Raw genomic sequence first — 115343 nt, 5'->3', positions numbered from 1 at the left:
TGTTCCTGACGCAGCAAATGATACTGCAGCTCTGGCTTTTAATTTTATGGTAACAAATCCCAAACTATGGAATGTTACAACTCCGTCCCTTTATACCTTAAAGTTGACATTGACCAATAAAAACGGCGTGCAGGATATTGTTTCCTTACCTTTTGGCATTCGTACAATTGCCTATTCCGTTGACAAGGGGTTTCAGATCAATGGTCAGTCTCTGGATTTGAAAGGGGGATGCATTCACCACGACAATGGCCTGCTTGGTGCAGCAGCATATGACCGCGCTGAAGAAAGAAAGATTGAACTTTTGAAGGCCAATGGATTCATAGCTGTGCGATCACATAATCCTATGTCAGAAAGCTTTATGCAAGCCTGTGATCGTTTGGGGATGTTTGTAATAAATGAAGCTTTTGATCAATGGGAAAAAAAGAAAAACCCTGACGACTACCATCAGTATTTTAAAGAATGGAGTGCGAGAGACATCAGATCGCTGGTGCTGAGGGATCGCAATAAACCGTCTGTCATTATGTGGAGCATTGGTAATGAAATATACGAAAGGCTTACTGACAGAGGTATGGAAATCGCAGCCTATTTGAGAAAAGAAGTGCGGAAATACGATACAACGAGGGCGATCACTGCTGGGGTAAACAACCAGTGGGATAAAGAACGCAAAAACAGAGTTCCGATCGACAACGCCTTTCGTTCCCTTGATGTAGCTGGTTACAATTACATGTGGTCTTTATATGAGCGTGATCACGCTAGATTTCCCGACCGGATCATGGTAGGTACTGAAAGTGTAGCCACCGAAGCTGCAGCTAATTGGAATAAAGTAGAAAAATTACCTTATGTGATAGGAGATTTTACCTGGACAGCAATGGACTATCTGGGTGAATCCGGTTTGGGCAGCTCCATTGAAGTCGATCCAGAGGAAAACCTACACTTTTTTCAGGGTTGGCCATGGTACAACGCCTGGTGTGGAGACATTGATCTGCTGGGTATAAAAAAGCCTCAGTCCTACTACCGGGATGTAGTTTGGAAACAGCGAAACATTACGATGGCAGTAGAATTGCCGCCCCAACCGGGAAAGATTAGAAAAGTTAGCTTCTGGGGCTGGCCGGAGGAAACCCTGGCATGGGATTTCCCGAAGCAGATCGGTAAGAAAGTCTTTGTAAATGTATATTCCAGAGCGCCAAATATCAGGCTGTTCCTTAATGGTAAGTTTTTAGCAGAACAGAAAACAGACAGCATTTATAAAACTACCTTCACCATTCCTTATCAACCTGGAACGCTTAAAGCAGTTGAATATATTAATGGTGTAGCAGGTGATTCCATTTTACTGGCTACACCAGGAGCGAAAAGAATATTGAGATTATCTGCCGACCGCAGAAGTCTGCCGGCAAATGGACAGTCACTTTCTTATGTGCTGATTGAACTAGTAGATCAGAATGGTAATGTTGTTATGGACTCAGGTAGAAAAGTTAACATCTCATTAACCGGAAAGGCAGGTCAGATTGTTGCTTCTGGTAACGCCGCGCCAAATGACATGGAAAGTTTCAATTCCTTGCAACCAAAATTATTTAATGGCAGGGCGATGGTTATACTCAAATCCGGGTATCAAAAAGGAAGTGTATCCTTAAAAGTTAAATCAAAACGGCTAAACTCTAGTAGTTTAAAAATCAGCGTGAATTGAAATCAACAAAATGAGGGGTATCAATAAACTTTCTCTTGTTGGTTATGTAAAATTCACCGAAACGGGAGTTTCAAGCGTAAGAGAGTGTAAAAAACAGCCTTCATGATTGCATGAAGGCTGTTTTACTTAGTGACCTGGGAGAGGCTCGAACTCTCGACCCACTGATTAAGAGTCATACGGCTATCCTTTCCTTTGCTAGCCATACATTTGCTGATGTTTGCTAAATCATATAAGAAGACATCTTTTCTTGCTAGTGTTGAAATGTTTTTAGCAGATTTCTCCCGAATTGTATGTAAATTGTATGTATTAAAATAGAGCATGATCAGAGCCACAACAGCTATTATACTTGATAAGAGAGTTCAGAAAAAGGACGGTACATATTCCGTTAAACTTCGAATAACCCACCAGCGGCAGCAGAAATACTACCCCTTAAATATTTCGCTAACCGAAGAAGATTGGGAAAAGATCCAGCTAAAAAATGCGAGAGGAGTATATAAGGAGCACCAAGTCTATTTCAACGGAATTGAGAAGAAAGCAGTTGACGCTATTAAAGAACTTCCACTATTTACCTTCCAATCTTTCGAAAAGAAATTCTCTCAAGAGGATCGCAGAGGAGAGGATGTATTCAGTCTTTTTGACGACTATATAAAGTCCCTCTCTTTGGAAAATCGACACGGAAACGCAGCGATCTATAGCACTTCCTCTAATTCCATCCGGAACTTTCTTAATGACCAGAGGAGGAAGAAGTTGAACTTTGAGGACATTACACCACAATGGTTAGCTGAATATGAGAAATGGTTTGTTGGCAACGGCAACTCGATGACAAGTGCAGGCATCTACCTCCGGAGCCTTAGAACGATCCTAAACATCGCAATCGAACGTGGTTTACTACCACGTGATCTTTATCCCTTTGGGAAGCGGAAATATCAAATACCCGCGGGTCGTAAAGTGAAAAAATCATTAACGCTCACAGAGATCAAGCAAATCGTAGATTATGTACCGGTGACTGAGGCGGAAGAAAGGTGGAGGGATCTTTGGATGTTTTGTTACTTGTGTAATGGAGCTAATATCAAAGATGTTTGTAAGCTGAAGTACAAGAATGTAACGAAGACAAGCCTTACGTTCATTCGCTCAAAGACAGAAAGATCTACTAAGCAAGATCTAAAGCCGATTGTAGTTATGCTTCTCCCTCAAATTAAAAAAATCATAAATAAGTGGGGAGTCGAGGCAGCTGGTCCGGAAACCTATGTTTTTGGGATTATTACTACCGAGGATTCAACTATTAGACAATTTAAGAAGATTCAGCAAGCCAATAAGACCTTAAATAAGTATATGAAGCGCATCGGGGAGGAGTTAGGAATTGATATTAAATTGACCACCTACGCAGCTCGCCATTCATTTGCAACGACCCTCAAGAGAGCAGGAGCGCCCACTGCGTTTATATCTGAATCACTAGGGCATCAAAATGAAAAGACTACAGATAGCTATCTCGGAAGCTTTGAGAACTCAGTAAAGGAGACTTATCAAAAGATGCTGTTGGATTTCGAGAAAACAGGGTAGATTAATTAGAAGTTCTTAGATAGCCGGATTGTTCAAGTAGTATTGCCTGCAAGATGACGACGGGAATACCATATTTTACCGCCATTTTATTCATCAACTCTGGGGATATAGGCTTATGAATATTAATGGTATTTAGTAGCGCGTCCAAATTTTTATCGACAATAAACGTGTTGCTTTTTTCAATTTCACCCGCCATAATTCTTGTTACTTTTTGAGACATTACCAATTTTGAAGCTCGCTATCTGAGTTTCGATATCTGAATTGGAAACGTATGTATTCCCCGCTAAGAACCTGTCAATATCCTCCCTTTTAAAATATATGCACTTACCCGTTGGTTTCGAATAGGTAATCTTTGACGCGCTAGTCAATTTGTAAAGTGCCGAACTCGAAAGGTTCATGTAAATAGCAGCTTCGTCTAAGCTTAGAATATTTTTCTGTAAAAGATTTTGTTCTTTAAGCAACTGTTCTATGTTGCTTAGTTTCTTAAGAATTCCCTCGTCTATCATATTTCGTCAACTTTACAAAGAGTTTATATCTAAATATACAGACTTCAGAAATTACTACCAGCGACTGTTGAAAACCTACACTATCGGGCCGCTATTGGGAGATATAGCTAAGGTTTTGGGCCAAAATACACGTGCTCTTTTTCCTTAATTTTAAGGTCTACCGAAAGGGAAATTAGCAAGAAATGAGCAACATTATAAGAGATACGCGAGACTTTGGAGGTGGTGGGATGGATTTGGATTCTGCTCCGGAATTTATATCCTCTACTGATTACCGAGAAGCATTTAATCTAAGAAACACAGGTACAGGCGAAGGAGAAACGGGCTACCTAACCAATATAAACTCTACCGACCCAATCTCACTTACGTTGCCATCGGGTATTAATAAGACGGTTGGCTGTGAGAAATTTGAAGCAGAGCGTAAAGCCTACATCTTCAGATTCAACTCATCGGGCCGTCATACAATTACAGAGTTTGATTCCGACACCAACGAGCAAACTATTCTATTTACCAATAGAAATGACTCCGGCGGTAAAGATATCTTCCCGCTAACTTCAGACACCTACGTTAACGATATTAAACTCGTAGACGGCAAGTTTCTATTTTTTCTTAATGGACGTAAGGAACCTTGTTGCCTCAACCTAGAAAGGCTAAAAAGTGGGTCTTTGGGGATGATGACAAAAGATGATTTTCTAGTAATTAGAAAGCCGCCCATATACCCTCCCCAAGCTATCTATGCCAATGATCCAACCCGTCCTTCTAATTTATTTAGAGGAAAACTGCTGCAATACCGTACTCAATTTACTTATTTAGATGAAGAACCTAGTGCTTGGTCTCCGATCTCAAACCGTCCCTTACCAGAAGAAGAATCAACACCTGCGATTGGAACAAATGCTACTAAGAATAACTGTCATATTGTTCGCGTCAATATTGGTGATATTCGTGTGAAAACCGTAAAAATCGCCGCAAGGGAAGGTAACTACGATTGGTTTCTTGTAAGAGAGGTTGAACGTACTCATATACTTTCTCTCCCTGCGAACTTAGATATAGCTGAACAGGTATACGAGGCGTATGATCCTAGCCAGAATACTTACTCCTTTGTGTTCTTCAATGACGGACTTTACTCAAATATAGATCCCCTGGAAACTGATCTTGCGTATGATGCCGTTCCAAGAGAGTCAGCTACATTGGAGATACTAAACGGGAAAATTCTTGCATTGGGTAATAATCGTCACGGGTATTTGAGGCCGGATATCGATGTCAAATTCTCACCGTCGTTCTATGATCCTCATTTAATAGCTCGTCCAGCGAACCAATCAACTGCATTATCCTACGGAACTCCTTGGGAGCGTGCGGAAAGCACGGTGAAGCAAAGATATTATCGGGTAGAAATTACGTGGTCTGGGATAGCCAAGCAGGGGGACTACATCCGGATTAATATTCACAACCTTGATAATGTGCCGCTCTACTATCACGAACACACAGTTATAGCATCGGAAGATGGGAATACACTTAAAGCCATTCAAAGTCTAGCTACCAAAATCCCAAATGCAGCAGTACAGCAGGTTGGCGACAAAGTGATTTTGAAATTCTCGACACCACGGAAGAACGAAGACCCAAATCCCGATCAGACGAAGCACTTGGGCAATATCGTGATCGACTTAGCGAATGCAGGCGATGGTGTTTCTGTATCAAAGGCCGCCCTGAAGTCGAATTCATATTATCAGCTAGCCGTTGCTTGCTACGATAGATGGGGAAGGTCTTTCCCTATTTATACAGACGCGCGCTCCACAGTGAGTACGCTACCAATGGCGAAGTTAGCTGGAAATGCCCCTGCAATTAAATGGGAGCTAAACGGGAAAGCTCCGGAAGGGGCAGAGTCCTACCAAATCCTAATATCAAAGAATCGAACACACCAAAAAACGCTGTATGTAAATGGAATTGTCAATACGGAAAATAAGAGCCCAGACTACGTAGAGTTCAGAATCAACTCATTGCGGAATTTTACAGAGGCCCACTCTTCTTCAATAATCAGTTATGATTATACAGAGGGAGATAGATGTACCTTCGTTTACAAGGGTGAGAAGGAATGGTTTAATACCTCAGTTATTGATTTGGAGGTGGTAGGGTTTAAGATGTTAAAGCCGGAAAACGGTGATAAGGTTGATTTCCTACTGACTGTCCGCAAGCCGGACTTTGACATTGCGACACTCGCCGATAAGAATATCCTACTAGAAGTCTATACTCCTAAGCAACGAGAGGATGCGATTGGTAGTGGAAGTGACGAGATTAGTATCTTTTACGAAATAGGGGATAGGTATCCAATAGTTAATGGAGAGTACTCGGTAAAAACGGGAGATATAAAGGAGGGAGATGTTTTCCTAAAGACACGGCAACTCGAAAATGCTGTTGACCCGAGTAAGTTAGATACTTACGTTGTGGAAGATTTTAACTTCTCCGACTTCTACCAATCAAATTATGACGGCTATGGCCGACCTAGATCTTATTTCGATACTCCGGAGGATATAAGGACAGGCAACTCCATTGTGTACTCTGACACCTATGTTCCATTTAGTAAGATTAATCTTCTACATCGGTTCTACCCAGAACGTACCTATGGTAACCAATCGGGAGAAACATCTGCGACTTACGGGGTGATCCGGAAAATCTTCCAAAGAGATACAACGCTGCTTGTCTTTCAAGATTTGAAAATTGGCTATGTTCCTGTAAACACGACAATTCTAGAGACAGCGGACAGCCAGCGCAGTATAACTATTTCTGACAAGTTGTTAAATCATGTTCGGTATGCTGAGGGGACAAATTTGTGTATTGGAACCGCTGTCGAGTCATTTGCTGTAGGTATTGATGGGATTTATTTTGCCGATCCGTATAATGGAGAGGTGGGGAAGGTTACACTAGCCGGTATTAACTCGATCTCCGGCAAGATGAGTTCACATTTCAAGAAGGTACTTCACCACGCTGATAAGGAGAAGAAGAAAATCATCGGCATATACGACAACTTCTACAATGAGTATATCTTATCAATAGAAGACAACGGTAGTGTTGTGAATGAGTTGGTGTTCGGGGAGAGTTCTTGGGTAGCTCTAGAAGAAAACAATCCACTAGCTAACCAAATAACAATACTTCAATACCCAACTAACGGAACCATATCCTACAACTCCAACACCGGTATCGCCACCTATACGCCGAATAAGGGATATGCGGGTAAAGATAACTTTACCTTCTCGTTTACTAAAGACGGCAAAACAGTTACTAAGAGAGCGTGTATTGATGTTACTCTAGGGAAAGATGGTATCTATGACTTTATATTCATCGACGTCTCAAATGCAGAGCTAAACACCGTCTACGAATCTAATCCGATCTTAATTACCAGCAACAATATACCCGTACCAATATCTATTACCGGCGGGGAGTATTCTGTTAATGGCGGGCCATTTATGGTTGAAGCTAGCGAGGTATTCCCCGAAGACACAGTAGTTGTAAGGTTGACTAGCGCAAATCAAGAAAGCACTACCTCAAGCGCAACGCTATCCGTAGCCGGATATTCAGACACCTTCTCAGTAACCACAGAGGCGGTAGTAGTTCCGGATGATACCACACCTAATGCATTTGCCTTTACGGGTGTATCCAATAGGGAGCTATCAACATTTGCAGAATCTAATACCATTATCGTATCGGGTGTTAATGTCGCTGTTCCGGTAAGCATCGTTGGTGGAGAATACTCTAAGAATGGCGGAGCGTACGCGGCTGCATCCACTACCGCTGTTAATGGCGATACCTTTAAGGTAAGACTTCTCACATCGTCAAACTACGGGACAGAAACAAGCACAACGCTTACCATTGGAGACACAAGCGCCACATTTACAGCAACGACTAAATCCTCTATTACCTACAAGCAGATTACGGTAAGAACTACCAACAACTCCGGACTCTTCCCAACTATTGAGCTGTTTGATAATACCAATAACGATTCTCGTCTTGTATATAATGGTCATACGGGATCGTACCCAATTGAGGTAGTTGATGACAATAATACGCTAAGGCTAGTAGTTGAGAATTTTGAATCAGTAGGAGTGGAGGTGACTGTAAATGGTCAGACAGAATCTATGTTGCCATTGACAACAGTTGAATTCACATTAGATAAGGCCGACGTTTATATCACTGTTACTAGTTTTAATCAGATCTAAGATGTTTACAACGATAGAGAGCATTCCATTTACGTTCAAAATTCCAGTCGATTTTAAGGTTATTTCGTGGAATCTGCAGCGCTTTTAAATGATATTTACATGCTTATAACTCACGGTCATCCGCCTGACAGGAGGAGTTTAAGAAAGGTTATTTCGGAAGGGAAGGTATGTTGGGAAATATCCTAGTACAATTATGTGCGTCTCGCCGATCGCCTTAGAATTCTTGATGCCATGCCTTTCGGCTTCTAGCACTGTTAGTTCCTAACCTGAAATTAGGGTGGTCGTTTTCACCAGCCGACAAAGTAAAAACCTAATATTTCCGGTCGTGCCCTTTGTCTACCTTGTCCTAAGGTTGACTTCCAATTAGCCCTCCTTTCCGTAGTCCACCCAGCCTCGAATGAAAGAAACTAAGCCACATTTCGCTGCCTGACACTAAAAATACGAGTCTCGTTTTTCATTAACTTTAGATGATAAAAAAATATCCCTGCAAGTAATCCTAAACACTGCGGAGCTGAAACTTTTGAAAATATGATTGACGGCAAAGAAATAATAACCTACCTATACAACAAGAACACCGGAGAGCATCTAGCTGCCATTTACAAGTCTCAATGGTATAACGGAACAACGCTAACCACAGCCAATAAATCCACCTACATTGGCGGACTCTACGGCTATGATAACAAGTCAAAAAAATTCTTCAAGTGGGCTTATTCCGGAAAGTGGAGCGTCAGCAGATTATCTCAGTATACACAAGCCTACCTACAAAAGCTTTTAAATGACATAGAGCAAGAGGGCGGCGGTATAATTATAAGAGACAGACAGATCCCTATCACTTCTAACATTACAATACCGTCTTCAATTACCTTCATTGATTTGATAGATACTCCGTTTTTGGTTTCGGGAGGTGTTACTGTAGCTTACGATAATATCTTAAAATTGAGCAGTAGGGTAAGAATACCTGAGGCGAAAAATGACGACGAGGCTATAAATAAGGGCCAAATCAAATATGCACTTACTGATGATCCGGTAATCACTTCTTTTATTTCCCGTGTAAACTCGAAAGGTGGAACTTTATCTTCTATTCATATTGGTGCACTCAAATACCTCGTTGCAGAGCTAAAGCGTATCAATATTTGGAAAAACTGCATATACTGTGCTCCTGTCCTGGGGAGCGATTATTTAGCTGCTGAATCGTTGCTCGTTAATCAAGACGAAAAAATGGACCTAGTTTATACGTCAGGTGTTAGGGACTATGATTTGATATACGGTCTCGGTAACAATTATAAAATGGGGTTCAATCCAAAAGGCCTAAGTATTTCAGATTTCACCTCAGTCAACTGTTTTTCTGCAAATACAAATTCGACAGTGAATAGGTTAGTGGGATCAAATGAGCATGGCTTGTTAAAGACTGCTGATCAATACGGAATTGCGACTTTTACATCTCAAGGAAAATTAAGTCCTCCACCAATTCATGAGGGCCAGTTTAATCCCACCGGAGATCATATCTGCGTCCAAACACCAAACAGCGTGGACTGGTACTGGAACGGCCGACTTTATAGCTCGATTAATAGTCCCCATACCGGCGTATTTCCTGACGATGAGTTTGAGATAAGGTGTCGCAATAGTATCCTCCATCTCTATTTCAACAAAGCTCTATCCATCAATGAAATTTTAGTATTATCTAATATAATTAAGGGTTATAATTCTCTTCTCAACCGTTACAATACAAAAAATTTTAAAAGAGTTACCTTCTGGGGAGACGATCAGACTGATTCGTATGTGTCCAATTTCCAACGATACTTCCCACGCTACTCGACACGAGTATTAAATTCTCTTTATACCTACGGAGTTGAGAATGCGCTTTGCACAAACCTTTCCGGTTTCGGCAAGAGAGTAGAGGCAATGAAAACAGACGCCGAGTCGAATATTAAACTCCTCAAAACCCAAAACCACAGTAAAGAAAACTATAATATTCACGTGTTGATGGCGGGGATATTAGACCTGGCAGACGGTTTGACAGCCGATGTTATTTACAATAATTACCTAGTTCCTATCATGCAGTCATATACTTCGATTGGTGCAACTTTTATTGTAGAAACCCTGCCCCCATATGCTGAACTGAACGGGTGGAGCGCAAGCCAGAAACAGAACTATAACGATCCTAACAGCGGCGTCAAACGACTTAATTACTTGATTAAGTCAGATGAAAGAAACTACAATGGAGTAAATGCCTATACAGTAGTCTTGACGGATGAGTTACCGGAGGCTCAGGATCCATTTGACACAACCTATTTTTCTGACGGATTACATTACACCCCAACCTTCGCCGATATAAGGGCTAGACTAGTTTCCAAAGCTATTATAAACACAGAGGGAAACAAACCATTTAAGTTAAGCAAGCACACCGGCGATTCACTTCAAAATGTTACCGCTAATTTCACTCCAGACCGTAAATACAAGAATTTTATTTGTAATGCGGGCATAACAGTAACGCTTCCGGATCCTAGAATTTACATAGGTATTGATTACTTCTTCAAGAACGGCGATGGCTCAGCAATAACTTTGGCTGGAACGGTTGAAGGAGTCACGAACCGGCAACTCACTACTCAATACGAATCTATCAGAATCCAATCAGATGGCTTAGCTTGGTATATAGTATGATAGAAATGGGACAATGCCAATAGGTTAGCATGACTAGAGCTTTCCATGTCTTATTCGATAACGAGCAGTTCGAAATGCCATATTCTCGGATGTGATGCAAATCCATGCATTTATACCTGTTGTATATGAAGAAATAGCTCTAAAACGTCGTTCGAAAGTAATTCCGGAATTTCGTCGATTACCTTTTCAATCATTTCCAACTTCAAAGTGTCCTCCTTGCCCCGCTTTATTTCACCCAGCTGATTGAAGGCATTTACAATCAGGGTCTCAAGATCGTGACCGTGGTGATTTAAGTACCAGTCAGGGACATAAACAATCTTCCCATTAATTAAATGGCATTCGCTTGCCTTGTCATTACTTTCATTGTTTTTTTGAACTAGTATGCCGCAAACTGTATCTACAACGTGTTGTAGCTGCTCTTGAGAAAAGGTTTGAAAATCAACGTGGGTTTGATGGGGTAAGAGGCCTACACTTTCTCGGGATATCAATTTTTCTCTCACAAGTAACGCTGCCAGAAGTATTGGGTCAAAAAGATAGTTTTCAATCGCATATCGGTTTCCACTGCCAAGAACTCTTAATGCTGCCTTGTCTACATTGTTTTTGTCTCTATCTATAATTCCCCAAACTAGATTATTTCCTGCATTTCGCAAAACGGTAACTATGTGCTCTACTTGCCCGCAATTTGATATCCTCATGCCGTTTTTATCGGTTTTAGTATCACCAGAGGAAATAAACGTAAGGGAAACTTCTTTATGTAGTTTAGGAGATAGCGTGTTATATAGCTTTTCATAAAACTTGACGTCGTTTACACTTTCTACGAACACTTGCCGTCTGTTCTGATAATTCACACTAAAAGACGGAACTCCTGATGTTAATACTCTTAAGGCTTCATCCTTTGAAGTTTTTTCGACTTTTAGGCCTGTTTTATTAACTACGAAGAGTGATTCTTCAGCCGCGAGCGCAACCGTAGATGGGGAGTGCGTCGCCATTATTACTTTTATTCCCCTCTCATTAACAAAAAGTCCTTGGATGACATCTAATAATTGTTTTGTCATAGAGGGATGCAAGGAAGCGTCTACTTCATCAAATAGTAAAACTTCTGGCATTTCATACTGATATGGATGCTTCAAGTTATAAAGTGCGAGGGCTAGGGACATAATTATTTTTTCGCCTGAGGATAAATCCTGAAACATAATGGATACATTGTCCGACTTCCTTATTAGGTTAATAATAATGGAGCTATCTCGATCATAATTTTTTGGAGGCTCAACATAATAGTCAAGCCTTGATAATGCTAAGACTTCATTTATTATCTCCCAAGGCGGCTCTCCGAACTGCTTCGAGAACTCTTCGTCAGTTAGCACTTCAAGTTTTGTATCAAGATTCTCGTTTTTAAAGACTTTATAGTTATTCAGCTCTTGTTGGAATAGGTAAGTCTTAACAGCTAGAGAGAAATTTTGCTGGAAAAAGTCATTTTTTACGACGCGACGAGCATAAAATAAGAAATCGTCTAACTCAAGACTCTCTACGGGTTTGTTACGTAATGATGCGATTTGTTTTATTGTAGCCATCTCCAACAAGTAGTCATGTAGGCGATGTTCGTCTCGATGCAATTTATATACTGAAAAAACAGCGCGTATCGAGTCTTCCTGGCTTAATACTTCTTCTCTTGTTGCTGGTTGGCTGTTGTTTGGAGCGAGAGATTGACTCGTAAATAGCCTGATGTGAGTGTAATATTCTACTGAATCTTTATGTACTTTTAAAGTGTTGTCTAAGATCCCTTGAAGAATTTGAGTTTTCCCTGCACCATTTAACCCAGTTAAAATAGTAAAATCAGGAATGTCTACCTTGAACGAGTCGAGGGATTTATATTTTACATTCAACTCTAAATACATTATGGCTTCCGTTTTTAGTTGTGGACGAGTAAAATAAGAACATTCTTTACATATTCTAAATGATTTTCGTTTTACTAGAATCAACTTCTTTAATAAAGTAGCGCAGCTAATCAAGGCTTGGTTGAACATAGATTGCCTAGGAGCTTTTGCCGCAAGGCAGCAGATCAAGCAAGCAGTTTACACAATAAATAGAAAATAAGAATGAAGGCATTAAAGCTATTGGTATATTAGAATTTATTATCGAATAACAGGTATATGACTAACTGTTGAGAAGCAATATAATGAACCATTCAGAAAACTTAGATCAAGCGGTATCCGAACTCAGGAATATCATCTCCGAGTTGACTGGCGCTTGGCTGAAAAAGAAGCGCCCGCTATTGTGAGGTGGTTTAACAATGTTGGTATAGATCATCCGGATGATATGAGCGCCCCTATAGTGGAATCTTCTCTACGACAATAACTGGTCAACCGCTCGATATTGACGATCAAATAAGAAAATATAAAGGCTATTGGAAAGTTGAAGAAGACGATTAAAAGTAACCGATTTAATCCTTTTTAGTTAATCTGCTATTTTTTTGAATAAAGGATATACAAAATGGATTTTACTCCCCCAAGGGTTTCTTCTGTACTTTTTCAAGCGTGGTGATCCAGAAGAAACCGCTATAAAAAGAGTTGAACAACACCATCGCATAGTCGGATGAAGACTTAGTTAGGAAGTATGTGGTGCAGAGAATGATCGGCGAAATGACTACCGCTCGAATAAAACTTCCGGAGGATACGCACTGGGAGAGCACGGCCCGAATATTGACTTTATCAGTCGTAGGAGCCAAACAGGTGAACACAGTGTAGCAGAACATTCCAATTATTGTCACGACCCATAGAAGGAATCCCCATAATGCTGACTTAACGAGATTGGCAGCTGGAGAGGATGAATTGTATGCAATTTTTTGCACTGATTCTTTTTGTGGTGGAAGTACTACGCCAAACTGTGGGTCGGCGCCACCTCCATCCGGCAAAATCGCTCCCAGGCTATCGGGAGACTCTCTTGAGGTGAATACTGTGTCGGTAAATGCTGTGTCTGCCTCCCAATAACTCGAATCTACGTGTTCAGAATTACTTCCTGTTGCGACGCCGGGACGTGAATATTCTCCGGGAGATGAATATTCTAAATAAGATAAAGCTTCTTCACGATCCTTTTGCTTATTGTTTTCCACGAGTATATAGAGTAAGCAACACAAGGTAATCGATAGGATAGAGGCAGCTAGGATTTTAAGGCTCATCTCGGTAGTTTTGAGTAAGTTATAAAAAGTAGACCAAGCCCGCAACATAAAAAATTAATTAGTATTTGAACCCTAAATTCTCTTCTCTCCTCGTCTTCCTCGCTTTATAACTATGAAATAGGAGAAGATTCAGGATTCATCCACGTACTTCTTCAAAATCTCCTCATACAAAGCCTCAGGCACCAGGTAAAAAGCTTCCACGCTCTCCTGCTGAACAGGCTTAGTCTTATCTTCCCACATCTTGTGGTGCGATGCTTGGCGTGTGCGACACACCGACTCTGCGGTTTCTCTGAATTGGTAGGCGTTCGTCATGTGAACATTCGGCGAAATAACCTTCTTGTCTGTGCAAACGAAAAACATCATCCTGAATCTGTATCTCTTCATTGTGCTAAAAATATTAGCAAAGTTAATGAACTTCTTTTTGATCTAGAATCAGAAATTATTGTTCGAGTAGCAGCCCCCTAGAACAACCTCTGCCCAAATTTGTAACTTAGCTGTATGGACGAACTCAATATCGACTTACCCTTTACAATTCACGCCGACATCGGTGATGGCGAGCAAGAGTTTCTTGTGATTCCAGATTGGGATGAAGATCTTGGCGAATCTCACTACTCAATCATCTTAGACGGAATAGATCTAGGAGTAATTAGGCTTGTTGACATTGAAGAATGGGAGTGGATCGAAGGGAACATGACAAAAGAGTCAGCCAGTATTTTTGGTGATAAGATTGATAGCAACAATAAATAATCATGTGCGCAGCAGCTGATATATCTCCATCAAAGGCAATTCAAGCAAACCTTGGAGTAGTTTATGCAGGTCCTGAGATGCCGGGCAAAATAAATGTCCGTCCTACAGATCCTTTTCCTGTTATTGATGATTCTTCCGTAAACGAGCTTAAGTATAAAACTTGGGGATTGATCCCATGGCATTCTACCACGGGCAAGATGGACTATAAACGACCTACATTCAATGCCCGCTCTGAGAATATCCTTACTTCTCCTGTATGGAAGCAGCTTATCGGAAACAAGCATTGTGTTTTCATATGCAAAAACTTCTACGAATGGAGCTGGCTGGACGATAAAGGCAAGAAGAAGCAGCCACATATGATAAAATCGGTAGAAGGGCCGTTCACCTTCATGGCCGGACTATGGGAAGACTGGGTAAACAAGCAAACAGGCGAAGTTATTTCGAGTTGCAGCATGATCACCAACCCAGCAAATGAAATGATGGCCAAGATCCATAACGGCGGTAATAACCCTCATCGGATGCCTGCGTTTCTTACTTGGGAGAATGCAAAGCTTTGGCTGGATAATGATATATCAATTCAGGACCGCTTGCAGTTGATTAAACCGGTAGAGAATGACTTTCTAAAAGCTATCGAATTAAAGAAAGTTGGAGATGAGGAAGAATATCAGCAACTTGCGTTCTGTTAACCTAATCTTACACTTATGGATTTTGGACGCTCAACTGAAAGCGATCTATCAACTATAGACTTTAGCCTTCCATCATCGCCAGCATTTAACAGCCGTGTGTTGACTGGTAAGCCTGATCCTGATTTTAGATTCTATTTAGGTGCTGCTAAAACCGGACACGACCATTGGAGGGGAAAGCTGTACCCAGCGAAAACGAAGCAGGCTGACAATCTGAAGGAGTATCAGAAGTTATTCAACTACGTAGAATTCAACGGCACGTTTTACAACCCACCAAAGCCAGCGCAGGTTCTTAAATGGGTGGAGCAGATTGACCGATCAGATTTCAAGTTTTGCCCCAAATTTACTCGCGCGATTTCTCATATGAAACGGCTTCGAGATGTAGATTCGGAAGTTGGACAGTTTTTCGAGTTGCTTGAACTGTTTAAACCCTATTTAGGAGTAAGCTTTATCCAGATGCCTGATAGCTTTAAGCCCGACAGATTTGAAGATCTAGACCGGTTCGCTAAATTAATTCCTCATGGTATACCAGTCCACATTGAACTAAGGAACGAGCTTTGGTTTCCTTATCAGGAATCAATGAACAATACCTTTGAATTCCTTAGGAGAATCAACATCGGAACCGTAATCACTGATTGTAATGATAGACGTGATACACTGCACATGTATCTTACCACGCCGACAGCTTTCATAAGGTTTAACGGCAACGACAACCATCCGACAGATCGCTCTCGTATGGAAGCATGGAGTGAGCAAATAAAGGCGTGGAGGGATCAGGGATTAAAGGAGGCGTATTTCACCTTGCACCAGCCGTTTGAGGAGAAATTCCATTTGTCTGTGGCGACAGCAAAAGACGTATTCCGGGAATTGCTTGATAGTTAGATAAGTTACATTTGCTATTGATGTAGCATTTGGCACGCTTCACAGTAGTAACTCGTTCGACCTGACTTGCCGATCTTCTCTTTTTTAGCGTTACCTTGTCCGTACTTCACTCCTTGCGACAATCTACTTGCAGTTGACCATCAGCCCCCTAAAGGTACAATTTTTAAATATCGGCGGTAGAAATGACATTCAATAGTTTCTTTACCCTACATAGTGTGAATAGGGGCTTTTGTTGGAATCAGCCGCTACCTTAAATTTATACCGGATTTACAGAGTTCGGAGCCAAAAAGAGTAAGCATTGCGAAAAGCCTCCAATGTTACTAAAACTGATGCAATAATGCTCTCTAACCTAGATATGCAGTTTTTTATTCTGTAAATTCATACCGCCTCTTTGTAAATTTATTTGAGTTTGGAAAAATAATAACTTCATAAAATTCAATAGGATAGTCGAAATGAGTAGAAACTAGGTCAATGTATTTTCGCCTTTGATCTATCGGGCATTTTAGTCCAAAGATTACTTCTTTCAATTTACCAGGAAAGTCATAACTGCCTGACCGTTCTTCAATATATCGCCATTCTCTTTCATAGGACCAGTTCGTCGTTTTTGTCGAAACTGCTTGTTGGAAGGTTGTATCATCGAAGGATATCTTTTGAATATTCTTTCCGAAAGCATAAAAGGAGAGAGTAGTTTTGAAACCGGTCCCGCCAAAAGTAGGTCTAACGTCTGAATAAGTAACTTTAAGGCAATTTTCCGCATTTGCCAATTTTCCACCTTCAGTTACCTCAAATCCTATTGCGATGCCTTTTGAACTGTCTGCGTAGTGCGCCCACATTAATTCACTGTCATCACTCTCGCTCAAACTAAAAATACCAACGTCATTAAGTTGTTTGTCAAAATTGGCAAAAGTTTCCTCTGGATTGCTTATTTCTCTCCCAGTTTTACGTAAGATAAACTCTCTTGTTGTTTTATATTGTGCATCAAAGTCTTTTTGCCTGAATTTATTTAAGAACTCTTCGGTTTGTCTTGGGTTAAGGTCATAAAAATTAGTTTTCGATTTGATCGATAGCGCTGCTCCGTGGACAAAACCCATTATATGTCCTTCTTTTAATTTTTTAAGCTCTTCGTCAATCCATTCCTTTGCTATTTCTCCGATTGTACACTCAAAAGGATCGTTCAAGCCAGCTGCATTTGAAAGCCAAACTTTTTTTTCTGAGAATATCTTGTCTGTAAATTCTGAATTATTTCTGTATTTGTAAAGTATCATCTTGTTGTTTTGTCAGCAAGGTTAAGTGTTTTTTATTGTGCCGATTAAGAGCACTTCGGTTTCCACCAGGACCGCCCCAACTACGAAGCACATAGCTTCGTTTAACGATTGAACCGCAATTTCTTGTTGGTGCTGTTATATGCAGTTTTTATAGATTTCATCTAGTAATCTCGTCAGCTTAGTAAAGTCATAATTGTCTTCGGCATTTTTTACGGTCTTGAATTTTCTTACGTAGTCATCCTTATTTTCAAGGGAGCCTTGATACGCGTCAAAGTCCTTGTTATAATTAGTCCACCTGATTTTAGGATTCGATTTTGTCAAATCTAGAAAGCATTCAATTGCTACTGCCTTGCCATTTATATTTTCATTTGTTTTTCCGGTCGGTCCAATCGTTAAAAAATTAGTAAATTCTTCAAGATCAGGCAGCTTCATGATTTTCATTTGGCTTGGCAAATTAAGATTATTGGCCTTGTTGAATTTGTCTATACCTTCCAAATCATTGTCAAAAAGAACAAGCGTTTTATTTTGAATTCTTATACTTGTCAAACCCTGACAGAAGCGATATAAATTTCCAGTACCAGTGAATGGATAATTTTCTTCCATATCAACAAACGTAAAGAAGTCTAAAATATCAGGTTTAAGCAATTCTAAAGACTTCTTAATAATAAATGTGTCGGAACTACCTTCTGTAACAATTAGGAATTTATCGACTTCCTCAACCCCAACAAAAATTTCTTTTTCATTAGTCCAACCTCCGTCAATGACATCTTGAGTTCGCCACTCCAAATTCATTTCTAAGTTGTTTCGATTTTCGATAAGAAGTCGAAGCGTAGAAAGAGGGTCTAGGTTTTCAAAATATGCGCCTATATCTTCATCGTTAATATCAATGTAGTCTTTTAAATCTTTGAAAATTTCATTCTGGAAAATATTCTCCATTACAAATTCTCCTAAGTCGTAATCACCTCCTTCTTTTTTGTTTTTATAGTCTTTGATATTGATTTTCGAAAAGATGGCAAGCATCGTTTCAAAACTTATTTTTGGCTGTTCTAAGTAGTCCGGATAATTGTCGTTGTGTTCTTGGAAATGGTTATTTAATTTTTGTAGTGAGTAACCTAATAATTCAAGTCTATTTTTTACTCGTCCCAAGGAAGTTGAATAACCTGGTTTTAAAATAACTTCACCGTCAGCATAGTAATATGGAATATCTTTTTTGTCTGTCGGTAGAAAGAGTTTCGAATAGTCCCTGAAACCAAAGTTTTTACCCCAGTCAAGTTCTAATTCTCCTACTCCTAATGATATGTATGAACCCATAAATTGTCGTCTGTCCTAAAATTCGAAAAACGTCTAGGCTTTGCGATATGGCGCATAGTAAGCACTTCACCTGCCATCCGCCACAAAACTTAATTAAATCTAGGAAGTTGCGAGATAAACGTCACTAGCTTTTTTCGAAAAAACCTATTAGCCGCAGTTTTTCAATTCAAATACTTCTGATTTCATTGTATTTTTCTTCATAATTGTCGAAAGCATTATAGGTTTCAATAATAGTGTTCCTGACCTGAATCAACGAGTCCTCATCTAATTGAATGAACTCTTGATCCATTTTTCCGTCTTTGATTCTCAGTTTAACGAAGGCAAATCCTTCCAGATCAGCATGGCTCCAGTCCGCATGTACCACCAAGTTTCGTAGTCTGGCAGATTCCTTTAGTTGTTCAATGAAATCCTCATGTGTCTGGATTTTTTTCTTATGAATTTCCTGAGTATAAAGTGAGTGTCGATTTAGAAGATCTACTTTCGATGAGAAATTCATGTTTTGTGTAATGATAAGTCCAGTTGCGTCAATATCGTTGATGATTAGTCGACAAATCAGAGCTGTAAGTCTTTCCTCGAGAAGGTTAAATTCAATCACAATATGTCCTATGTGAGATGAGATATTTTCTAAAAACGCATCATTATCACCTTCTAGATATTTGGTCAGGAAGGCAAATTGTTGAAGTGGGGTTCTCTTTGATTTCATTTTTATTCCGACTAGGGTTAAAAAAGCTATTGAGTATGAGTGCTGTTTTCTCGTTGAATTTTTGCCTATCCTTCTGATTGCATCCAGTCATTCGTTAAAAACCGCGTGTTAATAGTGAGTATTTTTAGGTATGGAAAAGGAGCATATTGAACCAAATCAATTAGAACATATATCTTTTGAGGTATCGGGTTATGTGCAAGAAAGGAAGTTTGTTAAGGTCGATGATCCTCTAAATTATATCGAAGAAACAAACGACTTCAAAAATTTGTACCTGCCTTCTTATTAAATAGTGCAATCGATTCAGCTTCGGGAAACCCTGTTGGCTCAACCGACAGCTTCCCTGTCGGGTCTTTCTCATTCAATGCCTTTACAAAGTATTTAGTGGCACTGTCAAAGCATCTTAATACCGTTTCCTTTTGACGCTGTTTGTTTGAGTTTTTAAAAAAACCAAATTTTTCATGCGTGTAAAAATGAAATAATCTTTCTCCTTTAAAAGACCGTATGGTTAACGATATTTCGACGACAAATACGTAGCCTAGTGGCGTTACATCCATTGTTAAAATATCCCTGTGAAACCCTCCAACCTGTTCAATGTCTTTATGGGGGAAGTCTTTAAAATCATCTCCTCCCACATATTCCGTCCAGTGTTTAATAATATCTTGAGGCATGTACTATTTACTTTACTCAAATGTAGTAGAAAAATTCAGTCCTATAAGCCCCGAGTCCTACTAGTACTTAGTCGGGCGTAGCTTTAATTACAGCTGCCATCTAGGTTTGGGAATTTCGTATCCCTCTTATTTACATGAAACCTTCTTTTTTATTTAAAAAAGCCAATTCTATCGGTTTAGAAAAAGATGAAATTTCGATCGTCATATTATACATAAGAATTGGAATTTTCAAATTCTTTGCCTTTGCTAAAATTCGGTGCATCTTCAAGCTCAGCCAACCTACAATTTTATTAAAGTTTGTTTTTTTAGTTCAATCGATTTAACTTTAATGACAAACCTTATTTCTGATGTCAAAACTCAACCTCAAAGCTAAACTCATCGGCACAGGAGCCATCAACAACTCTTGGATCTATCTTGAAAACGTTCCTACAGATGATCGCCCACATGCAGTTGCAATTGGTCTTTTTCCCAAGAACGACAAGCGAAAGGAATGGAAAAATGATCAAATATCAATTAACGTGGACGGCGACCTCGAATACCAACTAGACGTGCATGCCCTGAAGGATACAGATTGGGAGTTTAGCTTAATCAATAGGGATAATTCTGAGACCCTAGTGGAAATAAGTGGGTCCACAGGCGAAGATCCGCAAGCAGGTAGCAATGTTTCAATAATTACAGGAGTGATAGTTATAAAAAATGAAGAGGCTTAGATTAATAATACTAGCGAGCTTTGTTGGAACAATGGCTGCTAACGGGCAGACCTCAGTTGTTCAGGACGCAAAAGGTGAGACAAGTTTACCTGTAGGTGTAGGGGGAGTCGTTGCAATCAACGCCAAAAATGAGAGTATTTCCGCCTCTTATGGTATTCCGCTCAAAAAGCAAGGTGCCGGCGTTAACCCACCTCCAATTTATAATCATAACTACTTGGGAATCTCCTTTGATGCCAAGGGGAAAAACGGGATAGCGAACGTTATTAAAAATGATGAATTTCAATATGACGGGAGTCTAGGAGCCTATTACTTCCAGAACTTCGATGACAGGAGAGGACCGGCAAATACTACTTTACAGTATCACCTTTCCTTTAATCTTTTGTTTAGTCAATTTAAGCTATACGATCCTGCCAGGGATTTTTCAAAGCAAGTTTACGATAAGAATAAGGGAGGATTTAAGATCCAATCCGGCCTCAACCATACATTTCATATCGGAGATGATGCTACAAAGCCTCTACTGATCACCGGCATCGCCATTAACGGTGGTGAACGGAACAATACGGGTGACCTTAAAACAATAGAAGTTTCCAATTCCGTTAGCATTACCGACGCTGGGACAGGAACTACTCGGGTCGTGCAAAGCGATAAGTCTACTCCCTATAATCTCTCTCAATACAAACACAGTGTTGGATTCTGGAATATCAACGCGGATTTTGGAACCCGACTACGAGAACATTATATTCTTTTAGTTCATCCTCGTCTTTCAGGTCAGGGAGACAGAAAACGGCAATGGAACCCAGCAGCGGGTTTATATTTTACAAAGGATGGAGCTCCCTCCGAAATTGTTGCTGGATTTCAAGTACAGATCTTGGATTGGGACAACTCAGCAGGTTCAACAAAGTCGAGAAGTCAGCGAACAACATTCAATGTTGTAGCGGGATTTAGTTTTTAGTCGGTAGCTGGATCGATGAGTAGATATTTAGACGAGGGCTATTAATTAGAATAATATGGCAACTGCAAAGGAAATATTAGGTCCACCTGAGGTTACTGGAATAGCAGAGAAGTTAGTCGAAATCGTGCGTCTGTCGAAGATGAGCGACAAAGAGATAGTTCAAAATCATCTCCTTCAAGTACTTGATTCGGTCAGTGTTATCAGAACCGAGTTGGATGCAGTTGAAAAGGAGACCAGGCAACGGCTTGTTGGTAATAGCCCTTTTGATATTGGTAAGCGCGTCGAATCCCGTGGCTCTAGTAGGAAAGGAGAGGGCAAAGTGAGACGAACTCACAATTGGCCGGTTAAGACATTTAAGGAAACAGATTATAGCAAAGCAGTTACTTGGGCCGATAAGGTAGAGTATATTCTAAGAAAATCGGGAAGAGCGTTAACTTCCGCAGAGATAAAAGACGAGTTGATTGAGTTGGAAAATATAAGTCTAGACGATAAGGAGAAAGGAAGAAAGTTGCTAATGAAGGTTAGTTCTGTATTTAGTCAAGCTACTAAGAGATTTAAGCGTATTACGTCGGAAGGAGAATCGCCAGCTTATTACGATCTGATTCATAAATAGTAGTTAGATTGAGGGTAGCTAGCGGTTAGGGAGTCGGGACAAATTTGAGGAGAGCATTGGTGTAGGACTAGATGTGAATCGACATTAATAGTTATTGTTGACAATTATTAATGATTAAAACGGAGTGATGCTGTGGCCAGGCGGAACCATCAACAGCCTTGTCGAAAGCTTTATTTCTCTCCTTCCAAGAAATCTCGGTAGTTTTCTAATAACTCGCGGAGAGCTATATTTTGAGCCATGATAGTCCGATAGAATACAGTGCATATGATTGCTGATCTGTCATCTGCGTCATCTATACCCATTTCTGCAAACCACCTAGTTAGGTCGTTCGTCTCGTTCCATAAGTTCCACTCGTTCCGCAACAAACCACCTAACCCAAAATGAGACTCAACGGTAAAATCGTGTTCACTCATTTCCATTATTTCCATTTGATTTTCAGGCGGAATTCTATCTATTAGGGCTTGAACGGCTAACTTTAGCGGTGCTGGGATATTCATATATTAATTTAATTATAAGGCTTATGCTGTGGCATAGGCTCCGATTTTTCAAGCGGCACTATTTTGTTACGCATTTCCGCTTTATTAGTGAAATGTCTTGAAATATCCTCTGCTATGTCCTTAAAGTTGTTTCCTGTCGTGTTTTTGTAATAAAAAATCTTGATCGACTTACAATTGGTACTCTCAAAAATCATATTTAGTAACGTCCTGTCAGATAAACCACATGAATGGCCAAGAATGTATACTTGGTATTCGTCGGCGTTTATGAACCGTATTAAATTATGATAATTCGATGTACGAAAGTACCAAAAGGATTTGAAGAAGGTTAAATAGCCTTTTGCCTTTTCCAGCTCAATCTTCGCATAGTCGGAGTCTAGTTCATCCCCAAAACCAAATATTAATGGATTTTTGATATCATTTATCGTCCCGTGAATGTGATTTAGAGAATAATTGGCAAGCGCAGGTGGTCTCCCGAGGTATTGGTTAGCGGTTTGGGTATAGTTGAAGTTAAGGATCATTGTGTTTCTGGGACCAATATCTTCCTCTAGAGTACTCGTCACTATGTCCTCCTTTAGTATTTTAGATTCAAATATTTTTCTATACTGAGCTATCCTCCTCGGAACCGCCATGGTGGATAGATATTTCTCTAGGAGCTCAATAATGAATTCAAACGAGTTGTTCAATTCCATCAGCAGTTCCTCCTTATCGCTGGTACTTATATCGGTTTTCAAAATGGCTTTAACGGAAAGGTAATACTCGTTTTCAATATCTACCCATCTAGAATTAGCACAGGTATCAAGTAGCTTTTTTAGAAAAGCGGATTTAATGTGGGTGGTATATGGGTTCGTGTAGCGGACGCTGGGGCTCACGTCGTCAAGTCCCTCCCAGTAGATAAGGTAGCCTAGTTTGCCAGAATCGTAAAAGTAGTGAACCATATCTTTCACGCTCTTGAACGGCATTTTAGTTCGAAAGTCCCACACGGAATTAACTTCAATAAGCTTATCGGTATAGTATCCTCGCTCTAGCGCGTTCTCCATCGAGAATGTTAGATACCATTTTATGAAGTCGCTGTATGATGTTTTTAAGCCATGTGCTAAGTCAAAGCCATTGCCAATTAAAATAAGTCTATTCAATAATTATGATATTAGAAGAGTGAGAGTCCTTTTCGTTTATCTAAAATAGCAATATCGTCTATATCGAAACAATATTTATATTAGGATCATGAAAAAGCTGACCGTACTCGCATTTGTGTTGTTTTCCTTAAATGCTGCTAGCCAAACCAAAATCAAAGCATCTGATGCAGGAAAACATATTGGTGATTCGGTTTCTATTACAGAAACAGTTTCCGGCGGTAGGTACTTGGAGAGTGCCTCCCTAACGCTTCTGAATCTTGGAGGCGTTTTTCCTAACCAACTTCTGACTCTGGTCATTCGAGGCGAGGATAGGGCAAAGTTCAAAGCAAACCCAGAGGAGTTGTTCAAAGGTAAGACTATAATAGTTGCGGGAAAAATATCAGAATTTCGGAATAGACCCCAAATCACAATCACAGATCCAAAGCAAATTGTAATTGTAGATTGATTCCATTGTTTTCGATTCAGATAAAATTGCCACTAGTGCATGAATGATAGATTATTATTCTTAAATACAGGCTGGATGGACCTTTATCAGGGCCTTGCTAATGATAGTATTCGAGGTGGTGGAAAACACGTGCAAAGAGAAGGTTGGGGCGGAGAAGTATATAATTTCAAACCTCATCGCGGTAATTGCTATGCCTACGTTCAACCCAAAATAGATCGGAAGTACAATAATCCAAGCACGATTAAGCTAGAAAAACTCGGTGGATCAAAATCCGATCAGAAAATTGAAGGAATTACGGTAGTTTGGACAGCCAGTGATCCAGATAATGGAGGTACTAAGATTGTTGGATGGTTTAGAAATGCTACAGTCTATAGGACATTGCAAGACGCTCCATCTGGAAGCGGTCGTTTAATTTCGGGAGCAAGTTTTGGCTATTTCGTTTCTGCTAAGGTAGAGGACTGCACACTTTTGCCGAAGGACAATAGGGTTAAAGTGGTTGAGCGAGCTAAAAAGGGTTGGATGGGGCAGAGCAATGTGTGGTATGCTGATCAAAACCCGGACTTTGTCCGAGAGGTGCGTGCCTATATCAAAAACCGGGGGGTACCACCAGTGCCTAACCCGCCGCGGCAGCCAGATACACTGAGGAGGATTGAAGTAGAGAAGGCTGCTGTAGATCTTGTTACTAGGCATTTCACAAGTCTTGAATACCAGGTCGAATCTGTTGAAAGAGACAACGTTGGGTGGGATCTGGAAGCGCGCCGTGAGAGACTAACTTTAAAGATAGAGGTGAAAGGACTGTCTGGTAAAGAAGTGGTTGCGGAATTAACGGCGAATGAGTATAAAAAAATGAAGGAGTTTCAATCTGAATACCGGCTTTGTATCGTTACCAGCGCTTTGGAGAACCCGACCCTGCACATGTTCTATTATTCGGTGGAAAATCTTGCTTGGATCGATGAAAAAGGGAGGAGATTGGGGTTGGAAGAAAAGGTTTCCGCAACGGCCTTTATCTCTTAACTTTAATAACTATAGGAACGTTACACCAGCATAGATGATATGTAGATGAAGAGCAGATCATTTCTCTACGACTATTAAGGCGATTCAGGATTTTTAATATCGGTGGCCAGCTCTCTTGAAATCGCTGTCAATATTTGGCTTGGCTTATGTAGGAGTTCCGGATTCTTGTTTAGAATAAAAAGCTCTGAAATACTTAGTGACCTTACTTGTACATTGACTTCCCCCTCAGTATTGGTCAGTTTTACCACCAATAAGGAGCCGATTCTTATTGCAGCATTTGGAATTGTTTCTACTGATTTTAGGATATTCATTAAGGCTTCGGATTGATTTCGGTCTATTTCTGATTGCTGTTTCAGTATCGCATTTACTTCTATCCCGTATTCAGCCTCTCGCAGTCTTTTCCGTACTTCCTCACTGTTAATTGCCTCTTTGGAAACACCAATTAGCCTTTTTATCCAAGACCCACGCTCAGATTCGAACTCGAACAACGTTTCGAATCCTATACTTGGAAGTAAATCAAGAACTGATTGGTAGGCTTGATAGATCGTTTCGGGCACCTCACAATCAAGATAAATATTTACCGGTACTAACTGCATTTTCACATCGCTAGTCGCTAATACATCTGAATAGATGAAATTCTTTAGCCTCTTATTTTCAGCTTCCAATTCCTTTATCTTCTCCTCTTTGTTTGGACCTTTATAGAAGGTAGGTGCAATGGACTGTACGTTTTCTAACCCATGAATTTTTTCAAGTTTTTTTAATTTCCTTTTATACGCTGGTTCGTTTTCTAGCGCCTGCAAGCCATTTGCAACGCGAAGTTTCATGCTCAAGTCTTTCAACCTTAGAATCCTCTCACGCGACTTTCTTAGCTGGTCTTCAATTGATTCTAAACCAGAATGCTTTTCTAGCTTATCTAATATACCCTCAAGAAGTATAACTTCCTGTGCACTTTCATCTTCAAAGACTTGAAGCTCTTTGCTTAATTGTCCGATATTTTTGCTTTTCACGTTTTCGAGTTAAAGAAATAAACATAATTCTTTTCCGCCAGATTTTATAAATCTCTGTGGCTAGCTAGGCCTGGCAGTAGCGGTTGAGCTGAAACGTGCCATGTGTTCCAAAACTACGTGTGACATGATTGAATAAAATGTTAAGGAAAATATTCATTTCTCAATAGTAATCTTTGAGTGAGATGTACAATTCCCCGAATTTTCTACCCGAAATTTTGATAGGGAACTTTGAATGACAATAAAGGTATTGATAGAGCTGTCGTCAACTCCTACTTTGCGTAATACTTTTTTCATCTCGAAAAATGAAATCGACTAAGAGTGGAATTGTAATAAAGCTGTTCCTGAAGCCTGTTAAGGCCGTTTTTGTCATCCTCTTGCCTTAATTCCCACGCAAAATACGTACACCAATAACCTTTATTTTTGTATTCAACAGTTAAGATAAACCATTATAAACTAAACCGTATGTCAGAAAAGGGCTATGTAATCAAAGGGGCAGGGAAGCCAAAGGAACGTTTTTTAGATTGTGCTATCGACGCGAATTATGCTATTGGGGACAAAGGGACCGTGTATTCCTTTATCTCGGGTCGGGAAGTAGGGGTTGAGTCAGATCACGGATACCGACAAGTGTGGATATCTAGTAAGAGCAAATGGTACAAAGTCCATAGCCTACAATGGTTGTCTTTTTTTGGAAATATACCGTGTGGGTATGAAGTGGATCATCGAGATAATCGCCGAGGGAACAATATCCTCGGGAATCTTCAACTTCTTTCCTCTAGAGATAACAAATTAAAGTCAGCTGCATTTAGAGCTTCTTTAAAGAATGTGAAGGGAAATGTCGACCATACTCACCGTATATGCCAGTACACAAGCTCAGTTACAGACAGTTCTTTGCTTTGTGTGAAAAACCTTCCAAGAGGAGAAAATCACCATAAGTTTCTTGGTTTTTTTAAGATCAATGGATGTGTATTTGATATAGCTAAGGAGGCGGCTAGCTTACTGGGAATAAGCGCCTACAGGTTAAGGGAGCTGTGTAAGCGTGATCTCGCTGGATTTAGTTTTCATCCTAAGGAAGAAGCAGCGCAGATGCTAGTTACCGAACCGGCGAACCGGAAAATCAACGTAGCTAATCAACTAGCTTGTGGAGGTTGCGATATAGATGCTATCTTGCTTTCGCTTGAGAAGCATTTTAAATATATCATTTCAGATGTGCAGGTCCATAAACTGTCCGAAACGCTGACCTTTACAACCCTGATAGGAGATGGGGTCGAGATAGCTCGGTTTTTAGCAAAGAAATATCCGGATGCTGTGTTTCAATTGCTGTATTCTACAGATCCGACTTTTAGTTGCAGTAGCCGTATATTTATTATTAGCGGGGATAAGGAAATAGAGGATTGCGACATCAGCAAAGAGGAGGTAGCAAACTTTTTGGTTAGCACCGAGAATCCTTCCGTTTACAGAAGTACCACCACTCGAAACCATCCGGCTGTAAACTTCACGTATAAAGCAACACAGGCACAAGGGTAGGATAGGCAGCTAATTTGGATTAGGGGTAGCTGAAGGAGTTTCCCCATTTCCAACTTCTCTAGGGAAAAATGATTTTGGGATCTTTCTCAATGTTCAAAATAGGGAGCGATAAAATCAAGGTTTTTCTGAAATGAGGGCTAGCCTCGCACCAATAAAGTTTAAGTTCCTCATCGCTGCTTTTTTCTCTGATTTAGTTTTGGAAAATTTCGGGGTAGGGTAAAATTTTTTCGGCGCCCTGTTTGTTTACTCCTTGCTGAAAAACGCCAATTTTTAGGTAGCTCAGGCTTAGAAAGCTAACCACAGGACCTGTAATTTCTCTCTGTTTAGGGTTCATATTTTCGGCTTTTCTCCAAAGAATTTAGTGTTAAAGTAAAAGATTAAACTGTACCCTTTATTTATTGTTGAAAAGTTTTTCAACTAATAGACATAACAAACTCGGCAAAAAATGGAAGTAATCGTAATTGAATCGGAGACTTTTAAAGCTATTCAGGGCATGTTTGAAACTATTCAACGTCAAATAATAGAGCTTGCAGCGGAAAACAAAAAACTCAAATCAGACTATTGGCTAACCACAAGCGAAACCGCTAAGTACCTAAAAATCTCTACAAAGTCACTAGAGAAGTATCAGTTAGATATAGGATACAATCAAATAGGTGGAAAAGACAAACGATTTAAAAAGTCAGATATAGATGCTTGGTTGGCTAAAAATTATTTGAAGAGTAGCAAGTAAATGAAAATAGGAGCGAGGGAAACACTCAACTGATAGACTACCTTAATACATATCCTTTTACCGCATAACGATTTTCGCGACTTAATCTCTTATTACTTAATATCTTATAATAAGAATTCTTTTGCTGGGTGTTTTTTCCTTTATCTCAAGTATGCCGACTTCTGTTATTAGGGGCGTGTTTTAAGGGAATAGGGGGTATTGGAGGATAGGGGAGAGGGATTGTTCGGAGTGAGGTAATACAGCCATGTAGGCGCCTTAATTTTTTGAATAAGTTCTAGATTATGATTTTATTCGTGGATGAAAAAACTTATCACAACAATACTTCTAATCCTATATCATTGGGTTCTTACTTACATAATTATTTACTTCCTAGAGTACGAAAAGCTATATCAGCCAGAATCAACGATTGTGAATTTCTTATTTATCCTAGCGATACTCTATCCGTATTTTACGAATAAGTTAGTGTATAAGAAGTTACATAATCCAAATAAAACAGCGGGAAGGGCCCTTATAGTTCATATTTTACTTGTCTTCCTGCACTACTATGGATCAGATAAAGATCAAATTTCCCCTGGCACATATGCTTTGTATCTAAACTATGCAGTTTCTGTTTTATCGTTAGGCAGTATAGCAATTAATGGACGTGGCAAACTGCGCCCACAATTGCAACAGAGCGAAGAGGAGAGCAAGCCGGCAGACCGATAAATCCTTATTTAATTAATTGTTTGAAGTTGTGTGTTTGCCGTCTCATAAAATACTCCTGCCATGAGACAATTAAAATAGTGCTCTAATTGTTCGCTGGGGTACTTATTTGGGACTTTATGAGACTGTTTTAAGATTTGGCACTTTATGAGACACGAATAAAAAGCGAATACCAGAGAGGGGATCCCTGGTATCACTTTTGCCATGTGGGCGTTTTCGCTAAAAAACAAAGTAAGTAATTAAGGAAGGATGATTCTTTTATGGGAAGTTCTTTCGAAATTCCGCCTAGTATTTTTAGGCTCTTACAGCCATTTTAATATCTTTTTGGCCCTAGTATAGTCTATTGAGATATTAATTTCCAATAGACTCTATTTAGGGGTTTAATTTTAAGTTTTGCCCGTGCTGTTCTCAGGCAGCACAGGCGTATAAATATTTGTTACCTTTAGTAATAGCTTGATTCCGGTTTTATCCTTCCTTCTGCCAAGTCGGAAGTCTCTGTTTTAGAAACAGAATTGCGCGCCTGTAGATCCTTCCGGAAATACGATTAGATCAAAGCTAGCCATAGCCTTGCCACTTATAGGCCTAACAGACCTTCAAGCGTTCTCAGTGAATAACCAATGGATTAGTAGATTGCAATAGTGTCAAAAGCATTGTCGATACCCTCCGGCCCGTCCATAACCGCGCAAAGTTGGTCGTAGATTGTGAGGTAATAGTCGTACTTAAGCTTCGCGTATTGGTTTAGTGTTTCGCCACAGAAATGTTTCCGCCATGCTCTAAAACTATACTCCTTTACCGTACAAGCGTCACAAATTAGATTGTAAAGAATCTCTTTGGCTTGATCTCCCTCGATTTCTTGGCGTTTGTCTAAAAACTCTAACCAGCTTCTTTTGCCTGTTTCAGTGTTTGAAACTTCTAGAATAAATCTGTTTTGTGTTTCTAATCCATCAACTGAAGGTAATAGAAGGCCCTCTTCAAGCAGGATAGCTGTTAGCTGATAGGGGAATTGATTGTTGTTGTTCGCTAAGTTGGTTCGCATAACTTAAAGAATTTAAAAAGTCCCGATCACTGCGAACCAATACCACAAAAGGGTTTAGCTTACGGACTTGCACCGATATGTCGGGAATATTGTTAATAGAAAGGTTGATTAAAAACATTTTATTGTAGTATTGATTCGCACCACAAAGATACGTGAAGTTTTTTCTGTAAATCCAAATTAAAATGAAAATAATTTTAAAAATGGCGCTTAAAGTACTTCTATTAGGGTTTTTGACGGTGTCTAGTATGGGAAAAGGGAGTTTGCTTTAAGGGATTTTTAAAGATTGTATTGTTTTTAATCGTCAAACTCGGACATATTATAGCAGTATTGTTGGTTTGGGGTTCTGTTTTGCTGGTAAATCAATACGGATTAGTGTTTTTGCGGTTGCTTAGGTTAAAAAAAAACACCCCCACCCGGTCACGAAGCCACCCATTCCGCCATTTGATGGGGCACGTCCATATATATGTGGATTATCCTGAGCCTCTGCCCACACAATTTTTTTTAGACGAGCTATCTACCTTGCTTTTCGGCATTGAGCTGAAGTAAATGCATTACAGTGTATGATGAATGGGGCCTAGAAGATTTTGTGTATTATTGATATATGGACATAATAGCTATTGCCGCACCGGCAATTCTCACCTTACTTGGAAACTTTTTATTCTATACTTGGGTAAAGAAGAGGGTCGATAGTAACATTGAGAAGTTTAAAATTACTTACTCGGGGGTTTTTAAGGAAAAGATCGATGTCTACAAGAGTCTTTTAGGGCAGCTACATGATCTCAAGCTGAAAGTTAATCAATATCAATATCATCCAGAACAATCTTTTCAACGGGCAATCATGGAAGATTTTAATGCTGTCGTTAGATCCTATTCGGTGAATAAACCTTTCTTCTCAGATGCAATCCATTCATTGTTTAAAGAGTTTACGGTAGAACTGCGAAGCGTTTTTGAGGCTTTTGCGACTGCTGAACGGGCACCCAGATCGGTCGAAGCGGACAAGGGATATTGGGATGCAGTAAACAAGCTGAGGAAAGGAGAAATATTTGTGGCAATTGAAGATAAGCTGGTCGCTGAAATTCGCGCTGATTTACAAATTCCGCTGTAAAAGTTAAAAGTAGATAGCTATGTCCATTCGGCAAGACCGTAAGACTTATCCTCTTTGTAGAAGTGCCTTCCGATGCGTCTGGATAAAAGTGAAGAAATTCCCCGACGCAAGACTGCCTTGGAACGAGTAGGGTCTTTCGATAGTGCCATATTCACTATATCTCCAACTACCATAGGTCGGCCAGTTTCTCTTAGTATGAATTTGATTTTATCTGTCCAGGACAATTCTGTGAATTGGAGTTCAACCGGACTTGTAAACTCGGATCTTCTTTCGGCGCGTTGTTTTTTGCTACGGACAGTGTCATCTTGACTACCTTCCTGTTTATTTCCTAGCCTCTTTTTACTAATGTCTGGGCTTGTGAAAAAGTTGTATTTTGCGGCGGTAGGATGTTCTTTTTCTTCGAAAAAACCTTCTTGAGGCAACTTACGTTTTAATTCGTCAATCGCTCCCTTGATGGTTATATAGCTACATTTAAACAATTCGTAGGCGCCAACTACTCTTCCTTCCTTCGTATAGTCGGAGGGATGGTAGTAGCATTTGATGCTCCTTTGGATTTCATTTTCTATCCGGCCTGCATTGGAGCACTTTGCTGAGTAAAGCATCTTCCAATCATCTGCTCCTCCGTATTTGTGGCTGTTCAATAGATATTTTCTTTGGTCGGGGTCATTAGTATAACCCACCTTCATCTTTTCTATTAGATGAGAGCCCGCAATGTATATGTAGGCATTTTGGTAGTATCTCATCCGATGTACAATGCCAGCAGGATTGCACTGGAGGCAGTGTCCTGTTTTGTTGCGCATAGTATGGTTAGCTTTAGTGCAAGGTGTTACACCAATAGCAATGTATTTGTCCAATTCGTCCATGATTGCCGAGTACTCCTTTTTTTGTAAGCCAGAAGCGTCAAATACAGTACTGATAGGAAGATTGTACTTTTTTAAGAATTGCTCTTGTTCAGGTGTTAAGGTTGCCATTGCTCAGTTTTTGTTTAAGTGTTGAAATATAGCTATATGAGTTCAATTTCAATAAAAAATATTCTCTTCAGCATAACATAAGCGACAGAGCTAGGACGATCTCGACATTTTTACAATTCAACCTAGTGGTTCTTTTGTCCGCAGCCTAGTTTTGATGAATAGAGGCCAGTTCGGAATATAAAGTGTTGCTGGTCATGAAGCTTGAGATTTAGCCTTAGTATGAACCGTCACTCAGGTATAGTGCTCGAAGGAGGCTTCGTTTTTGGCTGGCCCGATTAAGCAGGATAGGCGCAAACCTATATATGCACAGCTAGGGCAGCGCAATTTTTTTCGGTGTCGACTGGCAGCGTTGCAATGCGGCTCATTTGACGGCGCTCCGGCTGTTCTTTCGGGTAATTTTGCCGTTTTTTTTTTCGGTTTGTATGTATATCTATCTTTCTATGTGTCCTTATATCTATTCTATTTATTATCTATATCTTTCTATCTATTTATGCGTGTAGTAAAGTAATAAAATGGGGCTTGAGGGTGCCTAGAACGCAGTTTTTTTTAACCCCCATTCTTATAGAGGGTTCGGTTATGCCACGAATCTCAGGATTGATTTATGCTGACTAATTCTCGCGCAGTGATTTAAGCCAGCCCCGATTCTACTTCTCCAAGTTGAGGGTAGAGTTCTAGTAAGTAGACCACGTGTGTCTATTCTTGATATGGGTGATTATTTTCCATATTTGTCTGTTCTTCAGTTTTTTGTGTGGATAACTCGTTGCTAATAACTTTTCCACACGCGAAAATCCTGCTATTCTTTTTAGTATCTTTATTGTACTCAGGAATGGGGGTATGTTAGGTAGGCCCAATACCGATTGCCCCCACCTGTTAGCCACAGCTAGCAGTTACTGATGTATGGGCGGTAATTGGGCAGATATAACAAGATGGCTAACAGGTTTGATCAATTTCTACACACTTTTAGAGTTCTATGAGAGCGTAATTAAGAATGTCAAAACCCCTACGGGAAGAGATAGCTCTCGATTAGTTTGTTCCTACATTTATGCAATGAGTCATATGCTACGAAAGTATAGCATGGACGAAGCATATGAGTCAGATGGCGCCGCATTCAACTACGAGTATTTCACCGAGCTCACAGGGTTGGAGCGGAAAAAAGTTTCCGAAATGATTCGATGGATGGAGGGCAATCACTATTGGGTAAAACACAAGAATTATAGCGTCGGAAATAGTTCCAACACTTATAAACTTCATCCACGATTGGAGGGAGAGTTCGTAGGTGTCGTGAATTTTGATGTTGATGAATGTTCTCTCACGAAAAAGCTATTTGCTTGGCGATCTTCCGATACGCGTGTAGGCGTTGACAAAATGTGTCGCCAACAGCTAAATACAATGAAAGACTCCCTTCGTTTAAATAGTGAAGGTATAGCTTATCTCGAAAATTTATACCCTGAGATTAAAAGCCTTTCTCGTCAAGAATTCATAACCAATATCGGTATAAAAACTGCCGAACTGCGCAGGGACATTTCGTTGATTGATATCTATAAAAACGAGTTTTATGCAACTAGGGGTGTGCGTGGAACGAGATTATACAATTCTATATGCAACGTGCCCTCAAGGAAATTGGATTATTTCAAATATCTTTCTTTGGACGGCCAGCCGTTACAAAACACGGATGTATGCGAGAGCCAGTTATTATTGTTAGCGGCAAAGCTTCAAAGTGCCTATAAAATGTATTCCGGAAGAACTGGTCACGAAATACCTGCTGATCTTAAAAGATTCATTCAACTACCGCAGGAGAGGAAATGTTATGCAGAGCTGGCTAGGCTAATAGGGAAGACCTTTAAGAGCGAGCAAGAGCGGTCTGAATTTAAGGAAGAAGCTTTTGGTCAGCTAGTCTATTGCCCAATAAACAAGAAGCAGCCGACGGAACTTGCGAAAGCGTTTAAAGGAGAGTATCCTACTGCTTTCTCCCTGCTCGAAAAATTGAAAGGCACTGGCAAAACAGACTATAAGAAACTTCCTATTGCAATGCAGGCAATTGAAGCTAAGATAAGTGTTGATTATGTCTATAGAACGATGTATAAAGAAGGCAGGCGTTCTATTTTAACTAAGCACGACTCTATTATTTGCAGTAACGAGGAAGATTTAGTAAGGGCCGAAGAGTTATTAACGGACGGTTATCAGCGCTACTCAGTTACACCAATGTTTAAAAGGTAGAATGGAACTAAGAGAATTTTATATTAACTCAAATGGGGTAGAGTACTATCTCACCGACAAGAGTACTGGGGAATACAGGGTCTGTTATAGCTTAGATGGGGGAAGTCTTCTGGAGTGTTATCTGGTGAATCCGCCCTATGATTTAGACTATTTCGAGCTCTACCAGCTATCAGGGAAGGTATAACAATAGTAACAACGCATATGGATAGATTTAACTACAGCAGCCACAGTTCAAACGCGAGTTTTCACAAGAAGTACTACAGCACTTCTACCCTAGAGGAGTATAAGGATTTGGTTAAGGTACTGGCTAAGCTACAGCCGACCGGAGGATTTGGTATTTGGCAACAGATCGCCGATAAAAAGGGCTTTGACCGAGATAGCTTATGTTTAGACGTAATGGCCTTGAAAGGTGGGCCAATAGTGGAAATTCAAAATATTAATACTAACAATGGATAAGGAACAATTAAACCGGATCGAGAAGAAGCTGGACCAGCTAACCGCCGAAGTGGCGACCATTAAGAGCTCTACAAGCTTCTTGCAAAGTCTCTACACGAGAGTGCAGGAGACAAAGGTGACGAGAAGTAAGACTAGAGAGGAAAGAGTCGAAGAGATTAAATTCAAGCTGTTGAACCGAGGAAAGGGAAGGGCTTCTTGAGGTTGCAAGTTTTCAACAGGAGTATGAGCGTAGTTTTCGTTTTCGTATATTTATAGTAATAACATAAAGATAATCAGTGTAATATGGTAGTAGAAGAAACGAAAAATCAATCAGAAGTTCGAAAAATTGTACAACGCTTCATCGAAATAGCTTATGGAGAGGCAGAGATAGGAATTGATGAATTAACGCAGACGCTCCATGATGGGGTGGTATTGCTCGAGGAGGGAGTTCTCGACGAGGTTTCCTATTTAGCCTTCGTTAGTGACTTGGTTCGCTTACGCAATTCAACTCTTTCGGATGGCCAATTTCGAGCTGTATGTGCCGGCGTGTTAGCCACTTCGATGGGGCTATCGGATAGATGCATTAAATTGTATTTAGACAACGCTGGCGGGGTCGTTTATTTACTACAAGCTGGCGTCTATATTATTCCATAAGATGAGACCTATGGTAGCAACTAAACAGCCTCTCTAGGTGGGCGTGCTCGGGCGGCTATGTCCACCTTTAAGCTCCTAAGATATGTCTCTGTTTGAGTTATCGTAGTATGCCGGTTTTGTAGTGATATCTGCACTATATCCCAACCTGCATTATAGGCAGCAATATTTCCGGACGCTTTTAGGGAATAGATAGAGTAGTTTTTAGCAACTTTGACACTCAATTTACCCGCTTCGATTAGTGACTTTATGATCTTCTTGAATTTTCCTCCGAATTGGTAATCATTGGTTCTTTTCTTGGAGGGGATGAGATTCGGAGTGAACACGTAATAATCGTCGTATTGTCGATCATTGAAGTACTTCTCCCAGCCAAGATCCTGTAGATACGCGATGATTAATGGTTCCAGATAGAGTTGGTTAAAGATCTTCTTCTTGTTCTTGGTTATCGTAGTGTCTAAATCAAACCAACCCTCTTTGTATCGCCTGACGTGCTTAATTTTCATTCGTTGGATTTCAGACACTCTAAGGAAGCAGTAGAAAATTATGCGGCAAACCAGGGCCAGCATTTTCTCTGCGTCGTGTTTTTCTTCATAGCAGGCATATTTAATAGTATATGGGCTATCTAATGTCTTAAATATTACCTTAAGGTCCTCCACTGTAAAAGCTTCAAACCTTTCAGAATCCTCATTAGCTTCTTTGTCTTCTAGTAATCTTAGAGGGCTGGCGAAGTTGTAGACTTTCGAATAGTGATTAAAAGGCGCTTTTAGCCATCCTAGTTGAACGTTATAGGTAGTATCTGCCCATTCCCCCTTGTTATATTTAATTTCGAACCACTCATAAACTACATGAGCTGGTACTTCGTTTATTTTGACACCTGCTAATCCCAACGATTCAAGGTAGGTGAGGAAAGATTTGAAGAAATAATTATATACCGACTCAGTCTTTTGCTTGTTTTCCGGCTGTATCTTATTTGGGGTGTCTTTGCCTGCTTTTTTTAATAGCCACTTTTCAATAGCAACCTCGACTGTTGGGATGTTTGTGTGGTGATCGAGCTGCGCTAATACTTCTTTCAGACTCTTATCCGGTTCAGGTGAAATGAATTTTCGGTCTTTCGGGTTGATGCCTTCTTCAAGAAGTTTCAAATACTCCTCAATCTTTAACTTACCATTTTTCTTTCGTGCAGACGGGTTGGTTATGTGCTGTTTTTTATTTAAGGAATCTGTATAGGATTTAACGGGCCTCCATCCTCCATTCTCAAAATCCCAAATATTGTAGTAGATGTACCAATCCCCTTTTTCGGGAGACTTGAGTTGAGGCACATCTTTATACAAGCGTTCAAGGTTATCTGGTAAATAATAGGTATGGGAGTTTAACTTAATTGTTTTATAAAGGTTCTTCATATAAGGTGAATTATAGGCTTGCGTATTACGGGAAAGGCTCGTATCTACTTTTGATCAGGCTCGCCCTTTATGAAAGTACAAAAATTACTTACCTTGTTAGAAATAGTTATTATGAAAACCTTATTACTAATTGCAACTGGATTCACATTCCTTTCAGCTAGCCCTACTAAACCTATCGACACTCACAACCACGGAGATGGATTTTTAAAGACGTACAAAGTTGCTACCTGTACAGGAGCAAAGTACTGTAAGGCTTGTAAGAACTGTAAATACTGTAAACATTGCGCGAAGATTGGCGGAACCTGTGGGGTTTGTAAATAATCAAGTATGCTGGATAAATTTTTTAAAATCACATCCCTTATTATCGGCTGTCTTATCGTTGCAGCATTGATTAGTATTTACATAACTTTAAATGAGGGACGTTACGAGATGAATTCTAATAGATCAATAATTAACACGAAGACAGGCCAAGTGTACTTTTTGGAGAGGGATGGTTATAGTACCTATGAGAATGGAGAACGTAAGTACATTCACAAATTGCCCTAATAATTTTTCTAACGACTCCTTTTGCTGGTGATAGTTCAACCCGTAAATCTGCAGCAAGTATGTATTTAGTATGTATCAGAAATAGAAAAGAGCTACACTTGAGGTGTAACTCTCTCATTTTCAAGTGACCTGGGAGAGGCTCGAACTCTCGACCCACTGATTAAGAGTCAGTTGCTCTACCAACTGAGCTACCAAGTCAGAACGTTAGCAATGTTTTCCTTCGGCTTGGACTGCCGCGTTCTTGCAATGCTTAGCGTTTCCAAATCTAGTAGTTTCAGGTCAATTCCCCAAATTGGAAAGCTACATAGTTGTTCCCCTAAGGGAAGCGACTCAGGGGTATCTTCACTTTATTCGCTGGAACGTCATTTTCCCTAATTTCTTTTATGATAACTTATAATTGCCCAGCCATTTAGGATTACCCCGAACAGCAGCATCGTTCCGATATGTCCGGCAATATCCCGCAAAGTACTTCCTTTCAATACGACCAGTTGCATCACATCAACAAAGTAGCTGACGGGATTTAGCTTCGTGACCATACAGAATGATGCCATATACAACCCGGGCAATGGTTAAGCCGATGGTCAGAATAAGCATGCCGAGGATCCAGAAGGGAATAAGTTTGCCCAGGATGAAGTGATGCCACTGCAGGAGTTTAATTTGGAATCGGTACGGCTTTACAGCAAAACATATTACTCCAGTTAAACTGAGTTAGGTGAACTAGTAAAAACTCAAGCATTGCAATTCTAACAAACCATTTCTTACAAGGCAGGTTAAACAATGACGTCTAGCTAAAACGCTGCCTATGAGCTATCAGCCTATTGAAAACTACGGGGTCATTGGAGATTTAAATACGGTAGCACTCGTCGGATTGAATGGATCCATTGACTTTATGTGTTTTCCAGACTTTGATTCGCCCACTATTTTTGCTGCAATACTGGATGAAAATAAAGGAGGAGCTTTTAAGATCTACCCGGAATCTGAAAGGGTGAAACACAAACAATTATATCTGCCCGATACCAATGTGCTGCTTACTCGCTTTTTATCCTCAGAAGGTGTTGCTGAGCTGACCGACTTTATGCCTGTAGAGGAGCTCTACGGAGGGAAGGAATTGATCAGAAGGGTAACGTGTATCCAGGGAGAGTTCAATTTCAATGTAGAATGCTCACCACGTTTCGACTATGCCCGCGCTGAACACACGGCAGAACTGATAAATGATTACGAAGTAGTCTTCAGAAGTACCGGTCCGGATAAGACAAGTATCAGATTAAAAAGTACGGTTCCGTTGAAGTTGGAAAATACAGACGTGGTGACGGCTTTCAGGCTGAAGAAGGGAGAAAAGGCCGACTTTCTGTTCGAGCATCTGGACTGTAAGTCGGCAGAGGTAGCCGATATGGAAAGCTTTATCACACAAAGCCTTTTTGATACTATCAAATACTGGAAAGACTGGGTTGAAAAGTCGAATTACAAGGGCAGATGGATGGAAATTGTCAACCGTTCTGCCCTTTGTCTGAAATTAATGACCTCTTATAATTTCGGTTCTATGGTAGCTGCTCCAACGTTCGGCCTACCTGAAGAAATTGAGGGCGAAAGGAATTGGGACTACCGCTACACCTGGATCAGAGATGCTTCTTTTACCGTTTATGCCTTCCTGAAATTGGGGTACCGAAAGGAAGCGCGGGATTTTATAAACTGGATAGAGAAGCAATGTAAGGATATTGCCAAAAATGACGAGTACCTGAGCCTGATGTATGCCTTGAACGGGGAAAAAGAACTGATAGAAACCGAATTAAGGCACCTTGAGGGCTATAAAAGATCTGCGCCCGTTCGGATCGGGAACGGCGCTTATACACAGATACAGCTCGACATTTACGGGGAACTACTCGACTCGGTTTACCTATATGATAAGAAAGTTGAACCTATTGCATATCGTTTTTGGAAAGACCTGTCAAGGCATGTCGATTGGGTTTGCGACAACTGGCAACGCAGCGACGAAGGGATTTGGGAGGTTCGGGGAGGAAAAAAAGAATTCCTTTACTCGCGAATGATGTGTTGGGTAGCGATAGACCGGGGCGTAAAAATCGCACAAAAACATTCGTATCCCCTTTCTGATAGGTGGATTCAGGAGCGGGACAATATTTTCAATTCTATTCATGTCGATTTCTGGGATGAAGAGTTGCAGGCATTTGTACAATATAAGGGGGCAAAAACGGTAGACGCAGCTACTCTGCTTATGCCGATGATCCGCTTCATTGGTCCTAAAGACCCGCAATGGTTGTCCACGCTGAAGTTGATCGAGGAGAAACTGGTGTCCGACTTCCTGGTCTATCGCTATCGACCTAATGAGGCATTTGATGGGCTAACGGGAGGAGAAGGAACTTTTTCTATGTGCACCTTCTGGTATGTTGAATGCTTGTCCATGGCTGGAGAACTGACTAAAGCGCGGCTTTATTTTGAGAAAATGCTGGGTTACGCCAATCATGTAGGTCTTTATGCGGAGATGCTTGGCTTACAGGGTGAGCACCTTGGCAATTTTCCGCAGGCATTTACTCATCTTGGTTTAATCAGTGCTGCACTGCACCTCGATAAACAACTGGATGACCAGTGGAACAAGGAAATACGAGACGGAGATAAACGGGATGTATCCGACAGTGTCTAAACCCACAGCTTCCTAAACTGCGAACTAATTCAGCTCTCTTTCTTCTGCTTGATTTTCCAATCCCGACATCAGCCGCGTTGAAAGCTCAGTTTTTATTAGCATTTTTGTTTGTAACCAATTATTCAACCAATAAGATGCTTCAAGGGATTCGGGCGGGGATTTGCTGTCTCCTTGTTTTTCTATCATTTAGCACTTTTTCCCAGATTCAACCCATCTTCCGGCATTATTCCACAGCGGATGGCTTGTCGGACAATAGGATTCGGTGCATGATTAAGGACCGGGAGGGTTTTATGTGGTTTGGAACCTGGGCGGGGATTAACCGTTTTGACGGGCAAAACTTCTTGACCTTCAAATCCTACCCCGGCGACAAGTCAAATCTCAAAAACAACCGGATCGATCAGATCGAAGAAGATGAGGCGGGTTTCTTGTGGCTCCGTGCTTATGACAACCAGATCTATCGTTTTGATAAACGGAAGCATAGGTTTTTGGCAATTGCCGATATCATAAAGGGAAGAGCAAATCCGACCTCCCAGTTCGTCAAGATTTTGGAAGCAGCGAAGAATGAGGTTTGGTTGCAGAGCCAAGGAGAGGGCCTTGTTCTTATTTCCTCCAGCCACCTTCCTCAACCTCGGTACAACGGATACTCTAAAAAGCAGCACGGGGGATTTCGTCTACCTTCTGATACCATCAATTTTTTCTTTCGCGAGAGTCTTACTAAAGTATGGGTGGGAACACCCAAAGGTTTATGTCTGCTAAAGAAGCAGGCTAATGGAATCTACAAAACCATCAGCTTTCAGGGGAAACTTGGCTCCCTCAATATCACGGCTGTAGATCACAACAGGGGCAAAGTTTGGTTCGGTACTGCAGAAGGTTATTTGATCTCGGCAGATAAACGAAGCGGCACACTTACAAAGACGAGGCTTAGCTTACGAAGAATTAACGGTTTGCTTGTTTCTAAGCGCCATCCCAGGCTTTATTGTACTACACCGGCAGGTGAGCTGCTTGAGGTTTCGCTAGCTGGAGGAGAGATACAAACCACCCAAATCTCAGCCGGCAATTCCTTGCACTCGCTATACGAAAGTAGCGATGGAGCGCTGTGGTTGGAACCAGCAAGCATGGGAGTAATAAGATTTGACACGGGGAGCAGGACCTACAGGCACTTTTCTCAGAAAAACGTTTCCAACTATCTGCACCAAACGGAGGATTACAGCGTGTTCGAAGATGCAAAAGTTAGGGTTTGGGTGAATATGAAAGGCACCGGCTTCGGATATTACAATCCCGACAAGGGGAACCTCGAATATTTCTATAATGAACCAGGGACCGCAAACCGGCGCTTTTCTAACATGGTCGGAGCCCGTTTTTATGATCCTACAGGCGTGCTCTGGCTCTCCACGGATGATGGCGGACTGGAACAGGTAATCTTCCCAAACACCAACTTCGAGCACCATAAGCTTGTTGACAACTCTATTTATCGGGTTGCAAACGAGGTAAGGGCAATATATCAGGACCGGCAAAACAGGCTCTGGGTGAGCACTAAGGATGGCAGATTACGAGTGTTTAAAGACGGAAGACTCGTAAAAAACTTATTCAAAAATTTCCCCTCCAAGGGCTTTGGGTCCATCTATTCAATATTGGAAGACCGAAAAGGAAATATCTGGCTGGGTACAAAATCAGACGGCCTTTACAAGGCTATGCCCCTGGACAACCGGGGAATAAGCTACTTGATTACTCACTTTTCGAGAGAAAAGATGCCGTCGCTGCCGAGTAATACTATCTATACAATAATCGAGGATAAAAAAGGGCGGCTCTGGGCTGGATCTTATGGCGGGGGATTGATTAAGATTGAGGAAGAGGCGGGAAAGACAGTATTCAAAAACATTTCAAACACCTTTAAAAAATATCCGAAATCAAGCTTTACCCGGATTCGCCATCTTGCGGAAGATTTTAACGGGAATATCTGGATTGGCACCACCGAAGGGCTGTTGATTTTTAATCCGGATAGACGTCATTCGAAAGATTATGATTTCATTAAGTATCGTAAAATTCCCGGCGAAATAAGCAGCCTCGGGGGAAATGACGTCCACTTCATCCTTAAAGACAGTAAGCAGAGAATGTGGGTGTGTACTTCTTCCGGAGGCCTTAACCAGGCAATTGGCAGTGATCCCACGAGCGCCTTGTCTTTTGTGAACTATTCCGCAAAGAACGGGCTCCCCAGCGACTACCTGCTGAGTGCTGTTGAAGACCGGCAGGGAAACCTTTGGTTGTCTTCACAGAATGGTTTAACAAAGTTTAATGTCAACAGTAAGCACTTTCAGAATTTTAACGTCTATGATGGATTGCCTAACGCCAATTTCTCAGAAGCTTCCTGTTTGATCTTGAGCAACGGCAAGCTTGCCTTTGGCACCACGGCCGGATATATTACATTCAGTCCTTATGCCATCGGGAATAAAAAGATTAAGGCTCACATGGCCTTCACAAATTTGCAAATTAATAACAGGGACGTGCAGCCTGGCGATAGCTCACTATTAAAATCCTCGATTAATAGCAGTCAGGAGTTGATTCTGAAGCATGATCAAAACATTATCAGCATTGACTTTTCTGTGTTGGACTACCGGTCGGGCGACAAGGAGCGCTATATTTATCGGCTGCACGGCTTTGACAAAAGCTGGCGCAACAGCAGAAAGCAGAAAACCGCTAGCTACACCAATCTTCCTCCCGGGAAATATCGTTTCGAGGTGAAAAGTTCGAGCGCTGAATTGTATTCAAATGTGCCTTTAAAAACGCTGTCGATCACCATTCTGCCTCCACCTTGGAAAACCTGGTGGGCCTATTCCTTGTACTTTTTGACAGCCCTGATAATGATGGAGGTAGTGAGACGGGTAGCACTCACCATGTTGAGATTGAGGCAAGGGATTGCTGTTGAAAGACGGCTTGCTGAATTGAAAGTGGATTTTTTCACCCAAGTTTCCCACGAACTACGAACGCCGCTTACTTTAATATTAAATCCGACAGAAGAAATCCTGAAAAATGAACCGCTTTCTGATAAAGGGTCTGAATATGCAGGGATTGTTTTAAAAAACGCCCGGCGTATGGTGCGCTTTGTGAACCAGTTGCTCGATCTCCGAAAGGTAGAAAGTGGAAAGGCTGTTCTTAAGGTATCTGAGGTCGAAATTTGCTCTTTTGTTCGAAACGTTTGCTCCTATTTTACAGAGCTTGCCCGTCAAAAAGACCTCAGCATAGAAGTTGTTTCAAGTGAGGAAGAGCTTTTAGCATGGGTGGATGGAGAGAAGCTGGATATAGCAGTCTATAACATTATTGGAAACGCCGTGAAATTTTCCTTAGAGAAGGGGAGGGTCAAAGTGGTGATTGATCGAAGCGCAGGGGCTCGCCGCTTTAGTATAAAAGTGATAGATGAAGGACCAGGGGTGAGTGAGGATGAACTGGGCCGGATTTTTGAAAAATATTACGAAGGAAACAGGGGGCAAAATACGTCCAAAGGAACCGGACTCGGTTTGTCGTTTACAAGGGAGTTGATCGAACTACACCAGGGGACAATCTCTGCTGCGCATAACCATCCGCACGGCCTCTGTGTTGAAATGGTCCTTAGGCTCGGGAAAACGCATTTTAATCCGGCTTCCACCTATTTTATCGACCAGGCGGAACTGAGTCAGCTACGGGTAGATAGTTTAATTGACCTTCCCACTTCTCCTTTGCAAAATTCATTCTTAGGGCCGGGAGACGATGCTCCCCTCGTGCTGCTGGTGGAAGACAGCGATGATCTTCGTCAGTTCCTTTCCTCTCAGCTGTCCAGCTTTTATCGGGTTGAAACCGCTAAAGATGGTGAAGAAGGTTTACAAAAGGCATTGCAATTGCTTCCCGATCTGGTACTAACGGATGTAATGATGCCGAGAATAGACGGTATCGAACTTCTCGACCGTCTGAAAAGTAATATCAGCACAAGTCATATTCCCGTAGTTCTGCTGACAGCAAAATTTTCAGTTGAAAGTCAGATAGAAGGGCTTGAATACGGCGCGGACTATTACATCACCAAACCGTTTAAGGTAGAATTTGTCCAGGCAGCTATTTCAAACTTATTGAGGCAGCGCAGAAGGCTTTTCGACTCGCTTGCAGATGGAAAAAATACTCCCGTTGCTGAAGGCATAGTTATTACAAGCCAGGATACTGCTTTCCTTGAAAGAATTATCGAAATCGTGCAGGAAAAATTGGCGGATGCCGAGTTTAACATTGAGCTGGTAGCAGAAACTGTAGGTATGAGTCGCTCTGCATTCTTCAAGAAGTTTAAGAGTTTGACGAATATGGCACCAGTGGAGTTCGTGCGGGAAACCCGGTTGAAACATGCCAGAAAACTTTTTGATGCGGGTGAGAGAAATGTAGCTGAAGTCGCCTACGCTTCCGGTTTCAACAATCCGAAATATTTCAGTACCTGTTTCAAAGCTGAATTTAACCAAACTCCGACAGAGTACCTTAAACAAGTCCAGTCGGGAGTGGGGTCGGTTGTGCCAAAATAGGGAGCCTGGTTTATCCATCATTTTCGGTGAGGCTCCCATTCGTTTATTCTCTGCTAAAGTTCTTCCAATTTCCTTTCTGCAATCCATGGCGTTCGCAGATATCAGCTTACGCCCGAAACAGTCCTCCTGTAATTTCCTGTTATTTGGTTTTTCTTAAACGTATTGCTGGTCAACTACTTATATGGTGTATTGCTTCTTTATAGTCGTATAGGTTAGTCTTGAAATATCAATTTTTAAACCTTTTAAACCAGAAATTGAACCTCCTCAGCTTCTTCCATTTCTAGCTTTGTGTCACTGCCAACGTTAGCATAAATACTATGCTTCTGCTTGGTAACAAGTAACCAATAACACAAAGGCCAATTTTTAACGGATTTCACGGGGCTACCTCCGAAGAAATTTCTGCTGGTTTTAGTTGCAATTTCTCTGATACGGTCAGAGATCTTATAGACGGCATTCAGTAGAATCATCATCGGTTGTAGCAGGGGAATAACAGATCCTTCTAGCTGAATCCAAAATTTTAGTAACCTAATTAACTAACTAATTTTATGAGGCAAGTAGTACTTATGATGTGCCTGATGTTTACGGCCGTAAACTCAGCGTTTTCACAAACCCGGCAAGTTTCGGGAAAAGTGGTGGATAGGAGTGGGGAGGCTCTTATCGGCGTAAGTGTATTAGTAAAAGGCACTACGGTAGGTGCCAGCACCGATGTAAACGGAAACTTTCGTATCAATGTGCCGCAGGGAGGAAACCCGGTACTTGTATTTAAGTATCTCGGGTATCGCACCAGAGAGGTTTCTGTGGGCAGTCAAAGCGCCATCAACGTAACGCTTGAAGATGATGCACAGGCATTGAACGAGGTAGTTGTAGTGGGATATGGCACCCAGCAACGCAGAGATCTTACCGGTTCTGTATCTTCTGTGTCGGGTGAGGTGATAGAACGAAATCCGGTGACAAGCGTCGCCGAAGCTATTACCGGAAGAATGCCGGGGGTGCAGGTTACTACCACCGATGGAGCTCCGGGTGCAGAGATCGTAATTCGCGTTCGAGGCGGAGGTTCTATCACGCAGGACAATTCGCCGCTGTACATCGTGGATGGATTTCCCGTGGACAATATCAACGGAATAGCTACCACCGACATTCAAAGCATCGACGTGTTGAAGGATGCATCGTCCACCGCTATTTATGGAGCAAGAGGAGCAAACGGGGTGGTAATCGTTACTACCAAAAGTCCGAAAGCGGGCAAAACTTCTGTCTCTTACAATGGCTACTTTAAAGCAGGGTCGCTTCCGCGGAAGCTGGAGGTGCTGTCGCCCTACGAGTTTGTTCTTGCGCAATATGAGTATGCCAGGCTTAGAGGAGAGGCTGATGTGAACGGCTTTACCCGGTACTTTGGAGCTTTTGATGATCTTGAACTTTACAAAAATCAACGGGGAACAGACTGGCAGAAGGAGTTGTTCGGCAATTCAGTCAACTCTCAACAACATAATCTGAGTATTTCCGGCGGCTCGGAAAAAACAAAGATGAGCTTCAGTATCACCAACAATAAGGATGAAGGCTTGATGCGTGGCTCCGCCTATAACAGAACCTACCTCAACTTCAAGCTCAACCACGATATCTCGAAATCGCTCAAACTAGATCTCACTTCTCGTTTTACCAATACCAATATCGACGGGGCAGGCACATCGGGTTCTTCTCAGATCAGAATTTCCGACGGCATTACTACCCGACCGGTGAACGGCTTGGCGGATCAAATCGTTATCGATCCCAATACAGTTGCTGATGAGGACTACGATCAGTTTCTTAGGAGTCTGGTGAAACCGACCGAGTTGGTAACACAGGACTACCGGAACAGAAAAGATCGGAATTTCAATATGGCTGCTGCTGCCTCCTGGGCAATTATCGATGATCTTACTTTTCGATCGGAACTGGGCGTCGACCTTAACTTTGGCGACCACAAACGGTACTATGGTCCGCTGACCGGCGAGTCAAGAAATGTGGGTGGAAACCTCCCCTTAGGTGAAGTAACAAACGGGTTCGGGAATAAGTATCGGATAGCAAATACACTGAATTACAAGTTGGACCTGGGTGGGGATCAAAACTTTACCTTCTTACTCGGCCAGGAACTGCTGGCTAACCGAAGTAAATCGGAATTTGTAAGAGCAAAATATTTCGCTGCTCATACCTCTCCAGAAACCCTTTTTGGAAGTATGCAATCGGGCACGCTCGATAGACAGTTCACCTTTCAGCAACCCGACAATAACATGTCCTCTTTTTTCGGAAGAGTGGAGTACGACCTGAAAAATAAGTACTTGTTTAAAGCTACATTAAGGGCAGATGGGTCAAGCAAGTTTGCTCCCGGAAATCGTTGGGGATTCTTTCCCGCAGCTTCTGTGGGCTGGCGCATTGCTGAGGAAAACTTCCTGAAGGATGTACAGTTTTTATCTGACCTAAAATTGCGCTTTAGCTATGGTGAAGCGGGAAACAACAGGATCGATGACAATATGTGGAGAAGAACCTTCGCTATCGATAACAATCGTCCGATCGGTTTTGGTGACGTTCCGCAACCTTACTGGAGAGCAGAATCTACTATCCTCGTTAACCCTGATCTAAAATGGGAAACCACGGTTACCCGAAATCTTGGCTTGGACTTCGGATTTTTCCAAAACCGTTTCTCTGGAACTCTTGATGCTTACCACAATACCACTAAAGATCTTCTGGTTCAGTCAGTGATTCCCGGATATCTGGGTTATGAGTTTCAGCAGCAAAATATCGGGCAAACCTCCAACAGAGGTATCGAGCTAGGCTTAAACGCCAACATATTGGACAAAAAGGATTTTTCGCTTTCCGCAAACTTCAACATCGGCCTGAATCGATCAAATATCGACAAGCTGGATGGTGTGAACGTGCGTAGTTACAACTCTAACTGGGCGGGTACCGACTTGAAAGCGCAGGACGACTACCGCGTCATCGTGGGACAAACCATTGGCTTGATGTACGGCTTTGTAACGGATGGTTACTACACCGTTGATGATTTTGAGTCGTATGATCCGGCAACCAATCGTTACGTTCTCAAAGAGGGCGTACCATCGGTGGGGTCATACCTGGGCGGGATAAGCCTTCGACCAGGTGTACTGAAGCTGAAAGACTTAAATGACGACGGTACTATCGACCCTAATAATGACCGTACTATTATTGGTAGTGCATTGCCTAAACATTCCGGAGGTTTTGGCTTGAACGCCACCTTCAAAGGCTTTGATTTCTCTACACTGTTCAATTGGGTTTACGGGAACGATGTATACAATTCAGGCAGAATTTCTTTTAACATGTTGCACCGCACATCCTACGGGAACATGCTGAATACCATGAACTCCGAAAACCGATTTAAATACGTAGATCAGAACGGAGCACTGGTTACAGACCTGGAAGCGTTGCGCCAACTTAATCAGAATGCAACGATGTGGTCTCCTTTCTCCATGGGAGGAGCCTCACCCGTAGTACACTCCTGGGCGGTCGAGGATGGATCCTTCCTTCGCCTGAGTAATATAACGGTGGGATATAGTTTACCTAAAAACTTAATCTCCAGAATCAAAATGTCTCAGTTCAGGATTTACGGCACCGTATACAACGCGCTGCTTTGGACGAAGTATTCGGGCTACGACCCCGAGGTAAGTACTACAAGAAGCAGTTCTTACGCCGCCCTTACTCCGGGTGTAGACTATTCTGCCTATCCAAAGGCAAGAACCTTTACGGTAGGGGTAAATGCAACTTTTTAGGAATTATCTATTGACTTATACAAACGTTACGTTTATGAAACGATATATCATCTCAAGTTTAACGGCGGTTTCTCTGCTGACAACTTCCTGCGAGAAGTTTCTGGAATCAGAGTCGCCTTCTGTGTTCACAGACACTTATATATATAGTAACTCCAACGACGCAGCAAAGGCTGTCTACGGCGTATATGCATTATTCAACCAGGATGCCTTCACCTCCCGTGTGTCCAACAATTTCGCTGGTAACTCCGACATTGAAGTGGGTGGGGTATCTGCTAATCCTGATAATTCACGCCGGGATATCTGGTCTTTCGAAACTACACCTTCTAACCAGGATTTGCTTACTGTCTGGAATAATGCATTTAAAGCTATCAACAGGGCGAATGAGTGTATAGAGGGTATTGAAAGCAGCGATCTTTACAAAAGTAGCGACAGAACGATGACACAACTTCGGGGAGAAGCGGCTGGACTGCGGGCTATCTGGTACTGGTACCTGATCAATCACTGGGGCGACGTTCCTTTGAAAACTACGCCCACTAAAGCCGGTGATGAATTTTACCTTCCTCGTACCGACAGGAACGAAATTTTGACCTTCCTCATTGATGATTTGAAGGCCATTGAGCCGAAGATGATGTGGGCAGAAGAGCTCGACTATGGGATAGAGCGCATCAATCGTGAGTTCGTTATTGGAATGATTGCAAGGTTGTCTATGATGCGCGGGGGCTATGCTCTTTATCCGGACATGAGCCAAAAAAGAGCGGAGGATTGGGAAGACTACTACAGGACAGCGAATGAGTACTGTAAGAAGCTGGTAAGTTTGAAGCCCCACGTTTTAACACCTAACTACGCGCAGGTTTTCCTGAACGTTAACAAGTACATCAAACCTAAAAACGAGGATGTACTCTATGAAGTAGCATTCCATCCTGGCTTCGGTGATGTTGCCTGGAATATGGGGGTGAGGGTAGATGCGGGAAGCCATCCCTATGGATCGGGTTCGAACTACCTGAGCTTAACGCCCAGCTATTATTATTCTTTTGACGATAAGGATAAAAGGAGAGACGTAACATGTTCGATTGTTTTCTGGGATAAAGACCTCCTTCAACAACCTGTCGCAATCACCGCCATCGCCCCCAACAAGTGGAACCGGTTATTGGTACCCACTCCGCTAGGTGCAGCTTCGGCAAAAGGAACAGGGATCAACTGGCCTTTGATGAGATATGCAGATGTTTTATTGATGCTTGCTGAATCGGAGAATGCATTGAACGGTCCCAATGCTACTGCACAGCAGTATTTGAAAGAAGTGCGTAAGAGAGCTTTTGACCCCGCAGATCATGGGGAAAAGGTGGATGCCTATGTTGCTTCCGTATCCGGCAGCAGAGAAACTTTCTTTGAAGCAATTGTTAACGAGCGCGGTTGGGAATTTGGTGGTGAAGCTTTGCGTAAGTACGATCTTATACGCTGGGGTAATTATGGTAAGAAGCTCGCGGAAACCAGACGCACCTTATTGCAGATGGGAATGGATCAGTATACAGGTACAGGACAGTACGCTAATCTCGCTGACGACCTCTACTATAAACGTAATGAAGACGGCTCAATCACCTTTTTAAACCGACTGTATGATCCTGCGGTGATTCCTCCTGTTAAAGACTCGCCAAATAAAGGCGACAACCCAAATGGATATTTAAGGGCAGGCTGGTTAAAAAGTACGCAGCTCTACAATAGTCAAACTTCTTCTGCCGGTGATTTCGTGGCAAGAACCTGGCGGGGATATGCTGACAACACCGGGCAAACTCCAGTCCGGTATATTCTTCCGGTGCATGCTACCATCGTTACCAGCAGCATGGGTGTATTAAATAATGATGGATACGGATTTGGATTCTAAAATCGAAACTTTATGAAAATCGCAATAAAAAACATGATTTCAGTAAAGAGCGTTCTCTGTCTGCTTGCAGGAATGATCTTACTTACAGCCTGTAAAAAGGACGAGTTTGAAGCAACAGGCCCTAACCGGCTCTTCCGGCCAACGGTAAAAGGTGAAATGGTTTCGGGTGGAAATTGGATCGAAGTATCGTGGCAGAACGTGAAGGGCGCCTCTTCTTATACGGTACAAATCAGTAGAGATACCTTTAAAACCATAGACAGATCACTTAAGGTCGACACCAACGCGGTAACCTTTAACAACCTGAAATGGAATCAGCTCTATCAGCTTCGGGTGAGAGCGGAAGCGCAGGATACCAGTATGAATTCAAAGTTTTCTATCCTTGGCGAGATGAAGAGTGCAAAATTCCCAACCATTATCACGCCGCAGGTAGCACAGGATATTGCAGATGTGGGAGTAATTCTTCGTTGGACTCCTACAGGGCAACCAGTGACCTCCATCAAGGTATTAAAAGCGTCGGATAGTTCCCTTGTCAGAGAGGTTCCGCTTACTGATCTTGACAGAACACAAGGATTTAAGCGGGTGATGAATTTGACCGGTAACACACCTTACATCGTGTACCTCTATAGTGGTGAAAATATCAGGGGATGGGAAGACATCACAACCAAGCCCTCTCCAATATTCCCAACCGGAAGTAACATCGTTGACCTTCGCGGAGACGAAGATCCTGCATCCTTAAGAAGAGTGCTGGAAGGAAATTGGGCTTCGGGAACAGTAGTGCTGCTGGATCCGGGTATGACTTACGATATGAATTCGGGAATCAATCTGAGTAAATCGCTCACCTTATATGGCGCCCCTGGTTTTGGCCCGCTTCCGTCCATCAGATTTTCCAGCAACTTCAACTTTACGGAGGGTAGCACCATGGATTCGCTTGTGTTTAAAAACCTGCGGCTGGTGGGCACAGACTACACAGGAAAATACGTGCTGAATGCCAGTAATGGTTCCACTGTAGGAAAGATTGTCTTTGATAATTGCAGAGCCAGAGTGTTCAGAGGAATGGTGCGTCTTCAGAACAAAGTGACAAACGTTGCTAATTTCATCATCAATAATTGCGTCATTGATAGTGTTGGAAATTACGGCGTTGTCAATGTGGATGGTACTACGCCAAAGATTGAAAATATAACCATTAGCAATTCAACGATCTTCAAAACTGAAAAAGTGGTGACCAGCAGAAACGCCTCTGCTTCGGTTATCATCGAAAACTGCACCATAAACGAGGCGCCTTTAACAGGGAACTACCTGGTTGACTATAATGCAGTAAATGTTACTAATAATATTAAATTGCTCAACAGTATTTTGGGGGTAGGTAAGAGTAACGTAAACGGTGATAAATCAGTAAGGGGCTATCGGGCAGGAACTAGTACTTCCAGTCAGGTGGTGGGTACTTATGCCACCTCTGATTACACTGTTTTGTCGAATGAGTTCCCTGGTCTCACATCCTATTCCGGAACGTCCAGTGCTCTTTGGGCAAATCCGGAGGCAGGCGACTTCAGACTCAGGGATTTATCCTTTGCGGGAAAATCTACGGCAGGAGATCCCCGCTGGAGACCTTAAATAATCCCGGTTGCCGATTATAACAGGAACCGGAGCTGAAAGCCTCCGGTTCCTAAGTATCAAGAATTCATTTTAAACCATCGAAAATTTCTATGAATAGGATCGCAGTCAGATCATTGTGGATAAGCCTTGTTACATTAACACTTTTAAGTTGCAAGAAGGGGGATGCCCTTGCGGAGGAAGGCGAGGCAGTCATAGAAACAGATGTGAAGCCGGATAAGATCGTAGCAAAGGACGGATCTGGAGACTATACTACTGTGCAGGCTGCTGTCGACGCCGCGCCTTTCAATTTAACAAAGACCTATGTGATTTATATCAAAAATGGAACCTACAAGGAGGTGATCACAGTTCCGAAGAATAAAAACTACCTGTTTTTCAAGGGCGAAAACGCCGAAAAGACGGTGTTGACTTATGATAATTACGCCAAAAGACTCGACCCGAACGGAGTGGAATATGGTACCTCCCGCTCTGCCTCTGTATTTATAAACGGCAATCACTTCCGCGCTGAAGATCTCACCTTTGAAAATACAGCGGGAATAGATGCGGGACAAGCTCTCGCCATCAACATTGGCGGTGATTTTTCCGCTTTCAGGAACTGCCGGTTTTTAGGGCATCAGGACACCTGGTATGCTGCGAACAATACCAGGCAGTACCTGAAAGACTGTTACCTCGCTGGTACGGTTGATTTTATGTTCGGTGGTTCTACGGCTGTATTTGATAGTTGCACTATCCACAGCTTACGCGATGGTTATCTTACCGCTGCATCCACGCCGCAGGGTCAAAAGTACGGCTATGTTTTTCTGAATTGCAAGCTTACGGGGGTGGCTAAAGATGCCTCGGTCTACTTAGGTCGGCCCTGGCGCCCCTATTCCAATGTGGTATTTATCAATTGCGAGATGGGTAAACATATCAGACCCGAGGGATGGCATAACTGGAACGATCCGGCTAACGAAAGCACCGCTTTTTACGCCGAGTATCGCAGTACCGGTCCGGGTGCCCAGCCTGAGAAAAGACGAAGCTGGTCGCGGCAACTTAGCGCTGCAGAAGCGGCAGATTATACGCTCCCTAAAATATTAGGCAGCTGGAAACCCTACTAACTAATGTAATTGACAATACTTGTTCAAAGATCCTCCCTAATTACTTTCCTCAACAATTAGGTTTGGTGCTCCCGCGAGGGGAGCACCATTTATTAGCTTGCAAGACAAGGTCTTTTTCTGATCTGATGATAGCTGAAAGTTTAAACATGCTCAAGAAAAATATATGATGAACTTCAAAAAAACTTCCCTCTCCATCTGCTGTGCGGCCTTGATGCTAAGCGTAGCCTGTAAGAAAAAGTCAGGTGTGGAAGAGGGTACAGGGACCGATCCTGTGACAGAAAAGCCAGTACCTGTGCAGGAAACAGCTCTTGCTTTCCCGGGAGCGGAAGGGTTTGGCAAAGAGGTGACCGGGGGACGCGGAGGAACAGTCTACTTCGTAACGAAACTTACCGACGACAATACGGAGGGTAGCCTGAGATTTGCCCTGAACAAAACCGGTCCCCGCATTATCGTATTTAAAGTATCGGGTACGATAGCGCTAAACTCGAGTTTGCAAATCAAAAATGGAGATGTTACCATTGCAGGACAAACAGCGCCAGGAGACGGCATTTGTTTGAAAAATTACCCTGTAACCGTGGACGCCGACAACGTGATCATTCGCTACATGCGTTTTAGAATGGGGGATGAAAAAAATGTAGAAGCTGATGCTTTGGGTGGGCGGTTCCATAAGAACATCGTCATCGATCATTGTTCTGTAAGCTGGTCGGTTGATGAAACCTGTTCGTTTTACGCAAATGAAAATACTACTGTACAGTGGACCATCATTTCCGAGAGTTTAAAAACATCAGCACATATTAAAGGAGCTCACGGCTACGCTGGCATCTTCGGCGGAAAGCGGGCTAGTTTCCATCACAATCTGTTAGCACATCACGACAGTCGTAATCCACGCTTCGGCGAGGAAGATGGAAAAGCCTTCGCCCTCACGGACCTGGTTGACTTCCGAAACAACGTCATTTATAACTGGGCCGGAAATAGCGCGTATGGCGGCGAGGCAATGAATATTAACATCGTTAATAACTACTATAAACCTGGTCCTGCTACACCGACCGGGAGTAAAGGCGGCCGGATTTTTTCTCCCGATAAGGAGAAGACTGCCGGAACAGAAACTTACGATATCTGGGGCAAGTTTTACATCAACGGAAACTTCGTAGACGGCTATACCAACGCTTCTACCGATAACTGGGCCTTCGGGGTCTATAACCAGTTTCATAGTAGTTACGGAACCGTGTCAGACGCCGACAAGCAAAGCATGAGACGTACATCTGAGCATCCTATCAATAATAATGTAACTACTCATACTGCTCAGATTGCTTACGAGAGAGTGCTGGAATATGCAGGTGCATCTTTAAAACGAGATGCTGTAGATGCCAGGATCGTTACTAACGTGAAGAATAAAACCTTCTCTTTCCCAGGATCTCGTGGTGGGACAAACGGTATTATTGATTCTCCTGCGGATGTGGGCGGTTATCCTGAACTGAAGCAGACCGCTGCGCCTCTTGATACTGATGGCGATGGCATGCCGGACGAGTGGGAGGTTTCGAAAAAACTCGATCCGAAAAAGGCGAACGCCAGCGCCCGCGAGCTAAGTACTGCATATGACAATATTGAAGTGTATATTAACTCGTTGGTTGGAGAGATTACGACGAATCAGCTGAAAAATTAGCATTGAAACATAAACACACACTGAAATAACTACATGAAAGTACTGCAATTGAAATCGGCTCTATTCCTGTTTTTACTGGTTCTGGTCGCAGAAGTGTACGCTCAGCTTCCGCCGGATGCGCTAACACTTTGGTACGATCGACCGGCTTCCAATTGGAACGAGGCCCTTCCGATTGGAAATGGTAAACTGGCCGCGATGGTTTTTGGAGGTACATCGATGGATCGCCTGCAATTGAATGAAGAAACAATATGGGCAGGGGAGCCCGGTAATAATGTTCCCCGAAATGCTTCGGAGCCTATTAATCAGATAAGAAGATTGTTATTTGATGGAAAGTACCAGGAAGCTCAGGCCCTGGCCAATCAGGCTTTTCCGCGACAAGCGCCTGCGGAGCTCAATTATGGAATGCCCTACCAGACTGCAGGAAATCTTCTTCTCAGCTTCGATGGCCACGATGAGGTAAGCAATTATCGCCGCGATCTGGACATTAATAAAGCCATTGCCAGTGTCACCTATACCACTAAGGGTGTCACCTATAAACGGGAGTACATAGCTGCTATTCCCGATCAGGTGCTGGTGGTAAGGCTTACTGCCGACAAGGCTTCGAGTATCTCATTTAACCTTGGCGTGAACACGCCTTATAAAAAATACTCTGTTGAAACTCAGGGAGGCAAGCTGCTGCTCTCCGGCAACACTACCTCTCTGGATAATAAGGTAGGGAAGGTCCGGTATCAGGTACAAGTACTGCCACGGGCAGAAGGCGGAAGGGTAGTTGCCAGTGATAGCTCTATCCGGATTTCAAATGCGAATGCGGTGACCCTCTATATTTCCATTGCCACGAATTATATTAATTATAAAGATCTCAGCGGGAATGAAGCAAAAAGAGCCGCAGGCAATCTGGCTGCTGCGGTAAAGAAGAACTATAACGCTATCAGGACCGGCCACATCGCAGCTTATAAAAGATACTTCGATCGTGTTCAGCTGGATCTGGGAAGTACGGATGCTATCAGGAAGCCAACCGATCAGCGCATAGCAGCGTTTGCTAAAAGCGATGATCCGGCTCTCACTGCGCTTTATTTTCAGTTCGGACGGTATCTGCTGATTTCCAGTTCCCTGCCCGGTAGCCAGCCCGCCAATTTACAAGGAAAATGGAACGACAAGCTGAGCCCTCCCTGGGACAGCAAATACACTATTAACATCAATACGGAGATGAACTACTGGCCTGCGGAAGTGACAGCCTTACCAGAAATGCATCAGCCGCTTTTTGAAATGATTCGCGAACTTTCCATCACCGGAAAAGAAAGTGCGTCGAAGATGTACCAGGCACGGGGTTGGAATGTGCATCACAACACAGATTTGTGGAGGATTACCGGTCCGGTGGATGGAGGCTTTTATGGCTTGTGGCCGATGGGGGGAGCCTGGCTGAGCCAGCACTTATGGCAGCACTATTTATATACGGGGGATAAGGCTTTTCTTAAAAAGAACTATCCGCTATTGAAAGGAGCTGCAATGTTTTATGCCGACGTCCTTCAGGAGGAGCCCTCCAACAAGTGGCTGGTCGTGGCTCCTTCTATGTCTCCTGAAAATTCGTACATGAAAAGCGTTTCGGTCAGTGCCGGGACCACCATGGACAATCAGCTTGTATTTGACGTATTCGCTAATGCTATCCGTTCGGCTGAGTTATTAGGCGTGGACGAAGCCTTTGCCGATACGCTGAAGCAACTTACCAAACGCTTACCACCAATGCAGATTGGAAAATTTGGGCAGTTGCAGGAATGGCTTCAGGATTGGGACCGGGAAGACGACAAACATCGCCATGTATCCCATTTATATGGCTTGTTTCCCGGCAATCAGATTTCGCCATTCCGTCAACCCGAATTATTCCAGGCAGCGAAGGCTTCCCTTATTGCTCGTGGAGACAAGTCCACGGGTTGGTCTATGGGATGGAAGGTCAACCTCTGGGCGCGACTGCAGGACGGCAACCGGGCTTACAAGTTGATTGAAGATCAGCTGAGTCCTGCTCCGCTCGAGACTTCCGGTCAGAACGGCGGTACTTACCCGAACCTTCTCGATGCCCATCCGCCCTTTCAGATAGACGGTAATTTTGGCTGTACTTCTGGTATCGCCGAAATGCTCTTGCAGTCCCACGACGGGGAAATTCATCTCCTGCCAGCTTTGCCTGATAAATGGCAGAAAGGTAGTATTAAAGGATTGGTGGCTCGGGGCGGTTTTGTGGTGGACATGGACTGGGATAAGGGGAGGATCACCCGCCTCAATGTTCATTCGAAATTGGGTGGTAACTGTCGTATTCGCGTTCACAGTCCCCTAACACCGACCAGCAAGAACGCATTAAAACCTGCTGTTGGGCCGAATCCTAATCCCTTTTACGAGCTTGCAGATGTGAAAGCGCCATTGGTTTCTAAGGCAGCTGAAATGAAAAAAGCACAAGTAGACGAAGGGAAGTTATTTGACTTTAGTACGAGCGCCGGTTCTTCCTATCAATTCGTGCAACAATAGGATACGTTTTAAATGGATACAATAGAATTTACATAAAGAGAGATGTTTTTAAAGAATGCAATTGGTCTTTTCCTGCTTAGCGCATGCAGTTATGGAACGCTGGCACAACATGCAGAAAGACAATCGATAGACCTAACGGGAAACAAATGGAAACTGGTCCTTGATCCTAAGGCTGAATACATCAATGATTCCTTATATCCGCCTCCGGTACAAATTGGGAAGCTAAAGGTGAATGCGCCGACAGGCGGCTGGGACTGGCTGGAGAAAGAAAAGGGACTATCGGTTCAGTTACCTGCAACGGTCGAGCAGTTTCACTGGGGCCTGAACGGAAATCCCTTCGGTGTGGCCGGGAACTACCTCGGCGTCTCCTGGTTTACTACGAATCTGGACGTCCCTTCATCCATGAAAGGAAAAAGAGTAGTGTTGGATTTTGAAAGCGTTCGTTTTCGGGCAGAAGTATTTGTTAATAAAAAGCTTGTTGGCTACGATCTGGTAAACGGTACTCCATTTAAAGTGGATGTGAGCAATGTGCTGAATTATGGTAAGTCAAACGAAATAGCTGTCCGGATTACAGATCCTAATGGTAATTTCGACTGGCGTGATTCACAGAATTTTATGTGGGGCAGCTATCGAACTAATCCAACCCATGGTTTCGGTGGAATTACCGGAAAAGTGAAGCTTGTGGCTACGGATCGTGTTTTTATCGACGATGTTTTCGTGAAAAATAAGCCTGTCGCTAATGAGATCGATGTGCAGGTATCCACGGAAAATCAAGGGTCTAAAACTCTGCAAGGGAATATCGTTTTACAGATCAGGGAGACAAAAGGGAATCAGAATCTGGTGTTTGAGAAGACTTATCCTGTGTCAAGTCTGATCAAGGGAACAAATGTCAACACCTATACCGTGAGGCTGGACAATGCTGCTCTATGGAGCCCGGACTCGCCCAACCTCTACAAACTCTCGGTGCAGTGGAAAGGGAACGACCAGACGAACGATACCTACCACCAACGTTTCGGCTTTAGATGGTTTGAGGTGAGAGATGTGAACGGGGATAAAATGTTCTTTCTGAATGGGAAGCGGTTTGTAGCAATTACTTCAATTAGCTGGGGCTTCTGGCCGGTGAACGGAATCGCGCCAAGCGACGCACTTGCCCGCAAGCAAATTGAAACAGCTAAAAAGCTTGGGTTGAATATGCTGAACTTCCACCGTACAATAGGGCAGCAGAACGTGTTGGATTATGCAGATGAACTCGGCTTATTATATTTCGCAGAGCCGGGAGGCAACCAGTATCCCGCCGATCGATTCAATGCAACGGATCCCGAAGGGAAAAAGCAAGAAGACTTTTATTTCGCTGCCCGGGATGAAAAGTTATTCCGCATGATAAAACGCGACCGGAATCATCCCTCCCTGGTCATTTATAATTTGCACAACGAGCGAGGTGCGCAACCGCAGAAGCAGGATAGTCTGCAGATGCTGGCGGCGCACAAGCTGGATGAAACGCGCATCTTAACCTACAATTCTTCTAACGGAGACATTAAGATGGGAAGAGATCCACGGTTTAAGTTACACCTGCTACCATATGATTTTACCTTCCGGGATTACGGCTGGTTTGACCAGCACCACGCGGGCGGCCCGGGAACATACCACGATAATTTGTATAAAGGACCTAAAGATTATTTGCGGTACTTTGATCATAAAGACGAGATTCAATATTGGGGCGAGGAGGGAGCGATCGGTACACCGCCGCGGCTCCAATTGATCAGGGATGAAATCCTCAAAACAGGAAAAAACATAGGCTGGGAAACGGATGCCTACCTGAAATGGTACGAGGCTTATGATCAGTTTCTGAAAAATATCCCTGGGTTTTCCAAGGCCTTTCCGAATGTTGATTCGCTTACGCGGAAAATGGGTAACGTGGCTTACTACTACCAGGGACGCACTATTGAAAATATTCGAATTGGTAACCAGGCAGATGGTTATGCTATCAATGGCTGGGAGAGCATGAAGCTGGAAAACCATTCGGGAATTGTGGACAATTACAGAAATCCCAAAGGGGACACCGAGTTAATAGCCCGTTATTGTGCTCCTGCGTATGTTGCTGTAAAGCTGAATCGAAAGGTGCTCGGTGTGGGAGATACTTCCCTGGTTGATCTTCACATGGTCAATGAAGTAGATCTGAAGGGAAGTTTCAATTTGGAAGTAGTTGCCGTAGATCCTGCCGGCAAACCGGTTTTGAAGAGAACCATACCGGTAAACTTGACGGGTGGTACTACTTATGGTGAACTGCTATCAGCTGGAATAGTACTAGTTCCCAAATCAGCAGGTTATACCGTCGTTAAAGCAGAGCTGAAACGGGGAACACAGGTAGTTGCAAGAGGGAGCGACGAGGTGTTTGCGGTGAAGCTGGATGCTACTGGAATCCCTGCAGGCGGAATGGTTGCCGATACAAGCGGCGTAATAAGCAATTTTTTAAAGGCTGCCGGTGTTAACTCTTTTAGAGAGTTCAAGTCGGGGCGGCCGCAGGGGAAGTATTTGTTGGTCGGAGCATTTGATCCTCAGCAAACAGGTAATCCACTGGTTACTGAGATTCTGGAATGGGTAAACGAGGGAAATACCCTGATCGTCGCTGCTAATATCGACAACTGGACCAACTTCCTGGGACGAAAAGAAGTGATCGACTACCGCGGCTCGAAAGAGTTAGGGAAGACCTGGTACGGCGGAAATTTCTTTGTGAAGGAACACGAGCTATTCAAAGGCCTGCCTCAGAACTGTGTTTTTAATTGGGAGTATCAGAGCTTGGCTACTTACAACAAAAGCAGAATTGGTATGCGCCTTTTCAACGGGGAAACGGTTGTGGCTTGTGTTGCCGATCATAAACCGGAGGTTTATTCGGCTTTGAGTATTGTGCCTCATGGCAGGGGTAAGATCATTCTTTCCTCTCTGGATATCATGTCCACCATCAAGGACTTGAAGCTCGGGAAACTTGCGGAGGGAGATGGCGAAAACGCAGCAATGACTACCATCAACGCTTCTTCTGCCAACAAGGCTAATATAGTAGCACATCAACTACTCTTGAATATGCTGGCCTTCTCGGCTAAGTAAGCGAGGTGTATAGCAGTCAAAAAGAAGTCCTGATACGGAGTCGATTCTCATTGTATCAGGACTTTACTCCTTATATAGTCTTGCTTATACTTTCTCCGTTCTTCTATTGAACTCGGAAGTGGTATGGAATTCGATTTCCGGGAAATCGCGTCGGGCGGTGTTGATCGACCAATCGTTTTCAGCTAAAAATACCGGGTTGCCATCTTTATCGTAAGCGATATTGGAAGCCCTGCGGTATATAATTTCTTCCAGATTTTTCTTGTCGCTTGAAGTCATCCAGCTGGACCGTTTGAAGGATAGTGGACGGAAACCCGCTTTCGCTCCATATTCCTGCTCTAGCCTGAAGCTGATTACCTCGAACTGCAGTTCGCCCACTGTCCCGATGATTTTTCTGTTTCCGGGTTGCTGGATAAATAGCTGCGCCACACCCTCTTCCGTTAATTGCTGAATTCCTTTTTCCAGCTGCTTGGTTTTCATCGGGTCGCGGTTCTCCACCTCCTTAAAGATCTCGGGCGAGAAGCTCGGAATACCTTTAAATTGCAGTTTTTCTCCTTCGGTCAGGGTGTCCCCGATTTTGAAGTTTCCACTATCGTATAAGCCGACAACATCTCCTGGCCAGGCCTCTTCTACAAGGCTCTTTTCGTTGGCCATAAAATCCATCGGGTTGGAGAACTTCAGTTTTTTATCCAACCTGGTATGGTAATAGAACTTGTTTCGCTCGAACTTTCCGGAACAGATCCTTAAAAAGGCAATACGGTCGCGGTGGTTGGGATCCAGGTTGGCGTGAATCTTAAAGACAAATCCCGTAAAGGCCTTCTCGGTGGCAATAACTGTTCGCTCTTCTGCTTCCCGGCTCGAAGGACTGGGAGCAATATTGATGAAGGTGTCTAACAACTCTCTGATACCAAAATTATTGATGGCACTGCCGAAGAAAACCGGCGCCAGTAATCCCTCCAAATACATTTCTTTATCAAGAGCACCATAAATGCCTTCTACCAACTCCAGATCTTCCTTTAGCTTTTGGAGCGGTTTTTCCGCCAGATGTTCCTTCAAAAGTTCGTCCTCCAGGTTTTTCACCTGAATAACAGGCTCGGTTACTTTGCTCTTGTCCGGTTCAAACAGGTTCAGCTGATTCCCGTGAATGTTGTACACTCCCTTAAAGGTATATCCCTGACCGATGGGCCAGGACTGCGGACAAACGCTGATCTTTAAGATATCTTCAAGCTCATCCAGCAAATCAAAAGGGTCTTTACCTTCACGATCGAGCTTATTGATAAAGATGATTACCGGGGTATTCCGCATGCGGCAAACTTCCATCAGCTTCTGCGTTTGCTCCTCAACCCCTTTCACGCTGTCTACCACCAGGATAACACTATCTACGGCAGACAGCGTTCGGTAGGTATCCTCCGCAAAATCTTTGTGACCGGGAGTATCTAGAATGTTAATCCGTTTTCCATTATACTCAAAACCCATCACGGACGTAGCAACGGAAATTCCACGCTGCTTTTCAATCTCCATAAAATCGGAGGTGGTATTCTGATTCGCCTTGTTTCTTTTAATAGCCCCGGCGGTATTGATAGCCCCACCAAATAACAGGAACTTCTCCGTTAGCGTAGTTTTACCAGCATCCGGGTGACTGATAATGGCGAAGGTTTTTCTTTTTTCTATTTCGGTATGATTGCTCATGATATTTACTTACGTAGTAAAACGCAGAAAAGTACTTTCTTGAAATTAAAGGTGTTAGAAGAATAGAAGGTTAACTAAATATGTTTGGATGTTCTTCTTCATCGGCGACAAAGGTAGCGATTTTTTAACGCTGTCCGAATAAAAGTTGATGTTACCAGGGTAGGTTTAAAACTAGCGCGGAAACAGTTTGTCTCAACTTTATATCGGATTAAAACAATCTGCGGCAACACTGTTTCTCCTGTAAAACGCGCAGTAAATATGGACGGTTATCTTTTAAAGATCATAAGAAAGTACTCTAATAAATTTCTTCATAGTATTGCCTTTTTTCCTGCAATAATTGCCTTTGTGTTCGTACTGCTTGCAATTCTTGCAATGGAACTTGACTCTGCCGGATGGGGATTGTGGTTAAATGAGAGAGTTACCTGGCTAACCCTCAAGGATGCTGATACCGCCCGGACTGTTGTGTCTACTATAGCTACAGGAATTATTTCTTTAACCGTCTTCAGCTTTTCACTGGTGATGCTGGTTATGAATCAGGCGGCTTCTCAAATGAGTAACAGGTTACTCGATAACGTGATAAGTGACTGGAAACAAAAGTTGGTACTGAGTTTCTACATAGGAACCGTCGTTTATTCGTTGTTGTTGCTCAGCAACATAAGCGAGGCGGCTGACGATAAAAACGTGCCTTCATTTAGTGTTTACCTTCTGGTATTTTTTACTATTCTGGACATTTTTCTTTTTGTCTATTTCCTGCATCATATTACCCAGTCTTTTATTTACCAACAATTAATTCAACGCCTCCATCACCAGACCATGCGAACGCTGAATCGCTATATCTTCAAAATGAAACGTGTAGAGACGATTGCCATGACTTTGGAAGGGCAGCAGATCCTTGCGAATGAAAGTGGTTACTTTCAGGGTTTCAGTGCTGCAGGACTAATTAAACTAGCTGAAAAACATGACTTCCAAATTCAGTTTCTGCATCCTGAGGGTAGCTACATACTAAAAGGAACGCCCTTTCTCATCCTGAAAGGGAACATAGATGAAGACTGTAACGCGAAGATTTTCTCCAATATCGACTTTTACTATGGTCAGGAGATCGACAAAAATCCTTACTATGGATTTCAGCATCTGACGGAAGCCGGGATGAAGGCGCTAAGCCCGGGGATCAATGATCCGGGGACTGCAATAATGAGTCTCAATGCCCTGACAGACCTTCTCGCTTTTCGGATGTTTAAGGACATTCCAAATGCGCTGCTAGATGGCCAGGGTAAGTTGCGGGTTATCACACGCGAAAGGAGCTTCGAGGAGCTCTTTGAGGCCTCGGTCTTAGCAATATGGGACTATGGTCGCAAAGATAGGCTAGTACGGAAAGCGTTGCTTCAATTGATAGAGCAGCTTAAGTTTGTGGATAAGGAAGAGAAGTACAAACTGCTTCTGGATGAACTCCGGCTGGATGTTGAACAAGAGGACCAAAGCAAGGCGCGGTCGCAGTAGGGGTAGTAGCTTCTCCTTCAGTCGCGACTGTAGGCTTAATTGTTTGAGGGTTAATTGGTTCTACTAAACAAACACTTGGTACAATGGTTGTACTAAGTATAAATACTCTAATGGTTAAAGTACTTAATCAATAACTATAAAAACGGAGGTACTATGTTACGAAATGTAAAAAGCTTATTAGGATATAAAATGGGGGCCACGGACGGCGATATCGGTGAGGTGAAAGGCTTTTATTTTGACGATCAGACCTGGACTGTACGTTACCTGGTAGTAGAAACCGGAAATTGGTTTTCAGGAAAAAAGGTGCTGATCTCTACAGATTCTGTTCAACAGCCTGACTTTAACGCCGGTGTGTTTCCGATCAACTTAACCCGCGAACAAATCAAGAACGGACCAGACATTGACACTGAAAAGCCGGTTTCCCGCGAACACGAGCAGTTGATGCACGAGTATTACCCATGGAACCGCTATTGGCAGTCGGGCTACTTTACAGTAGGAATGATGGCTTATAATTCCATGCCCCTGGAGGAGGAGATCCACATGCGCCAGGCAGAGGAAACCGCCGAAAAGCATACGCATACCGATACGCATCTTCGCAGTACTTCAGAGGTGAAAGGCTATTCGATCCACGCATCTGATGGTAGTATTGGCGAAATCGACGACTTTGTTTTTGACGACCAGAGCTGGAAAATAGAGTACATGGTTGCAGATATTGGCGGTTGGTTTAAAGACAAGAAAATTCTGATCCCTCCAAGGGTGATCCGGGACATTAGATGGGAAATGTCTGAAGTAGTTGTAAGTCTTTCAAAAGAGGAGATCAAAGATTCTCCGCACTACGATGAATCAATGACCCACGGTGACGACTTCGATACCCATTTCGGGAGCTACTACGGTAGATTTTAACTAGAGCTTCGCCTCATAGCCTGTTGGGTAAAACCGAGCAGGCTTTTTTTTAGCTTCTCGGATGGTACTGGATGATCGTATCCCTCAGATAATCTCTGTCCAGATGGGTGTAGATCTCAGTGGTGGTGATACTCTCATGCCCCAGCATTTCTTGTACCGCCCGAAGATCCGCTCCGCCCTCGATAAGATGAGTAGCGAATGAGTGCCTGAAAGTATGGGGGCTGATCGTTTTTTTTAAACCTGCTTTCACTGCCAGATCTTTAATGATCAGGAAAACCATGACCCTGCTTAAGGGCGAGCCGCGACGATTTAAAAAGACAAAATCCTCTTTACCGGGCTTAATTGGCATATGAACCCGAATCTCCTGCAAGAAAATATTTAGAAACTTGACCGCCGAAGATCCGATGGGAACAAGACGTTCCTTGTCTCCTTTACCGGTGACTTTTACAAATTCGATATCGAGGTAGAGGTTTGAAATTTTGAGGTTACACACTTCTGATACCCGTAAGCCACAGCCATACAATACCTCCAGCAGTGCCTTGTTACGCATGCCCTCTGGTTTAGAAAGGTCTATTGCTGCAATTAGTTGATTAATTTCGTGGATACTAAGAGTGTCAGGCAGTTTTCTGCTTAGTCGCGGACTTTCAATTAATGCGGCGGGATCCGTACTGATGATGTTTTCAAGCACCATGTATCTGAAAAAAGCCTTCAAACCCGACAGTACTCGCGCTTGCGTCTGCGCAGTCATCCCTAGTTCATTTATCCAGATGAGAAAGTTTTTTAGATCACTCGTGCCGATCGTTTCCGGAGCTTTCCCACCAAGGGTCTCTGCGTACTGATACAGTTTGTCCACATCCCGCAGATACGCTTCTACGCTGTTAGGCGACAGTGAACGCTCCAGTTTCAAATGCGTTCTAAATCCCCTGATCGTGCTTGTCCAATCCATTCCAAATTTTGTGCGACTGCTGAAATAACGCCTAAAACTCTTAAGTTTGAAACCAATAATTCAACAGCTGATTTTTTTGATATCGAAACCAAAGAACATATTATTTAGATGAAAATACAAATCATAAACGGCCCCAATCTTAACCTGCTCGGAATTCGGGAGAAGTCTATTTATGGAGATAAGGGATTTGAATCTTTTCTGGAAGAGTTAAGAGCTAAGTACCCGGCTGTGGAGATGGAATACTTTCAAAGCAATACAGAGGGCGAAATCATTAACAAACTTCATGAAGTAGGTTTTAGCTATGATGGCGTTATTATGAACGCCGGCGCATACACGCATACATCTATTGCTATTGCTGATGCTATTGCTGGTATAAATACTCCGGTTATAGAAGTCCACATTTCTAATGTCTATGCCCGTGAAGAGTTCCGGCATACATCCCGAATGGCAAAAAACTGCAAAGGTGTCATTACGGGTTTTGGCTTGCAGAGTTACCGCCTGGCTCTTGAAAGTTTTTTATAGCTATTTGTTAAACCATCTTATTAATCGACCCAGGCATAAATAGTCCAAAATAAAGTTTGAGAACTTGGTATTACTGCGCAGTTTCATGTTTTTATAGATCAACATATCTTAAACTTTATACCTATTAAATTATTGTTAGCCCGATTTTGTTTTTCTTGGCACCATTCCTGCCGACTAAAAAGGGTCTGAAGATTACCGCCTGAAAGCTTATTTTTGCACCTCAATTTCTCTCAATAACATTATGAGCATCGCTAAAACATATAACCCAAAAGAAACAGAAGATAAGTGGTATCAGTACTGGCTGGATAAGAAATTTTTCAAATCCGTACCCGACGACCGCGAACCTTATACGATTGTAATTCCTCCACCTAACGTTACCGGAGTTTTACATATGGGGCATATGCTTAACAATACCATCCAGGATGTGCTGATCCGCCGGGCAAGAATGCAGGGTAAAAATGCATGCTGGGTACCCGGAACAGACCACGCTTCTATTGCTACAGAAGCGAAGGTGGTGGCCATGCTCAAAGAACGAGGGATTGAAAAAAAGGACATCACCCGGGAAGAGTTTCTAAAATATGCCTGGGAGTGGAAAGAGAAGTACGGTGGCATCATCCTGAAGCAGTTGGAGAAGCTAGGAGCTTCCTGCGATTGGGATAGAACCAGCTTTACCATGGATGAGGCGCTTTCAGAAGCCGTAATTGACACCTTCATTCACCTGTACAAAAAAGGCCTGGTGTACCGTGGCGTGCGCATGGTAAATTGGGATCCCAAGGGAAAAACCGCCGTTTCGGATGAAGAGGTAATCCGTAAGGAGGTCAATCAAAAGCTCTATTATATCAAATACGCCGTTGCAGGGTCTGCCGACGAGTTTGTAACGATCGCTACTACGCGTCCTGAAACCATCATGGCGGATACGGCTGTCTGTATTAATCCAAACGATGAGCGATATAAACATCTGAAAGGCAAGAAGGTCCTCGTTCCTTTGATCAATCGCGAAATACCGCTGATTGAGGATGAATACGTGGAAATGGAGTTCGGAACCGGATGTTTGAAGGTTACGCCTGCGCATGACCTGAACGACTACGAACTAGGTTTGAAACATCAGCTTCCGGTAATCGATATTTTAAATGATGACGGAACTTTAAACGAAAAAGCAGAAATCCTAGTAGGAGAGGACCGCTTTGCTGCCCGTAAAAAGGTGGCCGTCATGCTGGAAGAAGCAGGTCAGCTTGATAAGGTAGAAGATTACAAGTCGCACGTGGGTTTTTCCGAGCGCACAGACGCAGCTATTGAACCCAAGCTTTCTATGCAGTGGTTCTGCAAGATGGAGGAGATGGCTAAGCCGGCTCTCGACTACGTGCTAAATGGAGATATCAAATTAATTCCTGACAAGTTTATCAACACCTACCGCCACTGGATGGAAAACGTGAAGGATTGGTGTATTAGCCGACAACTTTGGTGGGGTCAGAGGATTCCGGCATGGTACAACGAGAGCGGACAGTGGGTAGTGGCAAAAACACAATCAGAGGCTGAAGCAGAGTTTGAAAAGGCGGGTTTCACAACTAACGGTATCCGTCAGGATGAAGATGTAGTGGACACCTGGTTCTCATCCTGGCTATGGCCGATTTCCGTGTTTGATCCTTCCGTTTGCGGTCATCCTGAAAAAGAAGGGAACGCCGATTTGAACTATTACTATCCAACCAACGACCTGGTGACTGCACCCGAAATCCTCTTCTTCTGGGTAGCCCGTATGATCATGGCAGGAAATGAGTTTAGGGGAGAAGTTCCGTTCAGGAATGTATACCTAACCGGTATTGTACGTGATAAGATCGGAAGAAAAATGTCAAAGTCGCTTGGAAACTCTCCGGATCCAATCGATTTAATTGAAAAATACGGAGCAGACGGTGTACGGGTGGGAATGCTTCTGTGTTCTCCTGCGGGCAACGATTTGATGTTCGACGAAAGTTATTGCGAGCAGGGTAGAAACTTCGCCAACAAGATCTGGAATGCATTCAGACTGGTGAAAGGCTGGGAGGTAAACAGCGAATTGGAAGCACCGAATGCAAAAGCAATACACTGGTTTGACAACCGGTTCAACGAGGCCTTGGCCGAGATCGAGAGTCACTTTAGTCAGTACAGACTATCTGAAGCGCTTATGGCGATTTATAAGCTCGTGTGGGATGACTTCTGTTCCTGGTACCTGGAAATGGTAAAACCTGCCTACCAGCAACCTATCGATAAAGCTACTTTTGATGCAACTACTGCTTTCTTTGAAAGGGTGTTAACCTTAATTCATCCGTTTATGCCTTTTATCTCCGAGGAGCTATGGCACGACGAGATATTTGGAGAGAGAACGGCTGACGACTGCTGTATTGTAGCTTCTTATCCGCATTCCCAGTCCGTGGATGAAAATCTATTGAAAGAGGTTGAAATTGTTAAGCAGGTAATTTCTGAGGTTCGCAACATCAGAAACAGTAAGCAGATTTCTCCGAAAGAAGCATTGCCTCTTTCCGTGAAAGTGAATTCGGGGATAGACTACGATTCGAATCTTACAGTGATTAAAAAGCTGGCTAACATCAGCGATTTCTCTTTTGCTGAAGATAAAATTGCCGGTGCAACTTCTTTTATCGCTGGTCGCGACGAGTTCTTTGTAGTGCTGGAAGGCAACATCGACAAAGAAGCTGAAAAAGAACGTATCAGCAAGGAATTGGAGTACCTGCACGGCTTTTTAAAGTCAGTGGATGCCAAGCTGTCTAATGAGCGTTTTGTGCAGAACGCCAAGGCCGACATCGTGGACAACGAGCGCAAAAAGAAGGCAGATGCCGAAGCGAAGATTGCAATGCTGCAGGAGAGTTTAAAAGTCTTGTAGATAAAAAGGGTCCGCCGGGTGAGGGCGGACTCTTTTTAATTGTTCTTATTTGATATTTTAGACCCTAAAACCTTAGATGCAATTTTTATGAAAAAAACCTTTCTATTAGTATTCCTTGCCGGATTGTTTTCCTGTCAGCAGAAACAGGTGGCAAAAGCTCCCGAACCTCAGATTGATCCCAAAAAACTTATCTCCTGCGACGGAATAGGGGAGGCGAAGCTAAGCGATACGTATGCAGATCTGGAAAAGAAGTTCGGCGCTGCGGCCTTGTCGGAGCACGAAAATACTGAATTAGGGAAATACACCACTTTGTGGGAAAATAAGCCAGAGCAGATTAATATTTTTTGGGAAGAAAAGAGTCAGCCCTACAAACGCATCAAGTACATGGAGGCGACAGATGCAATGTCTTCTTATCTCACAAAAGATAGTGTGCGTATTGGATTAACTCTCCGGGAAGTGGTGAAGAAGAACGGGAGCATGCCTGTGACTTTCCGGAACTTTTATGCGGAAGAACAGAGCGGCTTAATTACTACCTTCAACAATGGTGAGATTACGAAGGTAACTCCTTGCTTGGGAGGAAAGCTCGAGTGGGTGAAGCAAACGAATATCTACGCGGCCGAGCATGAGAATTTTAAAAAGCAGGAGGTGCTGGAATCCTACGATAAACTATTGCAACGGATGGAGGTGGTTTTAAGCAGCATCCGGGTTTCTGCAAAACAATAAGTAAAGAATTGATATTTTTGAAAGGAAAAAGCCCATGCGTTTTTTCCTTTCGTTTTTTATAGTCGTTTTTATCAGCTGTCAGCAGCAGAAAACAACGAGTTCCGGCGCTGACTCTGCTGCCTTCGACCAATCATCCTCCAACTTAGGTACTCACGAAAACTCTGACCAAATTACTTGTTGGGGAATAGGTTCCATTGAATTGGGAGACGATCTTCCCGCTTTGGAAGAAAAGTTGGGCAAGGATAATTTGGTTCAGGACTCCCTGATGCTCGAGGGAATGTTTGAAGGGCTGATTACAAAAGCGTGGAGAGGTACTTCCCGCGAAATTACTATAGTGTGGAAGGAGAAGAAAGCTCCTTTTAACACCATTGATTATCTGGAGATTTCTCAGCCGAATGCTCCCTATGCATTTGCTAATGGCATCAAAATCGGTACTACCTTGAAAGAGATCGAGAAAATGAACGGTAAATCATTGAAATTATATGGTTTTGGTTGGGATTACGGGGGCACCTTTGTAAGCTTTGATAAAGGAAAACTGGCAGGAGAAATACCCTGCTTTGGAGGAGTGTTTTCATTGGAAGCGGAACAGGACTCAGAGGAACTCCGGGCGATAATGGGAGATCAGGAGATCAGCTCAACACATCCCTCCTTTGATAAGTATCAGGTGAAACTAGCTAAGATCCGAGTGGTAAATAAGGGTTAAGCCCGGCTTTTGTACTGGGGAAGGCTTTCCAGAAATTGATAAGATTGTGATTCAAAGTCGATACTACAGAAGTAGTGGTCGAGGCCGTTGCTGACAGCGAGCAAGGGGACTCTGTGCACGATGTTGTAGCGGGCTATCTGATCAAAGACCTTTTGGGTGATTTTCACGTCAGGAGCTTTACATTCGATTAATAAGACCTTTTCTCCGCTGGAGTTATAGACGATAACGTCCGTTCGCTTAGCCAAGGTGTTTAATCGCAAACCTCCTTCAAGCTTTATCAAGGATCGAGGATACTTTTTTTCTTTTATAATGAACTGAACGAGGTGTTGCCGAACCCACTCTTCGGGAGTTAGTACCAGAAACTTTTTCCGTATTTCATCGAAAATAAATGTCCCGGAGGCTTCTTGTTTTATCCTGAATGGGTAGGGAGGGAGATTTAACGGGACCGGCTCAAACACGTCACAAATCTCCGAAAAAAAGTCGGCGACTGGAATAGCTTTTTCTTTTAAATCATATTCAGCCTTTACAGTTTTTAGCTTTATTTTGCAGAATGACTGCTGCTGCCTTAATGGCCGACTTGAAGAGCCGGAAATTCAAGCCCGTTTATCTGTTTCATGGGGAGGAACCTTACTACGTTGACCTGTTTAGTAACTATATTGAAAGTAATCTGTTATCAGAGGCTGAACGAGGTTTTAATCAGACAGTGGTTTACGGTCGGGATGTAGACGTCATTTCTATTCTGAATGCGGCAAAGCGCTTTCCCATGATGAGTGATTATCAGTTGGTTTTAGTGAAGGAGGCTCAGGACTTGAAATGGGGAAAGGATTCAGACGACGATAAAAAAGCAGTGGATCCCTTGCTGGCCTATCTGGAAAAACCTGTCCCTAGCACCATACTGGTGTTTTGCTACAAACATGCCAAGTTTGACAAGCGCAAAAAGACCTACAAGGCGATAGAAAAGAACGGGGTGGTATTTGAATCCGCTACCATCTATGATAATAAAGTGGCCGGCTGGGTAGAAGATTTTGTGAGGGAGAAGGCTTATCGCGTTCAACCACGTGCCGCTGCTTTAATTGCTGAATACCTGGGTAATGATCTTTCAAAGATCGCTAACGAGCTGGAGAAGCTGATGCTTAACATTCCTAAAGGAACAGAAATTACAGCAGAGCATGTCCAGGATAATATCGGCATCAGTAAGGAGTACAATGTATTTGAACTGCAGGACGCGCTCGCTAAACGTGATCCCTTCAAGGCAAATCAAATTATTGACTATTTTTCTGCAAATCCGAAGTCCAATCCTATTCAGATGGTGCTAGGCGCACTTAACACTTGGTTTACCAAGATCCTAAAATGCCATTATGTTTCAGACAAGTCTGCCCAGAATCTTGCTAAAGAGCTTGGGGTAAACCCGTTTTTTGTGAAAGATTACGAGTTAGCTGCCAGAAACTACAATGCGGGAAAAACTTTTGATGTCATTAGCTACCTGCGGGAGTATGATCTCAAAACTAAAGGCGTTGACGCTACCGGGAACACCTCTGATGGCGAGTTACTAAAGGAACTTGTCTTTAAAATATTGCACTGATTCCTCTTCCTGCGGCGGTGATAGTTTCTGGTGTAAGCACTTCCATGTCTGGGATTCTTCCCAGAACCCGTGCTCCGCTGTAATTCAAAATAGCTTTTTCAGAGTATTCGTCCGATGCTCCATTAAATATGATACCCCTAAGTGAAATATCGCGGCTTTTTAAGGCATCAATACTGAGCAGGGTGTGATTAATGCTCCCCAGATAATGTCTTATCACCAAAATCACTTCAGTTTCCAACCTTTGAATAAGATCGATAATGTAATGTTGGTCATTTAAGGGTACCATCAGTCCCCCGGCTCCCTCTATTAACAAGTCGTTCTTAGTAGGAGGGATGGTAATTTGAGAAAGGCTGATCTCGATGCCGTCCAGTGCTGCGGATTTATGGGGAGAGAAGGGTTGACTAAGTCGGTAGGCTTCCGAATGAAACTTGCTTTCGTTGTTCGATACCAGTCGCTTTACCTTATCCGTGTCAGAATTATCAAGGTCGCCAGACTGGATAGGCTTCCAGTAATCTATCTTAAATTTCTCTACCAAAACTGCCGACGTCACCGTTTTTCCAACTTCGGTTCCGATGCCGGTAATGAACACTGCTTTCATGAGTTCTTAATTAAATTGATCAGGTTGTCGATCTGATCCTCTGTATTAAATGTGTGGAGACAGATGCGGAGCCTTTCCTTGCCCGCCGGAACAGTAGGGTGCAAGATTGCCCGGACATCCATGCCGCCTTGTTGAATTTTTTTTTCTAAGATTTTTGTTTGCTCATTCCCGCCTACAACCAGACATTGAATGGCGGAATCACTGGCAATAAAGCTATCTGTAAGAGAGCAAAGCTTCGATTGGAAGAAGAGAATCTTCTGTCGCAGCTGTTCTTGTGCCGTACTTTCCTGCAATAGCTGGTAGGCTGCTCTTATGGCCAGATGGTTTAAAGGAGCGGCGGCGGTTGTGTAAATAAAAGAACGAGCAAAATTAATCAGGTACTGCCGCAGATTTTCATCACCTAACACTGCCGCACCATGGCAGCCCAGTGCCTTTCCAAAGGTAATTACCCGGGCGAAAACCCGATTTTCCAGTCCATACCGGCAAACTAATCCCCTTCCTTGTGCCCCGAAAATACCTGTGGCGTGTGCCTCATCTACAACTAAAGCCGCATCGTATTTTTCGGCCAGTTCAACAATCTCTAGTAGTGGCGCTGTATCACCGTCCATCGAGTAGATACTTTCGATCCCTATGTAAACCCTGCCCTTAGCAACTTTGAGCTTCTCTTCGAGACTGGTTAGGTCGTTGTGCCGAAATGTATACTTATTCGCAAAACTAAGCCTGCAGCCATCAATGATGGAAGCATGAATCAACTCATCTAAAATGACAGTATCGCCTCTTTGGAGTAGGGCTGAAAAAAGCCCGAGATTAGCATCATAGCCAGAGTTAAACAACAAAGCCGCCCCCGAAATATGGAAGGCTGCAATTTCTGCTTCAAGAAGTTCGGTGAGAGTGCTGTTACCAGAAATGAGGCGCGAGCCGGTAGAGCCTGTCAGATGGTCTCCATTTGCTAAGAATTCTTGCTTTAGGAGGTCATGCAGAACCGGTGATTGAGCAAAGCCAAGATAATCGTTAGAACAAAAATCTATAAGGTTTTCCGTCTTTCTTAATTGTCTGAGGCTGGAGTTTTGCTCCCTTTCCAACAATCTTGATCTGATATATGACTGCGCACTTTCCAAATCTATTTTGGGTCTAAAATAAAAAAAGCGGCACACATGGCCGCTTTTTTTCTTCAATCATTAAACCCCTTAACTATTTTGCTTTTCTTCTGGTGCCTTTTTCACTCTTGCGGTCTTTAAACTTTGCCATTCTCTCCTCCTTCATAGCAGCGTAGGTCTTACGTTGCTCTTCAGTAAGGATTTTGTTGAGCTTATCTTCAGATTTCTTAAAATGCTCTTTCCTTTTAGCAAAGTCTTTCTGTCTGTCCTCCTTACGTTCTTTGTGGAATTTCTCCATTTCTTTAGCGCGCTCCAGGTTTAATTTATAAACCTCAGATTTTTGGCTAGGAGACAGTGATAGTTTTTCACTCATTTTGTCGGTCATCATCTGAGCTTTTTGCTCAGGTGTTCTGTTCTCGTGCTTAGGTCTTTCCTGTGCGAAACCGCTAATTGCCAGTGAACAAAACAGTATCGCTGTTAATGCTAAATTTTTCATCTTCATACTTATTGAATTTTTAGGAATAGATAGGAATAAGGTATGAAGGTTTAATGGCAGAGTGTTAAAAGATGTTAAGGAGGAGGGAAGCAAGAAACGGATGAGGAGGTTAGCCTCATCCGTTCTAGACTCTAGTTATTATTCTGTTTCAATTGGGCAATAGATTTTTGCATTTGAGCCATCATAGAAGTCAGGCTTTCCATAGTCGGCTCAGGGTTGGGCTCAGGGAAAGAAGTGGAAATGTAAGCCTTCGCTTTCCATATCTCTACAATATCTTCTGCATCTACTGTGTAGGGCTCATAGATGGTATTATCTGAAATGAGTTTTAATGATTTGTTTTCACGGAAGCGATTTCCGGCTCTTTTATAAACTACCCCATCAGATTTGGTAATAAATACATACGTTTCACCTGGTTTAACATCAGTCCAGTTTTCCAGATATTCACCGATTACGATCGTGCCTGATTGCAGCGGTAGCATTGAATCACCCTTAATCTCGAAGGCCCGATAAGTGCCCTGTTTCAAAATAGGTAAGTGAAATTTGGGAAGCTCGCTGATAAATTCGGGATCAGCAAAGCCGTTTAGATAACCGGCACTTGCTTTTACCGGTACCAGTTCAATGTTTTCTCTTTCCTGCGAATCGACAGAAATACTGAGCACCCGCATGTTACCCGCTTCCGGTTTTTGCTTTGGACTCCACTTCTCGGTAATTTTTTCATTTACCAGCTCGTCCATGCTCAATTCATAAAATTCTGCGAATTTTTTTAGCAAATCATATTTTGGCTCCGCCCGGTCCTCTTCATAGGCGCCAACCAGCGAACGTTTAATTTCCATCAAATCAGCGAATTGCTGCTGTGTAAGGCCCTTTTTCTTTCTAAGGTACTTTAGGTTATTAGAGATATTACCCATGTTGAAAATAAATTTGCATTTGCTAAAATAGTTAGTAACTTTATGCTCATAAAATTAGCAATTTATTTTCAAATCAAGATAGATTAATTATGAAAAGGTATGTGTTTATCGTTACTGACAGGAACCGGGCTTCTTTGCATGTAGGAATGAGTTCTGATTTGCTAAAAACAGTAGGCTTTTACCGGCAGATGCCCAGCTTGTTCTTTGATAGTTCTCAGCAGCTTACCCGATTGATCTATTTTGAAGAGTTGACAAGTGAAGCTGCTGCTATTCATCGCTTCAATATAATCAGCAAATTTACCAGGGCGCAGAAGGAGAAGCTGATCAGGGCAGTTAATCCTGATTGGTTGGATCTGAGCATAGGACTAGATTTTGAAAAGGTGCTTCATACCACCGGGATGCATGTTCACCAGCGGTACTTTGCAATGTAGATATAATAGAAAAAGCGGCCTGAGCCGCTTTTTTTATTATATTTAAATGCTTCCTACCAGCCGGGAGCAAACGTTAAACCAATTACTGGTCCTTTAACGTCTCTACGTTGAAATGGAATTGCCGCATAGGGTTCAATTACAAAGTAACCAAATACATTGACACGGAGAGAAATACCGGCACTCATGGCAGGAACGCGCTCCAGAATAGGAACTGGGTTAACATTCCCATTTTCATCTTCCTGGAAAGTAGTTCCGATTTGTCGCGGCCGGCCTCGAAAAGCTACTTTTGAATCACCGTCATAGGCTAAACCAATATCAAAAAAGGCATTCAAATCTGAAAAGAGGAACCTTGATTCGATAGCTGTCAACCGTTCTGGTCCGGTAAATGGCAAACGTACCTCGAAGTTGGCGACTGCGATTCTACTACCCGTCAGTTGATTGATGTTAAATGCATCAGCAGTTTGGGTTCCTCTCCGATAAAACGAATTTGCCTCATAGCCTCGGATATAATAGGGGTAACCGATGAAAAGTGGATAGAGTCTGTTCTCATCCTGGCCAATTCTTTGATAACTGAAGAGTCTTGCTGCAAGGGTCACCGGATTCAAGCGCACATACCGGCGGCCATCTGCTGTTAATGCGGTAAACTGGATATCTCCAATTAAATTCTCTACACCTACCCGGTAACGGAAACCGGCAAGTGGTGCAGTTAAGCCGAAGTACGAGTTGTCTCCGACAAAAGCAGCGTTTAGCTGAAGAATACTGAATGACTGAAAGTCGATGCCGTAGTTTCTATAGAAAGATTCTTGAGCCGCTTCATCGTTTGGAACTCTTCGCCTTTGTGCATCTATCGGGAAGCCCGCCTGATTATACAGATAAGAAAACCGGTCTAGTCGGTAGCTATAATGGGCGGCTCCCACACCGGTCTCAAAGCGATGTACTCTTGAAAAAGGGTAGAAGGCCATCAATTGTATCTGATCTTCGAAGGTTCTGAGAAGGTCGGTGTTTTCTACAATGTTTCCGTTCGGATCCCGTGTATAATATCCTAATCCCGAGACGTAAGGAATATGTGAGACAGCACCACCCCAGGTGATTCTTCCTTGTTGATTGAAATATCCCACCTGACCGCCAAAGTCATAGATTTCTCCGTTGATAGAGGCAGCTGCAAAAATTTGGTTTCTGCCGAGGATATCGCTGAACATTGCCTGGATCCCGCTAGCTAAACCTGTTCCCATTCTTCCCCCCACTGAGGCTCCCACGCCATTACTTGCCAGATAGTCCAGTTTAAATTGTGGCCGGTAGGGTACCGGTTCTATCTGTGCCTTGGTTATCGTTTCAAATCGTTCAAAATTATTCAGGTTGGCGTTGATGATATTGACCCCTACTGATTTGGCCGGTGGCAATGTAGCTGCAGTGAAGTCAATAGCGGTTGGATCAACGGTTACAGGCGTAAAGGCACTTGCCTTAGCGTTGTAGATGGTGTACTTTTGAGAACGATAGTACGAATAGACAATATCATCGTTTCTTGAAACACTCAAAGCCGGTGAGTACTCAGTAATACCACTGATACCCGTAAAATAATCAGTTAATTGTTCAACTAAGCCACCCGCCAGCGTGTAGCGGTACATGTTTCTAAAACCATCTCTGTTCGACAGGAAGTAGATCTGTTGCCCGTTAGCTGAAAACTGAGGATTTAAATTGTTTGCGCCGTAAAAAACATTGATGTCTCTTACCTGCCGGGTATCTAAATCGATAATCGCCAGGTTATACGTAATGTCTACTCCTCTTTGCCCCGCTCTCAAGGTAGTTCTGTCCGTGGAAAATACGATAGAACGTCCATCAGGAGAAAAGCTAGGCTGGTAATCAGAGAAGTTATCGTTGGTTAACTGGGTGAGCTTCTTCGTACGGGTGTTGTAAATGTAGAGGTCGCTATGTCCGTTTTTCAGCCCCGTAAAAGCGATGTCTTCCCCATTGGGAGACCAGCTAAGGTTGCTAAATTCTTCAACACCAGGCATTGCTTCTCTCATAATGTTCTTTCCGTTAGCAACATTGACGACAAATAGTCGCGTTCGACCACCGCTAAAGGCACTAAAGGCAAAGCGTTTACTATCCGGCGACCAGGCACCTGCCGATTCTATAAAACTAAATTCTTCAATATGGGAGTTGGAGGTCTTACTCGTGAGCTTTCGTATCACTTCGCCCGTCTGAGCGTCTGCGAGAAATAAGTCTATGCTGAGAAGTTCCTTTTCAGAGAGGAAGGCAATGTATTTCCCATCAGGAGAGATGGCGGGAGCAACGTTCATGCTTCCCGCGTTCGTAGTGTTGATTACACTCTTTCCGATAGGAACTTGCGAGGTGTCTTTCAACAGCGGTTTGTAAGTGTTTTCGATAGCAGTTCGCCATAGGCTGGAAAGAGTTCGTTCGTCATAGCCAAAGGTTCTTCTTATTGCTGCTTCATACCCGTACCGGGCAGTGGCTTTAAATAAGGGAACAATTACTGTATCGCCATAGGTGGAACCAATGTAGGACCAAAAGGCCTGGCCGTAGCGGTATGGAAAATATCGGTTACTCTCCGTTAATTGCCGGAGGGTTGGAATATCACGATTGAGGTAGGCATCTCGCATCCACATCGCAGTAAACGCATCTACCTTTCCTACAGAAAGATATTCGGCCATCCCTTCCACCATCCAAAGAGGCAAGTTGCCGATATTTTCGAGATTTGTAGAGTCTCCTTCGATTAAGGAATGGTACTGAAAGGCATGGACCAGCTCGTGTCCCAAAACGTGCCTCGTTTGATGGTTAAGCATATGAACCGGCATTATTACCCGATTCTTCATTCCTTCAGTAACACCACCTGTTCCTACACCAGCACCACCTTGCAATACTGTTGTTGATTGAAAATCAGGATGGTTGGCGTAGAGGATAAATGGATTTTTTCTTTTAAAAGTGTCTCGGAATACCTGCTGATGAAGATCGTACCAGGTCTCACTTTCCTGGAGGAAATTGGTGATCAGACTATCATTACGGAGATAATGATAAAGCTCGAAGTGCGGCGACTGTTTAACTACAAATTTAAAGTTTTCGTAGCGCACCAGGTTTTGACCGAAATATTGAGCCCGGGAAGGAACAACTATTGCTATCGTCAGAAGAAATAGAAGCAATAGTTTAATTCCCTGCTTTTGGAGCGGGTTGTATCCTTGTTCCATACTTATATATTAAGAGAGACGAATATAATTAATAGTTAAGAATATTGTTCCGGCTGGACAAGCTTAGCTATTAATTATGAATAATACTTGAAGTTTCTAATTGTTTGACTGCTCCTGCCTTTTTTGACGTCGTGCCTCTCTATTTATTTCTCGTCTGGTCCTTCTGTCAACTGGCTCTTCTGGTTGTACGTTTCCGGCTGGGTTCTGATTCCGTTCTGTCTGGTTATTCTGTTGAGGGGCACGTTCTTCCGTCGGCTCTTCTACAGGTGTTTGTATAGCACTCGTGTCAGGAGTTGCCAAAGAATCTACAAAAACGCTATCAGTTATGGTTGTATCTACCTCAACATAAGGAGTCACACAATTATACTCACGGGTGATCTCTACAGTAGGTTTCGGAAATGGACCGTAAGTATATCCGGTACTCGGGTCGCGGTAAACTTTCTCCATAAACTTTCCGAAAATAGGTAGCGCAGTGTGCGCTCCTTCACCGGTCCCGGAGGTTCTGAAATGGACACTCCGCTCGTCAGCCCCCACCCAGACTCCTGATACCAGATCTTTGGTGATCCCCATGTACCAGCCGTCCACAAAGTCTGACGAAGTTCCTGTTTTACCGCCTATCTGATTGCCCTTTTTCCACAGGTCCCATTCCCAAAGCGAACGTGACGTTCCTCCTGGTTCTTCCATGCCCCCGCGGAACATATAGAGCATTAACCAAGCTATCTCTTCACTAAGCACGCGCTTCTGCTCTGCTTTAAATTCTTCAATCAGGTGGCCGTTATGGTCGGTAATGCGCTTAACTAATATTGGTTCAGTTTTGATTCCCTTGTTCAAGAATGTGCCGTAGGCCTTCACCATTTCAAATACTGTTACGTCGTTAGAGCCTAAACTAACAGAAGGAACTGCTTTTAATGGACTTTCAATTCCCACCTGATGTGCATATTTTACCACTTTATCCCAACCTACCTGTTCTGTTATTTGTGCTGTAATGGAGTTTACGGATTTACCCATGGCGTGGCGAAGTGTCATTTCCTGCCAGGAAAACGAGTAATCAGAGTTTTTAGGCTCCCATACTTTATGTTCATTGTTCTCATCGTACGCAATCTGAATAGGCTTATCCACAAAACGATCACAAGGACTCATTCCGCTTTCTAATGCCGCCAGGTAGGCAAATGGTTTAAACGTAGATCCGGCTTGTCTTTTCGACTGGTTTACGTGATCAAATTTGAAGTGATCGAAATCAATACCTCCAACCCAAACCTTAATATGGCCTGTGAAAGGATCAAGGGTCATCATTCCGGTATTCAGGATTTTTGAATAGTATTCGATGGAATCGAGGGTAGAAAAACGTACTTCCTTCTCTCCATTCCAGCTAAACACCTTCATATCCTTTTTAAGGTTGAGATAATAGTTTATGGAGTCCTGATTGTTATCGTACTTGTTTTTGAGATAATCATAGTAGGGCAGTCGTTGAGCCGCCTTTAAAGCAAAGTTTTCAATCTCTTTACCGTCTGAAGTTCTCCAGGGCTTTTGTCCCTGCCATTGATTATCCAATCTTCTTTGCAAAATCTTCATTTGTTCTGCCACTGCTTCCTCGGCGTACTTTTGAAGCTTGGAATCGATGGTAGTATATATTTTAAGTCCCGATTCATAGAGATCGTAACCATTCTCTTCGGCCCAGTCTTCCAGGTAGCGAGCAACGGCAGAACGGAGGTAAGAATCTCCGCGACTGTCATCTTCTACTTTCCCTAAAGCAAGGCCCAACGGTCTACTACTATATTTTTGGAACTCCTGCTTATCCAGATAATTGTACTTCTCCATCTGCGAAAGCACTACGTTTCTTCTTTCGAGTGCTCTTTCGGGATAATATTGGGGATTATACGTAGTGCTCGCTTTCAACATTCCTACAAGCAGAGCTGCCTGATCTACGCTTAACTTCTCTGTATCCTTATTGAAGTATTTTTTTGCAGCGGTTTTAAGTCCGAAAGTGTTGTTTCCGAAGGGAACCGTGTTGAAGTATAGAGTAAGTATTTCCTGCTTCGAATATTCCCCTTCCAGCTTCATGGCTGTAATCCACTCTTTAAACTTATAGACGATAGTGCGCACTCCTGGGATGTACCTTACCAAGCCCTGGTTCTTATTATTCCGGGTTCTGTACAGGTTTTTAGCAAGTTGCTGTGTAATGGTACTGGCTCCCCGTTTATCGCCGCTAGCTGTAGAAAGGGCGGAAGAAAACACCGAACGAATGTCGACGCCCCAGTGATTGAAAAACCGGACGTCCTCTGTTGCGATGAGGGCATTGATAGTTTCGGGAGTAAGTTGATTGAACTCGATGGGCGTACGGTTTTCCTTATAGTATTTGCCGATCAGCTTGCCGTCGGCTGTATAAAGTTCAGAAGCGATACGCATGTTTGGCGTTTCAATATCGCGATGGGTTGGCGAATACCCGAACAAGCCAAGAAAGTTGAGCTCGATCGCGCAAAAAAACAGAATTACAAAATATAAAAGGATGGCAAAATATCGTACTGGTTTATTCTTTATTTCTCTAAACATATAGTATCTGTAAACACTTTCTCTGAAACTTCAAATTCTATAAACAGGTTTGTCCTGATAAAATTATTTTCTCAGATAAAAATCTTGCTGAATGATGTTAACTATTAGGAGTGTCGCTTAATTCAGGATCTCAAAGTCATCGGCGTCTCTGAGGAATGGATAAGCCCTGCGAACCTTCACCAGTTCATCTTTTGATATGGAAAACGTGTATAAATCCTCGTCGTTGGGTTTGTAATAGACCGTTTTGCCATTTGGATCTATGCACATCGAATCGCCCGAATGATAAATTTCGTTGCCATCGTGGCCTACTCGATTTACTCCGACAACAAAGGCCTGGTTTTCAACGGCTCTTGCGGGGATAAGGGCCCGCCAATGAGCGGAACGTCTTTCAGGCCAATTCGCTACCACCAATAGCAGATCATATTCGCCTCCCTTATTTCTAAGCCACACGGGGAAGCGTAAGTCGTAGCAGATTGCCGGACAAATCCTCCAGCCGTTTAACTCTACAAACAGTTTGTCTTTGCCTGCCTCGTACACACTGTCTTCCTTTCCCAGACCAAAAAGATGGCGTTTATCGTACTTTTCGTAAGACCCATCCGGGCGCATCCAAATAAGGCGATTATAGTACTTCCCATCTTCTTTGATGATCAAACTTCCTGTTATCACGCTTTCAAAACGTTCGGCCTGACTATGCATCCACTGCATGGTTTTGCCACCCATTTCTTCTGCCAGCGAAGCGGCATTCATTGAAAAGCCAGTACTAAACATTTCCGGAAGTACAATCAGGTCCGTTTTTTCCCTTATGGAGGAAAGTCGTAAAGATAGGTTTTGAAGATTCTTATCTATGTTTTCCCAAAAAAGGTATGCCTGAAATGTAGTTATTTTTAAGATGCTCATCTATAGGCTTATAAAATCATCAACTAATTTAAACTTTAGTCAGGAGACTTACTGCTTGTTCCAAAGTTTCTTGCTTCTTAGCAAAACAAAATCTTATTATTCTGAAATCTGTCCCCCTGCCGTAAAATGCCGAGCTTGGAATTGCTGCAACTCCGAAATCTGTAGTTAAGCGTTTCACAAATTCAGTGTCCCGTTCGTCGGTAAGGTTTTTTATATCAGCGCACTGGAAGTACGAGCCGGCACAAGGTAATAATTCAAATCTCGTTTCTTTCATCAATCTCCTGAAAAAATCTCTTTTCTCCTGGAAAAAAGCACTTAAACCGGTATAATAGTCTTTTTGTTTCAGAAATTCAGCAATGGCATATTGCATTGGCGTGTTGACACTAAATACAAGAAACTGATGTACTTTTCGGAACTCGCTCATCAGGGGCGTCGGAGCAAGGCAGTAACCAATCTTCCAACCGGTTGTATGAAATAGCTTGCCAAATGAAACGGTAATAAAGCTTCTTTCTTTTAATTCCTCGTAACGGGCCATGCTTAGGTGCGCTTTACCGTCATAAACGAGGTGCTCATACACCTCATCACTCAAAATCAAGATGTCGGTTCCGCGGGTAATCGTGATTAGCTGTTGAATATCGTCCTCATCTAGAATTGCTCCAGTCGGATTTTGCGGCGAATTAATGATAATCATCCTGGTTCTGGCAGAGATCAGCTTCCTGACCATCGTCCAATCGATTTTATAATCGGGTGGAGCTAGTTCAAAGGGCTTTACAAGACCTCCCAGTAATCTTATTGAGGGCGCATAGGAATCGTAGGCGGGTTCAAAGACGATCACCTCATCGCCGGGTTGAATTACCGCAGCAAGCGCGGTGAAAATTGCCTGAGTGCCGCCGGCTGTAACCGTTATCTCCGTTTCTGGGTCGTAATTGGAGCCGTATAAATAATCAACTTTTTCGGCGATTACCTCCCTGAGTGCAGGCAAGCCTGCCATGGGAGCATATTGATTATTCCCGGCCCTTAGGTACTTGTCTACCAGTGCTATTAATTCAGGTGGCGAATCAAAATCGGGGAAACCCTGCGAAAGGTTAATGGCATTATGCTCGGCGGCTAGTCGAGACATGACGCTGAAAATGGTAGTTTCTACCTTCGGTAACTTCGATTTTATCTGAATCACAACCTAAAACTGAACGACGTCTACTATTCGTGTTAAAAAGGTGCTAAAAATAGCTAAATTTACTCATCAACGATAGAATTATGACTTTTAAAACCCCGGAGAGCCGGCTTTTTATAATCCTTGCCACTTTTCTCGTTTCCAATGCTATCCTCGCAGAATTTATTGGGGTGAAAATTTTTACCGTGGAAGGCTCACTTGGAGTCGAGAAGCTGGATGTGAATTTATTTGGGGTGCCTGACTTGTCATTCAACATGTCGGCCGGCGTGATTACCTGGCCGCTCATTTTTATCATGACCGATATCATTAACGAATATTTTGGTATTAAGCAGGTGCGGTTTCTTTCCATCTTAACCGCCATTCTGATCGCCTATGCGTTTCTTGTGGTCGGGCTTTGTATGCGACTTGTGCCTTCCGACTTCTGGATTAACCAAACTGTAAACGGGCAAGCTGTCAATATGGACAATGCCTTCGATGCGGTGTTCGGACAAGGAATGTGGATTATTTGCGGTTCCATCGCTGCTTTTTTGATAGGGCAGTTGGTAGACGTGATCATTTTTCACCGGATCAAGAAGTTAACAGGCGAGAAATCTTTATGGCTAAGGGCAACGGGTTCTACGCTGGCATCCCAGTGTATAGACAGCTTCGTGGTGATCTTTATTGCTTTTTACATCAACCCGGCTTACAACTGGAGCTGGAAGATGGTAGCAGCTATTGGCTTGGTAAATTACAGCTACAAGTTTATAGTGGCCCTTCTTATGACCCCGATCTTATATGTCGCACATAATTTAATCGACAAGTTTTTAGGGAAGGAGCTGGCGTCCAAATTGGTGAGGGAGGCTGCGAAATAGGCTGGAGCAAAAAAAACAGCTGCTTTCACAACAGCTGTTTCTTTAATTAGGTTACTGATTGAAATAGATACTACCAGGTTTTTTCACCTTTTTTCATCTTGTTAAGCACCTTGGTTAGATTGCCATTATCATCCTTTTCGCCGGATAAGGCTACTGCCTCTTCCTGGATTTTGATGGCTTCGGCTGTCCTTCCTGATTTATGTAGCAGGTTAGCATAGGTGTCGAGATACATTACTTCCTTTGCGTTTTTACCTTCCAGGGTTTTCTTCGACCAGGCAAGCGCCTGTTGAATGCAGGCCATGTCATCACATTTCTTAAAGATCTCCCATGCGTAGTTGTTCAGCATATTAGGATCAATACTATCGCTGAATTTAGAAAAGTATTCAGTTACAGAAGCGCTGAATTTGAGCCAGTCTTTTGCTCACATGTAGTACATCGGCTTTCCAGAGAGCACCAGCTCTTGTGCCATCTCCGGGATATCTTTATTTAATTTTTGTTGTAGTGCAGTCCAGTCAGGTTCTGCCGAATTCTGCATCGCGGTGGACAGGGCCGGCATCACGAACTCTCGCATGGCGATATTATGAAGGATGCTTTTAGTCCTGCCTTTACCGATCGCCTCGTCCGCTTTCGCCACATTGTTTTTCAGTATAGCAAAACCGCGGTCGCTGGTCTTTTCCGTAGTACGGGCAAGCAGCTTTAAGTTCTGAGGGCTAAGCAGGTCAGTTTGAGTCGCCAGATATTCTGCTGCCACTTTTTTGCTGAAGTCTGCGTCGTAAGCTTCGATAGAGGCATTGGTGACTTTTAGAAGAAAGGTCGTGTCCGTTTTACCTTCCAGGTACTGTTTCTTCAACGTATAATATTGTTTGTCCGGGTCCAAAGCGTCCTTGCCTTTCGAAATGAACACCTCACCCGGAGAGGAACCGACAGCGCGGTGAACAACTTCTCCATCGGGGTTGAAAAACAAATAGGTGGGGTAGGCACGGATTGAATAGGTGTCAGCCAAATACTTTGCGTCGCTCCGCCATTTTTTTACTTCTTCCGAATCTTTCGCAGTTTCATCCAGCTGAACTTTCACATTGATAAAATTCGCATTGTAAAAATCGCCCACCTCTTTTAGCGGGAAAATTTCTTTTGCCATCATGATACAGGGACCGCACCAGGTGGTGTAGGCATCGAGAAAGATGTACTTGTTTTCGGCTTTGGCTTTGGCTTTTACTTCTGCCCAGGAGTTGGCATGTTCGAATTTCATTCCTTTTTCTTCCTGTGCTTGAGCGAGGGATGCTACGAACAACAGGGCAATAGATAGTAGCTGTTTCATATTTAGGTTATTTTGAATACAAGGTAGGAAATTGTTTTAACTTCCTGTTGGTCAATTGTTACTGGTGGATGTTCTCCTGTCACTAAAGCGGTGATCTTACTCGTGTCTCTTCGATTTTCAACAGGTTTTATGTTAGAAGTTAAGAGACTGGAGGTACACTGTACTTAAACTGTACCTATACTGTACACTAACTGTAGCTTAACCGAAGCTAGAAGATTTCCGGGGCAAGAAAGATTAATTTGAAGGGAGGCTTAAAATAAAAAGAGCCGCCCCTTTAGAGGGCAGCTCACTATCTTAGTTTCGATTTATTAAATTAATTGGACGCTCCGCTTAACAAACTCCGTCAGCTCAGCACCGGTAAGCATTCCCTGGGAAAGCAGTGCAAGGTCAAACGCTTGCTTCGCCAATTTGCTTTGCTCTTCGGCGTCTTCTGTTTGAGCGATGCGGGTAATCAGCGGGTGATTGCCGTTAATGGCTACTTTGTAGTTATCAGGCAGAGATCCATAGAAGCTCATGCCGCCACCCATTTGTGCCATGTCTTTCATCCGACGCATAAACTCGTCCATCGTCACATGAACAGGCAGTTCATCCGGACTTAAACTTTCAATTTCGACCTTCATGTTAGGTTTCGAAATAGCTCCTTCGAATACGGTTTTTACTTTCGTGGTCTGCTCTTCCGTCAAAGCGTGTGCAGGGTTGTCATCCTTCACAATCAGCTTGTCGATTACATCCGAGTCGACACGTTTTAAGGAAGTTTTCTCGAGCTTCTGCTCCAGGTGACTGATGAAATGGTTGTCGATCGGAGAGTTCATCAGCAATACATCGTATCCTTTCTTGTCGGCTGACTGGATGAAGGCGTCCTGCTTGGCAGCGTCAGTAGTATATAGGTACACTACCGTGTCGTTTTTGTCTGTCTGAATGGGTTTCACCTTCTCCTTGTACTCGTCAAGCGTGAAGTACTCATTCTTTGTATTGTTTAGCAGGGCGAAGTCCTTCGCTTTCTCGTTGAATTTCTCTTCGCTTACCATACCGTACTTCACGAACAGACCGATGTCCTGCCATTTTTCTTCGAAAGCCTTGCGGTCTTTCTTGAAAAGTTCAGAAAGCTTGTCGGCTACCTTCTTCGTGATGTAAGTATTGATCTTCTTAACGTTGCTATCCGCTTGCAGGAAGCTGCGGGAAACGTTAAGAGGAATATCTGGGGAGTCGATCACCCCGTGCAGCAGCATCAGGAATTCAGGCACAATGTCTTTTACCTCGTCTGTAATGAACACCTGACGGGAGAACAACTTGATCTTGTTCTTCTGGAAGTCGAAGTCGTTCTTCACTTTAGGGAAGTACAGCACACCGGTAAGATTGAAAGGATAATCTACATTCAGGTGGATCCAGAAAAGAGGATCCTCAGAGAATGGATACAACTCCTTGTAGAAAGCCAGGTAATCCTCGTCTTTCAGATCCGCAGGAGCCTTTGTCCAGATCGGGTTGGTATTGTTGATGATGTTATCAACTTCAACCGATTTATATTTTGGCTTGCCTTCTTCGTCCACTCCATCTTCTTCCGATTCGGTTTTGGTTCCGAACTTAATAGGCACAGGCAGGAAGCGGCAGTATTTATCCAGGATTTCCTGCAGTTTGTATTTGCTGAGGAACTCCTCAGAATCCTGGTTTACATGAAGAATAATGTCAGTTCCTCTCTCGGTACGGCTGCCTTCGGTAATTTCAAATTCAGTACTTCCGTCACAGTTCCATCTGGCAGGTTCTGCACCTTCCTGGTAGGAGAGGGTTTGAATTTCCACCTTATCTGCCACCATGAAAGCAGAGTAAAAACCCAATCCGAATTTTCCGATCAGCTCGTTGGCATCTTTAGATTCTTTAAACTTCTCAACAAATTCAGTTGCTCCTGAAAACGCGATTTGATTAATGTACTTTTTAATCTCATCAGCTGTCATTCCCAAACCTCTGTCAGAAATGGTGATGGTCTTTTTCTCTTCGTCGAGTGAAACTTCCACCTGCAGATTTCCAAGTTCGCCTTGGTATTGGCCCAGAGAAGAAAGACGTTTGATTTTTTGGGAAGCATCTACAGCATTAGAAACCAGCTCACGAAGAAAGATCTCGTGGTCAGAGTATAAGAACTTCTTAATTATAGGAAAGATGTTTTCGGTGTGAATCGAAATAGTACCTTTTTCTTGCATGATTCAGATTTTAATTTTCTTTCCCTTATCAAGCCCTGTTCCAAACGTCGCCGATTTGTCAAAATGACAGGATGGATGGACAAAACTTGCTGTGTTGCTACCAGGGCGAGGGGAACAGGTAAAGATGGACAGCGCCTTTGTTAATGTCGTTTCTTCTCTTACCTTTGCAGCGCTTTTGGTTCCTCCAACTCAGTTGAAGGATTAAAAGGGAACTCGGGTGAAATTCCCGGACAGTCCCGCTGCTGTAATCTCCACCAACGATTATTCGATCTCAAGCCACTGTCTGTACAGGATGGGAAGGCAGAATAACCGGGAGTAAGTCAGAAGACCTGCCACAAGTTTAAGTATTCATAGCTTTCGGGGATTGAAGCTTGGATGAAAGTACCTTTCGTGTATTCTCATTTCTCATTTTATTTCCCCCGGCTTTTGTAGGATCATGGTCAAGTTTTGCTTCTTCAGGCTCTCAATTGTTTTTATCTGCTTCGTCCAATTCGGGGAGGGAGAGCTGTACGCCCAGCAAGCCGATACGCTGAAGGAGGTTGCGGTTACTGGTAACAGGATCAATACGGTAAAATCCGACCTGCATCCGCTGCAGGTATTGAATGGGGCACAGCTTGAGAAGCTGAATAGCCAATCAGTTGCAGAGGCAATCCGTCATTTTTCAGGTGTTCAGGTGAAGGACTACGGTGGGCTAGGTGGACTTAAGACAGTTAACGTTCGCAGTTTAGGAAGCCTCCACACGGGTGTCTTTTATGATGGAGTTCAACTCGGAAACGCTCAGAATGGGCAGGTGGATCTAGGGAGGATCTCCTTAGATAATATAGAAACGATAGAGCTGTATAACGGAAGTTCCGACAAGGAAAACCTGCCCGCACGGGCTTACACCCTGGCCAATAGCCTTTATTTGCGAACCAGGCAGCCCGTCTTTACAGGAGACCGAAAACGATATATTCAGTCAAAACTTAGAGCAGGTTCTTTCGGCTTGTTTAACCCATCAATTACCTGGCAGGAAAAACTGAGTGGAAGCGTATATAGTACGGCAAGTGCAGAGTGGCAGTCGTCGAACGGAAGGTATAAGTTTAGACATGTGAACGGTACTTTCGATAGTCTGTTGACCCGTACCAACGGCGACCTGCAATCACTGAGGCTCGAGGCCGCCGTATATGGCAGAGGTAGTGATAGCAGCCGATGGTCTGTGCAGATGTATGGCTACCGTTCAGAAAGAGGGCTGCCGAGGGTGATTGTAGAAAATGCTTACGATTCGCGGGAGCGCTTGTGGGACGACGAGTTCTTTAGTCAGATGTATTATAGCAAATCGTTCGGATTGAAATATGATCTTAGTGTAAGAGGTAAATACGGCTACAGCTATAGCAGATATCAGGATCCTGATTGGCTTGGAAGCTCGGGTGAAATAAGTAACTGGTATAAGCAACAGGAGTTGTATCTTTCAGTTGCGCAGAGATATCAGGTCACGCCCTTGTTTCGACTGGCCTTTGCTTCGGATATCATCAGAAATACGTTAGATGCAGAGATCGATTTTAATCCTACGGGTTTCCCGGAGCCTACTCGCTGGACCAGCCTTCTTTCTTTGACAGGATCCCTGAGGTTTAAGAAATTAACAGCAGAAGCCAACTTATTGGGCACCATTACCAGCGAGGCAGTGGAACGGGGACAAAGTGCCAATAACAAAGACGCCATTACACCGGCTGTCTCTGTTTCCTGGAAGCCATTTTCCGAAAATCTGAATATCAGAGCGTTCTATAAGTCGAGTTTTCGTCTCCCCACTTTCAATGATCAGTATTATACGCTCATCGGAAATACTGCATTAAAACCCGAATACGCGAACCAGTACAATGTGGGTTTTGATTATCAGAAGACCTTTGGAGGAAGGATCTCTTTTCTGTCCTTTCGTGGTGATATTTATCAGAACAACGTAAAGGACAAAATAGTAGCGATCCCGACAAGGGGGCTCTTTTTATGGTCCATGATGAATTTGGGCAAGACGCGTATCAGGGGATTTGAGCTAGGCACTAGTTCTGAATTTAGATTTGCTTCACGAAACTACCTGACGGGAAATCTGAACTATACATTCCAAAAGGCCGTCGATATTACCCCCGGGAGTTTTTATGGAAAATTGCTTCCTTATGCCCCCGTACACGCGGGATCTGCCAATCTCAGTCTTGTCTTGAATAATACAAGCATCAATTACAGCTACATCTACACCGGCGAAAGATATGGTCTCCAACCGAATCGTTCGGATAGTTACCTGGAGCCCTGGTATACCTCGGATGTTTCATTATCCTATCGTCGTGCTTTTAAGGAGCGCATCTTTAAAATAACAGCGGGGATTTATAATGTTTTTGACCTTCCTTACGAGGTGGTCAGGAATTACCCAATGCCGGGACGATCGTTTCAAATTGCATTAAACACGAACTTTTAATAAATACATCAGATGAGAATTAGAAACTATTTTAAAGCAACACTTGCAGTAGCATTCGTTATTGGATTTGCATCCTGCCGGAAAGACAATGGGCCCGAACCAGAACCAGAACCTGTTAGTCAGGGGGTGTACGTATTAAGCCAGGGGAATTTTAATCAAAACAATTCGGTTTTAAGCTACTACTCTTTCGACAGCAAGGCCGTTACTGAAAACTACTTTGGTGCAGCTAACGCCGGAGCAAACCTGGGAGACCTCGGTGAGGATATCGAAATTTATGGTTCTAAAATGTATATATCCGTAAATGGTTCAAACAAAGTTGAAGTGGTTAATGCAAAAACGGCAAAAAAAATTGCCACAGTAACTATCAATTCTCCAAGATCAATAGCTGTAGCGAATGGGAAGGTGTTTGTAAGTTCTTATACGGATAACGTCTACGCCATAGACACAACCAATTTGTCAGTTACTCACACCATTCCCGTAGGGAAAGATCCTGAAGGAATGGCGGTCGTTGGTAATAAGTTGTACGTGGCGAATTCAGGCGGGTTCGAAGCGACTTTCGCAAATACAGTATCAGTTATAGATTTGACCACATTTACCGAACTTAAGAAAATAACAGTCGGGGTAAACCCGGCGCAGGTAATTGCTGATAAATATGGAGATGTTTATGTCGTAACCAAGGGAAATTATGCAGGCATCGATCCTAATTTATATGTAATCAAAACTACAACAGATCAGGCGATCGCCTTGAATATTCCAGCTACAGGTCTGGCTATTTCTGGCGATATCGCTTACATTTATAAAGCAAATTATAAATTTAGCACTAACTCTTATGATATTGGATACCTTACACTAAATGTGTTAACGGAAACTCCAGGGTCAAGCTTCATTACTGACGGCACCCAGACGGCTATCCAGCTGCCTTATGGCATTGCAGTTGATCCTAGCAGCAGTGATATCTATATTACTGACGCGAAAAATTTCGTATCTGCTGGCACCGTACATTGCTACAGCAAAGAAGGAAAAAAGAAATTTTCTTTTGATGCGGCCGTTATGCCTGCAAAACTAAAATTCTACACGAAGTAAAAACTTTCTTTCCCATACTCAAAGGCGGGCCTTGAAGCCCGCCTTTCTTGTTTCTGTCAAACATTTTTTCCTTCCGGGCTTTTATTTGATATGCTAGTGGAAGAAATACAAAGTGTTTCAGAATATCTCGAAGTGATCAAGCGCTACAAGCAGCAGAAAGGCGAGGGTCAAATTGTCGAAGACTTCGTCTTTCGGGGGCAAACCGGGGACCATCCCCTGATACCCAAAATAAGCAGACTTTGTCCCAAGTCCGATCTTCTTGCTACCGAGCGGCTCTTGCTGGAGGAATTTAAGCGGACCAACCCGCTGCTTATAGATGAGCACAAACCCTATGACGACTGGGATTATTTGACGCTCGGTCAGCACTTTGGATTACCTACGCGCCTCCTCGATTGGTCTAATAATGCCTTAACGGCGTTATGGTTTGCTACCGATGGTAATTCTTACTCCAGTTCGCCTGGCGCCTACGCCGTAGTTTGGGTGCTTATGGCCGATGCGGACGACTATAGCCTGGACATCGCTAATTTGCATCCTTTCGACACAAAGGAAACCAAGATTTTCCGGCCAAGGATTATTAAGCAGCGCATAAATAATCAATCCGGGGTCTTTTCTATCCAGCCCTCGGCCGAAATTGAACAAAAGAGAGAACTCGATCAAACCGAGGAGTTTTCTGAAAAGTTATTAAAGATTAAGATAGCGATGGAAAACTTCCAGGAGATCAGAGCAGACCTGCATACTTTGGGAATCAATGCTTTTACCATTTTTCCTGAGTTAGAGGGTTTATGCTCTTATCTGCAATGGAGATATTTTAAATAGACGGATGATCACGCGGGTAAAAACTTTGTATAAGCGCATAATAGCGAGAGCTGTATTGTTTACGGCAGGTGCCATCCTGTCCACCATTCTTTTCTTTTCCTCGTTCATCTTATTCCTGTTCATAGCTAAATACGTTTTTCTGGAAGGAAAAGAGGAATTTGATCAGCGGGCATTCGAGTATGTGGGTGCTTTCACAAGCGAGAGTACAACCAGATTGATGTCGTTTGTTACCTTTTTCGGAAACTATCATGCACTCGTTACTGCGAATGTTTTGCTTATTGCCTACTTTCTTTTCATTAGAAGAAACAAGTGGTATTCGATAAAAATACCCGCAATCGCGCTAAGCAGTTTGGTTATCATGTCTCTATTAAAGATATGGTTCAACCGCCCGCGACCCTTAATCCCCTTGGTTGAGCCGGCACACGGACTCAGCTTTCCAAGTGGCCATGCGATGAGCAGCGTTACTTTCTTTGGCTTGTTAATTTTCTTTATTTATCGCCGGCATATGAAAGGCTGGATAAAGACAGTCCTGATTGGCGCATTACTCTTGTTTATCTTCATGATTGGCTTTAGCCGCGTGTACCTTCGGGTACATTACGCCAGCGATGTATTAGCCGGATTCTGTGCTGGCATTATTTGGTTAATCATCTCCATTTCCATTCTAAGAAGAATAGAGTTGTACAGTCAGAAGCGATTGAAGGGAGTAGTTGACGTACAAGCAGGAGGGGCAGGTTCGTAACAGGAAAAGCTTTTTTGTCGCCATCACATCCGCTTCAAAGCGTACTTTTGTAATTCATGGTTGATGCGATTATAATTGGGGCTGGGGCCTGTGGACTGATGTGTGCGGTTCAGGCAGGGTTTCTGGGTAAAAAAGTACTGGTGCTTGAAAAGACAGAGAAAGCAGGAGCGAAGATCCTTATTTCGGGTGGAGGGCGCTGTAATTACACTAATCTTTTCACCTCAGCGTCCAACTTCATTTCGGAGAACGAGCACTTCTGTAAGTCGGCCTTTTCCCAATGGACAGTAGAAGACACTATCAGCTTTTTTCAGACTTATGGGATTGAGGGTCGCGAGAAGACCCTTGGCCAGCTGTTTCCCACTACTAATAAAGCTCGTGATATTGTTGACGTCTTTCTTAATTTATGCCAGGATCTGGATCAAACCATCCGCTGCAATGCAGAGGTTAAGGCAGTAAACAGAAGTGCCGATGGAGTATTTACAGTCAGTTACGAGCAGGAGGGGAAAGCCCGTCAAGAACAAGCACCTAATGTGGTGATTGCAACTGGGGGCTTACCCATACAAAAGATGGGGGCAACTGATTTCGGGCTCCGTGTGGCTAAGCATTTTGGGTTAAGAGTAACACCAACGGCGCCGGCACTCGTCCCTTTGACCGTTACCGGGAAGGATGCCGAATGGTATGCCAGCCTTTCGGGCAATAGTATCTTCTGCAGGGTAAGCAACGAAAAAATCAGCTTTGAAGAGAATATCCTGTTTACACACTGGGGACTAAGCGGACCAGCTATTCTTCAGATCTCCTCTTACTGGAAGCCCGGCGAGTCTATAACTATTGATATGCTTCCGGGCCGTTCTGTGTCTAATCTGATTGGAGAAGAAAAGCAGCGGAACGGCAAAAAACAGCTCGGCACTTTCCTCGCCACGCTATATACCAAAAAGTTCGCGGAGGCCTTGGCGAAGTATCTGCCGGTCGACAAGAATCTGGCATCGTTGAGCAAGGAGGAACTCACCAAAATTGAAAACTTCATTCACTCGTTCCGGGTGAAGCCTGCCGGCGATAAAGGATACGACAAGGCAGAGGTCATGCGGGGAGGGGTGGCTACCAGCGAGCTCTCTTCTAAAACCCTCGAAGCGAAGAACGTGCAGGGGCTCTTTTTTGGTGGCGAATGTGTGGATGTGACAGGATGGCTGGGAGGTTATAATTTTCAGTGGGCATGGGCCAGCGGCTTTGTGATTGCCCAGCATTTGCATTAAAAACATCCCACGCCGGTGTATGTTATCTTATTATAAACTTAATTATATGAGATATTTTTTACTAGCCATCGCGTTAATTACCCTTACTAACTGCAACGCATTGAAACCTGACAGAGGCATTCTTTCTCTTGGCGGACAAAAGTGGACGCTGACGGCCATTGCACATAAACCTGTAGACGGAAGTGGAAAGGCCGTTTTAGAGTTCGATGAGAAAGAGCTGGAAGTGAAAGGAAAGGCATTTTGTAATTCCATCTCAGCAGAATTCGAATTGATGGGTAGCGACCAGATTACTTTTCAAGATATTGTTTCCACCAAGATGTATTGTGAGGGACTAATGGATGAGGAGCAGGAACTGCTTTCCAACCTGCGCGAAGTAAGAAGGTACGACATCAAAAACGGCATGCTCTATTTGTACAGCACGGACGTATTACTACTTACCTTCCGCAAATAAAAGCGCATGAAGGCATTACTTCTTATAGATATTCAGAACGACTTTTTGCCTGGTGGCGCTCTGGCTGTGCCACAAGGCGATGTTATAATCCCCTTGGTGAATAAGCTGCAAGACAGCTTTGACCTGGTAGTGGCAACGCAGGACTGGCATCCGTCCAATCATAAAAGTTTTGCTGTGCATCACCCCGGGACAAGTGTTTTTGACACCATCCAGGTCAATGGACTGGAACAGGTCCTTTGGCCGGTGCACTGTGAACAAGGTAGCATGGGCGCCGAATTTTCAAAAGAGCTGGATACCGGAAGGGTAGAAGTAATCTTCAGAAAGGGCACAAATCCGGAGATCGACAGCTACAGTGGCTTTTATGACAATGGCCATTTAAAAAGCACGGGCCTCGCCAATTACCTGCGGGGTAAGGACATTACCGATTTGTACATTGCTGGCCTTGCTGCTGATTTTTGTGTAAGCTTTTCTGCCCTCGATGCCATAGAGGAAGGATTTAATACGTTTGTAATAGAAGATGCTACCCGTGCCATCAGCCTGGAAGGTTTTGCAAAGATGAAGGGGGAGATCATTGCCAGGGGTGGCAGCATCATAAATAGTACATCAATCTGTCACGGCCTCTAAGCTACTCTGCCTTTGATTTAATTGTTCTACACACTTGGGTTTTCCCATTGCGAAGCTTACACTTTCGATCACACCCTGAGCCGAATGGTAAGAGTTATACAGTTGTACCAGCCTGAGCGCATTGTTAGAGAAATGCGTGTAACGTTCCTTATCTTCTAATAACAGCTGGCAGTGATCGGCCCATCTTTGCGCGGACAAGGGAAGCACATAGCCGTTCACCTCATGTTCTACCAGGTCGTAAGCAGCTCCTGCAGCTGGACAAGTAATTACCGGCAAACCTGCCGCCATGGCCTCATTAGCCACTACACCCCAGGGATCGTTTTGGGTCGGAAAGAGAAAGATTTTAGCTTTTGAATACCAGGAGGGTAAGGACTTCTGATCGATAAATCCCGGATAGAAATAGTCTATCCCGCTTGCTTCTAATTCCCGAAGAACCTGTACCCGAAGTTCTCCATCTCCCAGAAGCAGCACTTTGCATTTGCCTCGCCGCCGTTTTACTTCTTTTGCTACCTCTACAAAAAAGAAGGGCATTTTTCTTTCAATAAACTGCCCTGAGAACATCAGGTCAAATTCTTTCTCCTCGTAATCCAGCTGGTGGTACAGCTCGTTCTCTATGCTTAAATAGCTTCTGAAAATTCTGTTTTTGCTGATTTTATAGCTCTTAAAAAGATCCTGGCCTCCTTCACTCGCAGCCACAAATGCTTTTGAACCTGCAAAAAAGACCAGCCTCACGATGCGGTGAAGCACTGAAAGCGTTTTTTCCGACTTCAAGGTTCCGTCACTAAAACAGATATGTTTGGAGCGGTTCAGCAAACACCAGGCAAAAGCATACATCATGGTGGGATTGAAGCCTGTAGAAATAACAACCGCGGGTTTAACCTGATTCAGGACTTTCCAGACGCCGGGATTGTTATGAACGTAAGTCCTGTTTTCGTGGGAAAGAAAGACTTTTTGATAGTCGCCGTAGGGGAACTTCCATTTTCTGTTTGGCTCAGAACTGGCGCAATAAACAACCTGATAATTCCCTCCGTAATGCCTGTAAAGAATTTCGTGAAAACGTTCACGATAGGGCGCAGGTATATTGGTTAAATTGAGGATAGGATGATTCACGGGTAGCGATTATTCGCTAAATATAATCCTAATCCTCAAGTTTTACAATAACCTTTCCTCGTGTTCTTCCTGTTTCTATCTGTTGATGAGCTGCAGCCATTTCCCCGAAAGGAAATACATGTGAAACACAAGGCTTTATAACTCCTTTCTCCAGAAGCTCCGCCAACGACTTCATATCGTTACCGCTTGACTGAACAAGGTACGGTAAAGCTTGAATTGCTTTTTCTGCCGCCTGTGCTTTTACTTCCTCCGTGATGCCTCCTGCAATTGCTACCAATCGTCCACCGTTTTTAAGACAAGCCAGCGATCTTGCTGAAATATCCCCGCCTACGGTGTCGAACACTGCATCAACGCTTGATACTGCCTCTTCAAACGCTGTTGCCCGGTAGTCGATGTGTTCGTCTGCGCCCAACTCCTTCACAAAGTCCGCATTGGCTGCTGAAGTGGTTGTAATGACATAAGCACCGAGGTGTTTGGCAATCTGAATAGCAAAATGCCCTACACCGCCCGCGCCTGCATGAATCAGCACCCGCTCGCCAGCTTGAATTTTCAGCTGATCTTTCAATACCTGCCAGGCTGTTAAGGCTGCCAGGGTAGAGACAGCGGCTTCCTCGTGCGTAATGTTGGCCGGCTTCTTAGCCAGGTGATGGAAGGGAGCAACTACAAATTCTGCATACGCCCTGCCGTGTCCCGGGAAGTTGACCATCCCAAATACCTCATCGCCGACCTCTAGTCCGGCTACACTCTTGCCAGTCGATGCAATTTCTCCTGAAATATCCCAGCCTAAGATAACGGGCTCCTGTTCTTTCAACTGACTATACAAAGCCTTTCCACTTCTGGTTTTGACGTCAACGGGGTTGATGCTCATTGCTTTCACTTTTACCCGAACCTCGTTAAGATCAATCTCTGGCATCGGGATTTCAGTAAGTTGAAGTTTTTCAGCTTCTCCTGCTTCAGGTAAAATAATAGCTTTCATTTCAGTGGGAACAACCGTGTTTGCTTAAGGTTTTGGAAGAACTGGTCTTGTCGCTGAAGGAGCAAGACCAGCTGTTATTTTTCTACTTTTTCCATTCATTGTCCTTCCAGCCCTTTGGTTTGACGGGGGAAGTATTTTCGAATTCAATATCCTCAGAAAGCTCACCGGAGACACTGGTGATAATTTCCTTTCCAGGGATATCGAAAACGACATTTTTGAAGGTAAGGTTTCTGGTATCCACTAACGTTATCAAAGAATCCTGCGATTTGATGCGGACGTTTTTGATCAGTATATCTTTAGCGTCGCTTGCTTTAAACAGACTGCGAGAGTTAACCACCGCGTTTTCCAGCTTAAAGTTGGTCATAGGAGATTCAGGGATCCCGTCTATCCTGACAAATGTTCTTGCATTCTCGATGATGAAATCTTTAGCTGTGATATTTCTGTACACCGGTGTCAGTCGATTGATATCTCTGGCTGGTAAGCGAGTGGCCAGTTCTCCAACATACATCTTGCTTCCCAGCATATCCCAGCGGAAAGCATCTTCGCGTAGGTTCATCCGGATGCGCTCGTAATGCAGGTTTTCGCCGCCACCACCTCTTGGTCTGCGGGTTTTAAAGCGGATACCCACGCCTGTATCATCGAAGACAGAATCATGAACATAAAGATTGCGAATCATGCCGGCCGTCTCGCTTCCGCAGGTGATACCGCCATGTCCCTCGCGGGCCAGACAAAAACGCACTACCACATTTTCGGTTGGCTTATTCACGCGCATTCCGTCTTCTCCTCTTCCAGCTTTCATCGTGAAACAATCGTCGCCGCAACTTAAGGTACAATATTCAATTAGCACATTCCGGGTTGATTCAATATCGATACCATCTCCGCGAGGTATACCAACAGAGTTGACGGTAACCCCGCGAATAATAACGCCGTCACAATAAACGGGCACAATATTCCAGAACGGAGTGTTTTCTAAGGAAATTCCTTCGATCAGGATATTTTTACAGTTGATAGGCGAGATGAACATCGGCAGGAAGATGAACTCATCATTATAGCCTTCGTACACCCTTTCGGCCACCGGCTTATCATGAGGAATCACATTCTCAATTACGTCCACACTCATTACGCGCTTCCTTACCGGAGAGTCTTTGGGTGGTCCGATCAATTTCCCTTTTCCCGTAACGGCAATATTTTCTTGTCCGTTAGCATAAATGCAGGCGCCGAGAGACATCACTTCTACGCCTTCGTTCCTGGTAAAAACTGCAGGCCGGTAATCTTCGATCTGTCCGCTAAAGTGTAGTTCTGCCCCTTGCTCCAGGTGCAGGTTTACATTACTTTTTAAGCTGATACGGCCCGTTTTCCACTTTCCGGCGGGAACAATCACTGTACCTCCACCCAGTTTGTTCATCTCGTCGATGGCTGCCTGGATCTCTTTTGTAGTGATTCTGCTTTGCGTAGCTCCCCGGGATAGGATGGAGAAACTTCTGTTCGGGAACTGCGGTCTTTTCAATTGCGGCATGGGGAAGGGTGCTGAAATGGGTGCAATTTCTGCCGGCATTCTTAATGCACCCACCTGGTCGATGGTAGGAATAGAGGCGGAAACTACCGGTTTTTGCTCCTTCGACTTGATCCCGGCGCAGGCCGAAATTACAATGAGGCTTAAAAAGGTGACAGTACGAACCAGACCACGATTGGAGACTGGTCTGGAGATCGTTTTAAATAATCTTTCTGCGTGTGTTGTTGCCATGATAATTAGATAGTTTGCAATACTAGAAAAAATCGGACATTTTAGCCCTGCGTGTATTGCTTTTGTTATAAAGCAAGATTTGATAATTCCATTACACACACCTCACACGCAAACCTTTTACTTTGCGGCATTATGTTAAAAGACGTGCAAAATACTCCGCTTGGAAGATTTCGGATTGTAGCGGTTCTCGAAGGCGTTTCCTACCTGCTACTTGGTTTAACCATGATTTTAAAGTATAAGTTTGCGATGCCGGGCCCTAATTACGTAGTAGGGATGGCGCATGGTGTGTTGTTTATACTTTATGTCTTGCTACTATTGCAGGTTACGCTGCAGTACAAATGGTCATTCTACAAAGCATCACTGGCTTTTCTTGTTTCCCTGGTTCCTTTCGGCACGTTTTGGGCGGAGAAAAAGCTCTTTGTGTAGCAAACGCTTGCTATACAAACCCCGGTTTTTACAGCAAAAAAAGAGGTGAGAATATAAATATTCGATTTTCAGGATGGTACAGGATGAGTGTCAAAGAAACATTTATCATATTAGTGCAACAGACAAGGTTTAAGACTTAGTCTGAATTTACTCTCCTCAATTAAATAGCAATGAATCCCGCGTTTTCCCCGGCGCGGGATTTTTTTATGAAGTGGAAATGTAGAGTGATAGTAGCGTCAAGCCTTAACCTAAACCAAGTAGAAGCGGCAGCTCCGACAAAGTATGCTTACGAGGTAGAGCAGATAATGGGACAGCATTGGATAGAGGAGGGTGTTTTTTTTTCAAAAAAAAGAGCCTTGCCATTTAGCAAAACTCTTTTTTATTAATAGATTGATTTATATATATGTTGATCAGGCAACCAGTAGGTCTTTATCCTGGTTGTGAGCCTGGTGTTTGCTCATGAATTTACCGCGTCCTGCTTTGAATTGCTTTAAATCCTTATTTAATAATGCTCTAAGCTCTTTGTCGAATTGTTTCGTTAAGCGATCGATGTTATTAGTTGTTGTCTTCATAGCAGTATCGTTTGGTTGCAAAGAGTATTACCAAGATGATGCCAAGCATTTTTTCGCTTGGTAAAGCACCTTTCTTCTTTTTTATTGTAGTGTTTTTGAGACAGCTTTCCGTTTAGATAATCAATTTCAGCTTTTTGGCGTTATTGTTTGTTCAAAAGACTAACTTTGATTGTTAATGAGATTCCTTTTTCCCGGATTTCTTTTTGCCTTATTTGCTGTTGCTATCCCGGTAATTATACATCTGTTCAATTTTCGAAAATTTAAGAAGGTATATTTTAGTAATGTCCGCTTTCTAAAGGAAATTGAGCAAAAAACGTCTTCCTCCCGGCAAATCAGGGATTGGTTGCTGCTGGCAGCCCGGGTTCTCGCCATAGTTTTTCTGGTTTTTGCTTTTGCACGGCCCTACATCCCTTCCGGAACTGATGCCGCAGGACATCGCGATCAGGCGATCAGTATCTATATCGATAATTCTTATAGCTTGGAAACCGTCAATCGGGAAGGTACTCTATTGGATGAGGCAAAGCGGCGGGCAAAGGAAATCGCTGCTGCTCATGGAATGAACGACCGGTTTCAGCTCTTAACGAATGATTTTGAGGGCCGGCATCAGCGACTTCTGAGCTACGAGGATTTTGTAGCAGCGGTCGACGAGGTAAAGATTAGCGCAAGCAGCCGGAGCATGAGCCAGGTGTTGAATCGCCAGCAGGATATCGTTTCGGCGGAGAATGCAGGCAAGACGATCTATATGGTTTCTGATTTTCAGAAGAACATGGTCGATCCAGGAAGTTTGGAAGTAGATACGGGCATTAATCTTCGTCTGGTACGACTGACCGCTAACCCTTCCCCTAATATTTCCGTTGATTCGGTTTGGTTCCTTTCACCGGTTCACCGTCCGGGCGAGACTGAACAGCTGGTGGTGCAGCTTAGGAATAACTCCGATAAAAAAGCGGAGAGCGTGCCTTTGAAGCTGACGATCAATGGTCAGCAAAAAGCGATTGCGAGTTTGCCTGTGGAAGCAAGGGGCAGCAGTCGCGACACACTATCATTTAGCGGACTGCAAGGAGGCTGGCGAAGGGGAGAAGTAACCATTACCGACTACCCTATCGTGTTTGATGACCGCTTTCACTTCACCTTTTTTGTGGAAAGGCGGCTTCAGGTGCTGGCTATTAACGAACAAGCAGTTAATCCTTACCTGCAGGCAGTCTATAGCGCCGATCCTTTTTTCAATCTTGTAAATACCAACCTGGCCAGTATCAACTATTCTTCGCTAGCCTCTTATCCTACGGTAATTTTAAACGGGAGTGGCCAGATCTCGGAAGGGCTCGCGCAACAGCTCAAGGGCTATGTGCAGCAGGGTGGTACGCTCATGGTTTTCCCTTCTTTGACAGAGGATTTGAGCGGCTTGCGCACGCTCAGTCAGGCCCTTGGTACGGATAGCCCTCAAGGTATTGTCGCTCAGGAAACAAGGGTAAGCAGTATCAATCTTCGTCATCCATTGTTTGCAGGCGTGTTTGAGCAGCTGCCTAAGAACATGGATTTGCCGAGGGCTGGAAGATATATTCAATATGCCAGGAGCGGCGCAGCAAAACAACCGATACTGGAGCTTCCAGGCAGAAGAACATTCCTAAGCCAGTTCAGGTTAGGCAAGGGGAGTGTTTATCTTTCTGCCGTGCCACTCGACGAAGAGGCAAGTAATCTGGTAAGACATTCGGTTTTTGTTCCGCTGATGTACCAGTCGGCCTTTCTAAGCCTTCGGGATAATCGTCTTTTCTACATTGTTGGCAAAGATCAGTTTCTGGAAGCAGGAAACATCGCCCTTTCTCCTAACCAAAGTTTGAGGCTGAGAAACAAAGAGTTCGAGGCTATTCCGGATGTGCGACCGGGAGGAGGAGGTACCCGTTTATTTATTGCGGATCAGGTGAGACGGCAGGGGAACTACGACCTGCTGAAGGGGGATAGCTTGCTAGCCGTTTATGCGTTCAACGACAACCGGTCGGAGTCGGACCTGTCCTATGCAAGCGAAGATGAGTTGAAAGAAAAATTCCCTAAGCAGAAAGTAGATGTGTTTCAACCCGGCCGCGAATCCATCGACACGGCAATTAAAGCTGTAAATTATGGTATGCAGTTGTGGAAACTTTGTCTAATTTTAGCCCTGATTTTCCTGGCAGCAGAGATTTTTATCATCACGTTTATAAAGAACGGGAAGGTCAGCATATAGCCAGCTGAAACCGGGTGCAGGGATAATGGGGGCGTAAGGGCACTCTTGGTGGAGGGCGTTAAAGAATAAATACTTAAATGAAAACTATACTTCTTCGTTCAGTCACGATCATTCATCCGCTCTCGCAATTTGATGGAAAAAAAGTCGATGTACTTATAAAAGATGGTAGAATTGCTGAGATTGCAGATCAGGTAAATGCAGAGGAAGCAGATGTTATGCTGATTGATGCAGAAGGAAAAAATCTGGCTCCGGGTTTCTTTGATTTGAACGCTAACTTCGGCGAGCCGGGCTATGAAACCAGGGAAGATCTGTTGTCGGGCAGCCTTGCGGCGGCGGCGGGAGGCTTTACCGGAGTAGCAGTACAGCCAGCAACTAACCCACCTGTTCATTCAAAGGCAGAAGTGGCCTATATCGTTAACAGAAGTAGGGATTTTTTAACTGACATCTATCCTGTGGGCTGTATCAGCTATAACAGGGAAGGGAAGGATATTGCCGAGTTGTATGACATGCGTTTAGCAGGGGCGGTAGCATTTAGCGATGGTACCCGTCCAGTTACCGACTCTGGCCTGATGAGCCGGGCTTTGATGTACGCAAAAGGCTTCGATGGACTTATTTTTTCCTTTCCGGAAGATGTCTCTATCGCCGGCAAGGGAAAAATGAACGAAGGAGAGATGAGCACTTACCTTGGTATGAAAGGAATACCTGCGCTGGCCGAGGAAGTACAGATCTCCAGAGATCTTTACCTGGCGGAATACAACGACTCTCCCATTCATTTCAGCACTATTTCTTCTGGTCGTAGCGTGGCTTTAATCCGGGAGGCAAAAAAACGGGGACTTAAAGTTACCTGTGACGTGGCTGCTCATCATTTGGTGCTGACAGATGAGGAGTTGGCAGGCTTTGACAGCAACTACAAAGTTAAGCCGCCCCTGAGAACTGCTGCAGATGTAAGAGCTCTGTTAGAGGGCTTGCGCGATGGCACTATCGATGCGGTGGTCTCTCAACACACGCCGCACGAAATTGAATATAAAGAGGTGGAGTTTGAAATTGCCTCTTTTGGGATCATCGGATTACAGACAGTGCTGCCCGCCCTGGTATTGGCCAGGTTAACAGCTGCAGAGATTGTGGAGAAGCTGGCTATCAAACCCCGGCAGATTTTGAACCTTCCGGTTCCTGTATTTGAGGCAGGAGAGCCGGCGAACCTGGTATTATTTGATATGAACGAAGAGTGGATTTTCGAGAGATCAAGTAACAGGTCGAAGTCGGCAAATACACCATTTTTAGAACAAAAGCTGCAGGGAAAGGTAATTCTAACAGCGAACAACAATCAGGTATACACTAATTCTTGAACCTATGGATAAGCAAGTAGAAAAGTCTTTGAATGCTGCGCTTCAGCAATTTGAAAAGGTAAGTTCTGAAAATACAGCCGAGTTTCGGACACGTATTGTGGGCATATTAGATGCCGACAAGGAATTTATGGAGAAGGTAGATGAGCTGGACGAAGCATTTGATGACTACCCTAAACTGGAGGCGCTCAGGGAAGTGTTCTTCGACCTTCTGATGATCAACTTCTTTGTGGAAGACGTTAAGAAACTGGAGGAGGATTACCTGGAATCGGAAGAGTGGGAAGCCATTGAGGACGAGACAATTGATCGTGGCACTGAGCTGCTTAACGTGTTGCTTTACATTAGGGAGTGTCAGGATGAGGATATCGAGCCTGACCTGGAAGATTTTTTGAAGGAATTTTTGTTGGTGGATGAAGATGAGTTCCAGGATGAACACCGTATTTACGAGGATGTTATTGCAAATCAAATGCTGATGGAGAGCGACCTGGAAGAGATCTCCCGGGTAGCTAAAGGGCTGGATGAATCTTCTGATTTCAAGGAGCTATTTTATCCTGTTATGGCATTTTTCTACCAGCAGCAGCCATCCGAAAACGACATTGAAACGTTTAAAGCAAACAGCGAAGATCCGGAATTTGACGTTCCTGTATATGCCTTGCTAACGGCCTTTAATCAAAACTAATATGCAATTCTCAAAAGCAGCGCTGCAGAAAAAGGCAGCCGTAAATGGTTTGATATTTGGTGCCATCCAGTTGGTTGTTGCTATCATCTCACTGTACATTCTGGCCAGCACTGATTCTGCTGCTGTTATTTTGTCTTTTCCCCTGCTTCTTAGTCTGTTGTTACCGCTTGGTATTGCGGTTTATTTTTGTTTAAATCTTCGGAAAAGCATTGGGGGTTATTGGTCCTTGCGGGAAGCGACCAGTGGGATTTTTATCATGTTTGTGGTGGCCTATTTTCTTTATTCTCTTGGGACGTATGCTTTCACAAAAACTGTTAATCCCGGGGTCAATACGGCGGTAAAGGAGAATGTAATAAAAGTAACATCTTCGATGATGGAACGGCAAGGCATGGCAACCGAGCAGATCGACGAAAAGGTAGAACAGATTCGGGAAAGTATGGACGAGGAGGCGGCTCCAGGTGCCGGCAAGCTAATTCAAGGTATAGTAGTTTCTATCATCGTCATCTTTGTTGTATCACTAATATTTGCTGCGATCTTCAAAAGGGAAGCCCCTTATTCGAACAAAGAGTAACAGAATAAAAGATAATTTTTAAGCGTGCAGATTTTGTGGGATTAATTGACCAAATTTGCACGTTTTTTATTTTTGGAATACGAGGAATTATCCTCCCTTCAAGACCTCACATCGTACATGGATATATCCGTAGTTGTACCTCTTTACAATGAAGCTGAGTCGCTGCCAGAATTAGTCGACTGGAACCGTAGGGTGATGGAAGCCCACGGCTTTTCTTACGAAATCATTTTAGTAGATGATGGAAGCAGCGACGAATCCTGGGAGGTAATAGAGCAGCTTCGAGCACAAAATCCCTGTATCAAAGCAATCAAATTCAGACGGAACTATGGGAAGTCTGCAGCCCTAAATGTTGGCTTCGAGGCTGTTCAGGGTAACGTGGTTATCACCATGGATGCGGACCTACAGGACAGTCCTGACGAAATTCCGGAGCTTTACCGCCGTATCACCGAAGAGCGATACGATCTCGTTTCGGGCTGGAAGAAGAAACGCCACGATCCCCTGTCAAAAACACTCCCAACCAAGCTGTTTAATTCGGCTACTCGGAAAATGTCGGGTATTCATAACCTTCACGACTTCAATTGCGGCCTCAAAGCGTATAAGCGAGAGGTGGTGAAAAGCATTGAGGTTTATGGGGAAATGCACCGCTATATCCCTGTTCTTGCTAAATGGGCGGGATTCAAACGCATTGGCGAGCAGGTGGTGGAACACAGACCGAGAAAGTATGGCACCACTAAATTTGGATTCAGCAGGTTTATCAACGGCTTTCTGGATCTGCTTTCGATATTTTTTGTAGGAAAGTTCGGTAAACGGCCCATGCACTTTTTTGGTACTATGGGTGTGCTGAGTTTTATAGCCGGTTTATTTATTACCATCTGGTTGATAGCAGAAAAGCTGATCGATATTGCCAACAATGCCAAGTATCGTAATGTGACCGATCAACCGCTTTTTTATATTGCGCTCGTCGCGATCGTTGTGGGCTTTCAGCTGTTCCTTACCGGGTTTGTAGCAGAACTGGTGTCTCGAAATTCATCCGAGAGGAACCATTATCAGATTGAGAAGAAATTATAAGTCTGTTCTCTGCGACGATTGTAACAACGATGGCTATCAGGTTTTTCAAGTTGATAAACGAAATTTCAATAAGAATCAGATTCAGGGAGAAGGGAGCCGCATGTTCTTTTCGATAATTATCCCTTTATATAACCGCCCGCAGGAAATTGATGAGCTACTCGAAACTCTCACTCATCAAACCTACCCGCAATTTGAGGTTTTAGTTATAGAAGACGGTTCTAAGTATCCTGCTAAAGAGATAGTTGAAGGATACAAGGATCGCCTGGATGTGAGCTACTACTTTAAGCAGAATGAGGGACAGGGCTTTACCCGGAATTACGCGTTTGCTAGAGCTAAAGGCGATTATTTTATCGTTTTTGATTCAGACTGCCTCATTCCATCCAACTACCTGGAGACCGTACGGGATTTTCTGTTAAAGCATCAGCTCGATGCCTACGGCGGTCCGGATGCTGCTCATTCTTCTTTTACACCTGTTCAAAAGGCAATCAGCTACTCCATGACCTCTCCGTTTACCACCGGTGGCATTCGGGGCAATAAAAAGAATCTGGGGGGACAATTTCATCCCAGGAGCTTTAATATGGGAATTTCCCGCAAGGTATGGGAAGCGACAGGTGGATTTATCCTGACCAGATTAGGGGAGGACATCGAGTTCAGCATCCGAATACATTCAATGGGATTCAAAATCGGCCTTATACCAGGAGCGATTGTTTATCATAAAAGGCGAACAAATTTCAAGCAATTTTACAAGCAGCTGCATTTCTTCGGCAGGGCCAGGATCAATATTTACAAGTTCTTTCCTTCCCAATTAAAGCTGGTTCACTTTTTTCCGTCATTATTTACTTTATTTCTGCTATTTACACTTATTGTTAATATTTTTAGGCTCCCGTTAGCAATCTTGTGTAACTTCTTTTTGGCAGTATACATATTGTTATTGTTTTTTCATTCGTGGAGCCAAAACAAATCAGCTAAAGTTGCTTTTTTAAGTATCATCGCTGCGTTTGTTCAGCTAACTGCCTATGGATTAGGATTTATGCAGGATTTTGCTAAAAGAATAATTCTTAAAGAAAAATGATCGATTTTCTCAAGGAGAGTACATTTGCCGTCAATGAGGTAATTAACAAATCGTGGGTTGTCCTATACAAAAACTATAAGAACATAGCCGGCCTATGTCTTACCATGTTTTTGCTTTTGTGGATGTCTACCTTCCTTTCTTCTTTCACAGACAAAGGTGTGTCATTTTTCAATATCCTGGCTATTTTAGGCTTCATAGTGCTTTATCTGGGACTGCAGCTAACGCTGTTTAAGTACATTCTACACGCCATTAATTTCGAAGACAATAACGAAGAGGGCTTCGTGCAAATTTTTGCCACTTTTGTACGTAGCAAATGGAAACAGATTGTCACTATCGTGGTGGTTCCACTACTGTTTCTAGTGTTCATGTCATTCATCAGCGCCCTATTTGGGATCAACCAGGTGATCTTTACACTACTCGCCGTCTTTCTAGGCTTGCTCTTCGTGGTCATTCGCCTCTGGAACCAGATTAAGCCCTTTTTCTCAATGATGAAAGATTACTGGCCCACGAAGACACAGTTCAGAAGGTTTCTTGTTGCTTTCATCACTTCAATGGCTGCTTTCTTCCTAATTATTATGTTGATCGGAGCTCTATTCTTTCCCTTTGTACTGCTGGGTATGCCAATGGAGAAAATCGTTCCTATCGCTCTTGGAATGGGAGTCGTTCTCGGACTGATCGTTCTTATCCGAATTTCTTTTTTTCCATTCTTTATATTGGATCAGGAGTGTAATACTTTTCGTTCGCTTCGCTTTAGCCTGGCCGTAACCAGAGGGAACTTCACCCGTATTCTCATCCTGATGGCGTTAATCGTTGTCTGCCAACTAGTAGCCGGCTACCTTCAGGCCAAGGAATATTACCTGCTTTCTTTAGCGATCAGTTTGATTTACTCTTTTATTATTGTTCCTTTATCAAGTGTGATTATCGGTGTAGCTTACTATCAAATGATGAGCGAATACACCGGTGATGAGGATCCGGATATCATGGATAACATTATCTAAAGAAGAATGGGACTAAAATCAGCATTAAGCAAACCCTTTGCTTATTTCGCTGTCCGGCAAGTAAATAAATGGAAGAAGCGGGCAGCCGAGGTGCAGGAGGCAGTTTTTCAGAAATTAATAGCATCGGCCAGAGAAACAGCTTTTGGGAAAGATCATAAGTTTGCTGAAATACGCTCTTATGAGGATTTCAAAAAGCAGGTACCCATCAGAGATTATGAAGAGCTGAAAGCCTACATTGAACGGGTAGTAAAGGGAGAGGAGAACGTATTATGGCCGGGTCTCCCGATTTATTTCGCTAAAACCTCGGGAACTACCTCTGGCGTTAAATATATCCCTATATCCAAGGAATCGATGCCTGAGCACATAAAGGCAGCCAGAAACGCCCTTCTTACCTATGTACATGAGACTGGTAAAGCAGATTTTGTCGATGGAAAAATGATCTTTCTTCAGGGCAGTCCCGTGCTGGATACGAAGTACAAAGTGCCTACCGGAAGGTTGTCGGGTATCACTGCTCATCACGTTCCTCAGTACCTGCAGAAGAATCGTCTGCCATCCTACCAGACCAACTGCATTGAAGACTGGGAAGAGAAGGTGGATGCCATTGTAGGTGAAACAATCAACGAGGACATGCGTCTCATCTCGGGTATTCCGCCTTGGGTGCAGATGTATTTCGACAGGTTATCGGAGCGGGCAGGGGGAAAAAAAATCAAAGATATTTTCAAAAATTTCAGCCTTTTCGTGTATGGCGGTGTTAACTACGAACCGTACCGGGCTAAAATGGAAGAGGTTATTGGAAAGAAGATCGACTCGATTGAAACCTATCCTGCTTCCGAAGGTTTTATTGCCTACCAGGATTCTCAACAAGAGGAGGGGCTTTTGCTGCTCGCCAACTCAGGGATTTTTTATGAATTTGTTCCGGCGGAGGAGTATTTTAATGAAAGCCCTACACGGCTTTCCCTGCGGGATGTTGAGCTAAATAAGAACTATGCCATCATCCTGAATACGAATGCGGGTCTCTGGGGATATAGTATCGGCGATACGGTAAAGTTTGTTTCTAAAAATCCCTATAAGATTTTGGTGACGGGAAGGATAAAACACTTTATATCAGCGTTTGGTGAGCATGTAATTGGAGAAGAAGTTGAACAGTCGATTTTATCAGTAGCCAGGGATGAGGGAGTTGAGATCACAGAATTTACGGTAGCGCCGCAGGTTAGTCCTGTGGAGGGCGGTTTGCCGTACCACGAGTGGTTCATCGAATTTTCCAAAGCGCCGGCAGACCTTGACGCTTTTCGGATGAAGGTAGATGCCGCGTTACAGAAAAAGAATTCGTATTACTATGATTTAATCTCGGGTAGGATTCTACAGCCCCTCATTATCCGACAGCTGGAGGCAGATGCCTTTATTAATTACATGAAAGCGGAAGGTAAGCTTGGGGGCCAGAATAAGGTTCCCAGATTATCAAACGACCGGAAGATTGCGGACAAATTGGAGCGTTTCGTGAAACGCTAGGATCTGCCGCTATTCAAAATCGTTTATAACAGTTAATTCATTGAAACAGATAGCAATATTAGGGTCGAGCGGAAGCATAGGAACACAAGCACTGGAAGTGATCAGAGAGCATCCTGGTTTATTTAAAGCTACCGTCTTAACGGTTAACCAGAATGCTGAGTTGCTGATTCAGCAAGCAATGGAATTTCTTCCTGAATGTGTAGTCATTGCAGACGAGCGCAAATACGAGGAGGTAAAAAGCGCTTTAGCTCACCTGCCTATACGGGTACTTGCGGGGGAAGTAGCTTTGTGCGAAGTCGTGCAACTGGAGTCGCTCGACATTGTGCTGACAGCACTGGTAGGCTTTTGCGGTTTACGTCCCACCATCGCCGCAATAAATGCCGGTAAACACATCGCTTTGGCAAACAAAGAAACGCTGGTGGTTGCAGGAGACATCGTAACTTCCCTGGCAAAAGCAAAAGGAGTAAAAATACTTCCGGTTGATTCCGAGCACTCAGCGATTTATCAGTGTCTGGCAGGAGAAGAGGGGAATGAGTTGGAGAAGATCTATCTCACCGCGTCCGGCGGACCGTTCAGGGGGAAGGACTCAGCTTTCCTCGCATCAGTTACCAAGGCGCAAGCCCTTAAGCATCCCAATTGGGTAATGGGCGCAAAAATTACTATCGATTCAGCTACACTGATGAATAAGGGCCTGGAGGTAATCGAAGCAAAATGGTTGTTCGATTTAACTGTAGATCAAATAGACGTAATTGTTCATCCTCAGTCTATTATACATTCAATTGCGCAGTTTAACGACGGGTCGATGAAGGCGCAGATGGGTTTGCCTGACATGAAGCTGCCCATTCAGTATGCGCTCGCCTATCCCCAAAGAATAAAAAGCAATTTTCCCCGTTTTGATTTTTTACAATACTCAGAGCTGACTTTCGAACAACCTGACAAAAATACATTTAGAAATCTCGCCCTTGCCTTCGAGGCACTGGAGACTGGTGGTAATATGCCCTGTGTCATCAATGCCGCGAATGAAGTGGTAGTGGCTGAGTTTTTGAAAGACGGCATCGGCTTTCTTCACATGAGTGATGTGATAGAAACCTGTATGAATAAAATCACTTATATTCGCCAGCCTAGCTTAGAGGATTACCTGGAGACAGACCGGGAAACCCGGATTTATGCGCAAGAGTTGGTAACAAATAGTTAGAGAGTATATCCAATAACAAATAAACAATATACATGGACGGATTGGTTATGGCAGGCCAGCTTTTGCTGGGTTTATCAATATTAATTATTCTGCACGAACTCGGGCATTTCTGGGCCGCGCGTGCATTCGGCATTAAAGTAGAGAAGTTTTATCTCTTCTTTGATGCCTGGGGTTTCAAGCTTTTCAGCTTTAAATATAAAGATTGTGAGTACGGCATTGGCTGGCTTCCTCTGGGTGGCTACGTAAAAATTGCAGGTATGATCGATGAGTCAATGGACACCGACCAACTGGCCGGCCCTCCACAACCCTGGGAGTTTAGGTCTAAACCGGCTTGGCAGCGTCTGATTGTGATGCTGGGAGGTATTGCTGTCAACATCGTATTAGGTATTCTTATTTTCTGGATGCTTACCTTCAAAGTGGGCGAGAGCTACATTCCGAACGATAAATTGGCAAACGGAGTAGTGCCTGGTATCGTTGGCAAGGAAATAGGGTTGCAGCCAGGTGACAGAATCCTGGAAGTAAATGGTCAGCCGATCAAACGCTTTGAGGAAATAGCAAGTTCTAAAGTGCTTTTGGGTAACGGTCAATTGACTGTTGAGAGAAATGGTGCGATTAAGACTGTCCAAGTGCCTGGTGACATTTTGGAGAAAGTAGCTGATCATGGTATCGCAGAAGTGGTGAGTCCACGGGTAACCACAAAAGTGGGACAGGTGGTTCCCAATAGCAATGCAAGCAAAGCCGGATTGCAGCCCGGAGATCGCATTGTGGCGATCAATGGTAAACCTGTACAGTTCCTTGACCAGTTGAAACAGGAACTACAATCGCAGAAAAATAAACAGGTACAGCTTTCGGTACGGCGTGCGCAGGATACGGTAGCACTAACGCCCCTGGTGGATAAGGAGGGGACGATTGGCTTTGGTCCTGACATTTCCGAAATTCCGGAAGAATCGCAGAAATACGGATTCCTGGAGTCGCTGCCTGTTGGTGCTTCCAAAGCGTGGGGATCTTTTACTGACAATGCGAAGGGATTAGGTAAGGTAGTAACCGGACAAGTTAAAGCGCAGAAAGCGTTTACAGGCCCCGTAGGGATCGCAAATATGTTCGGGGCGGAAGTAAACTGGTTGAAGTTCTGGACACTCGTAGGGCTTCTGTCGATGGCGCTGGCGTTGATGAACCTGCTGCCTATTCCGGCACTTGATGGGGGGCATGCTTTGTTTTTACTTATTGAGATGATTAAGGGAAAGCCTTTAAGTGACAAGTTCATGGAAAAGGCTCAGATTGTTGGCTTCGTGATCATCGTTGCCCTGATGGTATTCGTACTGGGCAATGATATCTTTAAATACGTGATTAAGTAGCGGATGAACTACTTTGAATTTTACGGAGTTCCCGAAGCTTTCCATTTGGATGAAGCAGTGATAAAGCGGAAGTTTTACGCTTTAAGTAAGGAATTTCACCCAGACTTTTACATCAACGAGCGTGAGGAGAAACAGCAGGAGATACTGGAACTCTCAACTCTCAACAATAAGGCCTTTCAAGTGCTTTCCAAGCCTGCAAGACGTTTGGAGTACATCCTGCAAAGCCACGGCTTGGTGACAGAAGGTGAGAAGTACCAGCTTCCACAGTCCTTCCTAATTGAGGTAATGGATGTGAATGAGACCTTGATGGAGCTTGAGTTTGATCCTGATCCGGCAGCCTTAGCTAAGTGTGAGCAACAAATAGCTGCGATAGAAGAAGAGCTGTCGACGACCTTAAAAGGCTATACTGAGGGGTATGATATTGCGGGAAATAACGAGGAGAAAGAAGTATTGTTGCTGAAAATCAAAGATCTATATTATCGGCAAAAATATTTGTTGCGAATACGAGAGAGATTAAATACTTTTGCACACCGCTAAACAAAACAGCAATGCCCAGATGGCGGAATTGGTAGACGCGCTGGTCTCAAACACCTGTGGAGCAATCCGTGCCGGTTCGACTCCGGCTCTGGGTACAGTAGAAACCTGATACGAAAGTATCAGGTTTTTTTGTTTAATCGGCGCCGATTTGGTTGTAAGATCTTTTGCCAATTGTCAGAAAATCCTCTCGATGGCCCTCTCGAGGGGATCAACCAGAAATTGTTTACAGAAGCTGGAATCAAATCTTGGAAGGGAGCTGGATACTTTAATTATTACAGGAGAGTTTGTGGAGTTGCAATATATCTCTTTCAGCAGTGGGGTGAGGGCTACAAACATGTCTCGATCTTCAATACCTAGACTTCTAATCAACAATGGTATGGTGACCTTTTGCGGTATCGTTCTTAAACCCAGGCAACATTAGGAAAGCCGCCTGGGGATCAAGGTATTAAATTTACTGATGATTCATCATCCTCAAACTAATAGGCTGAAAAGTAGTGGAGGTGATTCCTAAAAGAAAATAAGCTGTTTCTCCCTTTTTAATCGTCTTGTTATTAGGAGAGTATTTTACCATCTCTTCCTTAAATTTCTTATTTGCTGAAGAAGCGATTATTATATTAAGAAGAGCAATTGGAATGCCGATCGGATAAACGTTAACCTTTGAATCATAAGTGGTATAAGGGCCACTTGTAGAAGTTGAAGTGGTTGTTGATAACGTAAGCAGACAGTAAAACAAATACCAGGCTGGCTGTTGTTTCAATTGAATAAAAGTTCTATCGAGGGGAACAACATTTAACGGGCTTTCACCGCTGTACAAATTAAAGTTCTTGTAAAGCTCCAACACTGTATCTGTATTGTTCGTGATCTTTACTGCAACAAGCTGAGTTCCTGTTTTTAGCTCCTTACGGTGGTTTTTTTTATTGCCCTTTTCGGCCAAAACATTGTGGTGGTATCCGACATCAACTCCCTTGGGGCTACTATTGTCTCTAACATAGGCGATTGATTCCGGGTACACACTTTTGTAACTTGCTGCACAGCTACACATGAGGGCACAAGCTGCCGACACCGTTAATAGTCTTAATTTCTTATTCATTGTGATGAAGTTTAGTCGGCAAATTAAGGGATAATTTTGCTGTTATATTTATCCAACAACAAAAAAATCAGCAGGGGCGTTAGCCTTTTACTTTGTTCTCTTCCAAACCACAATTTACTAAAGCCGGAAGCGAAAAATGTAGCTTCTATCTGTTCTTTTCCTGTTCGCAGATCTCCGGGGGAAGCATATCACTACACTTACTGGGCTTTCCTTTAGAGTTTTCGGTTTAGGTTGCTTCGGAGTCGAAGAATGAACTTTGAGCTTCTAAAATCAGCCGTTCTGAACAATCTCACCTAACTTCGCCACATCATGCAAATCATAAGGCGTTTCCTGGTAAACGAAGTAGTTGAGCCAGTTATTGAAGAGTAAATTGGCGTGACTTGTCCAGCATACCAAGGGTGCGTTCTCCGGATTATCATCGCGGTAATAGTTTTTTGGTACCGGTACATCCAGACCTTTCTTCACGTCTCTCACATACTCCTCATGAAGGGTTAGCGGAGAATATTCCGAGTGACCAGTGAGATAAAATTCACGTCCGCCCCTAGATGATATGATGGCTATTCCGGCATCAGGAGATTCTGCCAGGATGCGCAACTCTTCCTTGTCGGCTAAATCCGATTTCTCTATAGTGGTATGCCTGCTATGAGGAATGAAGAATTCGTCGTCAAATCCTCTAAGTAAGGAGTGGCCCTTTTCGGATGCGGTATGCTTGAAAACTCCGGATAATTTCTCTTTCAAAGGCTTTTTTTCTACTCCATAGAAGTGATAGAGCGCAGCCTGCGAGGCCCAGCAAATATAGAGTGTGGAGGTAACGTGGTTTCTTGCCCAATCGAAAATCTGCGTGATCTCATTCCAATAAGTCACCTCCTCGAACTTCAGCATTTCTACTGGTGCGCCCGTGATGATCAAGCCGTCGTAGAAGTTGTCTTTAATTTCGCCGAAGCCTTTATAGAACATTTCCAGGTGTTCTTCAGAAATATTTTTTGAAGTGTGGGAATCGAGTCTTAAAAATTGCACTTCCACCTGTAGCGGATTGTTGGATAGTAAGCGAACAAAATCCGTTTCCGCAGTTATTTTAAGAGGCATCAAATTGAGGATAAGTACCCGCATTGGGCGAATGTCCTGAGTGTCCGCCCTCAGTTCACTCATCACAAAGATATTTTCCTTCTTTAAAAGCTCTATCGCTGGCAGATTATTCGGAATCTTAACTGGCATTTATAACTCCCCTTGTTCTTCTTAAAACGCAAAAATAAGAATAATACTGCTGAACTCTAAACGAAGACTCGTCTATGACGATTGTAGGACAATTGAGGGTTACTGTCCGCGGTTAAACCTTCCAGGTACCGGAGAGATAGCTCCACAAGCGGAAGTCCTGATTATTCCAACTCAAGTCTGTCAACCAGCAGTCGTTGAGATAGGCAGTTTCTATGGGGACGGAATGAATAGAGCTTTATTTACTCCTTTTTAATGTGTAGCTGATCCCCAGGCGAATCATCCTTGAATAATTCTCCCGATCTGCACCCTCCATTTCAGCGGTATAGTTGGTCAGGCCATGTGAATAGCCGGCCTGAAATCCTAGTTGTTTAATACGAGTAGCTAATCCTATTCTTAGCCGAAAGTCTAGATCCGGGATGGGATGATCGTGGGAGGTTTCCAGATCAAAGCTTTCTACAGACAGTTTTTCTTCGCTTTTTAGGCCAAAGCCGAATTCTGCTCCTATAGTGACATCGAAAGGAAGATATTTTGCATTGAATCTCTTGCCAAAAAAGGGA

At 43.3% G+C, this 115343-nt stretch carries 95 protein-coding genes, 2 tRNA genes and 1 riboswitch (2 of these 98 running past the window's edge); of the genes, 58 read left to right on the top strand and 39 right to left on the bottom strand.

Annotation, left to right across the window (positions count from 1 at the left end; genetic code table 11):
- Both J4N23_RS04020 and J4N23_RS04015 read left to right on the top strand, forming a co-directional pair.
- Positions 1-1684, top strand: partial view of a sugar-binding domain-containing protein gene (locus J4N23_RS04020; protein ID WP_207425710.1) — the 3' portion only. 779 nt of this gene lie to the left of the window's left edge; 1684 of the gene's 2463 nt are visible here — the last part of the coding sequence; its start codon lies off the left edge, out of view; the stop codon is at positions 1682-1684.
- A gap of 318 nt (positions 1685-2002) precedes the next feature.
- Positions 2003-3244, top strand: coding sequence for a site-specific integrase (locus J4N23_RS04015; protein ID WP_207425709.1), 1242 nt, complete (start codon positions 2003-2005; stop codon positions 3242-3244).
- 1 nt (position 3245) lies between these two features.
- Here the strand turns inward: J4N23_RS04015 and J4N23_RS04010 are convergent, their stop codons facing one another.
- Together J4N23_RS04010 and J4N23_RS21190 are read right to left on the bottom strand one after the other, a co-directional pair.
- Positions 3246-3464, bottom strand: a complete 219-nt coding sequence (locus tag J4N23_RS04010) for a hypothetical protein (protein ID WP_207425804.1) — start codon at positions 3462-3464, stop codon at positions 3246-3248.
- Positions 3430-3750, bottom strand: a complete 321-nt coding sequence (locus tag J4N23_RS21190) for a helix-turn-helix domain-containing protein (RefSeq protein WP_207425708.1) — start codon at positions 3748-3750, stop codon at positions 3430-3432. The genes J4N23_RS04010 and J4N23_RS21190 overlap by 35 nt, the downstream gene beginning before the upstream one ends.
- 182 nt (positions 3751-3932) lie before the next feature.
- Here J4N23_RS21190 and J4N23_RS04000 point away from each other — a divergent pair, with 182 nt between their 5' ends.
- Both J4N23_RS04000 and J4N23_RS03995 read left to right on the top strand, forming a co-directional pair.
- The gene (locus J4N23_RS04000) at positions 3933-7955 is read left to right on the top strand and encodes an Ig-like domain-containing protein (RefSeq protein ID WP_207425707.1); all 4023 of its coding nucleotides are present in this window, start codon (positions 3933-3935) and stop codon (positions 7953-7955) included.
- A 528-nt stretch (positions 7956-8483) separates the two neighbouring features.
- Entirely contained in the window at positions 8484-10616 is a 2133-nt protein-coding gene (locus J4N23_RS03995) for a hypothetical protein (RefSeq protein WP_207425706.1), read from the top strand.
- Between the two features lie 110 nt (positions 10617-10726).
- Here the strand turns inward: J4N23_RS03995 and J4N23_RS03990 are convergent, their stop codons facing one another.
- From J4N23_RS03990 to J4N23_RS03980, 3 genes are all read right to left on the bottom strand, one after another.
- The gene (locus J4N23_RS03990) at positions 10727-12640 is read right to left on the bottom strand and encodes an ATP-dependent endonuclease (protein ID WP_207425705.1); all 1914 of its coding nucleotides are present in this window, start codon (positions 12638-12640) and stop codon (positions 10727-10729) included.
- A gap of 473 nt (positions 12641-13113) precedes the next feature.
- On the bottom strand, positions 13114-13839 hold the full coding sequence (locus tag J4N23_RS03985) for a hypothetical protein (protein ID WP_207425704.1): 726 nt from the start codon (positions 13837-13839) through the stop codon (positions 13114-13116).
- Positions 13840-13920: 81 nt separating this feature from the next.
- A complete protein-coding gene (locus tag J4N23_RS03980; RefSeq protein ID WP_207425703.1) occupies positions 13921-14175 on the bottom strand; it encodes a hypothetical protein in 255 nt (84 codons plus the stop codon).
- Positions 14176-14289: 114 nt separating this feature from the next.
- Between J4N23_RS03980 and J4N23_RS03975 the strand changes: the two genes are divergently transcribed.
- Genes J4N23_RS03975 through J4N23_RS03965 form a run of 3 tightly spaced genes read left to right on the top strand, consistent with a single transcriptional unit; the run spans position 14290 to position 16103 of the window.
- Positions 14290-14538, top strand: coding sequence for a hypothetical protein (locus J4N23_RS03975; protein WP_207425702.1), 249 nt, complete (start codon positions 14290-14292; stop codon positions 14536-14538).
- Positions 14539-14540: 2 nt separating this feature from the next.
- Positions 14541-15224 (top strand): SOS response-associated peptidase, encoded by a 684-nt coding sequence (locus tag J4N23_RS03970; RefSeq protein WP_207425701.1) that lies wholly within the window; start codon positions 14541-14543, stop codon positions 15222-15224.
- Between the two features lie 15 nt (positions 15225-15239).
- Positions 15240-16103, top strand: a complete 864-nt coding sequence (locus tag J4N23_RS03965) for a DUF72 domain-containing protein (RefSeq protein ID WP_207425700.1) — start codon at positions 15240-15242, stop codon at positions 16101-16103.
- A 365-nt stretch (positions 16104-16468) separates the two neighbouring features.
- Here the strand turns inward: J4N23_RS03965 and J4N23_RS03960 are convergent, their stop codons facing one another.
- From J4N23_RS03960 to J4N23_RS03945, 4 genes are all read right to left on the bottom strand, one after another.
- Entirely contained in the window at positions 16469-17368 is a 900-nt protein-coding gene (locus J4N23_RS03960) for a DUF2971 domain-containing protein (RefSeq protein ID WP_207425699.1), read from the bottom strand.
- Between the two features lie 135 nt (positions 17369-17503).
- On the bottom strand, positions 17504-18679 hold the full coding sequence (locus J4N23_RS03955; protein ID WP_207425698.1) for a HEPN/Toprim-associated domain-containing protein: 1176 nt from the start codon (positions 18677-18679) through the stop codon (positions 17504-17506).
- Positions 18680-18845: 166 nt separating this feature from the next.
- Positions 18846-19382: a hypothetical protein gene (locus tag J4N23_RS03950; protein ID WP_207425697.1), complete on the bottom strand. Its 537-nt coding sequence runs from the start codon at positions 19380-19382 to the stop codon at positions 18846-18848.
- 257 nt (positions 19383-19639) lie between these two features.
- Positions 19640-20050, bottom strand: a complete 411-nt coding sequence (locus J4N23_RS03945) for a hypothetical protein (protein ID WP_207425696.1) — start codon at positions 20048-20050, stop codon at positions 19640-19642.
- 347 nt (positions 20051-20397) lie between these two features.
- Between J4N23_RS03945 and J4N23_RS03940 the strand changes: the two genes are divergently transcribed.
- From J4N23_RS03940 to J4N23_RS03930, 3 genes are read left to right on the top strand one after another with little or no spacing between them, the layout of a single operon-like run.
- A complete protein-coding gene (locus tag J4N23_RS03940; protein ID WP_207425695.1) occupies positions 20398-20760 on the top strand; it encodes a hypothetical protein in 363 nt (120 codons plus the stop codon).
- Positions 20747-21712, top strand: a complete 966-nt coding sequence (locus J4N23_RS03935) for a hypothetical protein (RefSeq protein WP_207425694.1) — start codon at positions 20747-20749, stop codon at positions 21710-21712. The genes J4N23_RS03940 and J4N23_RS03935 overlap by 14 nt, the downstream gene beginning before the upstream one ends.
- A gap of 55 nt (positions 21713-21767) precedes the next feature.
- Entirely contained in the window at positions 21768-22325 is a 558-nt protein-coding gene (locus J4N23_RS03930; protein WP_207425693.1) for a hypothetical protein, read from the top strand.
- 170 nt (positions 22326-22495) lie between these two features.
- Here J4N23_RS03930 and J4N23_RS03925 read toward each other — a convergent pair whose 3' ends face one another.
- Entirely contained in the window at positions 22496-22822 is a 327-nt protein-coding gene (locus tag J4N23_RS03925) for a DUF6794 domain-containing protein (protein WP_370527233.1), read from the bottom strand.
- An 8-nt stretch (positions 22823-22830) separates the two neighbouring features.
- Complete coding sequence (locus J4N23_RS03920; protein ID WP_207425691.1) at positions 22831-23955, bottom strand: AbiH family protein; 1125 nt, start codon at positions 23953-23955, stop codon at positions 22831-22833.
- Positions 23956-24043: 88 nt separating this feature from the next.
- Here J4N23_RS03920 and J4N23_RS03915 point away from each other — a divergent pair, with 88 nt between their 5' ends.
- Entirely contained in the window at positions 24044-24400 is a 357-nt protein-coding gene (locus J4N23_RS03915) for a hypothetical protein (RefSeq protein WP_207425690.1), read from the top strand.
- 39 nt (positions 24401-24439) lie between these two features.
- A complete protein-coding gene (locus J4N23_RS03910; RefSeq protein WP_207425689.1) occupies positions 24440-25414 on the top strand; it encodes a DUF3883 domain-containing protein in 975 nt (324 codons plus the stop codon).
- Between the two features lie 74 nt (positions 25415-25488).
- Here the strand turns inward: J4N23_RS03910 and J4N23_RS03905 are convergent, their stop codons facing one another.
- A complete protein-coding gene (locus tag J4N23_RS03905) occupies positions 25489-26421 on the bottom strand; it encodes a hypothetical protein (RefSeq protein ID WP_207425803.1) in 933 nt (310 codons plus the stop codon).
- Positions 26422-26883: 462 nt separating this feature from the next.
- Between J4N23_RS03905 and J4N23_RS03900 the strand changes: the two genes are divergently transcribed.
- Together J4N23_RS03900 and J4N23_RS03895 are read left to right on the top strand one after the other, a co-directional pair.
- On the top strand, positions 26884-27945 hold the full coding sequence (locus J4N23_RS03900) for an HNH endonuclease signature motif containing protein (RefSeq protein ID WP_207425688.1): 1062 nt from the start codon (positions 26884-26886) through the stop codon (positions 27943-27945).
- A gap of 445 nt (positions 27946-28390) precedes the next feature.
- Positions 28391-28675: a helix-turn-helix domain-containing protein gene (locus J4N23_RS03895; RefSeq protein WP_207425687.1), complete on the top strand. Its 285-nt coding sequence runs from the start codon at positions 28391-28393 to the stop codon at positions 28673-28675.
- A 1324-nt stretch (positions 28676-29999) separates the two neighbouring features.
- On the opposite strand, the gene J4N23_RS03890 is transcribed toward J4N23_RS03895, so the two are convergent.
- Complete coding sequence (locus tag J4N23_RS03890) at positions 30000-30413, bottom strand: hypothetical protein (protein WP_207425686.1); 414 nt, start codon at positions 30411-30413, stop codon at positions 30000-30002.
- A gap of 601 nt (positions 30414-31014) precedes the next feature.
- Here J4N23_RS03890 and J4N23_RS03885 point away from each other — a divergent pair.
- Entirely contained in the window at positions 31015-31518 is a 504-nt protein-coding gene (locus J4N23_RS03885) for a hypothetical protein (protein ID WP_207425685.1), read from the top strand.
- Between the two features lie 17 nt (positions 31519-31535).
- Here J4N23_RS03885 and J4N23_RS03880 read toward each other — a convergent pair whose 3' ends face one another.
- Positions 31536-32489, bottom strand: coding sequence for a GIY-YIG nuclease family protein (locus J4N23_RS03880; protein WP_207425684.1), 954 nt, complete (start codon positions 32487-32489; stop codon positions 31536-31538).
- A gap of 1056 nt (positions 32490-33545) precedes the next feature.
- Between J4N23_RS03880 and J4N23_RS03875 the strand changes: the two genes are divergently transcribed.
- The 5 genes from J4N23_RS03875 (at position 33546) to J4N23_RS03855 (ending at position 35795) form a co-directional block, all read left to right on the top strand.
- Positions 33546-34706 carry a hypothetical protein gene (locus J4N23_RS03875; protein WP_207425683.1) on the top strand — a complete coding sequence of 387 codons (1161 nt, stop codon included), beginning with the start codon at positions 33546-33548 and terminating at the stop codon, positions 34704-34706.
- Position 34707: 1 nt separating this feature from the next.
- Entirely contained in the window at positions 34708-34890 is a 183-nt protein-coding gene (locus J4N23_RS03870; protein ID WP_207425682.1) for a hypothetical protein, read from the top strand.
- 17 nt (positions 34891-34907) lie between these two features.
- The gene (locus J4N23_RS03865) at positions 34908-35162 is read left to right on the top strand and encodes a hypothetical protein (protein WP_207425681.1); all 255 of its coding nucleotides are present in this window, start codon (positions 34908-34910) and stop codon (positions 35160-35162) included.
- Positions 35155-35361 (top strand): hypothetical protein, encoded by a 207-nt coding sequence (locus J4N23_RS03860; RefSeq protein ID WP_207425680.1) that lies wholly within the window; start codon positions 35155-35157, stop codon positions 35359-35361. Before J4N23_RS03865 ends, J4N23_RS03860 begins: the two co-directional genes overlap by 8 nt.
- Before the next feature lie 83 nt (positions 35362-35444).
- Positions 35445-35795, top strand: a complete 351-nt coding sequence (locus J4N23_RS03855; RefSeq protein WP_207425679.1) for a hypothetical protein — start codon at positions 35445-35447, stop codon at positions 35793-35795.
- A 20-nt stretch (positions 35796-35815) separates the two neighbouring features.
- Here J4N23_RS03855 and J4N23_RS03850 read toward each other — a convergent pair whose 3' ends face one another.
- From J4N23_RS03850 to J4N23_RS03840, 3 genes are all read right to left on the bottom strand, one after another.
- Complete coding sequence (locus J4N23_RS03850; protein ID WP_207425678.1) at positions 35816-37192, bottom strand: site-specific integrase; 1377 nt, start codon at positions 37190-37192, stop codon at positions 35816-35818.
- Between the two features lie 671 nt (positions 37193-37863).
- Positions 37864-37936: transfer RNA gene (locus J4N23_RS03845), tRNA-Lys, on the bottom strand.
- A gap of 173 nt (positions 37937-38109) precedes the next feature.
- On the bottom strand, positions 38110-38289 hold the full coding sequence (locus J4N23_RS03840) for a hypothetical protein (RefSeq protein WP_207425677.1): 180 nt from the start codon (positions 38287-38289) through the stop codon (positions 38110-38112).
- Positions 38290-38540: 251 nt separating this feature from the next.
- Between J4N23_RS03840 and J4N23_RS03835 the strand changes: the two genes are divergently transcribed.
- Both J4N23_RS03835 and J4N23_RS03830 read left to right on the top strand, forming a co-directional pair.
- Complete coding sequence (locus tag J4N23_RS03835) at positions 38541-40394, top strand: glycoside hydrolase family 15 protein (RefSeq protein ID WP_207425676.1); 1854 nt, start codon at positions 38541-38543, stop codon at positions 40392-40394.
- A 134-nt stretch (positions 40395-40528) separates the two neighbouring features.
- Positions 40529-44923 carry a two-component regulator propeller domain-containing protein gene (locus tag J4N23_RS03830; RefSeq protein WP_370527232.1) on the top strand — a complete coding sequence of 1465 codons (4395 nt, stop codon included), beginning with the start codon at positions 40529-40531 and terminating at the stop codon, positions 44921-44923.
- A 242-nt stretch (positions 44924-45165) separates the two neighbouring features.
- On the opposite strand, the gene J4N23_RS03825 is transcribed toward J4N23_RS03830, so the two are convergent.
- Positions 45166-45393 carry a hypothetical protein gene (locus J4N23_RS03825; protein ID WP_207425674.1) on the bottom strand — a complete coding sequence of 76 codons (228 nt, stop codon included), beginning with the start codon at positions 45391-45393 and terminating at the stop codon, positions 45166-45168.
- Between the two features lie 75 nt (positions 45394-45468).
- On the opposite strand from J4N23_RS03825, the gene J4N23_RS03820 reads away from it, so the two are divergent.
- The 7 genes from J4N23_RS03820 to J4N23_RS03790 all read left to right on the top strand — a co-directional run bounded on the left by J4N23_RS03820 (position 45469) and on the right by J4N23_RS03790 (position 60562).
- A complete protein-coding gene (locus J4N23_RS03820) occupies positions 45469-48696 on the top strand; it encodes a TonB-dependent receptor (RefSeq protein ID WP_207425673.1) in 3228 nt (1075 codons plus the stop codon).
- 34 nt (positions 48697-48730) lie between these two features.
- Entirely contained in the window at positions 48731-50575 is a 1845-nt protein-coding gene (locus J4N23_RS03815) for a RagB/SusD family nutrient uptake outer membrane protein (RefSeq protein WP_207425672.1), read from the top strand.
- Positions 50576-50587: 12 nt separating this feature from the next.
- On the top strand, positions 50588-52186 hold the full coding sequence (locus tag J4N23_RS03810) for a DUF5123 domain-containing protein (RefSeq protein ID WP_207425671.1): 1599 nt from the start codon (positions 50588-50590) through the stop codon (positions 52184-52186).
- Positions 52187-52278: 92 nt separating this feature from the next.
- The gene (locus J4N23_RS03805; RefSeq protein WP_207425670.1) at positions 52279-53283 is read left to right on the top strand and encodes a pectinesterase family protein; all 1005 of its coding nucleotides are present in this window, start codon (positions 52279-52281) and stop codon (positions 53281-53283) included.
- A 163-nt stretch (positions 53284-53446) separates the two neighbouring features.
- Positions 53447-54946: a pectate lyase gene (locus J4N23_RS03800; RefSeq protein WP_207425669.1), complete on the top strand. Its 1500-nt coding sequence runs from the start codon at positions 53447-53449 to the stop codon at positions 54944-54946.
- A gap of 33 nt (positions 54947-54979) precedes the next feature.
- Positions 54980-57460: a glycoside hydrolase N-terminal domain-containing protein gene (locus tag J4N23_RS03795; RefSeq protein ID WP_207425668.1), complete on the top strand. Its 2481-nt coding sequence runs from the start codon at positions 54980-54982 to the stop codon at positions 57458-57460.
- Between the two features lie 42 nt (positions 57461-57502).
- The gene (locus J4N23_RS03790; RefSeq protein ID WP_207425667.1) at positions 57503-60562 is read left to right on the top strand and encodes a glycoside hydrolase family 2 protein; all 3060 of its coding nucleotides are present in this window, start codon (positions 57503-57505) and stop codon (positions 60560-60562) included.
- Between the two features lie 84 nt (positions 60563-60646).
- Here J4N23_RS03790 and J4N23_RS03785 read toward each other — a convergent pair whose 3' ends face one another.
- On the bottom strand, positions 60647-62248 hold the full coding sequence (locus J4N23_RS03785) for a peptide chain release factor 3 (RefSeq protein ID WP_207425666.1): 1602 nt from the start codon (positions 62246-62248) through the stop codon (positions 60647-60649).
- 258 nt (positions 62249-62506) lie between these two features.
- Here J4N23_RS03785 and J4N23_RS03780 point away from each other — a divergent pair, with 258 nt between their 5' ends.
- Positions 62507-63745: a DUF2254 domain-containing protein gene (locus J4N23_RS03780; RefSeq protein WP_207425665.1), complete on the top strand. Its 1239-nt coding sequence runs from the start codon at positions 62507-62509 to the stop codon at positions 63743-63745.
- Positions 63746-63898: 153 nt separating this feature from the next.
- Positions 63899-64648: a PRC-barrel domain-containing protein gene (locus J4N23_RS03775; protein WP_207425664.1), complete on the top strand. Its 750-nt coding sequence runs from the start codon at positions 63899-63901 to the stop codon at positions 64646-64648.
- Positions 64649-64697: 49 nt separating this feature from the next.
- Here J4N23_RS03775 and xerD read toward each other — a convergent pair whose 3' ends face one another.
- Positions 64698-65594 (bottom strand): site-specific tyrosine recombinase XerD, encoded by an 897-nt coding sequence (xerD, locus tag J4N23_RS03770; protein ID WP_207425663.1) that lies wholly within the window; start codon positions 65592-65594, stop codon positions 64698-64700.
- 108 nt (positions 65595-65702) lie between these two features.
- On the opposite strand from xerD, the gene aroQ reads away from it, so the two are divergent.
- The 4 genes from aroQ (at position 65703) to J4N23_RS03750 (ending at position 70414) form a co-directional block, all read left to right on the top strand.
- Entirely contained in the window at positions 65703-66116 is a 414-nt protein-coding gene (gene aroQ / locus J4N23_RS03765; protein ID WP_207425662.1) for a type II 3-dehydroquinate dehydratase, read from the top strand.
- A gap of 241 nt (positions 66117-66357) precedes the next feature.
- Positions 66358-68988, top strand: coding sequence for a valine--tRNA ligase (locus J4N23_RS03760; protein ID WP_207425661.1), 2631 nt, complete (start codon positions 66358-66360; stop codon positions 68986-68988).
- Between the two features lie 87 nt (positions 68989-69075).
- Positions 69076-69711: a hypothetical protein gene (locus tag J4N23_RS03755; protein WP_207425660.1), complete on the top strand. Its 636-nt coding sequence runs from the start codon at positions 69076-69078 to the stop codon at positions 69709-69711.
- Positions 69712-69745: 34 nt separating this feature from the next.
- A complete protein-coding gene (locus J4N23_RS03750) occupies positions 69746-70414 on the top strand; it encodes a hypothetical protein (RefSeq protein WP_207425659.1) in 669 nt (222 codons plus the stop codon).
- Here J4N23_RS03750 and J4N23_RS03745 read toward each other — a convergent pair.
- A complete protein-coding gene (locus tag J4N23_RS03745; RefSeq protein ID WP_207425658.1) occupies positions 70411-70872 on the bottom strand; it encodes a type I restriction enzyme HsdR N-terminal domain-containing protein in 462 nt (153 codons plus the stop codon). The two genes, J4N23_RS03750 and J4N23_RS03745, sit on opposite strands and share 4 nt — an antisense overlap.
- Before the next feature lie 92 nt (positions 70873-70964).
- On the opposite strand from J4N23_RS03745, the gene holA reads away from it, so the two are divergent.
- Positions 70965-71996 (top strand): DNA polymerase III subunit delta, encoded by a 1032-nt coding sequence (holA, locus tag J4N23_RS03740; RefSeq protein ID WP_207425657.1) that lies wholly within the window; start codon positions 70965-70967, stop codon positions 71994-71996.
- On the opposite strand, the gene bioD is transcribed toward holA, so the two are convergent.
- From bioD to J4N23_RS03720, 4 genes are all read right to left on the bottom strand, one after another.
- The gene (gene bioD / locus J4N23_RS03735) at positions 71980-72594 is read right to left on the bottom strand and encodes a dethiobiotin synthase (protein ID WP_207425656.1); all 615 of its coding nucleotides are present in this window, start codon (positions 72592-72594) and stop codon (positions 71980-71982) included. The genes holA and bioD overlap by 17 nt on opposite strands.
- A complete protein-coding gene (locus J4N23_RS03730) occupies positions 72591-73769 on the bottom strand; it encodes an 8-amino-7-oxononanoate synthase (RefSeq protein WP_242689062.1) in 1179 nt (392 codons plus the stop codon). The genes bioD and J4N23_RS03730 overlap by 4 nt, the downstream gene beginning before the upstream one ends.
- A 16-nt stretch (positions 73770-73785) precedes the next feature.
- Positions 73786-74193, bottom strand: a complete 408-nt coding sequence (locus J4N23_RS03725) for a hypothetical protein (protein WP_207425655.1) — start codon at positions 74191-74193, stop codon at positions 73786-73788.
- 125 nt (positions 74194-74318) lie between these two features.
- Positions 74319-75095 (bottom strand): LexA family transcriptional regulator, encoded by a 777-nt coding sequence (locus J4N23_RS03720; protein WP_207425654.1) that lies wholly within the window; start codon positions 75093-75095, stop codon positions 74319-74321.
- 89 nt (positions 75096-75184) lie between these two features.
- Here J4N23_RS03720 and J4N23_RS03715 point away from each other — a divergent pair, with 89 nt between their 5' ends.
- The gene (locus J4N23_RS03715) at positions 75185-75526 is read left to right on the top strand and encodes a GIY-YIG nuclease family protein (RefSeq protein ID WP_207425653.1); all 342 of its coding nucleotides are present in this window, start codon (positions 75185-75187) and stop codon (positions 75524-75526) included.
- A 53-nt stretch (positions 75527-75579) separates the two neighbouring features.
- On the opposite strand, the gene J4N23_RS03710 is transcribed toward J4N23_RS03715, so the two are convergent.
- The 4 genes from J4N23_RS03710 to J4N23_RS03695 form a co-directional block, all read right to left on the bottom strand.
- Positions 75580-78729 (bottom strand): basic secretory protein-like protein, encoded by a 3150-nt coding sequence (locus tag J4N23_RS03710; RefSeq protein WP_207425652.1) that lies wholly within the window; start codon positions 78727-78729, stop codon positions 75580-75582.
- Positions 78730-78825: 96 nt separating this feature from the next.
- Positions 78826-81279 carry a penicillin-binding protein 1A gene (locus J4N23_RS03705; RefSeq protein WP_207425651.1) on the bottom strand — a complete coding sequence of 818 codons (2454 nt, stop codon included), beginning with the start codon at positions 81277-81279 and terminating at the stop codon, positions 78826-78828.
- Positions 81280-81396: 117 nt separating this feature from the next.
- Positions 81397-82176, bottom strand: coding sequence for an amidohydrolase (locus J4N23_RS03700; RefSeq protein WP_207425650.1), 780 nt, complete (start codon positions 82174-82176; stop codon positions 81397-81399).
- 28 nt (positions 82177-82204) lie between these two features.
- Positions 82205-83350 carry a methionine aminotransferase gene (locus tag J4N23_RS03695; protein ID WP_207425649.1) on the bottom strand — a complete coding sequence of 382 codons (1146 nt, stop codon included), beginning with the start codon at positions 83348-83350 and terminating at the stop codon, positions 82205-82207.
- Positions 83351-83430: 80 nt separating this feature from the next.
- Here J4N23_RS03695 and J4N23_RS03690 point away from each other — a divergent pair, with 80 nt between their 5' ends.
- Positions 83431-84198 carry a queuosine precursor transporter gene (locus tag J4N23_RS03690; RefSeq protein ID WP_207425648.1) on the top strand — a complete coding sequence of 256 codons (768 nt, stop codon included), beginning with the start codon at positions 83431-83433 and terminating at the stop codon, positions 84196-84198.
- A 70-nt stretch (positions 84199-84268) separates the two neighbouring features.
- Here the strand turns inward: J4N23_RS03690 and J4N23_RS03685 are convergent, their stop codons facing one another.
- The 3 genes from J4N23_RS03685 to htpG all read right to left on the bottom strand — a co-directional run bounded on the left by J4N23_RS03685 (position 84269) and on the right by htpG (position 87708).
- Positions 84269-84544, bottom strand: a complete 276-nt coding sequence (locus J4N23_RS03685; RefSeq protein WP_207425647.1) for a tetratricopeptide repeat protein — start codon at positions 84542-84544, stop codon at positions 84269-84271.
- A gap of 75 nt (positions 84545-84619) precedes the next feature.
- On the bottom strand, positions 84620-85516 hold the full coding sequence (locus tag J4N23_RS03680; protein WP_207425646.1) for a thioredoxin family protein: 897 nt from the start codon (positions 85514-85516) through the stop codon (positions 84620-84622).
- Positions 85517-85824: 308 nt separating this feature from the next.
- On the bottom strand, positions 85825-87708 hold the full coding sequence (gene htpG / locus J4N23_RS03675; RefSeq protein ID WP_207425645.1) for a molecular chaperone HtpG: 1884 nt from the start codon (positions 87706-87708) through the stop codon (positions 85825-85827).
- Between the two features lie 159 nt (positions 87709-87867).
- Positions 87868-88060, top strand: a riboswitch (cobalamin riboswitch).
- Positions 88061-88144: 84 nt separating this feature from the next.
- On the opposite strand from htpG, the gene J4N23_RS03670 reads away from it, so the two are divergent.
- The 7 genes from J4N23_RS03670 to pncA all read left to right on the top strand — a co-directional run bounded on the left by J4N23_RS03670 (position 88145) and on the right by pncA (position 95111).
- On the top strand, positions 88145-90148 hold the full coding sequence (locus J4N23_RS03670; RefSeq protein WP_207425644.1) for a TonB-dependent siderophore receptor: 2004 nt from the start codon (positions 88145-88147) through the stop codon (positions 90146-90148).
- Between the two features lie 12 nt (positions 90149-90160).
- Positions 90161-91231, top strand: a complete 1071-nt coding sequence (locus tag J4N23_RS03665; RefSeq protein WP_207425643.1) for a YncE family protein — start codon at positions 90161-90163, stop codon at positions 91229-91231.
- 96 nt (positions 91232-91327) lie between these two features.
- Positions 91328-92047, top strand: a complete 720-nt coding sequence (locus tag J4N23_RS03660; RefSeq protein WP_207425642.1) for an FRG domain-containing protein — start codon at positions 91328-91330, stop codon at positions 92045-92047.
- 4 nt (positions 92048-92051) lie between these two features.
- Complete coding sequence (locus tag J4N23_RS03655; protein ID WP_207425641.1) at positions 92052-92786, top strand: phosphatase PAP2 family protein; 735 nt, start codon at positions 92052-92054, stop codon at positions 92784-92786.
- 56 nt (positions 92787-92842) lie between these two features.
- Positions 92843-94036 (top strand): NAD(P)/FAD-dependent oxidoreductase, encoded by a 1194-nt coding sequence (locus J4N23_RS03650; protein ID WP_207425640.1) that lies wholly within the window; start codon positions 92843-92845, stop codon positions 94034-94036.
- A 46-nt stretch (positions 94037-94082) separates the two neighbouring features.
- The gene (locus tag J4N23_RS03645) at positions 94083-94487 is read left to right on the top strand and encodes an META domain-containing protein (protein ID WP_207425639.1); all 405 of its coding nucleotides are present in this window, start codon (positions 94083-94085) and stop codon (positions 94485-94487) included.
- Positions 94488-94493: 6 nt separating this feature from the next.
- Positions 94494-95111 carry a bifunctional nicotinamidase/pyrazinamidase gene (gene pncA, locus J4N23_RS03640; RefSeq protein ID WP_207425638.1) on the top strand — a complete coding sequence of 206 codons (618 nt, stop codon included), beginning with the start codon at positions 94494-94496 and terminating at the stop codon, positions 95109-95111.
- On the opposite strand, the gene J4N23_RS21075 is transcribed toward pncA, so the two are convergent.
- The 3 genes from J4N23_RS21075 to J4N23_RS03625 all read right to left on the bottom strand — a co-directional run bounded on the left by J4N23_RS21075 (position 95091) and on the right by J4N23_RS03625 (position 98941).
- A complete protein-coding gene (locus J4N23_RS21075) occupies positions 95091-96221 on the bottom strand; it encodes a glycosyltransferase family 4 protein (protein ID WP_207425637.1) in 1131 nt (376 codons plus the stop codon). The genes pncA and J4N23_RS21075 overlap by 21 nt on opposite strands.
- Before the next feature lie 28 nt (positions 96222-96249).
- Entirely contained in the window at positions 96250-97197 is a 948-nt protein-coding gene (locus J4N23_RS03630; RefSeq protein WP_207425636.1) for an NADP-dependent oxidoreductase, read from the bottom strand.
- An 82-nt stretch (positions 97198-97279) separates the two neighbouring features.
- A complete protein-coding gene (locus tag J4N23_RS03625; protein WP_207425635.1) occupies positions 97280-98941 on the bottom strand; it encodes a glycoside hydrolase family 28 protein in 1662 nt (553 codons plus the stop codon).
- A gap of 132 nt (positions 98942-99073) precedes the next feature.
- Here J4N23_RS03625 and J4N23_RS03620 point away from each other — a divergent pair, with 132 nt between their 5' ends.
- Positions 99074-99367: a DUF3817 domain-containing protein gene (locus tag J4N23_RS03620; RefSeq protein ID WP_207425634.1), complete on the top strand. Its 294-nt coding sequence runs from the start codon at positions 99074-99076 to the stop codon at positions 99365-99367.
- Positions 99368-99777: 410 nt separating this feature from the next.
- Here J4N23_RS03620 and J4N23_RS03615 read toward each other — a convergent pair whose 3' ends face one another.
- Positions 99778-99939, bottom strand: coding sequence for a hypothetical protein (locus J4N23_RS03615; RefSeq protein WP_207425633.1), 162 nt, complete (start codon positions 99937-99939; stop codon positions 99778-99780).
- A gap of 175 nt (positions 99940-100114) precedes the next feature.
- Between J4N23_RS03615 and J4N23_RS03610 the strand changes: the two genes are divergently transcribed.
- The 12 genes from J4N23_RS03610 to J4N23_RS03555 all read left to right on the top strand — a co-directional run bounded on the left by J4N23_RS03610 (position 100115) and on the right by J4N23_RS03555 (position 112576).
- Positions 100115-102154 carry a BatA domain-containing protein gene (locus J4N23_RS03610; RefSeq protein ID WP_207425632.1) on the top strand — a complete coding sequence of 680 codons (2040 nt, stop codon included), beginning with the start codon at positions 100115-100117 and terminating at the stop codon, positions 102152-102154.
- Between the two features lie 77 nt (positions 102155-102231).
- Positions 102232-103500, top strand: a complete 1269-nt coding sequence (locus tag J4N23_RS03605) for a dihydroorotase (protein ID WP_207425631.1) — start codon at positions 102232-102234, stop codon at positions 103498-103500.
- A gap of 4 nt (positions 103501-103504) precedes the next feature.
- The gene (locus J4N23_RS03600; protein WP_207425630.1) at positions 103505-104176 is read left to right on the top strand and encodes a hypothetical protein; all 672 of its coding nucleotides are present in this window, start codon (positions 103505-103507) and stop codon (positions 104174-104176) included.
- A gap of 1 nt (position 104177) precedes the next feature.
- Positions 104178-104747 (top strand): DUF4199 domain-containing protein, encoded by a 570-nt coding sequence (locus J4N23_RS03595; protein WP_207425629.1) that lies wholly within the window; start codon positions 104178-104180, stop codon positions 104745-104747.
- Between the two features lie 117 nt (positions 104748-104864).
- Positions 104865-105815: a glycosyltransferase family 2 protein gene (locus tag J4N23_RS03590; protein ID WP_207425628.1), complete on the top strand. Its 951-nt coding sequence runs from the start codon at positions 104865-104867 to the stop codon at positions 105813-105815.
- Between the two features lie 100 nt (positions 105816-105915).
- A complete protein-coding gene (locus J4N23_RS03585; RefSeq protein WP_207425796.1) occupies positions 105916-106887 on the top strand; it encodes a glycosyltransferase family 2 protein in 972 nt (323 codons plus the stop codon).
- Entirely contained in the window at positions 106884-107885 is a 1002-nt protein-coding gene (locus J4N23_RS03580; RefSeq protein WP_207425627.1) for a hypothetical protein, read from the top strand. Before J4N23_RS03585 ends, J4N23_RS03580 begins: the two co-directional genes overlap by 4 nt.
- A gap of 6 nt (positions 107886-107891) precedes the next feature.
- A complete protein-coding gene (locus J4N23_RS03575; protein WP_207425626.1) occupies positions 107892-109394 on the top strand; it encodes a GH3 auxin-responsive promoter family protein in 1503 nt (500 codons plus the stop codon).
- Between the two features lie 40 nt (positions 109395-109434).
- On the top strand, positions 109435-110589 hold the full coding sequence (locus J4N23_RS03570; RefSeq protein ID WP_207425625.1) for a 1-deoxy-D-xylulose-5-phosphate reductoisomerase: 1155 nt from the start codon (positions 109435-109437) through the stop codon (positions 110587-110589).
- A 32-nt stretch (positions 110590-110621) separates the two neighbouring features.
- Complete coding sequence (gene rseP, locus J4N23_RS03565; RefSeq protein ID WP_207425624.1) at positions 110622-111944, top strand: RIP metalloprotease RseP; 1323 nt, start codon at positions 110622-110624, stop codon at positions 111942-111944.
- A 3-nt stretch (positions 111945-111947) separates the two neighbouring features.
- Positions 111948-112481, top strand: a complete 534-nt coding sequence (gene hscB / locus J4N23_RS03560) for a Fe-S protein assembly co-chaperone HscB (protein ID WP_207425623.1) — start codon at positions 111948-111950, stop codon at positions 112479-112481.
- A gap of 13 nt (positions 112482-112494) precedes the next feature.
- A tRNA-Leu gene (locus J4N23_RS03555) sits at positions 112495-112576 on the top strand.
- A gap of 356 nt (positions 112577-112932) precedes the next feature.
- Here J4N23_RS03555 and J4N23_RS03550 read toward each other — a convergent pair.
- The 3 genes from J4N23_RS03550 to J4N23_RS03540 form a co-directional block, all read right to left on the bottom strand.
- Positions 112933-113571, bottom strand: coding sequence for a hypothetical protein (locus J4N23_RS03550; RefSeq protein ID WP_207425622.1), 639 nt, complete (start codon positions 113569-113571; stop codon positions 112933-112935).
- Positions 113572-113841: 270 nt separating this feature from the next.
- The gene (metA, locus tag J4N23_RS03545) at positions 113842-114786 is read right to left on the bottom strand and encodes a homoserine O-succinyltransferase (protein ID WP_207425621.1); all 945 of its coding nucleotides are present in this window, start codon (positions 114784-114786) and stop codon (positions 113842-113844) included.
- Positions 114787-115021: 235 nt separating this feature from the next.
- Positions 115022-115343, bottom strand: the 3' portion of a protein-coding gene (locus J4N23_RS03540; RefSeq protein ID WP_207425620.1) for an outer membrane beta-barrel protein. The gene runs 359 nt beyond the window's last position; only the last 322 of its 681 coding nucleotides appear in the window; its start codon lies off the right edge, out of view; its stop codon occupies positions 115022-115024.

This window comes from Pedobacter sp. SYSU D00535 (genome assembly GCF_017355855.1).
Lineage (GTDB): Bacteria > Bacteroidota > Bacteroidia > Sphingobacteriales > Sphingobacteriaceae > Desertivirga.
Note: the sequence above shows the minus strand (reverse complement) of the source record. Positions and strands in the feature narration are given on the sequence as shown.

Excerpts from the sequence above, each read along its gene's own strand:
- J4N23_RS03585 (WP_207425796.1), top strand. The coding sequence starts at position 105,916 with ATGTTCTTTTCGATAATTATCCCTTTATATAACCGCCCGCAGGAAATT.
- J4N23_RS03865 (WP_207425681.1), top strand. The coding sequence starts at position 34,908 with ATGGATAGATTTAACTACAGCAGCCACAGTTCAAACGCGAGTTTTCAC.
- J4N23_RS03590 (WP_207425628.1), top strand. The coding sequence starts at position 104,865 with ATGGATATATCCGTAGTTGTACCTCTTTACAATGAAGCTGAGTCGCTG.
- htpG (WP_207425645.1), bottom strand. The coding sequence starts at position 87,708 with ATGCAAGAAAAAGGTACTATTTCGATTCACACCGAAAACATCTTTCCT.
- J4N23_RS21190 (WP_207425708.1), bottom strand. The coding sequence starts at position 3,750 with ATGATAGACGAGGGAATTCTTAAGAAACTAAGCAACATAGAACAGTTG.
- J4N23_RS03875 (WP_207425683.1), top strand. The coding sequence starts at position 33,546 with ATGCTACGAAAGTATAGCATGGACGAAGCATATGAGTCAGATGGCGCC.
- J4N23_RS03940 (WP_207425695.1), top strand. The coding sequence starts at position 20,398 with ATGTCAAAACTCAACCTCAAAGCTAAACTCATCGGCACAGGAGCCATC.
- J4N23_RS03935 (WP_207425694.1), top strand. The coding sequence starts at position 20,747 with ATGAAGAGGCTTAGATTAATAATACTAGCGAGCTTTGTTGGAACAATG.
- J4N23_RS03880 (WP_207425684.1), bottom strand. The coding sequence starts at position 32,489 with ATGGCAACCTTAACACCTGAACAAGAGCAATTCTTAAAAAAGTACAAT.
- J4N23_RS03810 (WP_207425671.1), top strand. The coding sequence starts at position 50,588 with ATGAAAATCGCAATAAAAAACATGATTTCAGTAAAGAGCGTTCTCTGT.
- J4N23_RS03615 (WP_207425633.1), bottom strand. The coding sequence starts at position 99,939 with ATGAAGACAACAACTAATAACATCGATCGCTTAACGAAACAATTCGAC.
- J4N23_RS03825 (WP_207425674.1), bottom strand. The coding sequence starts at position 45,393 with ATGATGATTCTACTGAATGCCGTCTATAAGATCTCTGACCGTATCAGA.
- J4N23_RS03860 (WP_207425680.1), top strand. The coding sequence starts at position 35,155 with ATGGATAAGGAACAATTAAACCGGATCGAGAAGAAGCTGGACCAGCTA.
- J4N23_RS03925 (WP_370527233.1), bottom strand. The coding sequence starts at position 22,822 with ATGAATATCCCAGCACCGCTAAAGTTAGCCGTTCAAGCCCTAATAGAT.
- J4N23_RS03790 (WP_207425667.1), top strand. The coding sequence starts at position 57,503 with ATGTTTTTAAAGAATGCAATTGGTCTTTTCCTGCTTAGCGCATGCAGT.
- rseP (WP_207425624.1), top strand. The coding sequence starts at position 110,622 with ATGGACGGATTGGTTATGGCAGGCCAGCTTTTGCTGGGTTTATCAATA.
- hscB (WP_207425623.1), top strand. The coding sequence starts at position 111,948 with ATGAACTACTTTGAATTTTACGGAGTTCCCGAAGCTTTCCATTTGGAT.
- J4N23_RS03600 (WP_207425630.1), top strand. The coding sequence starts at position 103,505 with ATGGATAAGCAAGTAGAAAAGTCTTTGAATGCTGCGCTTCAGCAATTT.
- J4N23_RS03550 (WP_207425622.1), bottom strand. The coding sequence starts at position 113,571 with ATGAATAAGAAATTAAGACTATTAACGGTGTCGGCAGCTTGTGCCCTC.
- J4N23_RS03945 (WP_207425696.1), bottom strand. The coding sequence starts at position 20,050 with ATGCCTCAAGATATTATTAAACACTGGACGGAATATGTGGGAGGAGAT.
- J4N23_RS03705 (WP_207425651.1), bottom strand. The coding sequence starts at position 81,279 with ATGTTTAGAGAAATAAAGAATAAACCAGTACGATATTTTGCCATCCTT.
- J4N23_RS03975 (WP_207425702.1), top strand. The coding sequence starts at position 14,290 with ATGGACGAACTCAATATCGACTTACCCTTTACAATTCACGCCGACATC.
- J4N23_RS03650 (WP_207425640.1), top strand. The coding sequence starts at position 92,843 with ATGGTTGATGCGATTATAATTGGGGCTGGGGCCTGTGGACTGATGTGT.
- J4N23_RS03900 (WP_207425688.1), top strand. The coding sequence starts at position 26,884 with ATGTCAGAAAAGGGCTATGTAATCAAAGGGGCAGGGAAGCCAAAGGAA.
- pncA (WP_207425638.1), top strand. The coding sequence starts at position 94,494 with ATGAAGGCATTACTTCTTATAGATATTCAGAACGACTTTTTGCCTGGT.
- J4N23_RS03830 (WP_370527232.1), top strand. The coding sequence starts at position 40,529 with ATGCTTCAAGGGATTCGGGCGGGGATTTGCTGTCTCCTTGTTTTTCTA.
- J4N23_RS03595 (WP_207425629.1), top strand. The coding sequence starts at position 104,178 with ATGCAATTCTCAAAAGCAGCGCTGCAGAAAAAGGCAGCCGTAAATGGT.
- J4N23_RS03710 (WP_207425652.1), bottom strand. The coding sequence starts at position 78,729 with ATGGAACAAGGATACAACCCGCTCCAAAAGCAGGGAATTAAACTATTG.
- J4N23_RS03700 (WP_207425650.1), bottom strand. The coding sequence starts at position 82,176 with ATGAGCATCTTAAAAATAACTACATTTCAGGCATACCTTTTTTGGGAA.
- J4N23_RS03625 (WP_207425635.1), bottom strand. The coding sequence starts at position 98,941 with ATGGCAACAACACACGCAGAAAGATTATTTAAAACGATCTCCAGACCA.
- holA (WP_207425657.1), top strand. The coding sequence starts at position 70,965 with ATGACTGCTGCTGCCTTAATGGCCGACTTGAAGAGCCGGAAATTCAAG.
- J4N23_RS03655 (WP_207425641.1), top strand. The coding sequence starts at position 92,052 with ATGATCACGCGGGTAAAAACTTTGTATAAGCGCATAATAGCGAGAGCT.
- J4N23_RS03850 (WP_207425678.1), bottom strand. The coding sequence starts at position 37,192 with ATGAAGAACCTTTATAAAACAATTAAGTTAAACTCCCATACCTATTAT.
- xerD (WP_207425663.1), bottom strand. The coding sequence starts at position 65,594 with ATGGATTGGACAAGCACGATCAGGGGATTTAGAACGCATTTGAAACTG.
- J4N23_RS03725 (WP_207425655.1), bottom strand. The coding sequence starts at position 74,193 with ATGAAGATGAAAAATTTAGCATTAACAGCGATACTGTTTTGTTCACTG.
- J4N23_RS03665 (WP_207425643.1), top strand. The coding sequence starts at position 90,161 with ATGAGAATTAGAAACTATTTTAAAGCAACACTTGCAGTAGCATTCGTT.
- J4N23_RS03995 (WP_207425706.1), top strand. The coding sequence starts at position 8,484 with ATGATTGACGGCAAAGAAATAATAACCTACCTATACAACAAGAACACC.
- J4N23_RS03760 (WP_207425661.1), top strand. The coding sequence starts at position 66,358 with ATGAGCATCGCTAAAACATATAACCCAAAAGAAACAGAAGATAAGTGG.
- J4N23_RS03970 (WP_207425701.1), top strand. The coding sequence starts at position 14,541 with ATGTGCGCAGCAGCTGATATATCTCCATCAAAGGCAATTCAAGCAAAC.
- J4N23_RS03715 (WP_207425653.1), top strand. The coding sequence starts at position 75,185 with ATGAAAAGGTATGTGTTTATCGTTACTGACAGGAACCGGGCTTCTTTG.
- J4N23_RS03960 (WP_207425699.1), bottom strand. The coding sequence starts at position 17,368 with ATGATACTTTACAAATACAGAAATAATTCAGAATTTACAGACAAGATA.
- J4N23_RS03965 (WP_207425700.1), top strand. The coding sequence starts at position 15,240 with ATGGATTTTGGACGCTCAACTGAAAGCGATCTATCAACTATAGACTTT.
- J4N23_RS03985 (WP_207425704.1), bottom strand. The coding sequence starts at position 13,839 with ATGTTGCGGGCTTGGTCTACTTTTTATAACTTACTCAAAACTACCGAG.
- J4N23_RS03820 (WP_207425673.1), top strand. The coding sequence starts at position 45,469 with ATGAGGCAAGTAGTACTTATGATGTGCCTGATGTTTACGGCCGTAAAC.
- J4N23_RS03750 (WP_207425659.1), top strand. The coding sequence starts at position 69,746 with ATGCGTTTTTTCCTTTCGTTTTTTATAGTCGTTTTTATCAGCTGTCAG.
- J4N23_RS04015 (WP_207425709.1), top strand. The coding sequence starts at position 2,003 with ATGATCAGAGCCACAACAGCTATTATACTTGATAAGAGAGTTCAGAAA.
- J4N23_RS03680 (WP_207425646.1), bottom strand. The coding sequence starts at position 85,516 with ATGAAACAGCTACTATCTATTGCCCTGTTGTTCGTAGCATCCCTCGCT.
- metA (WP_207425621.1), bottom strand. The coding sequence starts at position 114,786 with ATGCCAGTTAAGATTCCGAATAATCTGCCAGCGATAGAGCTTTTAAAG.
- J4N23_RS03755 (WP_207425660.1), top strand. The coding sequence starts at position 69,076 with ATGAAAAAAACCTTTCTATTAGTATTCCTTGCCGGATTGTTTTCCTGT.
- J4N23_RS03670 (WP_207425644.1), top strand. The coding sequence starts at position 88,145 with ATGGTCAAGTTTTGCTTCTTCAGGCTCTCAATTGTTTTTATCTGCTTC.
- J4N23_RS03775 (WP_207425664.1), top strand. The coding sequence starts at position 63,899 with ATGTTACGAAATGTAAAAAGCTTATTAGGATATAAAATGGGGGCCACG.
- J4N23_RS03930 (WP_207425693.1), top strand. The coding sequence starts at position 21,768 with ATGGCAACTGCAAAGGAAATATTAGGTCCACCTGAGGTTACTGGAATA.
- J4N23_RS03980 (WP_207425703.1), bottom strand. The coding sequence starts at position 14,175 with ATGAAGAGATACAGATTCAGGATGATGTTTTTCGTTTGCACAGACAAG.
- J4N23_RS03895 (WP_207425687.1), top strand. The coding sequence starts at position 28,391 with ATGGAAGTAATCGTAATTGAATCGGAGACTTTTAAAGCTATTCAGGGC.
- J4N23_RS03955 (WP_207425698.1), bottom strand. The coding sequence starts at position 18,679 with ATGGGTTCATACATATCATTAGGAGTAGGAGAATTAGAACTTGACTGG.
- J4N23_RS03795 (WP_207425668.1), top strand. The coding sequence starts at position 54,980 with ATGAAAGTACTGCAATTGAAATCGGCTCTATTCCTGTTTTTACTGGTT.
- J4N23_RS03835 (WP_207425676.1), top strand. The coding sequence starts at position 38,541 with ATGAGCTATCAGCCTATTGAAAACTACGGGGTCATTGGAGATTTAAAT.
- J4N23_RS03720 (WP_207425654.1), bottom strand. The coding sequence starts at position 75,095 with ATGGGTAATATCTCTAATAACCTAAAGTACCTTAGAAAGAAAAAGGGC.
- J4N23_RS03840 (WP_207425677.1), bottom strand. The coding sequence starts at position 38,289 with ATGGCATCATTCTGTATGGTCACGAAGCTAAATCCCGTCAGCTACTTT.
- J4N23_RS03620 (WP_207425634.1), top strand. The coding sequence starts at position 99,074 with ATGTTAAAAGACGTGCAAAATACTCCGCTTGGAAGATTTCGGATTGTA.
- J4N23_RS03805 (WP_207425670.1), top strand. The coding sequence starts at position 52,279 with ATGAATAGGATCGCAGTCAGATCATTGTGGATAAGCCTTGTTACATTA.
- J4N23_RS03870 (WP_207425682.1), top strand. The coding sequence starts at position 34,708 with ATGGAACTAAGAGAATTTTATATTAACTCAAATGGGGTAGAGTACTAT.
- J4N23_RS03610 (WP_207425632.1), top strand. The coding sequence starts at position 100,115 with ATGAGATTCCTTTTTCCCGGATTTCTTTTTGCCTTATTTGCTGTTGCT.
- J4N23_RS03910 (WP_207425689.1), top strand. The coding sequence starts at position 24,440 with ATGAATGATAGATTATTATTCTTAAATACAGGCTGGATGGACCTTTAT.
- J4N23_RS03785 (WP_207425666.1), bottom strand. The coding sequence starts at position 62,248 with ATGAGCAATCATACCGAAATAGAAAAAAGAAAAACCTTCGCCATTATC.
- J4N23_RS03690 (WP_207425648.1), top strand. The coding sequence starts at position 83,431 with ATGACTTTTAAAACCCCGGAGAGCCGGCTTTTTATAATCCTTGCCACT.
- J4N23_RS03915 (WP_207425690.1), top strand. The coding sequence starts at position 24,044 with ATGAAAAAGCTGACCGTACTCGCATTTGTGTTGTTTTCCTTAAATGCT.
- J4N23_RS03855 (WP_207425679.1), top strand. The coding sequence starts at position 35,445 with ATGGTAGTAGAAGAAACGAAAAATCAATCAGAAGTTCGAAAAATTGTA.
- J4N23_RS03645 (WP_207425639.1), top strand. The coding sequence starts at position 94,083 with ATGAGATATTTTTTACTAGCCATCGCGTTAATTACCCTTACTAACTGC.
- J4N23_RS03950 (WP_207425697.1), bottom strand. The coding sequence starts at position 19,382 with ATGAAATCAAAGAGAACCCCACTTCAACAATTTGCCTTCCTGACCAAA.
- J4N23_RS03890 (WP_207425686.1), bottom strand. The coding sequence starts at position 30,413 with ATGCGAACCAACTTAGCGAACAACAACAATCAATTCCCCTATCAGCTA.
- J4N23_RS03605 (WP_207425631.1), top strand. The coding sequence starts at position 102,232 with ATGAAAACTATACTTCTTCGTTCAGTCACGATCATTCATCCGCTCTCG.
- J4N23_RS03780 (WP_207425665.1), top strand. The coding sequence starts at position 62,507 with ATGGACGGTTATCTTTTAAAGATCATAAGAAAGTACTCTAATAAATTT.
- bioD (WP_207425656.1), bottom strand. The coding sequence starts at position 72,594 with ATGAAAGCAGTGTTCATTACCGGCATCGGAACCGAAGTTGGAAAAACG.
- aroQ (WP_207425662.1), top strand. The coding sequence starts at position 65,703 with ATGAAAATACAAATCATAAACGGCCCCAATCTTAACCTGCTCGGAATT.
- J4N23_RS03990 (WP_207425705.1), bottom strand. The coding sequence starts at position 12,640 with ATGTTCAACCAAGCCTTGATTAGCTGCGCTACTTTATTAAAGAAGTTG.
- J4N23_RS03580 (WP_207425627.1), top strand. The coding sequence starts at position 106,884 with ATGATCGATTTTCTCAAGGAGAGTACATTTGCCGTCAATGAGGTAATT.
- J4N23_RS04010 (WP_207425804.1), bottom strand. The coding sequence starts at position 3,464 with ATGTCTCAAAAAGTAACAAGAATTATGGCGGGTGAAATTGAAAAAAGC.
- J4N23_RS03575 (WP_207425626.1), top strand. The coding sequence starts at position 107,892 with ATGGGACTAAAATCAGCATTAAGCAAACCCTTTGCTTATTTCGCTGTC.
- J4N23_RS03885 (WP_207425685.1), top strand. The coding sequence starts at position 31,015 with ATGGACATAATAGCTATTGCCGCACCGGCAATTCTCACCTTACTTGGA.
- J4N23_RS03685 (WP_207425647.1), bottom strand. The coding sequence starts at position 84,544 with ATGCTGAACAACTACGCATGGGAGATCTTTAAGAAATGTGATGACATG.
- J4N23_RS04000 (WP_207425707.1), top strand. The coding sequence starts at position 3,933 with ATGAGCAACATTATAAGAGATACGCGAGACTTTGGAGGTGGTGGGATG.
- J4N23_RS03800 (WP_207425669.1), top strand. The coding sequence starts at position 53,447 with ATGATGAACTTCAAAAAAACTTCCCTCTCCATCTGCTGTGCGGCCTTG.
- J4N23_RS03630 (WP_207425636.1), bottom strand. The coding sequence starts at position 97,197 with ATGAAAGCTATTATTTTACCTGAAGCAGGAGAAGCTGAAAAACTTCAA.
- J4N23_RS03815 (WP_207425672.1), top strand. The coding sequence starts at position 48,731 with ATGAAACGATATATCATCTCAAGTTTAACGGCGGTTTCTCTGCTGACA.